The sequence below is a fragment of the Paenibacillus tarimensis genome, assembly GCF_021532315.1.
Taxonomy (GTDB): Bacteria; Bacillota; Bacilli; order Paenibacillales; family Paenibacillaceae; genus Paenibacillus_I; species Paenibacillus_I tarimensis.
In genome coordinates this window covers 173,015-284,496 of record NZ_JAKGAO010000006.1, presented here as the reverse complement: position 1 = coordinate 284,496, position 111,482 = coordinate 173,015, and the positions used below count along the sequence as shown (strand labels likewise).

Genomic DNA, 111,482 nt, shown 5'->3' with positions numbered 1-111,482 from the left:
TCAACCTCGAAAATATCATCCTCACTGCCGGATTCGTTAAGGAAGAACAATCCGTAGGACCAATTCTTCCCTTTTTTGCTCTGCAGCGCTACCTCGTAGTCCTGTTTATGTCCAGCCACCTTCAAATGCACTTTCCCTACATAGCCGTCTTCTTCATTATGGGTAAGCTCTGCATGAGTAATCATGATCTCCATTTTACCTTCTGCCTCCTCGTCTTGTTTACAAGAAATTGTTGTACTAACCTTCTGCATCCTCCACAAAAATCCTGCTGGCCTCCAGGCCGAGCCTGCGAATATCAATTATTTTGCCGGCTGTGTTTCAATTTTGCACAAGGCGGGTATTAGGATGGGGTGTTCGTTAGCCGTACAGGGCATAGATCGCAAATTAGGGCGTATCTGTTAAAATTATGAACGAATTTTGAAAATCTACTCATTTTAATTTTTTACAATCAAATTTTAAGCCCTTTTTAAGAATTGTTCGTTATACTATCATCAAGTAATAATTAGGTGAGGAGAGTGCTGTCACATGCGTACAATGATATCCCTTCAAAATAAACCCATTCCTGTATATCTGAATGAGAGCAACAACAAGAAAGCGCTGGACAAGCTGGGCGAAGTTCTTAACCGCAAGCTGCAAACCGGCAAGAAAGCATTGCAAAACTGCCTCCGTTCGCTGATCAGCGTCGAGATATCCGGCAGCGAAGCTACCCTTCATGCAATTAACGAGAAGGACACGCTTACGATTTCCCTATACTAAATATAGAGTCCGTGATGCATATCACGCGGCAGACCGGCCGGTGCCTCCTGGTTCTCAGGAATTGCCGGCCTTTTAGCATTGCCCGGCTCCTCTCCGTTAAGCCAGCAATCGAACCTTATGATATAATCATGAAGATTTAATGAGTCCAGCGGACCAGCCGGACTAGAAACGAATCACCATAACCGTTAGCGAAGGAGACATTGGAAGTGGTTTTACCTCATGCTTATATCGCCCAGATGCAGGACATGCTCGATGAAGCGGCAGCGGCTGCTTTTCTGCAGAGCTATAATGAAGCTAGAACATACGGCCTGCGGATACATCCGGGCAAGCTTGCATCAAACCCGGACTTATTCGGCAGCATACATAATCTCTTCAAACTTGAGCCTGTTCCATGGTGCTCCACAGGATATTACTATGACGAATCCGCCCGGCCGGGCAAACACCCGTACCATGATGCCGGTCTCTACTATATCCAGGAACCGTCCGCCATGTCGGCCGTAGAGCTTCTTGATCCCCAGCCTGGGGAAACGATACTTGATCTGGCGGCGGCACCAGGCGGCAAATCAACGCAGATAGCAGGCAAGATGAATGAACGCGGCCTGTTAATCTCGAATGAAATTCACCCAGCCCGTGCCAGGATACTAAGCGAAAATATGGAACGGCTGGGCTTTGCGCGTACCGTTGTCACGAATGAAACACCGGATCGGCTGTCTGCACGTTTCCCGGCGTTCTTCGACCGTATTCTGCTCGATTCACCTTGTTCCGGCGAAGGAATGTTCCGCAAGGATCCGGACGCCATGACCGAGTGGTCTCCCGAGCATGTCGCAATGTGCGCCAGCAGGTCATCAGACATCCTCCGTCATGCAGCTATTATGCTGAAGCCAGGCGGTATACTGGTGTACTCCACATGTACCTTTAACCGTTCTGAGAACGAGAGCGTAATTGAAGCTTTCACAGCGGCTCACCCTGACTTCACCGTCGAACAGCAGGAACGGATTTGGCCGCATGAGCAGCGGGGTGAGGGTCATTTCGTTGCCCGTCTCCGCAAACAGGACAGCGGGGCGGCTGATGTGATGAATCAGCATGCAGCCGTCTATCCAGCGCAATCCAAAGGCCGCAAGGGTCGGGCTAACACGCCCTCGGCTGCGGCTGAACTGGAGCTGTTCATACGATTCGCAGCAGATTTTATACCCGGCTTCAGCCTCTCTCAGCAAGGTGAACCGGTCCGTTTTGGCGATGCCCTGTACTGGCTTCCGCACGATGCAGAGAAACGCTTTACCTCCGCCAGCCTTCCGGGCCTGAAGATTGCCCGGGGCGGTCTGCATCTGTGCGACATCCGCAAGAACCGCGTAGAGCCCTCTCATGCCTTAGCAAAGCATATCCGCGCTAGTGAGGCCGCATGGGTTCAAACCGCCGCTCCCGGTCACCCCGATACAGCAGCTTATCTTAAAGGGGAGACGATAACGGCCGGCAGCGGCTGCACCGGATGGGGTCTTGTGGCCGTTGACGGCTGCCCGCTCGGTTGGGGCAAAGCTAGCGGCGGCCAGATTAAGAATCACTATCCTAAGGGGCTGCGAAGAATGGGCATGTAACCGCCACATCCGTACAGGCCGCTTCCTTGACAGCTCAGTTGAGGCGGCCTTTCGCATGCCGTTTAACCGCTCTGTCCGCGGTGCGACTTTAAGCTTTCCAGCTCTTCTTCCGTCAGCTCCCGATAGCTGCCGGATGCAAGTAAAGGGTCCAGCTTCAGCGTTCCCATCGCTACCCTTTTGAGGAAGATTACTTTCTTGCCGACTGCTTCGAACATTCGCTTTACCTGATGGAATTTTCCCTCCTGAATAACCAGAGAGATATAAGAAACTGCCGTGCCCTCATGCTGTTCCTCCGTCCGGAGGACTGTCAGTCTGGCAGGCATGGTGACATAGCCGTCATCTAGCGTTACACCTGCCTTGAATGCCTGGATGTCCGCTTCCCCTACCAGACCGGATACCTCCGCTTCATAGGTCTTATCCACATGCTTGCGCGGTGACAGCAGCTCATGGGCGAGCTGGCCGTCATTCGTCAGCAGCAGGAGCCCTTCCGTATCCTTGTCCAGTCTGCCAACGGGGAAGGGGGCAAGGACACGGTCCTGAGGCTCCAGCAGGTCCAGCACCGTTTTGTCCCTGGTATCTTCCGTTGCCGATATAACTCCCTGCGGCTTGTTCAGCATAAGATAGATGGTCTCCCGATAGCTGACAGCCTCGCCGTCGAGCTCCACATGATCCTGGAAAGGATCGACCTGGATTCCGCTGTCCTTAACGGCCTTCCCTTCCACCGTTACCCTGCCCTGCTTCACGGCCTTCTTGATTTCACTGCGCGTTCCAAGGCCCATATTGGCCAGCATCTTATCCAGCCGGATCTTTTTGCTCAACCCATCCACCTCCATCCCGGAGACAGCCCGTTCTTCAGCATGCCGTCCCCCCATTTACCCCAGCCGAGCGGAAAACCGTTAATCCCTACAAGCACGTATGAACTGGCCGGAGCAGACACTTCCTTATCGGCTCCGACAACGATGCGTTCCCTATCAATATGCAGCGTCTCTCCCTTGAGGTAGCGCAGCGCTTCACCTGTGCTGTCCGTTAAGCCCAAATAGCGTGCTGCCTCCTCACTCCGCAAGCCCATTGCCAATGCCTGCGACGGCTCAAAGCGGCGGGTTCCCGCCTCGCCGAGATACCACCCTTCTCTTACGATTCGAAGTCCTGATAACTCCGGCAGCCCGGCAGGCTGCAAATATAATCTGCGCCCATATACGCGCAAGATGCCCGGCCACTGCTCGGCATCCGGCACATTCACGGCAGCAAACTCCTTCCACATGCTCATCACATCTGTATCAGATGCAGCCGCAGGTCCGTGCTTGCCCCTGTTATCCTTCCTTCCTGACTCTTGCCCCTGATTGTCCGGACGTTTCTTGTCGCGGCGGCTATTATGCTCGCCACTCCCCTTGTCAACACGCCGAAGGGTGCCAGACGCCAGCTGCGCAGACTTGTCCTTCACATGCGGCTTGACAGCTGCACTAACCGTACTGTCTCCCTGATCAATACGCTGATTCGTTTCCGCTTGGGGCTCGTCCGTCGCTTCCGTCCGTCGCTTTCGCAGGAGAGCGGCGTAATGGCCTTCGCCTGCCAGCTTATGCGGCCACAGTCTAACGGTTCCCGCCAATGCCTGCTCAGCACGAAGCTGCTGTACCTCCTGATCGGCATCCATTTGCGCCGCGTTAACGCCCGGGAATTCCTCCGCCCAGTCGGGACGGCCAGGTGACCAGCCAAACTGCGGCTCCACAGGCACAATCTCCATATCCTTCCGGCTGTCGAGGAGCCGGGCGATCTGGGCTTCATTCTCCTCGGGAGAAAAGGTACAGGTGGAGTAGAGAAGCAGGCCGCCCGGAGCCAGCAGCTCTGCCGCATGCCGCAGGATATCGCGCTGCATAATGGTGCAGCGCTCCACCGAGTGCTTCTCCCAAGCCGCAATCATGGACTCATCCTTGCGGAACATCCCTTCACCCGAGCAGGGCGCATCCACCAGTATCTTCGTAAAGAAACCACGAAAATAGGGAATAAGACGCTCTGGATCCTCATTAAGCACAACAGCATTACGGACACCGGCCAGCTCAATGTTCTTAGCCAGTGCCTTGGTCCGTTCCCTGGCATTGTCATTGGCGACCAGCAGACCCTGTCCCTTCAGCTTCGCTGCCAGCTGTGTGCTCTTCCCGCCTGGAGCGGCACACAGATCGAGCACGCGGTCCCCTGGCTCTACCCCAAGCAGTTCGCCAGGCACCATCGCGCTCGGCTCTTGGATATAGTAAAGACCCGCATGGTAATAGGGATGCTTGCCTGGACGGTCTTCCTCTTCATAATAAAAGCCTTCTCTGCACCAAGTAATCGGTGCCAGTCCTGCAAACGGCGAGACAGCCAGGAAGTCGCCCGTTTCAATCTTCAGAGTATTCACGCGCAGCCCGTACAGACGCTTGCGGTTGTATGTATTCAGCCATTGCTCATATTCCGTTCCCAAGAGACGCTTCATCTTCTCGAGGAATGGTTCCGGCAGCTTGATGCCCATCGGTTATTACAGCTCACTTTCTGTTATGCATTTTTGGGGACGGGCTGCAGCTGTTGAATTAATTTACCAGTCCGTAATCCATTGGCATACCAGCGTCCCAAGTGATACGATTCACACTGGCCGCGGCATGCCATTTTACAAAACACCCGGCTCATGTTGTATAATAGAAGCTACTAAACTTGTACAAAATTATTCACTAATGGGGGTTGATCGTCAAGTATGAAGAAGCTTTGGATTTATGTAGGCCTGATTGTAGTATTATTTGGTGCGCTCTTCTTTCTTAACCAGCAGAATAAGAATGAGCTGTATGACAAGCCGTCGTCTCAGCTGAACCCGGCAACTAGAGCCATTCTCGATGATCCGAATTACCAGAACATCATTATGCCGGACGAGCTGGACAAGAAAGTGCAAAGCGGCGAAGCAACATTCGTCTACTTCTTCGCTTCAGATTGTCAGCACTGCCAAAGAACGACCCCTAAGCTGATGCCACTTGCCGAGGAGTTGGGCATTGATCTCCCGCAGTTTAACCTGCGCGAATTTGAACCTTACTTTAACAAGTATCAGATCGATTTTACACCTACGCTTGCTTACTTCGAGGACGGCAAGGAGGTTGCGCGCCTGGTCGGCGGACTCCGTGAAGAGAATGCACCTGCAAATACCGGCAGCACGGTAGAACAGTTCCGGGCATTCTTACAAGATCCGAAGGGATTCGAACAGGGGGCTGAATAATGAAACAATCAATTGCTGGCAGCGGCACGGGCAGCGCCCGGCGCAGATATGACCTGCTGCTCGGCGGGTTTATTATGGCGGTCATGACGCTAATCATCATCGCGGGCTGCTCAGGCGGAGGAGCCGGTTCAGGCGAAGGCACTCATGAGAACCATGATACAGGCAGCCTAGAGAGCGAAATGTATTACAAGACAGCATCGTTTGAGGTTATGCCCGATTTTCTCAAGAACCATACCAAGCTGACCAACGACCTGTATCAAGCCGTAGCTCGCTACGAGGATATTGCTACCAGACTGAACTGCTACTGCGGCTGCATGGGCGGGGATGACCCGCATGACTCGCTGTTCCGCTGCTACGTCGCCAGCAAGGATGCCGATGGCGTAACCTGGACCGATCACAGCGCCCACTGCGGTATCTGCAAGCAGGAGCTGGTCACCGTAATGGAGCTGGCTGATCAAGGCAAATCCTTTGAAGAGATTGAAGCCGCAATTGAATCCATGTATAATCCGGACTTTACACCGGAAGAAGCGTAATGAAGCGAGGGGCTGTCCATAGGATCTGTATACCAGATCTTCTATGGACAGCCCCTACTGCCGCTTCAGCAGCTTGACCGCCCCGCTCTTATTCCCGTTACCCTAATGATGGAGGGCGACAGCCGCCTGCACCTGCCTGAACTGAACAAGCACCTGTCTTCCTCCACCACATATCGTATGTATTAATAATCAGGCTCTGCTGCTCTTCTTCGCTCTCAGGAGGGCTCGCTGGATATCCTGCGACAGCTGCTTGAGCTCGAAGATATCCTCATTCTCCCACAGCTCATTAAACCGCAGCTGAAACTGTGCCGCTTCTCGAACACGGTTGTAAAAATAGAGATCCTGGATGTCTGCAAGCACCTTGGACACGACATTGGATTTTTCCTCAAAATCCCGCTGTGCCTCCAGTATTTCCTGCCGGATGCTCGACATCTCCGTATCCAGCTGGAATGCGGCCTCTGCTGCCTTGCGCAGCCGGATTCGCACGTCGTCGGGCAAGCTTTCTTTATATTTATAGTTAAGAGAATGCTCGATTGTCGCCCAGAAATTCATGGCTAGAGTCCGAATCTGCACCTCAGCCAGCACCTTCTTTAAGCCAAGCGCCGTCTGCACGGGATATTCCACGATCATATGATAGCTGCGATAGCCGCTGTCCTTGAAGTTCGTTATATAATCTTTCTCATAGACCAGCTTAAGGTCCTTCCTGCTGCGGATGGAGTCGGCTACACGATGAATATCCTCCACAAACTGGCACATGATACGGATACCAGCGATATCCTCTATGCCGGTTTCAATCTTGTCCATCGGGACATTAAGCCGCTTTGCCTTGTCTAAAATGCTGGAAATTCTCTTCACACGGCCGGTGACAAATTCAATTGGGGCATATGCCTCCCTCGTTTTCAATTCACCGCGGAGCGTCTTGAATTTCACCTTTAATTCCTCAACCGCCTGCTCATAGGGGATCAAGAACAGGTTCCAGTCCCGTCCGTCCATAATGCCGCCTCCTGACTGTTAATTAATGATGATCGGCCCCAATCGCATCCTGTATATGGCGGAAACCGTCCCGCTGCAGCAGCTTGAGCAAGCCGCCCGTCAGTTCACGAAGCACGCCAGGTCCCTTATAAATAAGTGCCGTATAGATTTCGACGAGTGACGCGCCTGCGCGGATTTTATCGTATGCGTCCTCAGCCGAGAAGATGCCGCCTGATCCGATGATCGGCAGGCTCCCTTCGGTTAGACGGTAAATCGAGCGTACCACTTCCGTTGATCTTACGGACAGCGGCCTGCCGCTCAAGCCCCCGGCTTCCCTCTTATGCTCATGAAGCAGCCCTTCACGGGAAAGCGTAGTATTCGTGGCTATAATCCCATCTACGCCGCTCTGGCGGATCGTATCCACGGTCATTTCAAGCTCTTCCTCGTTCATATCAGGCGCAATCTTGACGAGTACAGGCTTTACCGGCTCACGCACCGCCGACGCCTGTTTAGCCATTTCATCCTTCACCTCGGCCAGCAGCATACGCAGCTCATCGCCATGCTGAAGACTGCGGAGCCCCGGCGTATTGGGAGAGCTGATATTAACCACAAAGAAATCACCGTAGCGGTACAGCCTGCGGAGGCAGGCGCGATAATCCTCGTAAGCCTGTTCATTGGGCGTCGCCTTATTCTTGCCGATATTAACGGCGATTGGAATACGGCGGTCCGGCAGCTTCCCAAGACGCTCTGCCATCGCTTCGGCTCCATCATTGTTGAAGCCCATGCGGTTCACAAGCGCTTCATCCGGCGGCAGCCGGAAAAGCCGGGGCAGCTCATTGCCAGGCTGGCCCTTCGGGGTTACTGTTCCAACCTCCATGAAAGACAGGCCGATTCGTGAAAATCCCTCCACCGCTTTCGCATTCTTATCTAAACCGGCCGCAAGCCCTACCGGATGATCAAAATCAAGGCCAAGGAGCTTCACCCTCAGCTCATTAGGTGCCTGCACACCGTACATGCCGTTCATAACAGCTTTCATGCCCGGAATCCGGGCAGCGGTATGCAGACCATCTATAACAAGATGATGGGCCTTCTCGGGGTCCATCTTGAAGAAAAAAGGTTTGGCAAACTTGCGGTACAGCATCCATTCATCTCCGTTCCTTAATTAGGCTCTAGGAAACAGTTTAGCTTTTTCCACTCCAAAAGGAAAGATGTCCCGTTAACCTTCTGCCTGCCGCTTTTGTTGCGGGTACCGGGGAAAACGATTACAATAAGCATATCACACACCAAAGAGAGGTTGAATCTCATGAGTGCAAGACGCAAACCGCCCGTGATAAAAGCCAAGCCGCAAGAAACCGTTAACCGAAAAGCGCTGATCTGGATCGGCGCGGCTGCAGCCTTTGTCATCATCGGCATGGCTGTCCTGTTAGTCATAAACGGCTAACGGCTGCTCTTATCTGACAGCCCCAGCGGCCGGATAACGGGACGAGCCAGCTTCCCCCGCCAGGTCTAGCTACTTACAGCCAGCGGTACACCTTGGAGGGGTTCGTCTCATCCGCCTTAGGCTCAAGCTTGAATCGCTGAGCGGGCTGCGATTTATGATCGGGAAGCACCCCGCTCGTGATGGTTACCTTCGTCCCCAGCGTGACCATATCATAGAGCTCCTCGAGATCCTCCCTCAGCATGCGGACACATCCTAGCGACTCATCCTTGCCTATACTGTCCGGCTCATCTGTCCCATGTATGGCATACAACGTATCAGACAGCGTCATTCCTCTGCTCCCAAACTCACCGTTATCCCGCCCGTTCGGATTCCTTACCTTCTCTGAGATATGAAAAGTCCCATTCGGCGTCTTCTCACCGCCCAGCCCTACTGCGTAGCTGCGGATGATCGTCTTCCCGCTCTTAAGTGCCAGCCTGTAGTTCGCACGGTCAATGACAATTTCTAATGGCTCGTCCGGCAGATTGTCGTCTATTCCTGCATTGAGCGGCTCTGCAGCGGCACCTGCACCAGACACCTCAGCCGGCGGGCTGCTGCTGCCGTTAAAACCGCCGTTACCTTCATCCCGATAACTCTTCAACTGTTTCATAACTTGCGGGAACAGCTCTGACATTCTTGCTGATACACCTGATAGTGCGTTGTCCGGATAGGGTCTTGCCAGTTCGCCCAGCGTCTTTGGCCAAGTTCCTTCGCGCTGGCGGTAATGCTCAATTGCGCCGGCCAGCACCCACTGCCGTTCACGGTCTGCCTTCCATTCCTCTAAGAAGCCTGGCGCATCAGCAGCAGGCTCCGCCTCACACCGGCAGGCTTCATTGCTGTGCCAGCGCACATCAGACCGCGAACCATCCAGGCTGCTTGTCACAGACATGAGCACATCCGCAGCTCCGGTCCACAATGTCCATTCATCCTGCTCCTCTTGATGGACGGTTAGCCCGTAGGCAGGCTTCATTCCCCCGTACAACAGCGGGGCCGCCGCTTCTCCTGCAGCTTCCGCCGTAGCCTCTGAAGCGAATACAACCGCTGTGCGGTTCAATACATCCGCTTCTACGGCTGCTGGTACCGCCTGAACAGCAGACTTGTTAGCTCCCGGCAGACTTCGCTCAAGCTTCCAAGGCGTACCCGGGGCAAATACCGAACCGGCCAGCAGTATAATGGAGAGCAAGACAGCCCTGGACAGGTAACGCCGCTTGCGGCGCTGGCGATTATAGGTGGCGATGGCTTCCTGCGGTGTTTCCGCAAGAAGCGGATGCTTCTTTCGTTCGAAGGCTTCATATACGGTTCCGGATTGCAGATAACAGTAGTTCGCTTTGGCCTCTTTGCCCTGAATCGTATATTCCTTGCCGAGCAAATACCAGGCCATCTTGTTATCCGGGTGCTGCTTCACATAGTGCTTGAGATAAATAGTTTCCTCTCGTTCTCCCATCAGCCCGACCTCCGCTGCCTATTCTCACAATCTATCTTACCGTGCAGGAGGCCTGCAAGTCTAACCGGCCTCTAACCTAAGCATGTACAGTATAAATATCGGAAAATAAAGCCGTCCGTTTAAGCCGGACGGCTCTTAGCAGCTTTTGATATTATTCGTACGGGTTATCGTCTGGATCGCAGCAGAACAGCCTTAACATCGGCCAGCCACTGCACATCCAGACCGATCTTCTCGGCAAGGAAACGGATTGGCAGATAGGTTCTCCCCTTATGAATGAAAGGCGCTTCCGGCAGCTGCATCGTGCGGGAATCTTCTCCATTGACCAGCATAACCGAATTAGAGCCGTTCATCATTGTGTAAGTTAGGCCGCTCTTCTCAAGGCTGACCTGCTGGTTCTTCTTATCGTAACGAACCGTATAGCCCAGCCTCTCGCCAATGACACGGACAGGCACGAAGGTGACCCCTCTAATGATCTGCGGTTCTGCATCTGATGAAAGAATATCCTGACCGAATACTATTCGAATCTTGCCATCGGCCTTCAGCCCGGCTGGATAGATGTAAGGCTCGATTAGCCGGATCTGGCTGTTCCCCGTGTCGGCAATGGCGAACTTCCCATCGTCAAGCGATATGACATCCGCAGGATTATGAAGCAGACCGTAAGCAGCCGGCCCATCGATAGCACCTGCCTCTCCCGGTGTACCGGCCAAGGTTTTCACGATACCATTCTTCATATACCGGATGGCATGGTTCAACGAATCAGCCACGAGCAGCCCGCCGTCCGGCGTGACCGTGAGCCCCAGCGGCGCATGAAAAGACGCGGTCCCGGCAGGTCCGTCCATAAATCCCCCTTCGGCATACATGCCATCAGCACTGTAAATTAGCTCGGGATTCCCGGCCACTGTTGTCACGGTGCCGCTGCCAAAATCAATATAGCGGATCCGGTGATTTCCGGTATCACTGACATATAGATTTCCCTTCGCATCCAGTGCCAGCCCGCTGGGCTCATTAAACTTCGCCTGTCCGATTGGGCCGTCCGCGTAATCTCCGGCTGAGCTTACAGCGCCAGGAAAATACTCAACAACCCGCTTTGATACCGATGTAAGAGTAGTGACCCTCCCGTCCTCGATCTTGCGGATGACATGGTTCAGCGTATCCGCCACATAGATTACACCATCTTTAGTCACCGCAATATCAAGCGGGTTAAAAAACCGTGCCTGTGAAGCCGCTCCATCCCGAAAGCCAAGTACGCCAGTGCCCGCGACCGTCACAACTGAACCGTCCGGCTCCAGCATCCGGATTGCATGGTTCTTGCTGTCAGCAGCAATAATTCTCCCTCTGGCATCTGCCGCCAGGCCTGCGAGGCCATTAAACGCAGCACGCTCGCCGGAACCATCCAGCATGCTGCCAATCCGGCTGCCGTACGCATCCATACCGAGGTCAGCTCCAGCGGCTGTGGTAACTGCTCCATCCTTAATCGTGCGAATGCGCTGGTTTCCCGAATCCGATACAATCAGTTCTCCATCATCCCTAACTGCCAAAGATGCCGGATAACGGAATAGGGCCGCCGCATTTCCGCCATCTGCAAGCCCCGGGCCGCTCCCGCCTGCCAGAGTGCCCAGCTCATATAACGGCAAATTTGCAGCAATATCATCGGGCGCCTTGGCAGTAGCGGCTGACAAGCCAAACCCGGCTGTAATGATCAAAAGTCCGGAGGCCGTTAAAGCGGCTGCTGTTTGTTTAATCCATTTATTCATTGTTTCTCTCCCGTCGCTCTTTATCACAATTACCTGGCATCCGCTGCAATCTTGAGCACCAAAGGCTCTGCAGCTGCAGTCTCAATCACCTGGCCGCTGCGGTTAACCGCAGTAACCGCAAGTTGAAAGGAGAGCTCCTCAGGTATGCCGGACAGATTATTTAAATAGAAGGGAATCGTGACCACCGCAGCAGCATCCGCAAACTCAACCGGATCCCCGGTATATTTTACTGCAGAATAGACCAGCTCCTCAGTGTCTCCCGGCTGTCTTGCCGTAAATACCTGGTCAACAGCCTCAGGCGTATAGGCAAGCGGCCAGCCCGCTTCCGGCTCCACCTTGAATGGCCCGCTGGTACGGAAGGTCTTTGAACGATCCGCGAAGGACGCTGTGTTAAAGCTAACGTATGATGACGGATACGATATCCGCACCTCGTAGCCGTATACGGCATCGCTGCCGGTAAACCCGCCGAGCAGCACATTCAGATCAATGGGTGTCATTAACTTTGGATTATGGAGCCCCTTCTGCAGAATAGGATTCTTAAAAGCGAGAGAAGCAGCTGGCTGAACAACAGGACCAGCAGCTGGTGCGGTTATTGTCGGCTGTCTCACCGGTTGTTTAACCATAGGAGGCTGCTCTAGTCCAAGCGCGTCTCTGCGCTGCTCAAGCCGCTGCCGCTCCTGCTCACTCAACAACCCAGCATAGTCTTGGAACGATCGCAGCTCTGCTTCTATTAATGCCTGCTCATTCGCCAGTCGGAGCGCCTGGGCTCTCTCTTCCAGAAGAAGATAATCGCCGTTAAATGGAAGCTGCCCAGCCGCCGCTCTCTCCTGCTTCTCCAGCCGTCGCTCAAGAGCTTCCTGCTGCAGCTGTTGCAATGCCTCAAGAGCCCGCTTCTGCTCAGCCGAGATTACAATCGGCAGCTCTTTATTCAAATCATACACCGGCCTGTCTGCAAGCTGGTTGGCCTCAGCTGCAATGAGCTTGATACCATCATCAGACAGTATGTTCTGCCGATGCGCCTCAAGCAGTGTATTGTTCAGAATAGCTTCCAGATTGTTACGGTAGGTTATAAGATCCCCAGTTCCCGTAATTTGAAGGATGGATTTCAGCTCTTCCTGGTCCCTGCTTAACAACCTGTCATTCTCCTCCTGAATGTCTGCGCCATTCCGCAGCAGTGCTTCAATGACCGCCGGATCGGCGTTTTTCACCAGGCTTGCCGGATCGATGATTCCGATTCTATAGTCCACATTTCTCTCGTCAGGTGAAGGAAGAATAGCGATCATTTGCGAAGGATAGATCAGATTGTCTCCAACTGCAGGGGTCGTTACAGCGACTGTACCGCTAAACGAGCTGGTCGTGACCATATTCGTCCATGGATCAAGGCTGACAGCAAAATGGGTACCCCTTACGCCCATAACAGCTGCCGGTGTCTTAATTTCAAACTGATCATCAGCCCCTGTTACTGATTTTACCTTCACCCACAGTGAACCGGCCCAGATGCTTAGCCTGGTCTTGGTGCTTCCGCCACTTTTGAGCTTTGTAAAGCTGACCTCAGAATTTTCCGCAATAGTCACTGTATCCTGTTTCGCTTTGCTGCTCGGCAGCTGTAGAACCACTTTGGCACCCTTGCCTGTAATCAGCGTATCCCCTTCACTTAAACTCATGTTCTTAAAAGCGGAAAACGTCTTTGTTCCGCCTGCCTTCCGGGCTGTTACCTTTCCCTTCAACTGCTTAATTACCGCAGCACGGCTCGATGCCGCTTCCGCACTTTCCAGCAGATAAATTCCGCTGATTGTACTTAACAATAAGGCCAAACACAGCAAGCCTAACCCTGCGCGCCAAGACTTACTTCTCATTTGCTGCACGCTCCCCTTTACCGTTCTTCTCTGCAACCCTATAGATGTGCACCGGACCTGCCTTCCCCTTAACTTTTATCTCGCCTAGATTCTCCAGTTGGAAAAGTCCGTTTAACCGCTCGGCAGCTTCCCTGCTGACAATAATTTGACCAGCCTTTGCGGCTGATTCCAGCCGGGCGGCGAGATTAACTGTGTCCCCGATCGCAGTATAATCAAGGCGAAGTGCCTCTGAGCCGACATTGCCGACGACCGCCGGTCCGCTGTGAATTCCGATTCCGAAGGTCACAGGCAGTCCGAACCGTTCTATACATCTTCGTTCAAGGGCTGCTGCTTCGCGCTTCATTTGCAGAGCGGCCCTCACAGCCTGCTCTGTATGATTGGGCAGTACAGCAGGCGCACCGAATATCGCCATCACTCCGTCGCCGATAAACTTGTCCAGCGTACCATTACAGGCAAATACAGCACGGGTACAGATATCCAGATATTCATTCAGTACTTGTATGACATCTTCCGGCTGGAGCCTCTCCGACATGGATGTAAAGCCGCGGATATCCGCGAAAACAATCGTCACATCCCGGCGCTGTCCACCTGCCTTCACATCTACCCCCGAGGCCAACAGCTCGCTGACCACACTTGGCGGAACGAACCGGCCGAACACCTCCGTCACCCGTGTCCGCTCGCGTCTTTCAGCCGAATAGTGAGCGGATACGGCCCAGATCATCACAGAGGTGAGCGCCAGGAAGGGGTACGTAATCGGAATAAACAGCGAGGCTGTCATGTAGGCCATCATCCACACGGCTGCTAACAGCAATACCATTGTCAGAAACAAAACCAGCGTGCCCCAGCCTCTGAACCGGTCAAACAGCAGTACAGATATCAGCACAGCTGCAGCAATAAACCAGTAGACAGCCATGTCCGGCAGCTCCGTAAAAAAGGCTCCGTTGACTAGCGATTGGATCATATTGGCTTGTATCTCCACACCATACATCTTGGCATGAGCACTCATTGGCGTCAGGTATCCGTCCTGCATCCCAGGGGCATAAGCTCCTATAAGCACTATGGAACCCGCATAGTACTCAGCGGGTACGATCCCTCTTATAACATCCGAGAATGACTGCGCGTCATAACCGGTGACAGCTGTCATCTCCTCCTGAGGCTCAGTATAATACTCGGTCGTGATCTGACTGCGCTCGTTAACCGGAATCCGTTCATCCCCTCTGTACCAGCTCTTTCGGACAGGGTCCCAACGAATCTGCTCGTCAGGTCCCAGCAGGGCATTGGCCATCCGTACGCTGAGGGAAGGAATAACCAGACCTTCTTCATTTTCCAGCCCTACAGTCAGCCTCCTAACAACACTATCCCTGTCCAGTAAGACATTGATATGACCGGTCTGATCTATATTCGAGGAAATCGTCTCTGCGGGATAAATTACGGACGCCGTCTCCAAGCTGTCCTCACTGCCCCGGCTTTGTTCAAACTCAAACACCGCAGGCAGAAAAACATTCGGATACCGCTTCATGACCGCCGCCATAGCCGCGTCAGCATACGGATCACTTCCAGGCTCAGATAGAATAACATCAAGGGCAATCGCTTTGGCACCAGCTTCCGCCAGTTTGGTAATCAACTCGGCGTATAGCGACCTGTCCCAAGGGAACCCTCCCAATTGGTCAAGAGAATGCTGGTCAATCTTGATAATCTTAATCTGATCTAGCGGGCGTCTTTCAAAGTCCGATTGTTTACGAAGCAGATCTCTCAGTGTTGTTTCCAGTCCATGCAGGGTGCCGCCGCTCCCTAAACTGGCGATCAGCGACCATATGATTATAATAATTAAGGCCGCCGCAGCGGTTCTGATCCATTTTCCAGTATGTCCTCTCGTGGCGTTAGCCCCCTGTCTTTTGTCCTATATATCTATTCTAGTTTAGGTCTTCCTGCATTGGCAATAAATAAGTCGACGAACAATGACAAAAAAGAGACCGGCATAAATACCAGTCTCTTGATTCTTCAATATATATAAGATTCCGATTAACTACATCACATGTTAAATGGCGAGTCAGCGATTTTGATGGAATCTGTCGGACAACCGTCGCAAGCGTCCTGCAGATCATCGTACAGGTCTTCAGGGATCTCGGTGTTGCCTTTATTGCCGTCGTCCTTGAAGATTACTTCCGCGAGGCCCTCATCATCATAATCATAAATATCCGGTGCTGTCGCACCGCATGCGCCGCATGCGATACATGTATCTTTCTCAACCCAAGTATACTTTGCCATCAGGTTTCCCTCCTAAAAATCTATCATCAACCGTTATTCGTATTTCCCTCACTCATCACTATATAATAAATGTTCATCTAATTGCAAGGATGTCCCGCGAATTCGACGATCCCTAATTCGGGTGGAAGGATCATCACCAAGCATGCTCGCGGTCAGTACGGCATCCTCTCCATATTTATCCCTCAGATTGTCCATCACTTTCGTTAATGCCTCTCGTTTCGGCTGTTCGTTATAACTGAACAAATCCAGCTGAACGGCAGCCGCATCGCGGCTTTGCAGATTCTGCAGCGTCACGCCAAGTAGGCGTACCGGTCTTCCATCCTTCCAATGTGTATCGAAGAGGCGGCATGCCTCCTTATGAATCTGATCAGCCGATTCGGTGGGTGTCTCAAGCGTGGAAGACCTTGTGATAGTCTTCATATCAGGCGTGCGGATCGTGATCTGAACTGTAGACGCTACAAGACTCTGACGCCGCATCCGTCTCGCCGTCTGGTCAGCCAGATTCAGCAGAATCCGGTGTACCTCTCCACGGTCTGTCACATCCGCTGGAAGCGTCGTCGTATGGCCGACTGACTTGTTCCGCTCCCGGACAGGATTGACGGGGGAACGGTCAATGCCGTAAGCAGCCTGCTTAAGCCAGGACCCCGTCACTCCAAACTGTTTAACTAGCATTGCCTCATCCGCTGCCGCAAGCTGACCGATCGTCCGGATGTTTAGCTTCATCAGCTTCTCTGCTGTCTTAGATCCTATACCATACAGCTCCACACACGGACGGTTCCACAGTACCTGGGGTACATCACGCAGGCGAAGCACCGTTATTCCGTTGGGCTTCTTCATATCAGATGCCATCTTCGCCAGCAGCTTGTTGGGCGCAACTCCGATTGAGCAGGGCAGTGACCATTCTTCCCGGATCCTGTTCTGGATCGCTGCGGCTATCTCAAGCGGCGTACCAAAGATTTTGGAGCCGGTTATATCCAGGTAGCACTCATCAATTGATACACTTTCCACAAGCGGCGTGTATTGACGGGCTATGCTGAGAAAGCCGCGGGAATATTTCCGGTAGAGATCAAAGTCCGGCTTGATCAAAATGAGTCCGGGGCAGCGCTTCAGGCCTTCCCTGACCGTCATACCGGTCTTGACCCCTTTTCCCCTGGCCGTATAGGAAGAAGTAACAATAATTCCCTTCCGCAGTTCTACACTACCGGCAACTGCAGTCGGCATTCCTTTGTACCGTTCAGGTTCTTCCGCTTCATGAACCGAACAATAGAAGGCATTCATGTCCAGATGAAGAATGACTCTGCCGTTTGCCGGATAGGCTTCCCGGCTGTTTCCGCTGCTGTTGTCCACTCCCCTGCCCTCTCCTTTCGATTCGCATGTAAGCGAAGAATCGCGATATCTTCAGGATAACCGTCCTCAAGCGTGCTGGTCAATGGCCCGGGATGTGAACAATATCATTATGCCCGTGATTGACGGGTTTTCGCATTCTAAGTTAAATGTTATAATAGGAAATTATGACTGGAGAAGGTTAGTCAAGGAGGAGCGTCCCGCGATGAATAGCGAAATTTTCGTGTTTGATACAACGCTGCGTGACGGAACGCAGGGCGAGGGCATAAGCCTGTCGGCAGACGACAAGCTCAAAATCGCCCGTAAGTTGGATAAGCTGGGCGTTCACTATATTGAAGGCGGTAATCCGGGCAGCAACAGCAAGGATATCGAGTTTTTCAAGCGCGTACAGGACTACAACTTAAACGCCAAGATTACAGCATTCGGCAGTACGCGGCGCAAGAACTCCATCGCCGAGCAGGATGTTAACCTGCAGCGGCTTATAGAATCCGGCGCTAAGGCTGCAACATTAGTCGGCAAATCATGGGATTTCCATGTCCATACCGCTCTTCAGACGACATTGGAAGAGAATCTCGCCATGATCTTCGATTCGTTTGCCTACCTGAAGCGCCATGAGATGGAAGCGATCTATGATGCCGAGCATTTCTTTGACGGGTTCAAGCATAATCCCGATTATGCCCTTGCTGCCTTGAAGAAAGCAGAGGAAGCCGGTGCGGACTGGATCGTGCTTTGCGATACGAACGGTGGTACCCTGCCGCACGAGATTCAGGAAATCGTAGCCAAGGTCAAATCCGAGCTGAAGACCCCTCTAGGGATTCATACACATAACGACTGTGAGCTCGCTGTAGCTAACACTCTTGCTGCCGTTCAAGCCGGGGCCCGCCAGATTCAAGGGACTATTAACGGTTACGGCGAACGATGCGGCAATGCCAATCTCTGCTCGATCATCCCGACTTTGCAGCTGAAGATGAACTACAACTGCATCTCAGGCGAACAACTGGCGCAGCTTACAGCAGTCGCCCGTTATGTCAGCGAAATCGCCAATGCTCATATGCCTGTCGGGCAGCCATACGTAGGTCAAGCGGCTTTTGCCCATAAAGGCGGCATCCACGTTTCGGCCATTATGAAGGATTCCAAAACATATGAGCATATCGAGCCCGCGCTAGTAGGGAACAAGCAGCGTATCCTGGTTTCCGAGCTTGCCGGACAGAGCAACATCATTTCGAAGGCTGCCGAATTAGGACTCGAAATTGACACAAGCCAGGAGCACACAAGAACCATCATTGACAAAATTAAGGAGCTTGAGCATCAGGGCTACCAGTTCGAGGGAGCGGACGCTTCTCTTGAACTCCTGCTGCGGGATGCTTTTGGCGGTGCCAGGGAAATCTTCAAGCTTGAATCCTTCAAGATGATTGTAGAGCGCAATGCCGGCGCCATGATGTCAGAGGCTATTGTGAAAATCAATGTCGATGGACAGACCGTTTATACCGCAGCAGAAGGCAACGGGCCGGTTAATGCCCTTGATAACGCCCTTCGCAAAGCGCTCGTTCAGTTCTACCCCGGCATTATGGATATCGTCCTCTCCGATTACAAGGTGCGGGTAATCGATGAGAAGGATGCTACTGCAGCTAAAGTTAGGGTTCTGATCGAGTCGACGGACTTCCACAATACCTGGAGTACAGTTGGCGTATCCGGCAACATAATCGATGCAAGCTGGGAAGCACTGGTGGACAGCATCCGCTATGCACTCCTCAATACGGAGAAGCAGGAAGCTTCTGATCCGGTGAACCGCGGCCATCTCGGTCTTGTAAATCACTGAGCATAACCCATAATAAGAGCCTCATCCAGCCCAATAGGCTTGAATGAGGCTCTTTTTTCAACTCCACTTATCAATTAGCGTGCGCCACTTGGAGGCCGGGATAACACCAGTGATCCTCTCTCGAACCACTCCCGTATGATCAACCAGAAGAGATGTCGGAAATTCCGATACCCGGTATAGCTCGGTCACCGTCCCCTTGCGGTCCATGAGAACGGGAAAAGTGAATTCATACTCAGCTACAAACTGACGCGCTTCACGCTCACGGTCAAATTTGGTTGCGTTAACCCCGACAATTGTAACCTTGTCTCCATACGCTTCGTGCAGCTCCTGCAGGTCAGGCGCCTCCATCACACAAGGCCCGCACCAGGAAGCCCAAAAATTTATCAGCACTAGCTTGTCCCCTATGCCGCCCACTCGTATAGCCTGGTCATTCAAATCCGGCAGCTCGAACGCCGGCGCTGTATAGCCCACCTTAGGCTTGGCCTCCCCCGAAGAAGGATTGGCAGAGACGACAGGCTCCTCATCTGTTTCCAAGTAAACCGCAAATCCGGCCAGTAATATCGCGATGGCACAAATGAGCCATACCCGGCTCCGGTTCATATCTAATCCCCGCTTTCCTTATAACTGGACTCACACATCTTAACATGACCCGAATGACCCTTCAAGCATCTGGACATCTTATTAAGCGTTACTACCTGAACGAACGGAGGCAGCAGATAACAATGGAAAAGGTCAAGCCTGGCTGGCTTCGCCAAAAAGGAGCCGGCCACTCACATGCCGCACATGAGCATGAAGCGCACACCCCTAAAGAGAAAAAAGAAAAAGGCGGACGCAAGTCCAAATGGGCGGAATACATTGCACTTGCAACCGTCCCGATGGTAATGGTGCTTGGCAATTCTATGCTTGTCCCAATTCTGCCTGATTTGGAGCGGCAGCTCGGTGTTAGCTCCTTCCAATCCAGTTTAGTTATTACCTTATTTTCGGTAACGGCAGGCGTCTTTATACCGGTTGCCGGATATTTATCTGACCGATTGTCGCGTAAAGCGATAATTATACCTTCCCTTATTGTATATGGCGTTGCGGGTATCGTCGCCGGCTTGGGAGCCGTTTGGAACTCGTATACCATACTTATTGCAGCCCGGGCTGTTCAGGGACTGGGAGCCGCCGGAACGGCACCGATCGCAATGGCATTGGTAGGCGACATGTATAAGAACGGGAATGAAAGTGAAGCGCTCGGTTTAATTGAGGCCGCTAACGGGACAGGTAAAGTTATCAGCCCTATACTCGGGTCACTTTTTGCGCTCATTGTATGGTTCGCCCCGTTCTTCGCTTTCCCGGCTTTCTGTGCCCTATCGCTGCTGGCTATGATGTTCCTGATTAAGGAACCAAAGCATAAGGACAAGCCGCCGACCCTGCATAATTACTTGCATAACATTGCGCAGACCTTCCGGAAGAAAGGGAAATGGCTGATTCCCGCCTTCATAGCCGGTTCGCTGGCTTTGTTCGTCCTGTTCGGTGTGCTCTTCTTCCTCTCTGACCTGCTTGAGAAGCCGCCCTACGGTATAGATGGCGTCGCCAAAGGCGGTATATTGGCTATACCCCTGTTCGGATTGGTTGTAACCTCTTACGTCACAGGCCGCATTATCAAGAACAAAGGCCACCTGATGCGTGTGCTTATGAACGTAGGCTTGTTATTGATGTCAGCATCCTTAACAGCCGCTATATGGGGACTGCAAAATCTATACCTGCTATTGGGCTTGTTGACGCTTAGCAGTATTGGAACAGGACTTCTCCTCCCTTGTATTAATACGCTCGTTACAGGCTCGGTGGATAAGGCGCATCGCGGGATGATTACCTCCCTATACAGCAGCCTACGGTTTCTTGGGGTTGCCTTCGGGCCGCCGATTTTTGGTTGGCTGGTCGAAATCTCCAAGCAGGTACTGTTTACAACCGTTGCCATACTCGCGGCCGCTGCACTTGCATTCGTATTCTTCATGGTCAAGCCGCCGAAGGTGGCCGGGGATACAGCCTGATATGACGGCTTCACATAATTCGGTTATACTGAGTAGATAAAGCTCTAGTTGTGCCATTGCCGGCATGAGGGAGGAAGCACGGATTGAACCGAGTTACGATTACCAGACCGGCTTATGAACGATTGATACAAATCTGCCTGGATAAATTCCCGGACGAAGCCTGCGGAGTACTTGCTTCATACGATAAGGCTTCATCGCTCACGTCAGAGGCTGCTGCCAACCAGACCGTATCCGAAATCATTGCCGTCCGCAATGCGGCGGGTACGCGGGTTAACTCCTATACATTTGACCCAACCGACTGGGTAGCAGCCTTATATAAAATACAAAGAAACCGGCAAACCATCGCCGGTTTCTTCCATTCCCATCCCACTACTCCAGCTGCCCCTTCAGCCTCTGATATCGAGCAGTGGAGCGGAGGTACACAAACATATGCCTGGATCATCTCACTGGCAAAGCCGGGTAATCCCGTAATAAAGGCTTACCGTCCGCAATACAGCTCAGCCGGTGAATTAATGTTTACTGAGGTAAGCATACATATCATCTAATGTTGTTATATTGCGGGCAAGCATCTGCCTGAGGAAGGACTGCCACAGCTTGGCCGTCATGAAGGAGTCTTCCAGTGCATGATGACGCTGGGTGATCTTAATACCGTAATCCTCGAGCAGCTCATCAAGACCATACGAAACCCGCTTTGGCTCCAGCCATTTGGCGACCATCATGGTATCAAGCACCCTGTGTGTCAGATTTACTCTTGACGTACGCCAGAGAGCAGCATTCAAGAACTGTTTGTCATGTCCTGAACCATGGGCCAGCAGCACCCGCTTACCGGCGAATTCCATAAAATCATGCAGTACCTGCATTAGCTCCGGGGCCGACCCGGTCATCTCGTTTGTAATACCCGTCAACTCTGTTATATGCCGTGGTACCCTACGCCCCGGATTGACCAGACTGTAAAAGCTGCGCGACTCCATTATTTCCAGGCCTCGCATGAGCACTCCGCCCACCGACAAAATCTCATCCCCGTTATACGGATAGAAGCCAGTCGTCTCCAGATCAAACACAACCACCTCAAGCTCGCGAAGCGGCTGATCCAGAACGGATTGCTTGCGCTGCTCCTTCGTCATCGAACGGATAAAGGCCATTTGCTGGGCGTTCTGAGCGCCAAGCATCGACGCGATGGCCGGGGTAAGCCCGCCCATTTTGTATAAATGCCACATCCTTCCAACGCCCTTGTGCTCTTTCATCATTCACCCCTCCGGCTTACATAAGCTTACTCGCCGTCTGCCTGGCCACCAGTCGCTGGAGCTTCTTGCCTGCCTTAAGCGCTTCCTTAATGTCACGCCTTAGTTCTGCTGTCAGACGATCACCGGCAATCTTGCCGTTATTCTTATACATGCCGCCTTCATTCCGTTCCATTGTAAGCAGTCTCAGCTTCAGGAACAGCCGGAAGGCCGCAGCATATTTGTCTGCTTCTTCTGGAAGCCGATTCTGTTCCTTAAGCTTCTTAAGCCGTTCAAGCGTCGAAGTCTCCCTGATCCCTGCTTGAATCGCCATCAAGCGAACCGCATTTACCATAGGAATATAAGCGCCGTATTTTACATCCAGACTGCCTGCATCCTCGCCGTAACGCTCCTTAAGCAGCTGGCCGAACACCCCGATAAGCACCTTATGCTTCATGGTGTTGTCCAGCATCCTTCTGACAATCAGCGGCTTCTCCAGCGTATCCCGGTAGAAGCTGTCCTTCAACTCCTGGATTAGACGCTCTTCTCCCGCAACCATTCTTGCATCCGCCACGATTAACAGGTAACGGACAACTTCCCAATGCCCTTCCTCAAACCAACGGTTCAGCTTCCGCTTAAACTCGCTAAGCGACTCACACCATTCCGGATTCGTGCTGATCACATTGCCTTCACATGGCGGATAGCCCGCTGTCTTAAGGATATCCACAACGAGCCGCGCGAACGCCTGAAAGTAGGCCTCTACCTGTTCCCGGTTATCCGCATTATCCGGGATCTCGTACAGCATGGCACTGTCCTGATCACTGGACAGTGTCTGTTCACTGCGTCCACCGCTTCCGAACAACAGATAGGCATAAGGCACGGGAGGGAAGCCATTCCCTGTCCGTGCCATCTCCTGTTCTGCGAGGTGTACAGCCCGACTGACTATAGCATCGTGCACCTCATTCAGATCACTATAAAATTGTTCGACAGAAGTATTGGGAAGCTTCCGCTCCAGTTCCTCCTGTATACGGTCCCGAAGGCTGCGAAGTGCCCCTGTGTCGTCAACTGTTCCAATTAGTGCGAGAAGCTGCGCCACTTCTGGATCATTCATGGGCGCCCACTCCCTTTCGTCAGTATGTCCTGATGCCAGTATACAGTTAAACGTTCAGGTTTTGCTGAGCTTTCTTCATTTGCTCTGGATAACCGTAGTTGCCATGCTCACTAAGGTCAAGACCGACAATTTCCTGTTCCTCGGTAACGCGCAGTCCCATAACGGCTTTCATGATACCAAGTACAAGGAAAGAAGCCGCAAGCACGAACGCGCCACAGATCACGACGCTCTCAAACTGTACCCAAAGCTGATGCCAGCTGCCGGTGTAGAATAAGCCGCCCTCACCGATGCCTACCTTAGCCGCCAGTTCAGGTGTTGCGAAGAAGCCGTTGGCCAATGTACCCCAAATACCGGCTGCGCCGTGTACGGACAAGGCATAAATCGGATCATCGATACGAAGTTTCTCAAATAATTTAACACTGAAGAACACGAGTACACCTGCGATAAGACCAATCACAACAGCTGCCCAAGGCTCCACATAAGCACAAGAAGCTGTAATCGCCACAAGACCTGCAAGACCGCCGTTCAGCATGGTAGTAATATCCGCTTTGCCAATGAAAGCCCAGGATATTAGAAGCGCCGCTACAGCACCAGCTGCTGCACCAAGCTGAGTGTTGAATGCGACATAAGCGAAGAATCCGTCACCTACACTAAGCGAGCTGCCTGCATTAAAGCCGAACCAGCCTACCCACAGGAGAAGAACCGACAGTGCTGTAAAGACCTGGTTGTGTCCCAAAATTTCATTAGCGGAGCCATCCTTGTTAAATTTGCCAATACGCGGCTTAAGCAATACTGTAGCAGCGAAGGCCGCCAGGGCACCGGTCAGATGCACAACTGTTGAACCGGCAAAATCCTGCGCGCCATCCGCTGCAAGGAAGCCGTCCGCGTTCCAGATCCAGTGAGCAATCACCGGATAAATAACAGCCGAGAAGATCAGCGTGAAGATTAAGTAAACAGACAGCTTAGCGCGTTCGGCAAACCCGCCCCATGCAATGGACAGCGAAATCGTAACGAACATCATCTGGAAAACGAAGAACGCGGTTGGCGAGTAAGGTTCAGCATCCGTCCCAACTAGTGGAGCGCTATAGAAGAAATCGCTCAATCCGATGAAGGCATTCCCTCCGGTCCCGAATGCGAAGCCATAACCAACTGCCCACCATACAATAGAAGCAAGACCTACTGTAAATATCGTTTTGCCTGCGACGTGACCCGCATTCTTCATTCGGGTTGACCCCGTCTCAAGCAGAATAAATCCTCCCTGCATCAATAGAACCAGAACCGCTGCCAGAATAATCCACAGCGTATTTAACCCCATATTGAGCATTCCTGCGGATGGCTCATCCGCGAAGGCCATTGCCGGGAATAAACACAGCAACGCACCTACTGTCAGCAAAACTTTCTTGACCACAACGACCACTCCCTTAATGTTATGTTATCTGACACATGAGGAAAGACTTATTGCCATTATAGTCAGAACTAGTTCATTTGACAATACACTTTATGAATTTTTGCGAAAAATAAGAGAGAAATCTCTAACGTTCGTCTTTTTTCAAGTATTAATGTTAACTTTTCGTTCATATAATCCATATATTCAATTGGGCGAATGGAATATTCTTCGGCTTTTATTGATCTTTGGGCCACCGGCACAGGTACCGGAAACATTTGTGGAATTTTGTCGTATTATGTGATGAATTCTAAAGCATTACGTTTGACTGTATGGTTAGGGTTTAGGTATCATATAGTAATAGAGTACAGTTTGTATTGAAAGGATGGTGAAGAAATTGGGGATACTAAGCTGTACAGGATCGGTGAACTCGCCAAAAAGGCAGAACTAAGCCCGCGGACAATTGATTTTTATACTAAGCTTGGACTGATTACACCTACTAAACGATCTGACAACAATTACCGTCTATACGGAGATGAAACCTTGGAACGGCTCGCTCGTATAGAACAAATGAAGAAAGAAAAATACACGTTAGATGAGATTAAAGCCGTACTCGATCAATGGGGCAAGGTTTCGGAGGAGCAGGTCAACCGCAAGCTGACCGATCTTGAAATCAGATTGACCCAGCTGCAGCGGGAGGTACAGGAGCTTGAGCCTGTCATTGACCGGCTGAAGCCCCAGCAAGCGCGCAACGTGTACAAGCGGCTGATGCCTCAGACAGCAGCCTGTATCGAAGCGTTAATGCTTCTGATCGGCAAAGGCCCCCTCATGTAACGTCATACTTTTCACACACAATGGAGGGAATAGCATGTTATTTTTTCACCCTATGGATTTTCTCATCCTGATTGCATTCGGCATTTCGATTTGGGCCCAGTTCCGGGTCAAGGGTACGTTTAACAAGTGGGCAGAGGTTCCCACATCAAGCGGCCTGACAGGCTATGAGGCAGCCCGCAGGATGCTTGATTCCAATGGACTTCATGATGTTCCAATTGAACCGGTTCCAGGCCGTCTGACTGACCATTATGATCCGATCAGCCGGGTCGTACGCCTGTCCGAGCCCGTATACTACGAGAACTCAATATCGGCCGTGTCGGTTGCCTGTCACGAGGTCGGCCACGCCATCCAGCATTCGGTCAGCTATCCGATGCTGGCGATCCGGCACAGAATGTTCCCGCTTGTCAATTTCGCATCCGGCTTCGCACCATTCCTGCTAATCGCCGGCTTCTTGTTCAACATGATGAACCTTGTGGGCATCGGTATTATCTTCTTCTCCGCAGCGGTCGCCTTCCAGCTTGTTACCCTGCCGGTTGAATTCAATGCCAGCAGCCGCGCCCGCGATTTGATGATCTCAGAAGGGTTCATTACGAATGATGAGGAACGGGGAGTTGCCAAGGTATTAAACGCAGCGGCGCTGACTTATGTAGCGGCTGCATTAATCTCGCTGCTTGAGCTTCTCAAGTACATTATGATATTCACCTCTAACCGGGAATAAAGAATTTCTTCGATTAGATGCCAAATAGGCCGGGAAGGAAAGCAGCTGCTCTCCTTCCCGGCCTTATTTTATTACAGAACGCCTTCTAAGCCCTCCGCTCTGCAAAGTAGTCTAACAGATACTGATGAAATACCTTCGCAACCAGTGGCAGCTTCTGGTTCGACCGGTGAATAAGTCCGATCTCCCTGGAGATTTCGGGATTACGAACCTCTACCTTAACAGGCTGCATCGGCCCCGAATGATACACAGCCATCTCAGGAAGCAGTGTGACTCCCATCCCCGCCGCAACAAGCCCTCTAATCGTATCCGTCTCTTCACCCTCAAACGCGATATTAGGCGTAAACCCAGCCTCCAGGCAGGCATCCCATACAATCGGCCGTAACGAGTAGCCTTCACGAAACAGCACAAAAGGGTCATCCTTCAGCTGCGAAAGTTCAATCGACAGCTCTTCCGCTAACGGGTGGCCAAGCGGCAGAAGAGCATATAGTTTCTCCGTAAGCACTACCTGGCCGCATATCTGCCCCAGATTCTCCGGCAAGGGAGATATAAAGGCGAGATCCACTTCCCCGTCCATAACATCGCGAATTAACGAAGGATACATGCCCTGCTTGAAGCGAAAGCGTACGTTCGGGTGCGCCTTACGAAACATCGCCACCACCTTCGGGATGAGGTGGGTGCCCAGACTATGAGGAAATCCGATTCGAATTTCACCATGGTCAGGATCCATGAATTCATGGATTTCAATTATGGCCCGCTCCAGATCCGTTATAATGGATTCCGCACGCTTGAGGAACAGCTGACCGACCGGTGTCAGCTGAAGATTGCGCCCCTTTTGGACGAACAGCTTAACACCCAGCTCCTCCTCCAGCTGATGAATTTGGCGGCTCACCGCCGATTGTGCTACGTGGAGCTCTTCCGCGGCTCTGGTTACATGCTCACGGCTGGCCACCTTAACAAAGTAATACAGCTGCCTTAATTCCATTTCCTCTATTCGACCCCTCTTATCTCTTGCGTACAAACAGACTCATCATGATAAAACCGGCCAAGCCGCCTCCCATATGAGCCCAAATATCAATTCTAGTGGAGAGAAGGGAATAAATCAAACCAAACACAAGTATGGTATATATCGTCTTGCGCGACCCTTCATCGAGCGCATGCTTGCGAAACACAGCCAAATACAGATATGCGCCGAATATGCCGTAGATCGCACCAGACGCACCCACTGAGTAATGAACGCCATAGGTTCCCAGCGTATTGATAAAAGCGCTAAAGACATTCCCGAATATGCCGGCTAGCAAATAAAAGAACAGGTATCTATACCTTCCCAGCAACCGCTCCAGCGGAGGAGCAAATACCAGGATGGAGAAGCAGTTAAACAGCAGGTGCTCCCAGCCTGCGTGTAAAAAAATTGAAGTGAGATAACGCCAAGGCTCAGTAAGGCCATAGGGATCCAGCAGCTCGTGCTGGAAGAACGCGAAGCGGTTAAGGAGCGGTTCACCCGCCGCGATCCAATTGTACATGAATAACAGGATGTTGATACCAAGCAGTGCTGAAGTAACCGGGTATGCGCGCAGATACCCGCGAAAGCTCTCATATCGCAAAAATATCATAGCATTTCCTCCTGGCATGGATTGGACATTGACAACTGCTAACGATTATAATGGATGACGGAACAAGCATACAAATAAAGGAGGCTTCATCAAACATGGCACAAGAACGTACAGGCGTTGCTACCTTGAAGGGCAACCCAATCACTCTCGTGGGACCGGAACTGAAGAAAGGTGATAAGGCACCGGATTTTGAACTCAATAAATCCCTCACCGAAACCGTCACTCTGAAAGATTTCGCAGGTAAGGTAAAGCTCATCAGTGTCGTTCCATCGATCGATACAGGTGTATGCGACGCCCAAACCCGCCGCTTCAACGAAGCTGCTGCCGCTCTTGGCGACAACATTGCCGTCCTGACCGTCAGTGTTGACCTGCCGTTCGCACAATCCCGCTGGTGTGGTGCTGCAGGCGTGGACAAGGTCGTTATGCTCTCCGATTATAAGACGAATTCTTTCGGTGAAGCTTACGGCGTTCTGATCAAGGAACTGCGCCTAGATATGCGTTCCATCTTCGTGCTGGATGCCAATGATACGGTACAGTATGTGGAGTACTTAAGCGAAATGACTGAGCACCCGAACTATGATCAGGCAATCGAAGCTGCCAAGCAGCTCGTTTAATCCAGAAGACGGATACAGCTGTCAACGAACTGAACAGCTCCACAAGAAAGCGGGCGCGGGAATCCATTCCCTCGCCCGCTTATTGTTATGGCTTCTCTGCTTTGTACAGTGCCAGCTTCTTATCCAAAGTCCGGTAAATATCAAGAATTACCCGGTAGTTTGACCCCAAGTCGCCGAGCGATCCTCGCGATGCGGAGTATATATCCACTGCCGTAAATAACGGATTGACGCTGATGACCGAAACGGTGATATCCATCGTCCGCCCTGTAGCCGTACGTTTCTCCACTACAATCTCCCCAACTGATTCCACCTCATGAAGCACCTTATACCCCTGCATTTTCTTCAGCGTGGATACAACTTCCTCCCAGGCTTTCTCCTTGGACATTTTGTAGTAGTGTGATTTGAGCTCCGGGTCTTTGGCCCTGTCACCTGTTTGCTCGTGACTGCGGATGATACCGATCAATGTTCGCTTCAACAACGACTATCTCCCCCTCCGTCATCTCTTTCTGCTAACCTATATGATAACATGAATCCAACTATGAAAAAAGTCGGTATTTCATACGCTTACATAAACCTTGCGCGGATATAAAAAAAACCTTCGGCTGAATCAAGAATGATTCAGTTACCGAAGGCTCTATGAGCACGCTGTACCAGCGTCAAAAGTTAAGGTAACCCGCCAATGCCGTCCGCTTATCATGTTTCTGAACCCGCTCTCGCAGGTGGGTGTCCGCAGAAACGTTTTTGAGGTCCCTGTTCGGGGGCATGTCAGCCGCGCTTCAATATTGAACTCCCTAGAAACAGCCATTGGTTCAAAACAACGTATAAGCTGTAACGAGCATCGCAGGATGTATTGTTATTATAGATGTTTGAATCGCAAAAGTAAACAGTCAGGCTGTCCCATTCAGCTGGTAATGACAAGGACTATAGACGCTTCGTTTCCTGTTCCGCCATTTCCTGCTCCTGACCTTCAAGCGCCTCCTGCTCCTGCTTTTCCTGCTGCTCCTTCAGCTTGAGGAAAACCTGATAGAAGTTAAAGAAGGCCATATAGGCTATCACACTGCCCGTGAAGAATGGAAACAGGAACGTGAAATTTATACTGATGAAAATGGCAGCAGCCGCGATTACGACCGTAGAAACAGCTCTAATCGGTCTGCCGATCGTAATTAGTATCGCATTCTTCACCAGCTGTACCGTCTTCATGTGGTAATGCACGATCATGGAAAAAAAATTGAAGAGTGATATCACAAGCAGTATACCGATGCCCATAAAGATATAGGACAGCAGCTGGAGCCCTTCCATACCGGAATAATAAACCCAGTAATCGACCCCAATAATAACGAAGATCAGGGTGTACAGCAGTCCGCCCAGCATGCTCTTAACGTAGTTCTCCTTATAGCCCCGGAAAAACGTTTTCAAAAGCGGGGCCTCTACTTCTCCCATAACCCATTTACGGGCCACGGTAAACAGTGCGGCAGTTGCCGGGAAGAAGAAAAACGGTGCGGCCAGCGCTGATACCAGCAATCCTGAGATAAGCTGCTCAATCGTTTGGGAGAAGAAAAGCGGTACGAGCAGAAGATATAAGAAAGGCAGCGAACAAATCACCCATAATACGTTTGTAACGGAAAGTCTCATGATCCATTCTGAAATTTTGTAAAAGCCGCCCATAAGGCCGCGCATTTCCATCCGAAATCCCCTCCGGTAGAAGATGACAGAACCGGTCACGCCCATTTATGTCCTTACTAGGCCTCAGTCTACGCTGTACTGTTCAGCCAGCATACTATATGTACTGTAACAACAACCTAATCAACGTATTGAAAAGGAGGGTTCGAACAATGAGCGGCGTAGGACACGGCGGTGCATTCTGGACCTCGACAGGTACGATTCTGGTTCTCTTCATTCTGCTGGTTATCATTACTCGTGCTATCTGGGTCTAGTGCTATAATAGCCACTTATTCATGATGAAAAACCGGGTCACTCCGGCGCATGCGAACTTCACGCAAGCTGCCGGAGTTATCCCGGTAAATGTAATCTTATTCCTCGGACGAGCCCTTAGGACGGCGGTCTCCACCGCCGCTGTAACGGCCTTCGCCGCTACGGTATCCGCCGCTGCTGCGTGACCCACCGTCCCGGCTGCCGCCTTCACGACTTCCGCCGCCGCCGCTGCCGCCGCGGTATCCGCCGCCGCTGCGGGAATCACGACCGCTGCCGCCGCGATATCCGCCGCCGCTGCGGTTGCCACCGCCAAATGGACCGCCGGAGAAGCGGCGTCCGCTCGAACGAATGTCCGGCTTGCGCTTCTTGGCGCGAATTGGATCTTCAGGTGTCAGTTCAATGCTGACATCCTTCTTCTCACCTGTAAGAAGCTTCATCGCCGCTGCCAGCAGATGAACCGAATCATACTGTTCCAGAAGTTGAATCGAAATTCCTTTGTACTCGGCGAATTCGTCGTTCTGAATCATTTCAATCAGACGCTCCGCTGTCAGACGCTGTTTGCCTTCGATAGCTTCCGCCAGGCTTGGCAGCGGCTTCTTCGCAATACGCTGACGCGTAACCTTCTCAATGAAATGCAGATGATCGATTTCACGTGGAGTTACAAAAGACCATGCCGTACCTTCTTTACCCGCACGGCCTGTACGGCCAATACGGTGCACATAGCTCTCCGGATCCTGTGGAAGGTCGAAGTTGATTACGTGGGTCACACCCGATACATCAAGACCTCTAGCTGCGACGTCAGTAGCAACAAGAACATCAATGCTGCCATCACGGAATTTGCGCATAACCGCATCCCGCTGATTCTGCGACAGGTCGCCATGAAGCCCGTCAGCTGAATAGCCGCGCTTCTGGAGCGCTTCACTCAGCTCATCAACACGGCGCTTCGTCCGTCCGAAGACGATTGCCAGTTCTGGAGATTCCATATCCAGCAAACGGCTCAGCGCCTCGAACTTCTGACGCTCATGCACTTCAATATAAGCCTGCTCAATCGAAGGTGCCGTAATATTCTTAGGAATTACGGACACATGCTCTGGGTTACGCAGAAATTGCTGGGCAAGCTTCTGGATGTTCGGCGGCATGGTTGCGGAGAAGAGCATCGTGTGACGTTCTTCCGGCACCAGGCTCAAAATGGATGTGATGTCTTCCATGAAGCCCATATCCAGCATTTCATCAGCCTCATCCAGAATAACTGTCTGTACATCATCCAGACGAATTGTCTTGCGGTTGATGTGGTCAAGCAGACGTCCTGGTGTGCCAATGATAATCTGTGGATACTTCTTAAGCGCTCTGATCTGGCGTCCGATATCCTGGCCGCCGTAAATCGGCAGCGAACGGATGCCCTTGTAGCGGGAAAGCTTACCGATCTCGTCCGCTACCTGAATAGCGAGCTCACGCGTCGGTGTCATGATCAGCGCAACGATGCGGTTCTCGGATGTTGAAATCTTGTTGATCAGCGGGATACCGAATGCTGCGGTCTTCCCTGTACCAGTCTGTGCCTGGCCAATCAGGTCCGTACCTGCCATGGCAATTGGAATTGCCTTATCCTGGATGGGCGTCGACTCTTCAAAACCTAACTCGGTGATAGCCTGCAGAACCTTGGGTTCCAGGCCGAATTCAGCAAATGTTTTCAAACTTATTCAAACTCCTTCTATTCTGTGCCTACTTGAAAATATCTAATCCATTATAGCACAGGTAAGAATATGAATACCAGCGAGCAACTTCGTGGTATACTAATCGTATTTGGACGAAATCCCGGTCCATGAAACGACAGATAACCAAAAAGGAGTTGAAACCCGCTTTGAAGGTAATGCGGTTCCTTGGAACCATAGCGGTTATGACCATCGGCGCCCTGCTGATCGCCGTTGGCTTTAACATGCTTCTCATCCCTCACCAGCTGCTTAGTGGCGGTGTATCTGGCATATCCATGATGCTCGGTTATGCCACAGGCTGGAATATCAGCGTGCTTTATTTTGTTCTTAACTTTCCAATACTCGTATGGGGCTGGTTCGTACTTGGACGACAATTTGTTGCCTGGAGCGTCTATTCGGTTGTGGCAGCAACCCTCTTCCTGCAGCTAGTACCCGTGTATTCCCTGGCGGTTGACCCGATGCTCGGCGCAGTTTACGGAGGTATCATCTTCGGTTTCGGAAGCGGCTTAGCTCTCCGGCTCGGCGGCTCCTCCGGCGGCTTCGACATCGTCGCATCGATTGTGACCCGTAAGCGGGATCTGCCGCTTGGAATGCTGCTGTTCATTCTGAACGGGGCAGTTATCGCCTCGCTAGGTTTACTGAACAACGACTGGGAAGCGGCGATGTACTCGATGGCATCGATGTTCGCAGCAGGCAAGGTCATCGATGTGGTACACATCCGGCATGTGAAGGTCACCGCCTTTATTATAACCAATGAGACCGAAAAACTATTGGCCAAATTACTCGCTACCCCGAGGGGCGTAACGATTATTAAAACCAGAGGGGCTTTTGCCGGTGCCGAGAAGGATATGCTCATGACGGTTACCACACGATATGAACTGGCTGCACTCCGCAAAATGATCCGCCAGCTTGACCCCAAAGCATTCGTAAACATAGTAGAGACCGTAGGGGTCATAGGAGAGTTCCGCAGAGGCTAGTGACGTATTTGTTGCAAATGTCTTCAGGGTAAGGGTGACCGCTTTATGCGGTTCACCCTATTTTTTTGTGATGAGTCTTGTTATAATGATAATGCCCCAGAGTTTCATGCCCTGTGTAATCCCCGCATTTCTTTGAAACATATTTCGAGGAAAGGGTGATGCAAGATGGATATGGAAACTGTAACGTTATCTCGGATTGTGGAGAAGCTCGTCCCAGAACTAGTCCCTTTCCTGACCGAGCGGGAGCTTAATATGAACATCGTACTCCGGAACGGATTGTCAGTACTCGAGCCGGAGGACGCCGTAGAAATTGTGCAGCACAGCATCTATGAAATACAGAGACAGGTTTTGCTGCATTGAATGCAAGCGGACGGGAACGATATCGTTCCCGTTTTTTTGTTGTGTCTTCAACCCATCCTCCGGCTCATATAATGGTTTCAAGTATAGAGATTTATACGGCACCATAAGGAACACCGGCTCCGCCGGGATTCAGCTCCCTAATCCCCCTTCGATCCGTCAAGATTCCGCAAATCCTATCAATTTCCTGTGTCTGACTGTGACATTTTGTTTTATAATAGATATCACTTGCTTTAAGGGGAGAGGCTTTTATGGAATGGATTCTTTCGTTATTTTTACTGCTGTATGGAGCTACAGGAACAGGCGGAGAGGAAACTGCAAACCTAGGTAAGATGATTACACAGCAAAGAGCTCAGCATGCCGCAACTGTCAAGACTAATGATGACGGGACGGTCATCGATGCAGGTCTTCAACCAGGCCAATCCAAGAATGGGAAAGCAGAACCTGCCGAATATGTAAAGAAAGATCCGCAGCCCGATGCACCGAAGGTAAAAGGTATCTATGTCACTGCTCACAGCGCCGGAGGTTCGCGTCTCGAAACCCTCCTTGAGCTTGTTCGTACGACTGGCTTGAACAGTATGGTTATTGATTTGAAGGATGACTACGGTTACATTACTTACCCTACGGACAACCAGGAACTTCTCGAGATGGGCACCGCCAAAAAATACATAAGAGATATCGACAAGCTTATGCAGAAGCTTAAGAAGGAGGAAGTTTATCCGATTGCACGGATCGTTGTATTTAAGGATACGGTCCTCGCCAGGGAAAAGCCGGAGCTTTCCTTCCGGAAGAGCAATGGCGAGCTCTGGGAGAATGGCAAGGGGGACAGCTTCGTCAACCCTTACCGCAAGGAAGTATGGGATTATAACATCGCACTTGCCAAAGAGGCTGTTGAGCTGGGATTTAAGGAAATTCAGTTCGATTACGTCCGATTCCCTGAAGGCTTTGAGAACAGAGCTGATGAGCTTAAGTATGATCACACCGAAGAAAGCCGGGTCGATGTTATAGCCGGATTCGTCAAATACGCCAAGGAACAACTGGAACCGCTGGGCGTCCGGGTATCCGTGGATATCTTCGGATATGCAGCATCTGTGCCTGCAGCCGAGGGCATCGGCCAGGATTTCGTTAAAATATCCAAGTACGTGGATGTTATATGCCCAATGATTTATCCGAGCCATTATACAACCGGTTGGTTCGACGTTAAGAATCCGGATACCAAGCCATATGAAACCATCAAAGGCGCCATGCTTGATACGCATAAGAAGCTTGATCCCATTGGTGTCCATAAGCCGGTCATCCGGCCGTGGATACAGGACTTCACCGCCAGCTGGCTCGGCAGAGGCCATTATATCTCCTATGGCAAAGCTGAGGTGGAGGCACAAATTAAAGCACTTGCTGATACTGGCGTAGAGGAATACCTGCTCTGGAATGCGAGCAACAAGTATTCTCCTGGTGTTCATTACAAGTAATCATTCCATTCCCTTTACCTTATAAGACACTTAACAAAAAGGCCTGATGCAACCGGTACGCCGGTCGCATCAGGCCTTTATTAATAATGCATAAAGCTTATTGAGAAAGACGCAAAGCCAGATTGTACAGATCCATGTTGAATGGTTTCTTCGAGTTTACAACCTTATCAATATCTGTTGAAACCATCTTACCATCAATCACGCCGCAAGCCTTTCCGGACTCACCGGACATAAGCTGCTGCACGGCATAGTCGCCCAGCTTACTGGCCAGAATACGGTCGTTATGAGTAGGCGAGCCGCCACGCTGGATATGGCCCAGTACCGTAACACGGGGCTCAATGCCGTTGCGTGCCGTGATCGCTTCCGCAATCTCAGCACCAGTACCGGCGCCCTCCGCAACAATAACAATACTATGGCGTTTGCCGGCTTCAAAATTCTCGCGCATACGCGCCGAGATCAAATCGATATCATAAGATACCTCCGGTACGATGATCGTCTCTGCACCGCTGGCAAGTCCTGCATAAAGGGCGATATCACCGCAGTGTCTGCCCATAACCTCTACAACAGAAGAGCGTTCATGCGAGGTCATGGTGTCACGCAGTTTGTTGATCGCGTCGACGACAATGCTGACGGCCGTGTCAAATCCGATGGTGAAGTCTGTGTGGGATATATCATTATCGATCGTACCCGGAAGCCCCATCGTCTTAATCCCCAGCTTGCTGAGCTTGTTGGCACCCTGATAGGAGCCGTCACCTCCAACAACAATCAATCCGTCGATGCCGCGGGCTCTCAATACGTCAGCACCGCGCTGCTGCCCTTCAGGAGTCATAAACTCCTTGCAGCGCGCGGTTTGAAGGATGGTTCCGCCGCGCTGGATAATATCGCCTACGCTGCGAAGATCCATAGAGCGGAGATCGTCATTGATGAGGCCTTGATAACCGCGCTGAACGCCATACACCTCAATCCCGTGATACAGAGCACTTCTGACTACGGCACGCACCGCCGCGTTCATCCCCTGTGAATCTCCTCCACTTGTAAGTACTGCAATTTTGTTAACAGCTGTCATGATGTTCGTCCTCCCTGTAAAATCATCTCATTCTTCAGTTGCTGGTACCAGCCTCTGTCTGCAGCGGATCCAAACGCTGTTCAGCCAGAAGAATAACCGCGTAACCGGACTGCGTTTCATTAAAACTCTGGTCGCTTCCCTCACATCCGGCTGTGTCCTTGCTTTTGGGTCGGATAGATATAACGCCAACAGACCCTCTATGATCATTCGGTGAAAGCCCGATGCCGGCAGGCAGCGGATGTCTTCCCGCGCCCTGTTTACAACCATGTCGAAACGTTCAAGCATCTCATTGCGATCACCGTAATAATTGCAAAAATTCAAGTCACCGCCAAGCCGGTCCTCTTCTTGATCGATCAGGTAATCGAGCAGGATGTGCAGCCCGCACACGTGTGGAAAATACGCATTTCTCGTTCGCTTGGCGTCCTGCTCCAGCAAACCCGGACGACAGGCATCCAGAAATAGCATGAACATTCCAAGTGTTGATCCTGTCGCTGCTGCAAACTCGTTCCACCGCAAGTGAGGGTGATGAGGGCTATGGGCTTCCCACCAGGCACTAAGCGAGGGAAGCCTCTCTTCCTTGCCTATATGCTTGTACACCTGCAGATCCCCGTATAACCCGACAAGCTCTGTTACATAAGGCTGTACCACACGGTAAGAGGGCAGCCGAGAAACGCAATCCTGGCAAGTTTGCACGAGTGCATGCAAGTATCCGCCGTCCTCCCTCTCCCTCCGGTATGCATAGTAATCCGTAAGCTCTGCCCCCGGATTTACCGCATCGAGCATGGAACGGTGCAGCAGCCGAAAATCAGCGGCGTCCATGGAGGTGCTTCTGTCGCACAGATTATCCAGATAATCACTGATTGTCTGCAGTGCAACAATGAGCGGAATCAGAATATGCTTCATATCAAGTCTTGCGGCAGCATAAACTGCTCCACCTTCGCAATGAAACTGCTTTGACTTCAAGCTTGCAAGCGCCTGGGTTCTGAGTTCCTGATCCGGTATGGCGCTCGCCATCGTTCGCCATCCTGCGAGACTGGCATGCACTTCAGGGAATATGTATTTGTACAGCCGGTACATGAGGCTGACCGGATGCTGTGGGGCTTGCAGGGTAGTTCCCGTGGTCACGCTAGTTGCCCCCAATCTTTATCCGGAATGACGGCGAGTTTCGATTTCCTGATTGACCCGGTACCAGATGTGCAGATCATTAATCCGGCTTGCCTGCTCTGCGATATCACTGTTCAGCCTGCAGGATACCTCGAAATCGTCTTCCTCGTTGAGACGGGCTTGCAGCTTATTAATCAGCCGCTCAAGTGCAATGATCCGGTCTGGGATCGTACCTCTTATCATTTCCCAATGTTCCAGTATGGCGGATCTCTCCATGACAGATATCTGATCCCAATCCGTATCCAGTGACGGCAGCTCTATTCCCAACCGGGTGTCCAGCTTAAAAACATGATTCCCCATTGTAAACCTCCATCAAATAATGTACCATTTCAGCTAATACAAATCCAGCGTCGGAACGAAAATGCCATAATTCATTGACCAGCTATGACAATTTCACTAAATCGCAATTCGTCCAGCCGTAATAGGAGGTTCCTAAGCTTCATGACTACCTTAAGCAAGCCTGCTTCAAGCGAACCAGGCCGCAACCCCCGGGCGGGTTCTGAGACAGCGCTCCTCCGGATTTATTGTTACCTGTTTTATTCTACAGTCGCCCTTATTGTCTCTTATTTCCCGCTATATTTTGCCGATAAAGGTTATTCACCATCCGAGATAGGTCTAATCTACGCCGTTGGACCTGCCGTATCCATTGCCGCCAACCTGCTGACGGGGACTGCAAGTGATAAATACCGTACAATCAAGAAACTTTTGATCATCTTATTAATCGGACAGCTGATCATGCTTGCGGCATTGATGCAGGCAGAATCGTTCATCTGGGTATTCCTGATTATGGCCGGCTTCTACTTTTTTCAAACACCAATCCTGCCGCTCAGCGACAGCATGATTCTGCTCTCGACGCATTCAACTGGACGCAACTACCCGTCGATACGGATATTTGGTTCCATAGGCTTTGCCTGTTCCGCCATTCTGATCGGTCTGCTGCTGAAGGCCCAAGGCTCCGGTGCTACCTTATGGATCACCATTACTCTCGTAGGACTGACGCTCGGAGTTGCCGTGATGCTCCGCGATTACCAGGGCAGCCTCAAGAAAATGGAGTTCTCGGGCTTGTATAAGCTGCTGGCAAAGCCGCGGATTGTCATATTCTTCATCTTGATTCTGATTGTTTCTGTTTCTCATCGGATGTATGAAGGCTTCCTGGCTCTAACCCTGCGCGAAATGGGTGCTGGCGAAGGTCTGATTGGCACCGCCTGGTTCGCTTCAGCATTAAGTGAAATCCCGATACTGTTTTTGCTGGGCAAATATGGTCATAAGCTGCGGGAACTTCCACTGCTGGCATTTGCCAGCCTAATGTACGCCGTCCGATTTTTTATGATGTCCCGGATTGATGATCCGTCCTTTGTGATTGTCCTGCAGCTCATGCACAGCATATCCTTCGGCATTTATTTCTCCACAGCTCTGCGTTACCTGACATTCCTCATCCCAGACGAATACCGGGCATCCGGCCAGGCTGTATATGCTATCGTGTGGGCAGGCTTTGCAGGGCTGATCAGCGGCACGGCTGGCGGCATGCTCTTTGAGTCGATGGGTCCTCACTGGTTCTATGCATGTGCTTCTGCGCTGGCGTTTACCGCTGGGATCGGATTCATGCTTATGCATATGACTGGCAGAACCCGCTAACATGTGCTCTCCCTGTGACAACAGATAAGTCAAGGGCTGTCCGGTCATAATGACCTGGACAGCCCTTGTTTGTTCCACTGGCACTGATTGATGTTTATTTCAGCTTGCCATATCCTCGTCGCTGATCTCGAAGTTGGCATAGACATCCTGGACATCATCATTATCTTCGAATGCATCCATCATCTTCATCAGCTTCTCGGCATTCTCGCCGTCAACCTTAATCGTATTCTGTGGAAGCCACCGCACACCGGCACTGGAGAAAGTGAATCCTGCTTCCTCGAGTCTGTTCTTAACCTGCTCGAATTCATGCGGATGCGTCAGCACTTCATAAGAGTCTTCATTGACGACAATATCCTCGGCTCCGGCTTCCAGTGCTGTCATCATCATCGCGTCTTCGTCCGTGTCATGCTCCTCCCGGTCAATTACAAGAAGCCCCTTCTCATCAAACATGTAAGACACGCAGCCGCTCTCTCCCATATTGCCGCCGCGTTTATTGAAAACTGCACGCACATCGGCCGCCGTGCGGTTCCGGTTATCGGTGAGGCAGCGCACCATGATAGCTACGCCCCCGGGTCCATAGCCTTCATACACAATTTCTTCGTAATCGTCACTTGCCGACGCTCCGGTCGCTTTCTTAATTGCCCGCTCGATATTGTCCATCGGCATCTGCTCCGCTCTTGCATTGGCAATGGCCGTCTTCAATCCGAAATTCGATTCCGGGCTTGGACCGCCCTTGCGGGCCTGCATATAAATCTCCCGCCCGAGCTTAACGAATTTGTTATTTTTAGCCTGATCGGCCTTTCCTTTGCGGTCCTTGAACAATTTAAATTTTGGCATGATACTTCTCCCCCTGGCACAAATTCCATCTTATAATTTTATCATCAAAAGGAATGCGCGGTCAAAGGCTTGCCCGCCTCACTGTCCGTATAGTCCATCACCATGATCGCTTGCAGCGCCAGCGTGCCAACCAGCACAACAAGACATAAAAAAGAGAGACTCCGATGATCGGAGTCCCTCTGCACGGTCATACTATATTATAAGAAATATCGGATCTTATAACTTAGTAACGTTGGCTGCTTGAGCGCCACGGTTGCCTTCAGTAATATCGAATTCAACCTCTTGACCTTCTTCAAGCGTCTTGAAGCCGTCGCCTTGGATCGCAGAGTAATGTACGAAAACGTCTTCTCCGCCTTCTACCGAAATAAAGCCATAACCCTTCTCCGCGTTAAACCACTTAACTGTTCCTTTCAAATGAACAACCTCCTAAAAATGGCGCCGTTTTAACGGCGATATGTTTATTATACCCCCCTGGGGGAGAATATGCAAACGGCGTACAAGCCGTTAACACAAACTTAATTTAACCCATTTAGCCATATCTAAAACATCCGCCTTATACATTATTCTACGGGTTGATTTCCGCTCCACCGTTGGCTATGATGAAACAAATATATGTACACAGGGAGTATCTGCCAATGTTTAAGAAATATGAGATATACAAAAAAGACAAGTACAACATGCTTACAGTAGAGGTTCAAGGCAAAACCCTGATTGTTCGGGAAATTTCAGACCAGTGGGGCGAGGAATGCCACACCTTCGTTAGCCGCCCCGAAATGATGCACTGGGCACAGAACCGGTTCCGTGCAGCCGATTATGCGGGCAACGAGGAAGAGCTGCGGTCCATTATGGAAGCGTTCCGGTCAATATAACCGGGTACAGCCAGAGCAGACGGCATCCGGAAGGAAGTCGTTCCCTGCTTGGCGAAATGATAGGCACTACGCTATTAACCGCAACCCGGGAGGAACCAATGGACGCATCAGCTACTCTGATTTTTATTATCGCTTCATTCTCACTTGGCGCCGTCATCCTGATGAAGCGGGAATCCATTCCCGCAAGCATGCGCAGGGGTATCGCACTGGCAGCCATTGTATTTATCGCCTTTGCCTTTTTTCTTATTGTTTACAGCCTGTTTAACATGGGCACGACCCAGCCGTAAACATCCGGAATCATGAAATCCGCGGCAAGGGTACATACTAGGGGGTAAAAAGAAGGAGCTGTGCCATGAAATGGCTTGCTGTTCTGCTCACCCTAGGCCTGCTCGGTTCAGCCGTACATGCCCTGCCAGCCGCGACTTCCGATTCATGGAGGCTGTCCAATCATCCCTATAATTTAAGGAGGAGTCCGATGAATAACGTACCGAAACGTTCCGAAAGCAGCCCTGAATCGCAATGGAAACTCGAGGACTTGTTCCCTAACCAGGCTGCCTGGGATCAGGAATATGCTGAAGCGAAGGAACAAATCAAGAAAATTTCCGCTTATCAGGGCAAACTCGCCGACCCGCAGCAGCTTAGAGCTTGTTTTGAATTGGAGGATGAGCTGTCCCTGCATGTCGAGCGTCTGTACGTGTATGCCAATATGCGCCACCACGAGGATACGGCCGAGCCTGCCAACATGGCGCTTGCGGATAAATCCAAGAAGCTCAGCGTCGAAGCAGGTGAGGCCCTCTCCTTCATAACACCTGAGGTGCTCAGCCTGTCAGCGGAAGAGCTCGATCGCCTGATCGATAATCCGAATCTGGCAGAATACCGGTTCACGCTGGTGGAGATGAGAAGGCAGAAGGCTCATGTTCTGTCAAAGGCTGAGGAAGCGCTGCTTGCCCAGGCCGGCAATATTGCCCAAGCGCCAGGAACTGTCTTCAATATGCTGAATAACGCCGACTTGAAGTTTCCGAAGGTCAAGGATGAGAATGGTCAGGAAGTTGAGCTTACGCACGGCCGCTATATTCAATTCCTTGAGAGCAAAAACCGGGATGTACGGCGTGAAGCGTTCAAAGCGATGTACGATACATACGGCAAAATGAAAAATACGCTTGCCGCCACACTCAGCGCAAACGTCAACAAAAACATTTTCTACGCGCGTGCACGCAAATACCCTTCCGCCCTGGAGATGTCCCTCTACGGCGACAACATTCCAAAGGATGTCTATACGAATCTCATTGGCACCATTCACAAGCATCTGCCGCTTATGCACCGTTATATGGAGCTGCGCAAGAAGCTGCTGAAGGTCGATGAGCTGCATATGTATGATCTGTTTGCCCCTCTGGTAGACGAGTACAAGATGGACATTACCTATGAAGAAGCCAAAGCCAGAGTGCTTGACAGTCTCGAGCCGCTCGGGCAGGATTACCTGAAGGTGCTGCAGGAAGGCTTCGAGGAAGGCTGGATCGATGTCTATGAGAATGAAGGCAAGCGCAGCGGCGCTTACAGCTGGGGAGCTTATGGCACCCACCCTTACGTCCTGCTCAATCACAAGGATAACCTGAACAGCATGTTCACGCTCGCCCATGAGATGGGTCACGCGCTGCATTCTTATTACTCCGACACTAATCAGAAGTACCGTGACGCCCAGTATACGATCTTCCTTGCAGAAGTCGCATCTACGCTTAACGAAGCCCTGCTTATGCACTATATGCTGGAGAAATCGACAGACCCTAAGGAAAAAATGTATCTCCTGACCTACTACGCTGACCAGTTCCGCACCACGGTGTTCAGGCAGACCATGTTTGCCGAGTTTGAGATGCTGATTCACGACAAAGCAGAAGCGGGCGAATCTCTTACACCGCAGGAGCTGTCCGCCATCTACTATGATCTGAACAAGAAGTATTATGGCGAAGGCATGGTGGTTGACCAGGATATCGAGATGGAATGGGCAAGGATCCCGCATTTCTATACTAGCTTCTATGTGTATAAATATGCGACCGGCTTCTCGGCTGCAACCAGCTTCTCCAAACAGATCCTGGATGAAGGCACACCGGCTGTCGAGCGGTACCTCGGTTTCCTGAAGAGCGGAGGAAGCGACTACTCCATTAATATTCTTAAGAAGGCGGGCGTAGACATGTCCACCTCCGAGCCGATCAGCCAGGCAATGAGCGTGTTTGAGGACTTGATTGGACAAATGGAAGAACTCACGAAGAATCACTAAGCGGCTGCCTATAGGTAACTTAAATAACCGCCCCTGCAAGCTGGCGATAGATGCATCCCATGCATTCTCGGCCAACCCGCAGCGGGCGGTTTCCTTGTTCACTGTACCGGCATCGCCAGCATACCGATACCCGCTCCAATCAGACCGGCAAGACAGGATGCTGTGAAATTAACGACATCATTATTCATCCACACGGCACCGCGCATCCTCACCGTGTCTGTTCCGCAGTGCATCTCGCTCTCCGTCTCCAAGCCGCAGGTGCCGCAGCGGTAAATGGCCTGGACAGAAGCACCGAGCAGGGAATCCGCGACAGCACCCGCAATGCCGGCAGCTGCCGCTGCTCCAGCAATCGCAGCCGGATGGATGTCATAGGCGATTGTTCCGTCCAAAGGCATCAGCAGCAGCGCTGCAATGCCGATAAATAAGGCTCCAGCGGCGGCTGCTGTCGTTCCGAGCAGCGTTACGGCTCCGCTTGTGCCAGGCTCCACCTTCCGCCAGCCCAGCAGCATTCGCGGCTTAGAACGGCTCAGCGCACCAATTTCAGTCGCCCATGTATCCGCGTTGACAGCTGCCATCACACCGAGAAAACCAAACATAAGAAGCGGATGGGGAAATAGAGCATGCAGGGCACACAGCAGCAGTCCCAATCCGCCGTTAGCCCAGACCTGGACAGCATCTCTGCCCCCGCTCTTGGCGTACTTCGCTTCCGCCTTTGCCTTCGATCTATGCCTTCTCTTCCACTTGGACCAGAACGTACTGGAGAGGAAGAAGGCAATCAGCAGGCCAAACCATACCGGACCGCCAAGCATGACATAAGCAGCACCCATGACAGCAGCAGCCCATGCCCCTGAGGCTGTCAACGCAGCTTTCCGGTAAGCCGCATATCCAATTAAGCCGCTCCCCAACATTGCACATACGGCCAGCAACAAGGGGTTATCCAATATTCCTCGCATTTCGTACACCTGCCTTTGTTCAATGGCTTTACTCATTCCCTCCTGACTGAGATGATAGAACAGGCGGAACAGCCCGGTGCGGACGCTTGTCCTCTGCCGGGCTGCTAATGAGTTTGCTCACGTTGTTTTTTTGCGGAAAAAGGACAGTAATCCCCGTTTACGCGGCGAGTTTTCCTCCTGAAAGGCCGCTTCCCAGCGGTTCGGGTAATTCGTGCAGATCATAATATTCTGATCCATCCGGGCCAGCTCGCGCATTCTCGACAGGTTGTTCACCGTCCATGCCATCACTTCCAGCCCAGCAGCCCTAAACTCCCTCATGCGTGCAGTATTCAGGTTCTTATGTCCAATCGATAAGAAGCCTGCATCTAGCCTTCTCAGCTCTTCTATCAGTCCAGACGGGGCACCGTCGATGATAAGACCAGTCGTGATATCCGGCGATAGTTCACGGATTGCGCGAAGGGAAAGCCCGTCAAAGGAAGTAATGACAGAGTCTTCCACACGCCCCATCCGGTGCAGCAGGTCGACAACCGCCCGCTCCATGCCGGGATAACGGCCCCGGTATGTCTTCAGCTCAATATTTAGACGGCATCTGCCTTCAGTTAAACTCAGCACATCCTCGAGCAGAGGGATGGTCTCGCCTTCAAACAGGGGGTTAAACCAGCTTCCGGCATCCATAGCGTTCAAGCTCTGCGCATCATGTGCACCTACTCTTCCCCTTCGCCCGGTTGTCCGGCGCAGCTTCTCGTCATGAATGACCACGGGGACACCATCGCGGCTTAGCTGCACATCAAGCTCAATCCAATCCACGAATGGATAAGCAATTGCTTTCTTCATTGCGGCCATCGTATTCTCCGGGGCGAGCCCTGATGCCCCCCGGTGTGCAACACACCTGATATTCATATGAGCCCTCCCCCTTATCATCCAACCGCCGGTCAGTCGCAGCAGTTTGGTTATTATTATTATTTAGCCGAGATCCGGCCCTCCTTATCGATCGCAACGTCAAACGATATTGACTCCACCCACTTCAGCAGCTTCCTGGCTTCTTCACCTGCAAGCGGAGCGGGCTGTGAGTTCTCTGCCTTCATCGGATGAAGCTGAAGCTCGCAGCTCCCCGAACGGCTGCACACCGCATCCAGAACGCCTGTATCTCTCGTCCTGGGTGTATGCGTCATATTAAATATAAAATTACCCAGACTATAAGCAATCCACTTGCCTTTGTACTGTTCGAAGCCCTGGAGAACATGCGGATGGGAACCAATAACAAGGTCTGCGCCAGCGTCTATATAATCACGTGCGAGTCTCTTCTGTGTATCCACAGGAAAATCCTTCGTCTCTTCGCCCCAGTGGACCATGACGACGATCAAATCGTGTTCGGCACGCGCACGCTTGATGGCTGCTACAGCTCTCGTAGAATCATAGCTCTCCGCTACCCCGGCACGGTCCTTGTCCGCCTTCCATTTTCCGTCGGGAACAACACGAGACAGTCCAAAATAAGCGACGCTGAATCCTTGGGCCTCCAGAACCGCCGGTTCGAATGCCTCGGTGTCATTGTGCCCCGCGCCCATGCTCGGCAATCCTGCCTCACGCAGATGCCTGATCGTATCGAGAAGCCCCTCTACCCCCTGGTCCAGAGTATGGTTATTAGCAAGACTGACAACATCGATTCCAGCCTCAACCAACGATGGAACCAGGTCAGGGTGTCCCTTGAATACATACTGCTTATCTTCAGCCGGTACACCCCTCGTCGTGATCGGATTCTCCAGGTTGGCTGCCGTAAGATCCGGCTCCTGAAGGTAAGGCAGCGCCTTCTCATAGGGAAATCCCATTCCGTTAGTTCGCATAATCTTCTCAACCGATGCCGCGAGCAGTATATCGCCGACAAAAGCCAGACGAACCTTGGCCCCGTCATCCTCAAGCTGCGGATGTCTGGCATCCTCTGCTGGCAGTACAACCTCAGCATCGGCGCCCGCCTCCTCATCAGCTATTGAATCCCCTGCGTCGCTCCCAGATTCCGAGTTTGCGTTATCCGGCGCTGACCCCTCCAGGGATTCGCCCTCTGCCGCCGTGCCGCTTTGCTGATCATCAGCCGGTTCTTCGCCGGGTGGTACATTCTGGCGTGTTTCCTCATCTGCCTGACCTGATTCCTCTGCCGACTCTAACCCCGGCTGGTCGTTTCCGAAGCTGCCCAATTTGCCGCCGGAGATAAGAAATACGGCCGCTATTACGAGGATTACGGCCAGCATAATGCCATTCCATATGATAAGACGCTTCAGGCGTCTTGACTTTCGTTTGCGTTCACTGCTGCGGGAGTCTTTACGGGATACATACATAACGGTGAATAACCCCTTTAAGTTGATGGTAGAAGATTGCTTTCCCATTATAGCAGGAAACATTTAAGAGGCGTTAAGAAACTATAGTTAACCTCAGGCTATTTATAAAAATTTTAACAAATGAAACACCCCCGTTACCATGCTTTCATGGTCAGGACCAGAAAACACTGCCGGGGGTGTCGGTATGCTAGCTATAGTGAAACACCTAATTTTTGTCCAGCTCTTTCAGTACAAGCGCAGCGGTATCACGAGCCTGGCGAATGCAATCCGGCAAGCCAACGCCTTCAAATGCCGCCCCCGTCGCCCATACGCCCGGAAGCTTCGCTGCGAGCCGTTCACGGAATGCCCGGTACTGCTCGACATGGCCAACCGGATACTGAGGCATGGAATGGCGCAGCCGCGTAATTTCCGTAAAAATCGGCTCGGCCTCGATCCCGAGAATCGACCGGATATCCCTCAGCACAGCCGCTGTAAGCTGTTCATCCGGGAGGTCAACGGCCGCTTCTTCGCCAGAACGGCCTACGTAGCAGCGCAGCAGCACCTTGTCGTCAGGCGATGTATGCAGCCATTTGGTCGATGTCCAGGTACAAGCCGTAATAATCTTCCCTTCTGATCGAGGTACAAGGAACCCCGACCCGTCAAAGGTTAATCCGAACTTCTCCTTATCAAAGGCCAGCACAACATTGGCAACCGAAACATACCGGATGCTTTCCAGCTCCTTCGTATCCAGGTACGGCTTCAACAGCGGGACAGCCGAGAAGGAAGGAGCAGCAACGATAACCGCATCCGCATCCAGCCGTTCCCCGTTGTCAAGCTCTACCTCATACCGGGGAAGTGGCTGCTCTGCTTCTAAGGAAGGGCTGCTCTGCTTATGGATATGGGCCACCTTCCGTCCAAGCCGCAGACTGGCATGCGCCAGATGCTGTTCCAATGCTTCAACAACGGTGGTTAAGCCGTTGCGGAAGGTCAGGAATGTGATATTCCGGTACTTCTCTGGTGTTCCAGCAGATGCTGCCGTTGACCTGCGGCTGCGGCGCATGCCGCGAATAAGACTGCCATGCTTGCGTTCCGCCTCACGAAACTGCGGAAAGGTAGCCCGGAGGCTGAGCTTGTGCAGCTCGCCAGCATAGATGCCGGCGAGCAGCGGTTCCGCGATCCTCTCCACTACCTCGCCTCCCAGCCTTCGCTCAAGGAAGCCGCCAATCGATTCGTCGTCATTGCCCTTCCTGGCAGGCATCACAAAATCAAGCGCGGCCCGCAGCTTAGCCTTCGGTGACAACAGCCCCGTCTTAACGAACGGCATAATCTCCGTAGGTATGCCAAGTACCAGACCAGGCGGCATCGGATGCAGCTTGCCCCGGTTCAAGATATATGTCTTCTTGGCGGCCGGATTGATGGGCACAAGTTCGTCCTCCAGCCCTAAGTCCGCCGCCAGGTCAATCATCGGCTGCTTGCGGGCCAGGAATGAATCGGGGCCCTTCTCAATCACGAAGCCCTCCTTGCGGACAGTATTTATTTTCCCGCCTAATGAATCTGCCGGCTCGACAATTGTGATCCGCACTGCTCTTCCCTGCTCCTTGGCCTTACGGGATAAATAAAAAGCGGAGCTCAGACCGCTGATCCCTCCGCCAATAATGACAACCTGATCAACATGCTCTGTTCCCCGCATAACGCTAATCGCTCCCGTTCCTTGCTGCCATTACAGATTCAGCCAATGCTTCCATGTAAAACGGATCTGTGTTCAGCATTTCGATTCGTTCAAAATGTATACCAAGATTGTTCGCGAACGCCTTGGCTTCGATATCCAGATCATACAGCACTTCAAGATGGTCGGATACAAAGCCGATCGGCGCGGACAGTATATTCATGACCCCATCTGTATGCAAGCTCTGCATCGTGTCCAGAATATCAGGGCCAAGCCACGGTTCATGCGTCCGTCCCGCGCTCTGCCAGGTGAACTGCCAATCGGATACCCCTGCAGCCTCTGCTACCGCTTCCGATGTGGCCAGCAGCTGCTTGACGTAAGGGTCGCCCATCTCAAGAATTCTCTCCGGCAGACTATGCGCGCTGAACAGCACCTTCACGTCCGCCGGCCGAACCTCTCCACCGAACAGCTTTAAAGCGGCCTTCACACGATCAGCCAGCGCCGCAATCAGCTTGGGATGCAGATGATACTCTTCAACGGAAGCAAGCTTCATCCCCTTTGCTTCGGCTGTTTCCTTGGCACGCTTGATGTAGCTGCCGACGCTCATAACGGAATAATGCGGCGCCAGCACAATTCCAACCGCTTCGCGGATGCCGTCCGCTGCCATCTCTTCAACGCCGTCCTCAATAAAAGGCTTGGCGTGCTTTAAGCCCTGATAGCATTTATATGTACCGGGCGCAAGCCTGTCCAGTACTTCCTGCAGGCCTTGCACCTGACGGTCCGTGTTCTCCCTTAGCGGAAATACGCCGCCTACTATAGCTTCGTATCTGTCGGTCAGGTCTGCGAGCTGTTCAGGAGAAGGCGGATTACCCCGCCGGATATGGGTATAATACGGTTCAATATCCTCCATGCTGGCGGGTGTGCCGTAAGACATGACCAGCACGCCAATCTTACCGCTGCTTGTTTCAGCCATGATCTGCAGCCCCTTTCCCAGTTGTCCCTTCTGCTATGGCCTGTGCAGAATAACGGTGAATAAATTCAGTCAGCTGCCGCAGCTTGTCCAGTGAAGCTTCCGGATACAAGCCGTGCCCCAAATTAAACACATAGCCGGGCTGCTGTATGCCATAATCGATAATCTTCTTCGCTTCCGCCTCAATCACTTCAATCGGAGCCTCCAGAAGCACCGGGTCAAGATTACCCTGAACGGCAAACCGGTTCTCAAGCCGTCTTCTTCCCTCGGGGATGGAGACACGCCAGTCGAGCCCGATCACATCTGCCTTCAGTCCGCCCAGCTTGGGCAGCAGCTCGCCGGAGCTAACACCGGGAAAATATATCTTCGGCTGCGGCAGATCGCTCAGTGATTCAAAAATACGTGAGATCGTCGGCAGCACAAAGCGCTCGAAATCGTCCGGAGCGAGTGCCCCCACCCAGCTGTCGAACAGCTGGAATGCCTTCCCGCCCGCTTCAATGTGCGCGCGCAGATACGTAATAACCATGTCCCCCAGCTTGTCCATCAGCATGAACCACACGTCGGGTTCTCCGTACATCAGCGCCTTCGTGCGCAGATAATTCTTAGATGGACGTCCTTCAATTAGATAACTGGCAATGGTAAAAGGCGCGCCCGCGAATGTAATCAGCGGAACCTTCAGCTCCTTGTCCAGTATACGGATCGTCTCCAGAATATGGGGAAGATCCCCCTCAACATCAATCGGCTTCAGCCGCTCGACATCTGCTCTGGAGCGGATCGGATTGGCAATTACCGGACCGATATTCTGAACGATATCAAAATCGATTCCGATTGAGCCTACAGGATTCATAATGTCTGAATATAAAATGGCCGCATCCACTCCGAGCTTGCGGATTGGCATCATTGTCACTTCAGCGGCCAATTCGGGCTGCTTGCAGATCTCAAGCAGCGAATATTTTTCCTTAATCTTGCGGTAATCGGGATCATAACGACCCGCTTGGCGCATGTACCAGACGGGTACACGATCGACGCTTTCTTTCCGGCATGCCCGGATAAAACGGTCGTTATAGCTCATTCGCGCTCCCCATTTCTCTCTTTATACCTTCGTTACCATTATGCCCTTTTTGGAGTGGGCTAACAACTCCCGCCCGAAAAGTGTCTATGACAATACTTTGACAAATAAAACTAGCAGTGATAATAGTTATCACTGCTAGAATGCTGTATTATGACTTGCATGCTGCGCCCAGCTTATCAGGTGCTGGAAGCAGAGCGCTTAAATCGGGCATATGTTCCAGCACACCGCGGATATAGGGCTTATCCTCTACCGTCAGCGAGTAATATACCCACTGCCCCCTCCGGCTCTCGGATACAAGACCGTGAGATTTCAGCTTGCGAAGATGCTGGCTGATGCCCGGCTGCGACATGCCTAGAATATCAACAAGCTCGCAGACGCACAGATCGCGCGCCTTGAGCAGGGTTAGGATTGTCAGGCGTGTTTTGTCGCCAAGCATCTTAAGTTTGTCTGCTATATCATGAAATTGTTCCATGCGCTTTACACCTCCAGCTGTGTCCGCTGCAGCGCACCGGCTGGCTTAGCTGCCCTGCGCAGGAAACAGGCGCTCAAGCGCCTCCCGCTGCTTGGGCTTCACGCTTAATACCGGCCTTCTGCCCTTAGCCTGCTGCTCCGCTTCCTCAAGGGAACGGCTAAGTCCCAGCTTCAACAGTGTTCCGACTGCTACCGCCCCGGTTCTTCCTTTGCCGCCGCCGCAGTGAAAGCCGACCTTCTCGCCCTTGTTGTAGGCTTCTATTACCTGATCAATCGCCGTCTTCAGCTGCTCGGCTTGAACCTCAGCCGCCTCATCACTTAAGCCTGCTTTTACCCACTTTACGTCATCCGACGGATAAGCGCAACCTTCCGCCTCCTCGCGCAGATCGACAATAACCTTGACCCCTTCGCGCTTCACCATATCCTCTACATCCTTGGCCCCGCCCATATAGATGCGGTTATCGACCAGGCTGTCATAGGAGCGTTCTGAACTCATGCCGCTAATCTCCCCTCTTGTGCCGGCTGCTGTTACATCCTTCTTGATGTCGTCAATGCCAGGCTTTCCTCTACTTGCCTTCCTTAACAAACGCCGCGATCCGCTGCTTAATGGAGTCCCGTACCTGCCGGAATTGGGTCATAATCTCCTCTTCCGTGCCAGTCGCCTTCGCCGGGTCTTCGAAGCCCCAATGCCATTTTACAACATTCGTATTGGAAATTACCGGACAATGCTCATCCGCATGGCCGCACAGCGTAATAACATAATCTGCACGGTTCAGAAGTTCTGGGTCGATTACATCCGAGCTGTTGCCGCTGATGTCTACGCCCGCTTCCTTCATTACTTGCACGGCTCTTGGATTAAGACCATGTGCTTCAAGCCCTGCGCTCTTAACCTCATATTGGTCGCCGCCCAGCTCATTCAGGAAGCCGTCCGCCATCTGGCTTCTGCAGGAGTTGCCTGTGCAAAGGAAATAAACTAGTTTTTTAGTCATTGGAAAGTTCCTCTCTTCTATTTGGGATGATGGGGGTGCTGCTGTAAATCTCAAACATTACGCAACAATCAGCAGCCAGATATATAATCCGGCTAATGTGATAAACAGGGTTGGTACCGTCAGCACAATACCGATCTTGAAATAGTAGCCCCAGCTGATCTTCACGCCCTTGCGGGATAGAACATGAAGCCACAGCAGGGTGGCAAGCGAGCCGATTGGCGTAATCTTCGGACCGAGGTCAGAGCCGATCACATTCGCATAGATCAGCGCCTCGCGAATCGAACCGGCAGTGCTGGTCGAGTCGATCGCCAGGGCATCAATCATGACCGTCGGCATATTGTTCATAACCGAGGACAGGATGGCCGCTATAAACCCCATACCCATGGCAGCAGCGAACAGCCCTTGATCCGCGACAGCCTGGATCACTTTCCCCAGCATATCGGTCAGCCCGACATTACGGAGTCCGTACACGACAACATACATGCCGATTGAGAACACAACGACCGCCCAAGGGGCACCCTTAATCATCTGCCAGGTCTGAACAGCCGGGCTGAGCCGGGCAAACAAGATAAAGATAAGGGCAACCACGCCGGCTATGATAGACACCGGTACATTAATGAACTCACTAGCGAGATACGCAACGAGCAGAACCCCCAGGATAAACCAGGACAGTTTGAACAACCTCGGATCACGGATCGCCTCAGCTGGCTTCTTCAAGGAAGCGGCATCGTAATCCCCCGGTATGTCCTTGCGGAAAAACAAATACAGAACGACGAGGCTGGCCAAAATCGAGAACAGATTCGGAACAATCATCCGGCTTGCATATTCCACGAAGCCGATGCCGAAATAGTCGGCTGAGACGATATTAACCAGATTACTTACAATTAGCGGTAGTGAAGCTGTATCCGCTATGAAGCCGCTGGCCATAATGAACGGCAGAATCATCCGTTCCCGGAAATTCAGCGCACGTACCATAGCCAGGACGATCGGCGTCAGGATTAATGCCGCGCCGTCATTGGCAAACAAAGCAGCTACTGCAGCTCCAAGCAGCACCACATATGTAAACATACGCCGGCCGCTGCCCCCCGCAAGCCTTGCCATATGCAGAGCCGCCCATTCGAAGAAACCAATCTCATCGAGAATAAGCGATATAAGTATGACGGCTACGAAGGCAAGCGTGGCGTTCCATACAATGCCCGTTACCGTTCCGACATCCTGCAGCGTTACAACCCCGAAGAGCAGGGCAAGCACCGCTCCCGCAGAAGCGGACCAGCCGATATTTAAACCCTTGGGCTGCCAGATGACAAATGTCAGTGTCACTACGAAAATAATTATAGCTAAACCAGTCATATTTCCCTCCAGATTCATGTTACATCATGTATGGTCTTTCCCTGTTGTGTTCGGCCATAACACTACGTAAGCATATAATTATTCGCTAATATTGTAAAGCTGTTTTTGTCTTCTATATATCTTTGCTGACCTCGTCTATCTGATCTTCATATAAGTCAATATACAGATTCCCTTGTCTGTCGCATTGAGCCAGGTAAACATCCTCGACCCGGATGTCCCTCTCTTTCAGCTTCGTCAGCACCCACTTCCGGCTGAAGCCGGTGAACGATAAGGTTGAGTCCATAATTTTACCGTCCAGAATAATCTCAAAAGCAAGGCCTTCCGACTCAATATTCAGGCCAAGATCCTTTACGGTCACAGTTCGGTGATCACGCTTCAGCATAACGTTGAATTTGCCGCTTGGCTCAATAACGGCGTAATCAACCTCCCGTGTATGAAATATACTTTTGTTCCGCAGCAGGGATACCAGCTCTTCATTCGTAATTCTCTCCTTCCGCAGGTTATCCTCCAGGATCTTGCCATCCCTTATAAGGACAGTTGGTGTACTCTCTACAATGATGCGCATCTTCCTGCTCTTGATCTGCATATACTCCAATCCCAGGGGAATAGAGCCCCACACGACCAGGGAAACGAGTCCGAGGTACCAATCCCCGCCCATCTCAAGGGACACGTTGCCCGCCAAGTCGCCAATTGTGATCCCGATTATGTACTCGAAGAAGGTCATTTGCGAAATCTGCCTCTTGCCAAGAATTCTTGTCAGGACAAACATGAAGACAAGCGCTATAAGCGACTGAATGATGACTTTTCCCCAGATTGGCATTGCTGTTTGACCCTCCTCGGCGTGCTAATTGTTAGCTTGCCCAGCAGGTACAATTTCATGACCGGCCGTTACGGGGTAATGGTTCGGAGAAGAATCCGGGCCAAAGTGGTATACTGGTACAACTAGATATAGAGAAAGGCAGGTGCGGCACGATGGAACAATGGAAAATCAATCTGCTCGTGCTGTGGATTGGACAGTTTTTGGTGCTTGCCGGGATGACGATGATCATCCCTTTTTTGTCCTTGTACCTCCAGCAGGATTTCGGGCTCACCGATGAGCATGAGATTGCAACCTGGGCGGGAATTATTTTTGCGGGAAATTTTGTGACCTCATTTCTATTTCAGCCCCTGTGGGGTAAGCTTGCTGACCGTTACGGCCGAAAAATCATGCTGCTGCGCTCAGGCTTCGGCATGTCAGCTGTCATGGTGCTGATGGGCTTCGCCCAGCTTCCCTGGCATCTGCTGGCGCTTCGTATGCTGAACGGCACCATCTCAGGCTTCAGCCCTGCCTCGGTAGCGCTGGTATCTGCCACAACACCGAAGGAAAAGATGGGATTTGCCATGGGCATGGTTCAATCCGGTGCCATCGCCGGCACGATCATGGGACCGTTCATCGGCGGCCTTCTCGCTGACGCTGTAGGCTTCCGCCCCATCTTTTATATCACCGGAACCCTGCTGTTCCTGGCTTCGCTCTGTGCAATGCTGCTTGTGAAGGAGAATTTTGACCGGGCCAAGGCCAAGGCAGCTCCGCAAATTTCCGTGCTTCAAGGCTTTAAGGAAATCAGTCACATTCCCCAGCTGACTGCTTTGTTTGCGGTGACCTTCATGATTCAGTTTGCGTTAATGAGCCCGATGCCGCTCATCCCGCTGTATGTGCAGCATCTGCACGGCACTGCTGAAAATCTGGCCTTCTGGGCAGGCTTTGTCGGTTCTGTTACCGGATTGTCCAACATGATCGCCTCCCCGCTGCTTGGGCGGATCAGCGACCGTACTGGTGCCCAGAAGGTACTTGGCATCTGCTTGATCGGAGCCGCGATTATGTTCATTCCGCAAGCCTTTGTCGGTGAAGTGTGGCAGCTGCTTGTTGTCCGCTTCGCGCTTGGCATCTTCCTCGGTGGACTTATCCCAAGCGTGAATGCTCTTATCCGGCGGTATACGCCAGACGGTATGGAAAGCCGTTCTTACAGCTTTAACAGCAGTACGCTAAGCCTTGGCAACGTTGTCGGGCCGATCGTCGGCGGACTTATCTCCGGCTGGATTGGCATAGAAGGCGTCTTCCTGGTTGCCGCTGTCCTGCTGTTCATCAACGCTCTGTGGGTAAGAGCTGTCGTTATTGGCAAAAAGGAGCTGTCCCCAAGGTCCAGATAGACCCGGGGCAGCTCCTTTTGCTGCTTGCCTTAACTCTTCACTACAGCCAGTGCAAGACCGTCATAGGCTGGAAGTATGGTGCTATCCAGCCGTTCATCCGCTGCAAGCCGCTCATTAAACATCCGCATGGCGCGGACGGAAGGCCCCTGCTTAGCGGGGTCACTGACCCGTCCTTTAAGGAAGACATTATCCGCTGCTATTATAGCTCCGGGAAGCGCCAGCTTCATGCACCACTCCAGATAGTCCGGGTAGCCTTCCTTATCCGCATCAATGAAGAAGAAGTCAAACCTTTTGCCGTCCGCAGCAAGCTCCGCCAGACTGTCTCTTGCATCGCCGATCAGATAATTCACCTTGCCTCCAAGCCCAGCCCCCGTCATATGGGCATAGGCCACATTCACATACTCATGACGAACCTCCAGGGAAGTCAGCATGCCTCCGTCACCCAGCCCTCGTGCCAGGCAGATCCCGCTGTAACCGCCAAGCGCTCCAATCTCCAATATGCTGCTTGCCCCTGATGCCCGGACAAGCAGGGTCAGCAGTCTGCCATACGCCGGCGCGACCGAGATCGCCGGCATGCCTGCTGCCCGGATGCCTTCCTCTGCGCGCTGCAGATCGGCATCCGGCGGGTACAGGCTTTCCGTGTAATGCTCCGCATTATGCACGGGTTATCCTCTCCTTCGATTGTCATTTCCTCCTGATTTGTCCTATACTAGATTGTAACTTTTCAAGGCTTCGGATACAACCGTGCCTTAATTCGACTGGGAAGCGGTGCGATATAGGAATGAAGACAATTGAACTGATCGCCACATCACCGATGGGGCTTGAAGCCATAGTTGCCCGGGAGCTTCGCGATCTCGGGTATGAGCATGTTACCGTAGACAACGGACGCGTGACCTTTCGCGGTACCCCGGCCGACATCAGCCGCGCCAATCTGTGGCTGCGGACCGCAGACCGGGTTCTGGTCAAGATGGGAGAATTTGATGCCCTTACCTTTGATGAATTGTTTGAGGGAACCAAGGCACTGGACTGGCCCGACTGGATTCCCGGGGACGCCGAATTCCCTGTAGAGGGACGTTCGCATAAGTCCCAGCTGTCCAGTGTCCCCGCCTGTCAGGGCATCGTCAAGAAAGCCGTCGTGGAGAAGATGAAGCAGCGCTATAATACAGAATGGTTTCCGGAAGACGGTGCCCGTTATGTGATTGAGGTGTCATTGCTCAAGGACCGGGCTACACTCACACTGGATACGACGGGTCCAGGCCTGCATAAACGCGGCTACCGGAAGCTTGTTACAGAAGCGCCGCTCAAGGAGACCATGGCGGCAGCCATCATTATGATCAGCCGCTGGCGCCCGCACAGGCCGCTGTATGATCCGTTCTGCGGATCGGGCACCTTCCCTGTAGAAGCCGCCATGATTGGCTGGAACATTGCCCCCGGGCTGCGGAGAACCTTCAACAGCGAGCTGTGGCCGATCATTGGCGAACAGGCATGGGAGCAGGCACGCGAAGAAGCTTACGATCTGGTAAAGGATGATATCCCGCTTGAGATCGGCGGATCGGATATTGATCCCAAAGCGATCGAGGTCGCGGAAGCCTCTGCCAAGAAAGCCGGCTTCGCCAAAGAGCTCAAGTTCCACACTCTGCCCGTGTCGAAGGTTAAGCTCGACAGCGACTATGGCTGCATCGTGACCAATCCTCCGTATGGTGAACGGCTTGGAGATGACCGTGAAGCAGAGAAGACCGTCCGCTCTCTCGGTTTTACAGCCTCCGTGCTGTCCACCTGGTCCGTGTTCGCCCTAAGTCCCGCCCGTTCCTTTGAGCATTATTACGGAAAGCCGGCCGACAAAAAACGCAAGCTCTTTAACGGTCGGATCGAGTGTAACCTGTATCAGTATCTGGGTCCGCTGCCCCCTCTTCCGAAGCAGGACGAGTCCCCTTAGACTCCCGGGCGGGCAGGTTCTCTTCACGTTTATAAAACAGCAGCCCGTGGTGCATGATAACCGAACCGGGTTGTTGTGATATTGTAAACCAGGAAGGGACCGCCGCTTATGCTGACGATGCTGATTTCTCCCGCACGCCAGGGTATCCGCTTCCTGTTCCGTCTCATGGAACGGGCTTATGCGCTGGACGTGCTTCTTTTTTATCTTCTTATGCTCGCTAAGCTCTACCTGTTCGACCGCATGGTTCATGTACGGAATATGATGATGACACCCACCGATGCCCTTGTAGCAGCAGGCACTCTGGCGCTGCTCAGCTTCTGGACCGTATGGCTGCCAGTCAGGGCTCGGCTGGCGATGCTGGCAGCACTCAATATCCTGCTTACGATCGTGCTGTACGCCGACCTCATATATTTCCGTTACTTCCAGGATCTTATCTCGGTACCGGTGCTGCTGCAGGCCGGGCAGCTTGGCTCGCTAGGTGAAAGCATAGGTGCCCTGCTGGATTTCCGCGATCTGCTGTTCGCTGCAGATTGGCTCATCCTTATCCCGTTAGCCCTGTACGCTGTATTCGCGAGCGGTCGCTCAGCGGAAGGCCGGGGATTGCAGCCTAAAGGCTTAACCCGCAACCTCCGGCCTCTCCGTTATGCCGCCGGAATACTGCTGCTTTCCGCAGGGATAACATTCGTCAATGTACCGGTCACCAAGGCCAAGAACACATGGGCTCAAGGATTGTTTACCGGCAACTGGTGGAACCTGTCCTTATATAATGTCACAGGTCTCTACGGTTTCCACGGTTATGACACGTACCGCTTCATTACGCAGCAATGGCTTGGCGGCAAAAAGCTAACAGACGAAGAAGTTTCCGCATCCTCCAGCTGGTTTGAAGAACGCGGTCTGCTGCGCAAGGCTGCCCAACAGGATAAGCTGTTCGGCGCTTATAGAGGCCGCAATCTCATCTTGGTTCAGGGAGAAGCCTTGCAAAGCTTTGTCATTAACCGCTCTATCCAAGGCAGTGAAATTACACCTAATCTTAACCGGCTGCTGAAGGAAAGCTGGTATTTCAACCGTTTTTATCATCAGGTTTCCCAGGGACGCACTTCAGACGCCGACTTTGCCGCTCAATGCTCGCAGCATCCGCTGCAGAGCGGCTCGGTATTTTTTCGGCATGCCGACCACACCTTTGACTGTCTGCCGCATACACTCCGAAATGCCGGATATGGCACGACTGTTTATCACGCTTATGATGCCGGTTTTTGGAACCGCAACACGGTATACCGGAATATGGGCTATGACAGGTTCTACAGCAAGAAACATTATGAGATGGATGAGCCGCTCGGGTGGTCGCTTGGCGACCGTTCCTTCTTCCGGCAATCCGCTGGTTGGATCGCTGAGCAGCAGCAGCCATTTTATTCGTTCCTGATCACACTCTCGAGCCATCACCCGTACAAGCTGCCTGCCGGCTATGAGAAGCTGGACGTTGGAGTCTACAAGAACACGCTCTTCGGAGACTATTTGCAAGCCATCCATTATCTTGATTCGGCACTGGGCCATTTCATCGGTTCGCTTAAGGAGAAAGGGCTGTGGGATAAGTCCATCTTTATCTTCTATGGCGACCACGACAACTCAATCCGGGACTGGTCCAAATTCGAGAAGATAATCGGGCACAAGCTGAACGAGGTTGACCGCTATCAGACGCTGAAGCAGGTCCCCCTTGTCATTCATCTGCCCGACGGAGCCAAGGCCGGAACAGTAAGCACCGAAGTGGGCGGTCAGGTTGATATTGCACCCTCCATCCTCCATCTGCTCGGCATCGACAGCAGCAGCTTGGCCATGGCGGGCCGTCCGATTACGACGGATCAGCCGGCGGACAGCAGGATAACCGTCTTCCGCAGCGGGGCATTCACAGACGGCCGAATCTTCTATCTGCCGGCAGGCAGCAGCTCCATTCAAGGCTGCTTCCGTGCAGACAGCGGTGATCCGCTGCCTCATGAAGAGTGCGCAGAAGGACGCAAGGCCGCAGCTGCAGAAATCACACATTCCATGAATGTGGTGGAGGGCAACCTGCTTAAGCGGTTGCGTAGTAGGCCATAGGGCTCTAACAACGAACAAGGGCTCTCTCCTGCCGGATTGATATCCGGTGCGGAGAGAGCCCTTGTCACTTATCTGACAGATCTGCTAAGGCTTCTTAATAAATTGCTTGGCTTTCTCAATAACTTCGTCCTCGGTCGGCGCCTTTAAGTAACGGCCATTAATAAATACAAAAGCATATTTGGCGCAGGGACCGCAGTAAGACTTGCAGCCGACCTTAATCTCGGCATCTGGTGCCAGCTTCTGCAGCTTGGGCAGAGCCGTTTTCACACGCATATGCTTGCATTTGTCACAAATTCGGATATCGTTAGCCATAATTCCCCTTCATTCCGGCACGGCCGGCCTGCCGACCTTATGATCAGTGGTCTCCGTGGTTGCCTTTGGTCGGATTCGTAATCGCGAAGCCTTCCTTCGGTACGTAAAAGTAGTCAATACGAACACCGTCAAGCATGTCCTCACCTTTAGCGAGCAGCACATCAATTCCCTTATCCGTGGAAACGACCTCGTCGCCTTCCTTCGCGTCATCAAGCGTCATGCCGTAGTGCGCATGGTCACCGTGCGAATGAGTAACGTACACCCTCAGCTTCTTGCCCTCATTCTCAGGCTTGTTCAATTCTTCAAGCAGCACCTTGGCCGCATTGCGTGAAATTTTGCATCTCATAACTTATGTTCCAGCTCCTTCGTCAGTGCCCCTATATGAGAACACCACTGCGTCATCGATAAGTAAATCTTCTTCATTGTAATGAATCGACACCCGAAGTTCAACAGCAGCTTCAGATATTCGGATATTTGGATTCGGTGAGGCGGGTAAACCATTCCGCGGCGAACATGGTGACAGCAATATCATCCACAGGGACAAACGGCATCACATCGGGCAGCACCCAGTATAACGCAACAGGCAGCAGAAACAACAGCTTGTCCACCAGCTTCACCTGCGGCGAGCGGACCAACCGGTAAATCCGCACAAATACATGCTTCCAATGGCGCAAAGAGAGCAGTGACCGTTTACGTGCCATCCGTATCCCTCCTTTGCGCCATTATAGCATAAGCGCCCGCCTCCCTGCATGCGGAACCGCCTGGCCTTTACTCCGCTGTCATTACTTCCAGCAGCAAAGGCGCCATTTCGTCATAGATATCGGCAAACTGCGATAACGGGAGCGGATTGACACCATAACCCGCCTCAATTGTAAATCCGGGCTTCCCGAACTCCTGTATGAACCAATCCTTGTAACCGGCATCGCTTCCTGTCAGCTTGACGGGACGGTAGCCGCTAACCAAGCCAAGCCGTGCGGCAAGCTGTTCCGAGCCAGGCGGCTCCATATCCCGGTAGTTCCAGTAAATTTCCTGTCCCTGGGTATGCAGCGCAAGGATGATATCGAATTGTTCCCTGCGTGCCAGCTCAGCGATTGCCGCGGCCTCCGGCTCGCTTAGCGGCGCAGTTCCGGGATAATCGCGAGGTCCCGGCCCGTCTGTCCCCCGTCTCGCACACTCTTCTTCCCAATGAGCGGGGAACTGGTCATTCAAGTCCACTCCGCGTATATTCGCTTTCCAGCGGAAGAAACGGGGAGAGTAGCGGTTCCATTTTAGCAGGCTTTCATAATAGGGGTGAGACGGCGTTGCGCCCTGTTGAGCCAGCTCAACACCATCGGGATTCACCATTGGCGCGACAATCAGCTGGCAGCGGCGGAGCAGCGCTTCAGGTTCAACCCCCCGGTAAGTCTCTCCTAGCGAAAGCGCCCGGGCCAGGTCTTCAATATAAGTCATCGCCACCAGTGAAGTAATCCATTCATTCGCGTGAAATGCTGCATTGATATGAATGCGGCGTGTCCCCGTGCCCAGCCTGATATAGACCAGGGGCTGGCCAAGCACACTGCTGCCATATTCACCAATCTCGAGGAAGGGATATAAAGACTTAAGCCTGCCCAGATCACGTGCGAGCTGACGGGGGCCGTATTCTTCATTAGCTTCTACAATTCTGCCGCTCATACCCGGCGGAATCGTTACCAGCTGCCCAGGAAGCAGCGCCTGCGGGTTGAGGTACGGATTAACGGCCATAATCCGGTTAACCGGTACGCCAAACATCCGGGCAATGCCCATCATGGTATCCCCCTGCTGAATACAGTACTGCTGGGGCTCAGGCGTCGGAATCGACAGGACAAGCCCAGGGGACAGATGGTTTGCGGAGGAAATATGCGGGTTGGCTGTATAGATGGCGTCCGCATGAAGGTGAAACATCTTGGCGATGCGCAGCACCGTATCACCCGGCTGTACGATGTAACGGAACATGGGCGGTTGCCTCCCAAAAAGTCGGATTTTCCACCATGTTTATGCGGGGCATGCACCTAGTATGTATCCGAACCCGCCTGGCCAAGGGCTGAGCCCGTCCTCTATAACGGCAGGAAAGCTGCCTCAGACTATGTCTGGCGGGCAGCTTCCCAAATCCTGCGTATTAAGCCAAGTTAAGTCAGCCGATATGCGGGACCTGCCACACAATCGGTGTTAATTCGATCTGCTCATTCAGCCATTGCTGAGCAATCATTTTGAACATCTGCGGATCACCGCTGCAGCAGAATTGGTGCACAGGCAGCAGATCGCCGCGGGCAAGCTTGCCCTTGTCATGTAGGATCGTACTGATATCACGCGCTGTCTCCTCTGCCGAGCTGATCAAGGCGATCTGACCGCCCATAACATCGGAGATGGTCTCTGCCAAGAACGGATAATGCGTGCAGCCCAAAATTAAGGTGTCTATCCGTGTGGACCTAAGGCCAGCCAATGATTCATTGACTGTATTATAGGTCTCCTCTGACCGGAAGTTCCCTCTCTCTACCAGCGGAACGAATCTTGGACAGGCAACACTCACGACATCAACATGCGGGGACAACTGCTTCAAGGCCTGTTCATACGCGCCGCTGTTCACCGTGCCTTCCGTGCCAATCACCCCGATATAGCCGGACTGTGTCCGGTTAATGGCAGCTCTGGCTCCCGGATGGACAACGCCGATCACCGGAATGGACACGCGTGAACGGATCGTCTCAAGTGCAAAGGCAGTCGCGGTATTGCAGGCAATAACAATCATTTTCGGTGAAAATTTCAGTAAATAATCTACGATTTCCTGCGTATAACGAATGACCTCTTGAGCCGGCCTTGGGCCGTACGGGGTGCGCGCAGTATCGCCGAAATAGATGATTTTCTCGCGCGGGAGCTGTCTCATCACTTCCTTGGCTACTGTTAAACCGCCCACGCCCGAATCTAGTATAGCAATCGGCTGTTGCACATATACACCGCTTTCCTTGTCTTTAAGATACGTAAGTTCAGTCACCATACCATATGAAAATTAGGGCAAAAACGTACCTACATCTTAGCGTAAATTCAGACAAGGTTCAAGAAGAGGCGAATGGCTTGCCAGCCGCAGTAAAAGGGCCCGCAACCTGAAGATCAGGAGGGGCCCTTTAAGGGTGCAAGGATATAAAGAATTAGGAAACTACCGACATATTATCGCCCTGCGGGCTGTCCGTCTGCTCTTTCGATTTGCCCCACGGATTAACCGAGCCGATGGTGTCCTTCGCCTTGCCGGCGATAGATGCTGTTTGGCTTCCTACCTGCCTTGCGATTTTGGCAGTTGATTCCGTAACTTGGCCGGCTACCTTACGTGTGGAATCATAGGCTTGCTGCGTGCCATCCGCAATATCCCTGCGCAGCTCCTTGCCGGCTTTCGGGGCAAACAGCAGTGCAGTTACCGCACCAACAGCCAGGCCGGCTGCTGTTCCAATCAGGAAGTTTTTTAATGGATTGTTCTGATTCATCATTTTAATCGCTCCCTTCAGATCTTATCGTGCCCTACGTCATGGGTTTGACATTCCGGAGATCGGGCGGTGGGGATATTTTTCGAACGCCACCATGTCCAGGCAGCCCATCCCAGTTCAGCCAGCTCCAGCGCTTCGCCAATCTGCTTCTGGCGACTGTTTACAGCCTGCTCTACTTGCCGGGAAGCCTTCTCGCCTATAGCTGCCGTTATCCGGCTCGCTGCCGCCGCTGCATGCATAGCCGCATCTCCAAGCTCCTCAACCGCTGCAAACAGCTTGTCGGCTCTTGCCAGTTGACGATTAACCGACGCGGCTGTCTCGGCGGCGCTGCCGCTCGCTTGACGAAGCTCCTTCAGCAGCAGAAGCGTCTCTCTCTGCAGCTCAGCGGCCCCCTCTTCCATCCGGCCGAGCTTGCGCTTTAGCTGAAGCAGGCTGACAAGCATAATTGCCGCCAGTGCCAAAAAAGCCGCTGTAGCCGTTGCTGCACACCATATCAACACCATACGCCAGAATCCTCCTTCCAGTAAGCCCATGGACGAATGCCCAATTCGTACTGACAGTATAGTCATCATGGGCTTGACCTGACACAACTTTTTCAAGGAAGTACTTCGGGTGCAAAATACAAAAAAATAAAGAGCAGCCGCCGCCGTAAACTACGGCTTATCGGACTACTCTGTAGGAATTATCGTATAGCTGCACCTGCTGCCGCCTTTGGCAAGGCATTCCGTACGCTCCACCTTCGCCTCCAGCAGCGCTTCAAACAGCTCCAGCTCGCAGCTGCAGGCCTGCTGATAGCGCCCGGCTACCTGGGCAATAGGACAGTTGTATTCATTCATGACAAATCCGGTGTCCGGATTGGCTTCAGCCGGCTCAACCTCCACCATGTATCCGCCGGCATTCTGAATGCGGGCAAGCTCAGATACCCGCTCACGAAGCGACTTGCCTTCCATGGCCCCGGCATAGCGCTGCTTCAGCTTCAGCTTCCTGGCTTCAAACAGGCGGCCAATCGTATCCCCGCCGTCCTCCAGTTCCTCTAGCAAATCGAGTGCCAGCGTATGGTAATTTCGTGGAAACAGCTGCTCCGCTTCCTCCGTCAACCCGTAAACATACGCCGGTCTGCCCATCGGCTGTTTCACCAGCGAAGGCGCAATATAACCGTCTGACTCCAATGCGCTGAGATGACGCCTCACAGCCATCTCAGTTATCCCCAAATGCCTGGAGAGCTCTCCTGCGCTTCTTGGACCTTTTGTTTTTAGCAGCTTTAACACCATCTGGCGGGTCGTACCATCATGCCGGTTCCCGGATTCAGTCATTTGCTCGTCTTTACCTGCTGTTCCCATCACGGTCACCTCCTGGAGTTATCGCTGCCTAAAGCAGCTCCCGGCTTAAATATCCTTCCACCGAATCTTTAAACACAGTAAGGATATGCGGGAGAATCGGAGTAAGCGGGTGCAGCTCGCTGCGGTTCCACTTGTAATAGTCCTGAACGAGCGGCTTGCGGAGCTTCACAAGCTCCAGCAGCTTTTCCCGTATCTCAGCCGGGAATACACCTTCAGCACCCGTTATATCAATAATGTCCTCGTAACTGCTCGCATCCCGCATCAGAAAGCCGTCAATTAGATAGCTCCCGACGTCAGTCACGATCTCGATGGCCATATGCAGCGCTCTCTCCTGTGCCAGCCCCTGCAGCAGGGTTCCATCCCACGCTTCGGCGAGCTGGCTCATTCCTTCCGCTGCAGCCGGCACGGCAGCCAGCCGCTCGGCGATTTGTTCCCGGTTGACGTAATACACCGTTAGCCCCCGCCCTTTACGATTTCTTCTTCTTAGCCTTCCGCTTCAGCCATACCGCCATTACAATACAGCTGATAATAACAACGAGAAGGTATGTCATCATTTCATATACGTCTCTCATGATCCTGTTCTCGGCTCCTTGTTCGGCTTAACTGCTTATCCCGCGGAACGACCTGCTTTAGCCTTCGTAATCCACGGTCACCGAGGATTCACTTACCTCTTTAATATGCTCAACAACCTTCTGGTGAACCGGATGCACCTGGTAAGCGCCCAGCGCATCAAGCGATTCGAATTTGGTTAACAGGGAGATATCGTATGAACGCTCGGAATGGATAATATCAATTCCAACCTCAATGTACTTCAGTTCCTCAATCTTGCCCTCCATGTCCCGCAAAACCTGGGCCGTACGCTCTGCACTTTCCCGGCTGCGGTCCTTCAGCTTAAAGAACACCATGTGTGTAATCATATCCCGATCCACTCCCCCATTAAAATAAGGGTCAGGCGCCGCGAATGGCCGGTCCCCTTTTGTCACATAATAACCGAAACAGGCGCCTTTGGGCAATCTTTCTGCAGCGGGAGGCAGATTATGCGCAGACGTTATCCATTCACGATCGCCGCCACCTTATTCGGGGTGGCCCTATGCATGTACAACTATACAGGCTATGATCCGCACAACTTCATCTTCTTCATGCTCAGCGTACCGGCCTGGGCTGTGGATCTGTTCGTAGATATCCATGAAGTCAGTGTACTGCTCATGTATGCTCTGACCATCGCCTCATGGGCACTGATCGGCTACATTACAGATCGCCTCATCTTGCGGGAGAGGCGCAGATCCCGCTCACGCTCCAGAGCATAAGATCTATTCCGAACTAACCTCCCTAAACAAAAAGGAGCCTGGCGGCTCCTCTGTACGCAAAACTTATGCAGCTTCTACAACCAGCGTGGATATCATCGTCGCATGCCCGGTACCGCAAGGAATGGAACATGCAATCTTGTACTCGCCCGGCTTATCAAATACGATGTCCTTCTGCAGCTCGTCACCTTCCAGCTTAATGCCGAGCTCTGGAATCTCTAGACCATGGATGCCGCTCTTGTTTACCAGCTTCATGCGGACCGTGTCGCCCTGCTTAACCGTGTACACCTCTTGATCGAATACAAAATCATTGGAGGCCTGAATCTTCATAAGTACCATACCCTCTGGCAGGCTAGCTGATTCATCTACAGGTTTCTCCGGAAGGTTGAACGTAATCAGGTACAACCCCAGGACGGAAGCCGCAATGAATACGACGAACATCAACCACTTGTACATTGCTCCGTGTCCCCTTTACTCGTATTGTCTACTCTTTATATTACCTAAGATGGTCCGATATACTCAACCTTAAACTGCGGGGACGGGAAAAGTTTTTTTGAGTTTATGACAAAACTATGAACTTTTTCACACTGGATCTATTAAGTAGTTTTGATCCATTGACATTCTTCACCCTTCCGTCTCAGGGGTATAGCTCTTGAGGATACGCTCCGCCTCAACCCGGACAAAATTCCACTGAAGAGAAAACTCATGATGGTATCCTCTGCACACATAACGTGCGGTCAATCTTTCGGGACTCCGATGCTCCTCATAAATCTTGATGCCCACCTCTCTGAACTGCTTGCGCATGGCGGCCATCTCCAGCAGCACCCGGTCCTGAAGTGCTCTGAGAAGCGATTCATAGAAGCGCGGCAGCTTCATCGGAGCTCTCCCCACGATCCGGATATCATGATCCAGAATGCGCATGGCAATCCCCATTATGACATACCGCTTAACAATCTCCAGCTCCTGTTCCGTCTGAACCGGCGGCCGCCCGGCCGGCACACTCTCTGCTGCCCCGGTAACACCCATAACCATTACGCACCCCTCCATCACGAACATAAGAGAACATCTGTTCCCTTATTATAACCAAAAGAACAGATGTTCGCAATGGATATTAATCCCGGCATTAGAACGCCTGCTAGTTGTTACCCTCCCTCCCCTTCAGCACTTCTATTAATTGCTTGATCCGATCAGGCAGAGGCAGTCCCAGACGCCCGTAATTTTCCGTTACCGAGATCAGCTCATTCGCCAGATAAAAATATATCGCCCCTCCCATCGTCGCATTGCCGGTACCCAGCAGGATATCCACCCGGTGTGCCAGCATAATGACAAGCAATACGACACCCTTTCGTGTCAGCCCCCAATAGCCAACGCTGCTGCTTAACCCCTTGTCCTCCTTAATGGCTGCAAGAACCCCCGTTATATAGTCAATCGCCATCGCCAGCATCAATACAGTCAACGACTCACTCCAGCCTCCGAACATAAAGGTAATGAGCGATCCCGCAGCCGCTGCGGCGGCCCCCAGCATGTTCTGCAAATTCATCAGGATGATGCCCCCCTCCGGTGAATACTCCTGCTACTACTGTATTCCGATACCTAAGGGGTTGTCCGTCACACTGTCCGTACTCATACGTCCAAAACTCACCGATAAAAAAAGGGAAGGACCGCGCTGGCCCCTCCCGCTCTGCTCCTAGTTATCTGGCCGGCAAGCATCAGCGGCTCAGCCGTACTGTGCGTGTTTCCTGCTCCCACGCGACATCCGCTCCAGCCGCTTCCGCCAGCTCGCGCACCGGTACATATCCCCTTCCTTCAAAAATCCGGGTGGTGCGCGGCTTTCCATTAACCGTTACTTCCTTGCCGTTCCAGCCGATGCGGAGTCCGAGGAGCTTACCAAGATGCCTAGCGGGCACCCAGGTTTGCCCTTCCACCAGATATCCGGTTGCGGCCTGTTTGTTCTGAAGCATTACTTGTACAGGATATGCCTCCCCTTCGGCCGCCGCCTCATTGTCGAAGCGCTTCAAGTTGTATTGATGGATAATACTGATTAGCTTGCTGGCATACTGGGGATCAGTCGCATAACCTGAAGCCTGCAGCATCCTTGCTTGCTCCTCCGGCGAGTCCGCTGTGCTGACTCGCTCGTAACGCGGGAGCTGCAGCAGAATATCCTGGTCTTTGTAGTAGTCGTATAAGGTATCATAAGCACGAAAGTCCGCAGATATGTTTACCTTCCTGCCGTCATAGACCTCCCAGGTTTTGCGGTTTACACTTGCTCCCCGCCAATACGGAGTCACGCGTCCACTTCCCACCTTGATCCCGCCAAGATTATTCCACGGATGGATGACGCCGCCTGTCTCCAGCAGGTTCTGCGCGAGCCGGACGGATGGAAACATAGGCGACCCCTCCCGTCTTGCACGAATTGCGAACGGCGCCAGCCTGGCAAAGAACTCTTCTCTTGTCATATGCAGCATGCACCCCTTCCTACAGCAGCTTATTCTTGTCTTACACTATCTTATGCCGTGCCAAGGGCATTGTATCGGCGGGTAACCAGCTCTTTCGACGCCGGAGGCCCCGCATTTACTCCCCCGCCCGCCAAAGGTATAATGAAACAGCAGCCGCAGCAGTTATCGGGCTTCCCGGGCCTTTAGCTAAATAATGCAAAGACAGAACTCAATGAAAGTGTGGTGTATAGCGTGGAACGAAATGATGTCCTTATAATGATAGGCCTTATTGCCGGCATTCTGCTCTTCGTCGACTTTAAGCCCCCGATGAATGTGCTGGATACCGCGATCGTTGCTCTGGCAGCCCTCTGGGCCCTGCTCACAATAATAAAGTGGTTCAGGAAACCAAAGAAGAAACTCTAAGTTTAAATGTGTAATCGCTTTATCTGTTGTCTGCAAGTCAGCTGCCTGCTATAATGAAGCCATTACAACTTAAAGGCACTGCTACCCGGAAGGTACAACCTCGTCAATGAATCGAGGCTTGTGCGTTCCGTTTTTTGCGTGTGCTGGAAGGGGTTTCTCACATGCTGCTGGAAGCTATTGAACACCGCCCGAAGATTAACTGGGCAAGTGCACTGGATAAGGAAACCATTGAGCTGCGGATCCGCACCAAGCGCAGCGATATGGAATCAGTTGAGGTTTATGCAGGTGACAAATACGATTGGGGCCGGACCAAGCGGTATATACCGATGCGCAAGCTTGCTTCTGACTCCCTGTTCGACTACTGGCAGGCATTTGCCAAGCCGGAATACCGCAGGCTGCGCTACGCTTTTGCTCTGGATGACGGACGAGTGAAGCTCTGGATGACCGAGCAGGGCTTCGAACCTGAGGAGCCGGCGGACCCGAACCAGTTTTTTGACTTTCCTTACCTGAACCCGGCAGACATATTTACGCCGCCCGCTTGGGTGAAGGATGCTATATTCTATCAGATATTCCCTGAGCGGTTTGCGAATGGAGATCCCTCCATCAGCCCCGAGAATGTAGAGGAGTGGGGAGGCGAGCCCCGGACGGATAACTTCTTCGGAGGAGATCTGCAGGGCGTTATCGATCATCTCGACTACCTGGAGGAGCTTGGCATTACGGCGATCTATTTCACCCCGGTCTTCGAAGCGCCTACCAATCACAAGTATGACACACGCGATTATTTGAAGGTCGATCCGCATTTCGGCACCAACGAGAAGCTGAAGGAGCTGGTTGATCGCTGCCATGAGCGGGGCATCCGCGTGCTGCTCGACGCGGTATTCAACCACGCAGGACGCACCTTCCCCGCATTCGTTGACTGCCTGGAGAAGGGCGAGGCCTCCGAATATGCGGACTGGTTCCATGTGCGCGAATGGCCGCTTGATGTCAAGGACGGCATACCAACCTATGAGACCTTCGCTTTCGAACGGAATATGCCCAAGTTTAACACGGAGAACCCTGAGGTGCAGGACTACCTGCTCAAGGTAGCCCGTTACTGGCTGGAGGAGGTCGGCATCGACGGCTGGCGGCTGGATGTGGCTAATGAGGTGGACCACCGGTTCTGGCGCAAATTCAGAGACACGGTGAAAGAGGTTAATTCGGACGCTTATATCCTTGGTGAGGTATGGCATGATTCGCTGATGTGGCTGCAGGGCGACCAGTTCGACGCGGTTATGAACTATCCGTTCACGACGGCTGTGCTCGACTTCTTCGTGGAGCAGAAGCTGGATGCCAAAGGGCTGACCGATGCGATGGGACGGCTGATCGCCAAGTTCCCAACCCGCGTGACCGAAGCCGCCTTCAACCTGCTCGACAGCCATGACACACCGAGACTCTTGACCCTGTGCGGCGATAACAAGCCTCTGATGAAGCTTGCCGCACTCGTGCAGCTTACCTTCGTGGGCGTGCCGTGCATCTATTACGGGGATGAGGTGGGGTTGACCGGCGAGCAGGACCCGGGCTGCCGCAAGTGTATGGAATGGGATACGGATAAGCAGGATCGTGAGCTGTTCGACTTCTACCGTACGCTGATCGGTATGCGCAGATCCTCGGAAGCGCTGCGGACCGGCTCCTTCCGCGTACTGCTGGCAGAGCCTAATTCCAGCGTGCTGGCATATAGCCGCTACACCGAGCAGGAAGAGTTTATCATTATGGTGAATAATACGAATCGGCCTGCTGCGCTCAATCTTCCAGTCGGAACAGGCGTCTGGATCAATGCCTGGGACGGCAGCACAGCACAAGCCCCGCAGGGAATTCTCGGTCTGGAGATCGAGCCGTACGGCTTCCGTGTCTTCAAGAAGGCGGAGTAACTTACGGCAAATACAGCGGCGGTCCGGGACATGAAATGTTCCGGATCGCCGCTCTACTGTCGTCTTGACCTGCTGTATCTGAACGCCCGGCTCAAGCTAACACGCAGACTAGGCATATTGTTATTCATCACCAGGCCCGGTTATTTGCCACGTTACCGTTACAGCTCCCTGTGCCCGGTTGCCCGTAACAACGATTTGCACCGTTGAGGGCCTCTCGACCCGATAGGAAATCTGCTCTGTCCCGCTCCCCGGTTCCTGAATGTATGTTCCAATCGCGCCATCCTCGGCATCCAGATACATTCCATAACCGCCGCCATTCGTGATCTGCCAATCCACCTGATAGGTCAGCGTCTGGCCCGCATCAAGGCTGATAGGAATCTCCTTCTTTCCGTTAAAATAATCGAATTCTGCATAATAGCTGTCTGCCGTTCTCGTCTCTACCCACTGCTTCGTTACCGTAAAATCAGATGTTGATACGTAGATCGCTACTGCCAGCAGCAGAATCGCAGCCGCTGTACTGTAGGGCCACCACCTGCGAAACAGATAAGCCGCAGCAAGATACACCAGCGCGCAAGCTACACCATAAGCACCTGCGATCAGGCTCATATACCATGGGCTCTGAAACCAATACAGCAAAGGAACATACCCGCCGAGTATATACAGCAGGACAGTGACTGCCATCTTGGACGGGCCTTTTTTGAGTTTGTACAACAGGGCATCCACTGCGACCGAGAATAAGAGAGCGTATCCATAGATGAACCCCCACAGCGGCAGCTCTCTGGATATTTTCCACATATTGTATCCGTCAAACCCGCCGAGCACAGCCAATAAACCCAGGAATACAAGCCCGGAAGCCGCAATCTTAGAAGTCACATAGGCGGCAGCCTTCGCCCAACTTGATGTTGATATAATGTACCCCTCCTTAAATAGCCCTGCATCAAAATAAGCAGTCTACCAGCTTGCCGGTCATAATTACCTGCCTTCCCCCAAGCGCTGCTTTCTCACACTGTAAAATCTCATACCTGCAGGCACCCCTTTAATTTGCAGGACCCCCTCATAAATCATCTCTCTCAGGCGGTATTCAAAATAGGAATCCCCGATATCCTGCTCACAATACCCCATCGCCTCCCCAATTAATCGGGGAGCCTTCAAGAATCTGTGATCGGAGGCAGGTCTCAAGTCATCCAGCTTATCAAGTATATAGGAGTCATAATAATCGGCAGGCACTTCCTGAACCGTACCGTCCGTCCAAATGCGCAGTATTCCGCCTTGTTCCGAAATTTCCAGCCATTCCTCTGCAAGCCGCTTAATATCAGCAGCGGACAGCTGCCTGACGGCATTCACTCGCTCGAGAGCTTCACGCAACCCGTCCGCCGATATCTCACCCGAGTTTCTATATTCGATGGAGGCGTGCGGACGGTTGAAGAGTTCCTCACAGATTTCCGTTGCATCACACATACGAATGAGGCTGCGCTTGCCGCGGAGCAGATGCATTGCATGCCGCATCCCTATCTGCTCTCGTACACTGCGGCTGGTCCAGATAATTACTTCTGCCTGATCTGGAATCTGTTCCAGCTTGTCCAGCAATCCTTGGTACTCCTCTTCACTAGAAATGTAAGTACCGAATGCCTCCGTGATATTATCCTGGAACCATTCGCTTCTCGTCCTGCGCCCTTCCGGAGAATCCAGATTGCCAAGCGGCCCTATGGCGTAGTTTTCCCGTATCGTAATAACCTTGTGCGCAGCAGACCAGCCCTGTTGCTTAAGTGCCACCTTCATACTCCCCGCAAAAGAATCCCCAACAACAACATGCACATGCGTGCAGTCTGAAGTTGGATCCCACATAGCCTTCTTCTCATTTAGTTCCATAAGGTGATCATACAACTCAATTAATTCGGAAATAGCTCCGTTAGGCGTTTCCCTCTGCTCCTTCAGCAGCTTAATCTGCTTTAGAACAAGCCGCAAAAATGATTGCTGGTTATCGTGACTTAACTCGCTGACAGCTCGCTTGATTTTAAGCATATCATTCATTCTCTTACCCTCCTGCTTGTTTGGAGCCCCCGGGTGTACGGTGTATAATAGCAGCTCCCGCGCTGCTACAAGCAGAGGAACAGCAGCAGCGGCGTGGGGTTCCTGGTGAGGCCTGTGCTAAGATTCTCCGTTACCAAACTCTCCATTTTCTCTCTTTCGATAGTCATCGGTTAGCATACCTGCAAATCCCCAATTTTCTTCTTCAATCTCCTGTATAACGATATGGATATGTTCAGGCTTTTTGCCGAGAATATCTACAAGTGTCTCCGTAAATTCCTTAACTATCTGTGCCTTCTGCTCACGGGTCGCACCTTTGGTTACCTGCAGGTTGATATATGGCATTTTTTTCTCTCCTTTTGCTCGCTGGCTTCTAAGGGGGTGTTCATTTGCTCATGCCGGTTTACCCCTGTTTGAATGTTCACAGAGTATGTTTCTTTATCCCAATTGACGCGTCCTCCCATGACTTCCGCCATATCGCGAACAGGCACCAATATCTTCCCATTCTCTATTATCGTCTCTTCGGTCAACGGCTGATGGTACCAGCCGCCATACACTCTCTCTTACCTTAAGTATTTTCCCGTAATCGACTGCTCCTCATGGATGATCTGGGAAGGCTCACCCTCGAACACGATCTGGCCGCCCTTGCTGCCTCCGTCTGGTCCCATATCGATAATCCAATCCGCTTGGCTGATGACCTCGAGATTGTGCTCAATAACAATCACGGTATTACCGGCATCCACAAGCCGGTTTATAATCTTCATCAGATGCCCGATATCCGACATATGCAAGCCGGTCGTGGGTTCGTCCATCACATAGATGCTTCCTTTCTTATGCAGCTCGCTTGCCAGCTTAATGCGCTGGCATTCTCCCCCGGACAGCGTACTGAGCGGTTGGCCGAGTGTGATGTAGTTCAGCCCAACGTCGGCCAATGCCTGAAGCTTACGTACAACCTCTTTGAACTGAAAAAAATCCAGCGCCTGATCCACGGTCATCTCCAGGACATCCGCAATTGACTTGCCATTCAGCTTATACGCGAGCACCTCTTCCTTAAACCGTCTGCCACCGCATATTTCGCATGGCAGCTTAACGCTTTCGAGAAATGCAAGATCTGTATACACCACGCCCAGCCCTTGGCAGTTCTCGCAAGCTCCCTTGGAGTTAAAGCTGAATAAGCCGGGCTTGACTTTGTTCTCAGCAGCGAATGCCTTACGCACGTCATCCATTATTCCTGTGTAAGTCGCAGGGTTAGAACGTGATGACACGCCTACCGCCGATTGGTCAATGACAATCGCGTCCGGATGCTGGCCGAGAAAAACTTGATGAATCAGTGTACTCTTGCCTGAGCCCGCAACACCGGTGACGACGGTCAGCACGCCGGCCGGAATATCTACACTAACGTTCCGAAGGTTATGCAGCGTGGCCTCCCTCACGGACAGGGTGCCGGAGGGCTGCCTGCAATTCTGCTTCAGCTCGAGCTGCCGCTTCATATGGCTGCCCGTCAGCGTACCTGACTCCAACAAGCCTGGGTAGCTGCCTTCATACACAATTGTACCGCCACGGCTTCCAGCATAAGGCCCAACATCTACAATATGATCCGCTACCTTGATTACATCGGGATCATGCTCGACGACGATGACCGTGTTGCCTTTGTCGCGCAGCTTCTGAAGCAATCCGTTTAAACGGTGCACATCCCGGGGGTGCAGGCCTACGCTCGGCTCATCAAATATGTACGTGACATCCACCAGACTGCCGCTTAGATGCTTTACCATCTTGACGCGCTGCGACTCGCCGCCCGACAGCGTATCTGTCTCGCGGTCCAGCGTCAAGTAGTCGAGTCCAATCTCCACGAGCTGCTGCAGCCGCTCCGCCAGCGATTGAACGATCGGCGCCGCCTTCGGGTCGTCAATCTCCCGGATGACGTGAAGGAGCTGACCAACCTCCATAGATGACATGTCCGCGATATTAAGGCCCTTGATCCTGCAGCTTAGCGCAGCTTGACTGAGTCTTGAGCCGCCGCAGCTCGAACAGGGACCCTCCAAGATGTACGGACTTACTGCCCGCTGCGTGCGTTCGGACATCGTTTTCAAATCCCGCTTAATGTACTTGTTCGTAAACTTTTCAATAACGCCTTCTACGGTGATATTCATCGCCTTACCGGCAAAATCCATCTGTACTTTCCTGGCCTTGGCATACAACAGCCGTTCCAGCTCTTCATCCGAATAATCGCTCAGCTTCTTGTCAAGATCGAAGGCTCCCGCCTGCACGACCATGTTCCATTCCCAGCTGTTTACCGCATAATCCGGCAGCAGGAGCGCCCCTTCATTCAACGGCTTTGACATGTCAATCGCTTTGCTCACATCAACGCCGAGCTTGCGGCCGATTCCGCTGCAGTCGGGACACATGCCTTGCGGATCGTTAAACGAAAACAGATTTACGTGCCCTACATAGGGAAGACCAACTCTAGAAAACAGAAGACGGAGAATGGGAGAGATATCAGTAATCGTCCCTACAGTAGAATGCGAACCGCCCCCAAGCCGCTTCTGATCTACAATTACGGCCATGCTTAAATTGTCGATAGCGTCGGCATCCGGCTGCGGCACACGCGGCAAAAAATTGCGAACAAACATGCTAAAATTTTCATTCAGCAGTCGCGTGGATTCCGCGGCGATTGTATCGAATACGATGGACGACTTGCCTGACCCCGACACCCCGGTGAAAATCGTGATTTTCCGCTTCGGAATGCGCAGGGATACATTCTTAAGATTGTTTTCCCGCGCGCCTGAGATAACGATATCTTCTTGGTTTGCGCTCATGCCAACCCGCCTTTCATAATATGAATTACGGTTACATCCTTCTTCAGCCCGCCGAATCAGTTAGTCCAGCTGTCCTTTGCCTTCACCTGTACCATCCCTTTAACCGGACACCTTTTAGTGTCCTCTTATTGTGGATAACGTTTAGTATGCTGTCAATTTTAGGTTATAATAGTTGTCCATATCCATCTATTGTGCATACTATTGTAAAAAGACCGCCTCCTCCGGCATACCCTAGCTGCCTCAGCATCGCAGTCTGAATCCGCTGCTTTAACTCTGCTGGCCCAAAGTATCTGACTCAGTTTGATTCCCTCAATTCCCTGTGTCACCACTCATTTAAAAGTTACGTTAAGCTGCCTGTTAACGCATCAACGGCAGCCGTTCTTTCCTGTCGGCTGCCGTTGTGTAAGGGGATAATAGTTAGTGCAATGTCTGTTTAATGCTATGCTGGATGCTTTGTGATTGAGCCAGCCTTCCCCACCCAGGTTTCCTGTAAAATCACTTATTTGATCATTGCTCTGTCGTAATCGTAATTCTGCCTTCCTGTTGTGCCCAGGACACATTGGCTCCGAGCGACTCACTGACAAAACGCAGCGGCAGATAGGCAATTCCTGCAACGATAAACGGTTTGTTCGGAAGCTTAATCGTCTGTCCATTCAGCACAGCGTTCCCCGATTTATAATCAATGGTGATTTCAACGGGCGCTGCAGCCTTATCGTTTCGTTTGATGACTACATATTTGCTCGTCCCGTCTGCACCTGTGTTAAAGCTGATCCCAGCACCCATCTTCTCGAATACAGAACGAAGCGGAATGAATGCCTGGTTGTTTCGGATGATGACGCCGCTCGATAGTGCGACTGATTCACCGTTAAGTACGACAGAGATAGGCCTCTGAACCTGAACGGGGGTCTTATATTCAATTTGGAAATCCCCATGCCCCAGCTGCGCGTCCTTGTTCATTCCCCATCCCCATAACGAGCCGTCAATTTTTTGCATGATGATGTGGCGGTCGCCCTTCTTGATCTGGCTTACACCCGACGCCAGGAGAGTGAATTCAGGATCAGCAGGCATCTGTTCCCGGTTAATAGAGGCGCTGTAAACCTTGCCCTCCTGGGTCAACGCTACGATGGAGCGCTCTATGACATAAGCTTTCTTTACATTCCTAATGCTGGTCAGTCGGACGGGTTTCGAGTGTTCATGAAGGCTTGTGCCATCCGAGTATCCCGTGTAGGTTGCTCCCCAAAACCAGAGTCTGGACTCGCTGTCAATGGCAAGGCTGGAATATGTTCCACCGGTAATGGAGCGAATATCAGACAATCCGTTAAGCTTTGAGGCATTCCCATGACCTTTCGATTCTTGTAACCCGCTGGCAGCACTAGGTAATGACCATACTGTCCCATCCTCCTTCAGCGCCAGATTATGTTGAATATCAATAATATCAACCATGGATGTGAGCGGCTCGAATGTCTCTAAGGAGCCTGTATCCCGCAGGACGGTGCCGTCCTCCTTCAATAGAAGCCAACGCAGCTGATAATCCCCATCGTAATAATTTGTTACAGCCTTAATGTTGGTTACGCCAGGAATCATCAAGATCTTCTCCAGATCGCTGTAGGTAAGTTCGTAATCTCTGGGGATGATGTAGACCCTGCCTTGAACGTCTAGAGCCAAGGACTCCTTATTACCCGGAAGGACGGCAGCAAGATTGTTCAATTTTTCTACGGGATAGACCTGAAAGGTTAAAGTAGATGGGTCCCTTTCCCATAACCAAACAGTGCCATCTTCCTTCATGACAAGATGATCCGGAAAGGATGCTGCCACATCCGTCAAGCCGTGTATTTGGGTAGGAACAGATAAACGGCCAGTTTGTGCACCTCCGGCTCTATTTTCCCACACCCAGAATGTTCCATCGGCTTTGATCAGGGAGGTTGGTTCGAAGGCTTGGATATCAGCGTGTGCTGAGGCAGCCGCAGAGACTGATGCATGAATGGTTGACAAGAATAAACAGGCTGCAAGGACAATAAAAGAAATTTTTTGCTTCATATATTAGTTCTCCTTTCCGTAGTTGCTCCTTTCTCTTAGACGATAAAAACCAGGAAAATGTTCCACAAAAGTCAAAAAAAATAGAAAAACAATCATCATGAAAGGAATGTATCTAATGAAGTGGACTATATATCTCTATTCACCCGGTCTGCTTTCACATGCTTAAGCTGCGCAACGATGATCACACTAATAATGACCAGCAGGAACCAAGAGCTAATCTTGCTGAAGCTGACGAGCCGCCAGGCTTGGTGCTGATCAGGGTACTTCCAGGCGTTGAAGAAGGTAGCGATATTCTCAGCGAGCCAGATGAAGAAACCAACGATGATAAAAGCGAGGGTCAACGGCATCCGGTATGTGCTGGAGCGGACCCGATAGATGATCCAAGTTTTCCAGAATACAATAAGCACAAGCGCCGTCAGCCACCAGCGGAAATCCGTGATAAAGTGGTGGGTGAAGAAGTTCAGATAGATCGCTCCTCCGAGCAGTCCAGCAGCAGCAAGCCCCGGCCAGCCGGTCATATCCATCCTCAGTCTGCGCCAGACTTGACACATATAGCTCGCTACACTCGCATACATAAATCCGCTGTACAGCGGTACCCCAAGCAGCTTCGTAAGTCCGGGCTCAGGATACGACCACGATCCCATACCTACCTTATAGATTTCGAGCAGCAAACCAATGACATGAAATACACAGATCACTTTCAGTTCATCCAGCGTCTCAAGCCCGCTTCGAACCATATAGTACTGCACCGCAAGCAGGATGAGCAGAATGGCATCATAACGGTACATGAAGGGCAGCTCAATTACGCTTGAGAGAGCTAATGTCCCAAAGATCGCAACAGGAAATATACAGCTCATTGCCTGTTGATAGCCGAAATGCAGGAGCTGTATGAATGGTCTCATCAATCCTATCCCCTTATCATGTCCGGGCCGCCTAACCCGAACGGTAATAAGTCTGCGCTCGAGCTTATTCCTGCGTGTCTTCGTCACACCGGTATTCCAGTATATCTCCAGGCTGACAATCCAGAGCCTTGCATATTGCCTCCAAGGTCGATAAGCGTATCGCTTTGGCCTTACCATTTTTCAGTATGGAGAGATTGGCCATCGTTATGCCGACCCGCTCCGACAGCTCGGTCACGCTCATTTTCCGCTTAGCCAGCATCACATCAATATGGATTATAATCGCCATGTATTCACCTCAGACCGTCAAATCGTTCTCGGATTTAATATCAATCGCTTCTTGTAAAAGCCTCTGGAGAACAGCCGCGAACACCCCAATCACCATGGAAGCAAAAACTATAACCATGCCAATCACGATGATACCCGGGGCATCGTCTTTCTCCGCGATCAGATAGAAGAGCGGCATGCCCGCCACGTACAAGCAGCTGATTGTAAACGCGCAGTATTTGATCTTCTTCAGCACACGTACAGACAATTCGGAGAAAGCCTGGTTCCTGTCAATGTAGCCCAGCAGCTTGAAGGCCTGGTACAGCGCAAAGTAAAAAGGCACCGCCGCTGCGTACATTACGATTAAGACCAGAACCCTCAAATACTGATGATCCGGATACAATTCGGCTGCGAATTCCGCGATCTCGGGCACCACAAAGATGCACAAAGCAAGAACCGGGATGCCAATAATAATAACAGCCGCCTTCAAGAAAAGTGTTGTTCCACGTTCCATTACAAGCCCCTCGCTTATCATAAAATTTAGTTAGACTTTAGCATAAAATTTATCGTTTTTCAATAAATAAGTATTGTATTGAGGGATATATATGTTGTATCAGACCCCAAAAAATCTTGGAATCAAAACAAAACCTTCCATCTGAAGCCAACACCTGGTTTGCTTCAAATGAAAGGTTTCCACAGATTCGTTTATCATCTTAAACGCGCCCTTGCCTTCTGTTCCTTGCTCTCATGAATCGGACTATAATTATTATCAGTAGTACCGCCGCAACAATCATGTACATATCAATATCCAGTTCAAACATAAACCACATCTTGTGTTCCAAGTTCACTAATTGTTTAGGTCGCAATCCTTCACCGAACCATTCAACTGCTTGCTCTGAGCTGCTCATTTCAATTGTAGGGCTGCATGGAGAACTGACTAGTTCCCCATCCACTTCGCTAATATATATCAAGTAGTTATTGCCCTTCTTGAATTCATAGCCCCAGGTGTAATCAGTTGCTGCAATAATCTGCGAATCAACCTCGGTAAGCCAGCTCTGTTCAACTTCAACCAGAATATACCTAACCTTCTCTTCTGTGCCCGTAAATCCCTCATACTTTGAGTCCGTCTTAATTTGCTTAACATCACCGTAAACCGCTCCGCCAGCCCTTACTAAAGCTGCTTGAGGATCATCTGAATAAGCGCACGACAAAGCGTTAACCTCTTGCTCATATGAGAAGAAGAAGACCATTGAAAAAGCCAGTATTAAGAAGAATAGACGAAGATTCATTACTCACCTGCTTGGATAATATATTTCCTATCACCTTTATTGACTGCTCTAGCTATTTGTCATGACTTCTTAATAACAATCGATATTTTGTAGTTTGCATGCTCGTTCAATTCTTCCAGAAATTGATCGACGAGTTCATTGGATGGGAATCTGCACTCAAGCAGGTAACATCCTTCCCCGCTAATCTTATAGCTATTCAGCACATGGCGTTTCTTAGACTGGATAAAATCGCGCAGCGGCTGGTGGTCATGCTTCTTCGTAATGATTGTTATAAATGCATGCACAAAGCAGCCAAGCTTGGATTGATTAACTCTAATCGTATATCCTTCGATAACCCCGGTATCCTCCAGCTTCATAACACGGCTTGCGGCTGCTTGTCCGGTCAAGTGCACTCGTTCTCCTAATTCCTTCATCGTAATACGGCTATTATTATATAACTCCGTTAATATAAGCCTGTCGGTTTGATCCATCGTATCCTCTCCCATGAACAATAGGTTGTATAATGTTTCAATATTCAAGTCTAGCCGCCAAATGACTTGATTTTATCTATGTAAACCAAATAGTCTATCCGATACAATCAGCACATGACAACACAATAGGAGGAATTCTAGTGAAAACTACCTTAATTAGAAACGCGACGTTAGTTGTTGAATATGCCGGCAAGAAGTTTTTGGTGGATCCCTACTTGGCTGATAAAGGCGTTTACCCGCCTTTCCCGAGCTTGTTGAGACAGGACCAGATGAATCCGCTGGTAGACCTGCCCACTGCCCTTGAGAACATTATAAATGCTGATGCTGTTATTGTAACCCACCTGCATGCAGATCATTTTGATGACAGAGCCATAGAAGTGCTGCCCAAGACGGTCCCAATCTTCGTACAAAATGAAGAAGATGCAAGTGAGGTTCGCAAATCCGGATTTCAGCATGTAGAGATACTCAATGAAGATTCACATTTTGGAGATATCCAGCTTATCAAAACAAAAGGGGAACACGGACGGGGAGAAATCTTAAAACTCATGGGTGAGGTATGCGGCGTTGTATTTAAACACCCAGATGAGAAAACCTTGTACGTAGCTGGAGATACGGTGTGGTATGACGCTGTACAGGCGGAAATTGAAGCCCACCAGCCAGAGATCATTATCGTAAATGGCGGCGATAATCAATTTACTCAAAGCGGTTCCTTAGTAATGGGCAAGGATGATATTTATCAGGTGTCTCAAGCGGCACCGAACGCTATAGTCATCTCTGTTCATATGGAAGCCATTAATCACTGGACTCTATCACGAGAAGAGTTAAGAAGCTTCCTGGCCGAAAGAGGAATCTCTTCTAATGTGTTCGTGCCGGAAGACGGAGAATCGTACGAATTTTAAATGTAAGGCAACAAGCCAGCCTGCTCCCTTCACTAAGGAAGGTACAGACTGGCTTCGTTTTGTTATTCATGCGATTAACGCCAGAACGTCGTACAATCCGCCTTGTCTTCAATATTAAATCCGATCATCTTCTCTAGTAATGAGAAGTCGACCGGACTAGCCCACTTGATGCGTACCAGCTCCTTGGTGTGATCATAGCCGGCTTTCTTGATCTCCTCAGCGAAACGCTCAATTCCCGCCCTCTCCGGGGCAACAGACATATGAGCTTTGGCTGCGCTAAAGCCAATAATAAAGGTGCCGTGATCGGTAAACATTGGCTGATTCCATGCGATCCTAGATTCTAGATTGGGGAATTTACCCGACACCCAACGGAAGATTCCTTCCATTCGCTCGCGGTGTTCGGGGTTATCGATGCCTGTTAAGTATTCTGCGAATTCTTCCATGCGGGTTTCCTCCCCTGTGGACCATGATACTTTAGCTTCCTTAAGCGGAACAGCTTAGCGCTGACCATTCTGCCGCTCATGCAAATAAAATAAATAATCGGTTGGGACACCGGCATACCCCTGCTGCTTCAGCATTGCAGTGACGTTGCCCCGGTGATACGTCCCGTGGTTAACAAGATGCACCAAGATATCGGAAAAGCGGGTATCGAGCCGGCCGTACTTCGGATGCTCGATCGTCATTGCTTTGTCCGGATCGGGCGTACGCCGCAGCAAATCGCGGAACTGTCCGGCTGCGCTGGCGAAGAGCCGCTGCATCTCATCCAAGGTTAAGCCCTGTGATTCCTTCGTCCAGTCCGGAATCTTCGCAAAAATAACCTCGTTCGGGACTTGCTCCAGCACAGACATGTAGAGCCGTTCAAATAAGTACATGTGTCCGAGCGTATGCGAAACAGACGGGAACACGCTCGTTACTTCCCCGTTGAACACTCTCTCTGGAAGCTGCTCCAGGTGGGCGAAGATCCGGTCGTTTGCCCAAACATGATAGTCGTACATCTGATAGGAGTGATGAAGCATGCAGAATACCACCTTCCTATTATCGTCATCGTTAATTGGCTGCCGCTGCCTTATCTATATCTTATACCCGGTTCGCTGACAACTGCTGTCAGTGAAGTTCAATCCAGGCCATGATGTTTGGCGATTCCACTGGCGATATCCTGGATCCGGTGCTTCAACTCAGCCGGTTCTAGAATTCGTATAGCCGTGCCAAATGTCATCAGATATATGGGCAGATACTTGTTCATCGTCGGGGCGTCAAGTAAAAAACGCGCTTCCCGATCGGTTCTTTCGGTTAAATAGTGGCGCATATGCCAGTGGCCGCAAATCGCATTCAGCGTGTCGGACTCCCCTTCAACGCGGATGACCGTAAGCGGTCCGTCCGCCTCCCGCCCCTGCTCGGACTGATCGCGGAAATAGGCGGACGCGGAGAAACACTCCGGCTTTGCAAACACCGCTTCGGTCGGCGCCAGCCTCTCGATTCGATCCACACGGAACGTACGAACCGCTTGCGCCCGATGACAGAACGCAACAGCATACCATTCGTTACGGTCGTAAGCCAGCCCATACGGATCAACTTCACGTTCGCCGGCCTTCTCCTCATTCGCTTTGCGATAGGCAATGCGGACTGTTCGCCCACCCATGGCCGCCTGCTCCAGCTCTCTCAGCAGCGGGATAACCGCAGGCGGACGCGCCGGAGCAATGATGTCCAAGCCGCCCGTCTGGCGGAACAAATCGTGGCGCTGCTCTTCGTGCAGCCCGTTTTCCACCTTCTGCAGCGCGCTCTCCAACTGTTCTGTATACGGATATCCAGCGCCTTTTGCAAATTTATAGGAATCCACAAGCGCCTTCAGCTCCATGGGGTTGAAGAACAACGGCGTCTCCTTGAAGCTTTCGAGAATGCGAATCCCCCCGTCATGGCCCGACTCCGCGACGACCGGCACACCGCTGGCACACAACGCGTCGATATAGCGGTAGACAGTACGGACGCTAATCTCCAAGCTGTCCGCAATCTGCGCGGCGGTGAGCTTCCTTCCGGATCGAAGAATCCACAGCATGGAGAGCATGTTATCCCATTTCGCCAACCGGAAACCTCCTCTTTCCCTATGAAATATAAACTTATCTGAGTGATAGGCACTAGCTTATTCCGCTAGCTCATAAATGGGATCCGCCAGTCGCGTCAAGCATCTGTCCCGTTACCCATCGACCCTCATGCGATGCCGTGAAGGCGACAATGTCTGCGACATCCGAAGGCTCACCAATGCGTCCAAGCGCAGACATCTCTACCGCAAAATTGCGGCCATCAGGCGTGTGCAGCCACGCAGCGTTGACATCCGTGTCGATGATGCCGGGCATCACTGCGTTCACGGTAATACCACGTGGTCCCAGAAGCTTGGCTAGATGCAAAGTAAACGTATTAAGGGCGCCTTTCGTTAGGTTATAAGCCATGATGTGCGGATAGGCAATGCGAGTTACTCCGGAAGAGATATTGATAATACGTCCGCCATCCCGCAGACGTTCGAGGGATTGCTGAACCAGGAAGAAAGGAGCCTTCACGTTAACCGCGAACAGCCGATCAAAGTCATCTTCCGTTGTCTCTTCAAACGATGGAGATGTACCAATGCCCGCATTATTAACCAAGATATCAAAACGATTACTGCCTGTCCTGCAGATTAGCTTCTCATCCAAGTTCTGAAGGAGCCGAAGAACGCTGTCTAAGGAATCTAACTCGGCCCCTACGGTGAAGGCTGTGCCACCTGCTGCTTCAATTAAAGAGACCGTCTCCTCCGCCGCTTCCTGCCTTGTTCCGTAATGTACGACGACGATCGCGCCTTCGGCGGCGAGGCGCAGAGCGATCCCCCTGCCAATCCCTCTGCTGGCTCCCGTAACAACTGCAATTTGGTCTTTCAATCGGTTAGAATTCATTATAATCCACTCCTTATTTATTCGCTGATGTCATCATAAACCCTCCCCATAAGGGGAGAGTCAAGAAGTGGTTCTAACTGTATTTTCAAACTCGTTCTACCGGTATGATTACCTCAGCCATTCGCAGTTGCCCGTAGATATCCTTATCAGACGTCAGATAAATCTCCCGAACCGGAATTGTATCGAGTGCCCGATAGCCATGACCCATGATCCATCCCCGCAGTACCTCGCTCGCCTTACATTCATCTTGGTAAGGGTTGCATTCATGAATATATGAAGCAGCTAAATCTATGCCTGACAGCTGTCTAATCTTCACCCTGCCGCTTTCAGGGAATGGTTTCGGGATAGGAAAAGCGACTTCAATGTCAGAGGGCTCATCGTTGCAATCTGCCTTCCTGTGCCATATGATCGTTGTCTCGTGATACGGCTCTAAGCCACGCAAGGTAAGATATTTCTTCAATTCGTCAAGAAGCAGACAAATCTGGCCTTTTGGCAATTCCTCTCGAACAGAAGCTATTAGAACAGGCTCCACTCTTCGCAGGGAGAACCCCCGCTCACCTGCATTATGATTACTGATCTGCCCAAGACGTTTATCGATATCTGCAAGTTGCCGCCGAGCCTCATCAATCTTCTGCTCCAGCTCCTTCCGCTTCTCAAGCAATGTACTTTCTGCCTGCGTCAGTGAAACCGGTCCGTTCAGCAGAGGGCGTATCATCTCCAGTGTCAACCCCTGCTCTTTAAACCCCGCGATGCGGCGAATAGTCAGCAGCTGTTCTGCTGTATAGTACCGATATCCAGATTCTTCGTCCACTTGAGCAGGCTTTAGCAAGCCGATTTCATCATAATGACGCAGCGTCTTAACCGTCACGCCGCTCATTTTGGCGAAGGCTCCAATTTTGAACATTTAATCCCCCATTTCCCGCAGCCAGCGCAACCCCTAACTCTACATGGCTGCCTTTGCCTGCCGGGATCAACGTACCAGTTTATGTTTAGACGGTTTTCCTTGAAGTTAGGTTGCTATAATTCTTTATTGAAAATAGCTGCACATTGCTGCGTTATCCTGCCCCGTTCCTTCAACAATAGGCGCCTTTTCTTGTCTAACATCGAAGAACGGCTGCCTCCAATCAGGTAGCCGTCTCATTTAGGTTCTAGGTTGTATTTTTTTTCGTCGAACGAGCACTAACGTCTTCGTTAGCGCAGTTAATTTAAGATTGGGTAGCTATACGCACGAAAGCCTTAATCAAAGGAATTCAATGCCGAACGCTCGGGTTGAAATAAGGTTCCGATAAAGAACGGGTGTTCATCAAGTTCCATAATGCGAACTTCCCCTTCAAGGTCTACCCCAGCAATTCGTAAACCTGCTCTTTCTAACATTGGGCTGAAATCAGAGTTCAATCCGTAATTACAAATTCCATACTGTTCAATAATCTCATCTGCTCGATAAATATCTATTACTTTAGAGCCGGACGTTAACTGAAAAGTATGAGTTTTTTCACTTACCGAACATAGAAGAGGAGCAACTAATATCAAAGAAGCCGAAGGGTTTTCCTCCGCATGATCGGCCTCAGTAAGCCCCAAGACATTCCTAGCAAACTCAATTATCATGTGTTGAAAGCCACCGCATGTTCCCAAGAAAGGAATCTGGTGTTCCCGAGCATATTGGATACCATTCGATGCACCCTGCATACTACGGTAAGGGCTCGCAGGAACTACCCATAGTGCTTGATACTTGGAGAGTTTTTGTCCGAAATCGTGCTCCAATGAAGACGTTGGAACCCATTCGTAATTAATCTCGGTACCAATATCGTCTGCTGCTAATTGAATTGCTTGAGGTATTGCGATATGTGCAACGACCCCCTCATCATAATCACCAATCAACCCGACAGTGAACACATTGACACGACCTCTCCACTAAATGTAGGTACCTTGATAAAAATGTAATTATATAGGAATTCCATCTCTATATAAAGAAATTTATTTCGACAATCCTGCCCTTTAGTTGAACAGCAGCGGGCAAACAGGATCCGCCGCCATTGTTACTTAAAAGAATCGTCGATAAAGCTCTCTTCGACGTTCGCCGCGGAGCTGTGCGTAAATTTGAGTTGTCGATGCTTTCTCATGACCGAGCATACCTTGGATAAAATCTAAGGGGACACCGTTATCAAGGAGCTGGCATGCATAAGTATGTCGAAAGCGATGCGGGTATACGTTCGCTTCAATTTCTCCCCCGTCTGCAAGCCGTTTTGAGGCCCATCTAATCGTAGCTATGGCCATTCGTTTTGTTGGATGCGTATCGGTAACAAACAAGGCTTTACAGGAGTCCTCACGGCTGGCCAAGTACTTTTTTAACCACACTTTGCACTCTGTCGTAAAGTAAACTTCTCTTTGCTTCGATCCCTTGCCATTAACGATTGCTGAGCAGTTCTCCCAGTTCAGATCCTCGATATTGATCTTCTCCACCTCTCCAACCCGGCAGCCGGTACTGTAGAGAAACTCCAGCAGCGCTCTTTCCCTGAGTGACTGACAAGAGATCTTTAAGTGGATGACGTCTTCCTCAATCAAAAACTTTGGAATGCGCTTATCTAATTTCGGTTCTCTTAATTTTAGAGAAGGATTTGAAGTCAGATACGTCTCTTCATAAGCGTAACGGAAAAGAGAACGAACAAACCGAATTCGATGACCCAGGCTACTTGGCTTCAAACGATTAGCTTGTTTTGCCAAGTACTCCTTCAGCATAGTCAACGTTACCTCCGTGATATCAAGATTACCAAGCTCTTGCATCAACATTTTTTGCTGAAGGGCGTACGCTTTTAAAGTTCTCGTATTGAATCCTTGAATGCGCTTGTCAGCTTCATACAACCCCCACAGCTCACTTAATTGCATAACAAAACCTCCCTTTAGAAGCTATTAAATCTAGTTTACTTCTAAGGAGAGGTTTTAATAATCAGCAGGGACGTGTTGAACTAGCGTCCCCGTTATCTTAATCTATAAAACCAAATTTGAGCATGACAATACCTCAAACATTTTTTTGAATATCTTGCCCTGGTACAAGGAAATCCTTTGCATAAGTTCACTTTTTAAGCACAACATAACCACGAGGTGTTGAAGATGTCAAAAGTACACAAGGGTTATCTTATTACTGTATTCATATTTATGGCGTTCTCCATTCCCTTCACAACTTCTTATGCGCAAAAATTACCGCATTCTAATTCAAGCGACTCCGAAGAAATAAATAAGCAGGTCAAAGAGTTGGAGAACCGATTGAAAACTCTTGAACCACCAAAACCGACTACAATTGTTAAAGCTCCTGAGGAAGTGGAAGCTGAAAAATATTATCCTACCGACACTTTACCTATACCTGTCGTAATGGATAAAGGAACGATAATTGACTTCAATTTTATTAAGAATGACCCTAACTATGAAAGACCTGTATATGAAGAGCAATGGCATAGCACATATTCAGGAGGAAGATGGAGCTATGTCCCTATGCGAATACATTACGCACTCCATCGACTATTTACCACTTATGACATTGGAATTTCAGGCGAGTTAAACTTCAAACAAAACTTGGGCATTGACTTCCCCATGTTTCAAAATAAAACAGACCTTGATTTGTATATAGTTGTTTTTCAAACGGCTGTAACCAGTGTTTATACAAAGGCGAATCAGGTCATTATAGTGGGCACTCCAATGCGAAATGGGGTGCAAGTGCTTACTATAAAAACAGCTGATCTAAAACCTATAGACCTGAAAAAGTTGTTGCTTATTCAATTATCAACAACCGATGGACATGAACTAGATTATTCACTTATTAACTACGAGCCACCAGATTTCTGGCTTAAACAAATACAAAAAGCGCAAGAACGTTAAAGTCACTGCATCACGCAGTGACTTATATTTTCGTTGACTGTTGAACTATCCTGCCCAATAGCTTAATACGCCAGCAGGGAACTTTTTAGAGCTTCTCCCCCGGTTTAGGCAGGTATTGTACAAGTTGTCGATAGGGCACTATTATTTTGCGAAGCCTATATCGGAATCCAGCCAGATAGAACGGCGCCGCCTTCCGAATGATTGCTTGCTGCAAGCTCGCCTCCATGCTGATGGATAATCCGTTGCGAGATGGTTAGGCCGAGCCCTGCGCCTCCCGTCGCGCGGCTTCTCGACTGCTCTCCCCGATAGAGAGGATCGAATATGCGGGTAAGCTCCTCCGGTGTAAAGCCTAGCCCCGAATCTTGAATTATGAATGTCACACGGTCTTTCTCGCGTCGGCACTCGAAGACAATTCGACCATGAGCGGGCGTGTGCCGCACGGCATTGTCCAAGACATTGCTTATCGCGCGCTCTAGTAAATGCGCATCGGCTCTTATCAGGCATTCCCTCGTCTCGAATTCGAATCCGGCAAGGATTGCAATCTGTTTCTGCTTCGCTTGCGGCTGGAGGCTTTCAATCGATTTTTTTACAATTTCATGGAAATTGCATTCACACTTGCTCAGACCATCCTCCTGATACTCCATCCTCGAAAACGTAAATAGATCCTCGACCAGTCGGTCCAACTGCGCGGACTTCTCCTTGCACACGGTCACATATTTTGAAACTTGTTCCGGCGTGCGCGCGATGCCTTGCTCAAGCCCGTCCAAATACCCCCGCAGCGCAAATAAGGGGGTTCGCAGATCATGAGCGACGGCCGCGATGACGAACCGCCGTTGCTCCTCCAGCGCCGCTTGCTTCCAGTTCGAGCTTTGGAGCTCATTCACCATGAATTCGAACCCGTCCCGAACCTCGGCAATTTCCCGGACAGCGGACTGCGGCAGCTCTATGTCCCAATCCCCTCCGGCCACTTTTCGGACTGCGGCGCCAAGCTTTTCAAGAGGATCGAGTAGATAGCGGCGGATTTGAAGCCCAATGATCAAAAAGGCGAGCATCAGTCCCCCAGAGGCGGCGATATGCGAAACTACGTATGAGCCGGGCTGCCCTCCGTCAAAATCCACTGACCCCGTCGCAAGCAGGAATGCTGTTACAAAAAAAATCCAAGGCAACAACAGGAGCAGTACCAAGCTCAGCAATAAAGACGTTCGAATACGAAGTCTCCCCATGTCACGCCCCCTCGAATCGATAGCCAACGCCCCATACGTTGGTCAAATATCTCGGCTCTTCCGGATCAAGCTCGATCTTCTCGCGAAGTCGGCTTAGATGCACACGAATCGTATGTCGGTCGCCAAAACCGTCCCAGAACTTCGCAAGCAGCTGATCATAGGTGAACACCTGCCTCGGATGTTCCGCAAACAACCGAAGCAGGTCGTATTCCTTCGGAGTAAGAGAGATGTCTTGACCGTCAACGAACACTTCCCGCGTGGTTACATCAAGTTTGATACGGCCATAATCGAGCACACGGGAACGGCTGTCTTGCTGCGGACCTGTACGCCGAAGGACCGCCTTCACGCGGGCGATGATCTCGCCGGGCGATGAGGTTTTTACGATATAGTCGTCCCCCCCGAGCGTTAGTCCGCGGATTTTGTCCACATCATCACCGCGCGCGCTAAGGAACAGGATTGGAACGCCACTCTCCGCCCGTACTTGCCGACAGAAATCAAAACCGTTCTGTCCCGGCATCATGATATCTAGGATGATGCAATGCACGGCATGCAGTTGAAACAGGTTCCATGCCTCAGCTGTATCGTTTGCGATAACGACCCTAAAGTTATCATTCTCCAAAAAATCTCTTAATAGTTCGGCAATGCTTTGGTCATCGTCCACGACGAGAATCGTATTGATATCGATCATGCGTAAATTCCACCTCTTTCCGCTATCTTATCACGTATTCCGTAAGGATTTGAGCAACCTTCCGTTTTGTGATCAATTGTTTATAGTTTTGTGATTTTTCCACCCCTTCTTTCGAGATTATCGCTTGTTATGCTTCAGTTGTGAACACAATCCATTGCACCACTGAATAGTTGAAGGAGGATGAAAGAATGTTATCGGTACAAATCGTGCTTTTTGACGGCTTCGATCTACTCGATGCCCTTGCTCCCTACGAGGTATTTTGTGCTGCTGAGATGATAACGAACAATGCGTTAAGCGTTGCGCTCGTTACCGCCGAGGGGCCCAGACCCGTGCCTAGCGGCACGAAAGGATTAAAAATCGAGGCCGGCGGTCGACTGGATCCGGAGCGTCCGGGCCTTATTATTGTGCCCGGGGCGTCAGGGCCCATCGAAGGAGACGGCCCTGATTCGGTTCCATCCCTTTTGGGAAGAACCGTCCATACGGCGTTGCCCGGCATGCTCGGCAAGGCGCTCGAACAAAAAGACGTCATCGTCGCAACGGTATGCGGCGGGTCCCTGATACTGGCTATGGCCGGGCTGCTTGAAGGCAGACCGGCTGTAACGAATCATCTGGGTATGGATTTACTGGGTGCAACCGGGGCCGTCCCCATCCCGGCGCGTGTCGTCGATGACGGCAACCTGGTTACCGGCGGTGGCGTCACGTCGGGACTCGATGTGGCCCTCTATCTGGTAGAGCGCGAGTTGGGACCGCGCATCTCGTACGAGATCGAGCAGCTGTTCGAATACGAGCGGAGGGGAACGGTCTGGCAGGCGACGGGTATGGCGCCAATACCGAAGACGGGCAGAGAGCCTCAGAAAACGGAGAAAGTTGCGGAGAATCAAGATGGCGCTCCGGTTAGCAAGTCGCAGCATGTCTTTGCATTCGATGGAAATTGGGATACGACGATTGCTACGCCGGTCGGGAAGCTGCCGGTTAGGCTATTCATTGCTACATACAATGGCGTTGTCCACGGGAAGGCCGTACAAGGGGATGAAACGGTTGATTTTCTTAACCCGGCTCTAGTAGATGGGAAGCTAACCTGGCTGCTGAAAATTTCAAAACCGATGCGCTTAAATCTGAAATTTGAAGTGGCTGTGGAGGGTGATCATTTGACCGGGGTCGCGAAGGCCGGCATGCTTCCGGCATCCAAATTAACGGGCAGAAGAATTCCATGAAGAGACAGGTAACATGGTATAACCTGCTTGCCGGTGTCAGCTTCCTGTTCATCTTGTACGCCCTAACGAAAAACTACATTTTCGATCCCGAAGCAAAAAGCTTCTTAAGCCATAAAACCTTGCTGAACCGGGAACTGAATCTGCCCGTCTGGCTCAATGTCATGTACGTGCACGTCGCCTTTGCCTGCGTCGCCATGCTTGCAGGGCTGCTCAACTTTTCAAACCGGTTCATGCAAAAGAGCCGCAAACTGCACCGGATCAATGGCTACATTTATATCGCGTCCGTTCTGCTCGTGGTTGTAACCTCCGGTTATATGGCTCCTTATGCCACCGGGGGCAAGATCAGCAGCATGGGATTCAATATGATCAATCTGATTTGGCCGATGATCACCCTTATGGCGTTTGTCCAAATCAAAAAGAAACAGGTAATCCGTCATCGGAACTGGATGATTCGGAGCTACGCCTTTTGTTTTACGAACATGGCAATTCACCTTCTGACCTCCTTGTTCCATCTCGGATTCGGTCTTACTTATTCGGGCAGCTATACCATCGGCGTTTACGGCTCTATCGTGCTGCTGCTCATCATTCCGGAAATAATCATTAGAACCGTCGGCAAACCCCGTGTTATTTCAACCTATCTATAAATGCCTATGACTTCACACAGGGCTACCTCCTATGTGATTGTTGCTTTGTGAAAGGAATACCCGCCGTCGGTTTGACGGCGGGTATCATTTGTGAGGCTATCGTAACGGTTGCCGTCAAGTCTTTTGGCACTATCGTATCCGTTAGTTTCGGGGAAGTTCCCTGCACATGAGCATTGTAACGGAACTGGGAGGCCTTATTCAGTCCTTTATCCCACTTTTCAGATTGTAAGGGAACTGTGAGACCTTATTCTCCAAAAAACCATAGGATTTCACTCTGTTTTGTGCCAATAACGGCGCACAGTTCCGTTAGATCTTATCCCTTGCAACTTTCAGCAAAATAACGGTGCTCAGTTCCGTTATACTTCATTAAACTGCCCGTTAGCTCAATAAAAAGAACGCTCCCGCGCCTTCGCTTGGGCTACGTCCTCCTCATTATATTTCATTTCCAATCACCTATTAAAGAACGTACGCGGGTAGCATGTAGTGCTTAAACAGGGGACTTATCTTAACCTAAGCACTAAGAAAATACTTTATTTTCATTTGACACCCGTTAGCACAACTTCTTGGTTAATATAATTTCTAGTGGTTGCGCATCGAGTAATAGGCATCCAGCATCCCTGTAGCCCAGTTTTCTATAGAAGTGTTGTGAACCTTCATTAGCTTGTGTGGAAGTCATGACCAACTTTAAACCCTGTCGTTTCATTTCGTTCTCCCAAAACTCAACCACCTGTTGTCCAAATCCTCTATTGCGAAACGGTTCATCAATCCAGAGCATATTCATAAACGGTGTGTTGTCCCAAAAATAACCATAACGCATCCATTCAATAAATGCTTCACTTTCATCCTGTAATAAGTAAATCTCCTTTCCCTTAATTTTCGGTCCGATTAGACTTTTCTCAAGATGACGGTCCCGGCGACTTATCCATTCCAGATGCTCGTCCTTTGCAAATACAACTCTCATTAGACCCCCTGCAGATCCCCTGCCTTCTTCTACCATACTAAGCTAAACAAACCAGCGGCCTTCTTATAAAAAAACACTTCGTCCCCGCAGGGACAAAGTGTTAGCTACGAGATACCATCAGGTTACAATTTCCCTTCATGGCTTTCGTCTATGGTTGAATAATACTCACAGTATATTCCTTCCAGTCAGAAAGTCAATACCGGCCTTATTTTACGATGACCGTGATGTAAGCCGGCAGCTTCAGCTTACTGTCCTTCAAGGATGCTCCATCGACAGAGCTGAACGCCAGCTCCGCCCATCCTTCCGCGGGATTAAGCTCGATAACGATTTCCTCCGCGGACAGGTTGTTCAGCACCAGCCGTTTGTCCGCTTCCAGCTCACGAACATAGGCCATAACCCTGCTGTCCGGTGAAGAATACGAGTCAATTGTTCCGCTGCGCAGCACCGCGTCCGCTGCCCGCAGGTGGATCAGCTGCCGGTAATGCGCAAGCAGCGAGTCTTCGTCATTCATCTGTGCTTCCACCGAGACAGAACCGCCTTCATTATACATCCGAGACTGCCATGACGGCTGCCCTTCTCCTCCTGATGGATCCTCGTACCAGACCATTGGTTCACGGATGTGCTCATCCGGCTTGCTGCCGGACATGCCGATTTCTTCCCCGTAGTAGATAAATGGTCTTCCCGGCATCGTCAGCAGCAGAGAAGCAGCCATCTTGGCCTTGTTCACATCTCCCTCCAGCACGCTCATTACACGGTTCTGATCATGGTTCGTGAGGAATGGCGCATCAATGAAGGTGCCACCCGAGCTATCCTCGTAGAGACCAAGAATGCGGCTCAGTGTAGTGACCGCACTGGATGAGCTGCCGGATTTGGTAGCTGCCAGCAGCTGTTCCCCAAGGCTGAAGTTAAAGCCCGAATCGAATGCCTTGTTCAAGTAAGGCGCGATAACGACAGGTGAGTTATCCCAGATCTCGCCGACCAGGTAAGGAGAGTGTCCCCCCTCTTCAAGACCTGCGCGGAACTCTTGCCACCACGCAACATTCTTGTCCGTAATCACTGGCTTGCCGCTCGTGGACTGCACATCGTCATAGATATGCTTGGCTGCGTCCAGCCGGAAGCCGTCGACCCCTGCCTCAAGCCAAAAGCGGCCAGCCTTGATCATCTCCTCCCGAACCTCAGGCTGATCAAAGTTCAGATCAGGCATTCCTTCCCAGAAGACGCCAAGATAATGGCTGCCGCCGCGGTTATGCCAGGCTTTCCCGCCGGTCGCGCTGGTCTCCGACAGGTCAGGGCCGTCCTCATCGGCCGCATCCGCCCATACGTACCAGTCCCGGTAAGGGCTTTCGTCGGATGCCAGGGCATCAAGAAACCAGGGATGCTCAACACTTGTATGATTGACGACGAGGTCCATAATGACGCTGATGCCGCGTTTATGCGCCTCAGCGGTCAGTTCCTTGAAGTCGTCCAGCGTTCCATACTCAGGGTTAATTTCATAGTAATCGGTCACATCATAGCCGTGATAGCTTGGAGAAGGCTGGATCGGCATCAGCCAGATGCCGCTTACGCCCAGATCATCTGTCGTTGACGGATCGCCATCGTTCAGGTAATCAAGCTTCTGAATAACACCCTGCAGATCTCCGATCCCATCTCCATCCGAGTCATAGAAGGAGCGGACGAAGATTTCATAGAACACCTCTGAGCTCTGCACATCGCCGCCAACTGGCTTCGTACTTGTATTCTCCTGCTGCACAGTCTCCTTATGCTCCGTCTCCTTATGCTCCGTCTCCTGCTTGCCCGTTTCCTGTTTACCGGGCTCAGCATTATTGCAGCCCTGAAGGAGCAGCATCATCAGAACAATGGCTGCCGCGAGTACGCAAGCCGCCGTCATTTTCCTCCTAAGTGAACGACTTACCCGGGCATTATGCATACGCCTCATCCCTTGGTCGCTCCTGCCGTCAGGCCGTCAATGAGGAAGCGCTGCAGGAACATGAACAGAACGGCCACAGGTATGGCTGCGAGGACGGAGCCTGCTGCGAACAGCGTAAATTCCGTACTCTGGTAGTTGTCGACGAGCTCGAACAGCCCAACGGCCAGCGTCCAGTTCTCCCGCGAGCGCAGAATCAGTCGGGCGAAGATAAAGTCGACCCATGCACCCGTAAAAGTTGTCAGCGACACATACGTGATAATCGGCTTGGACAGCGGCAGAATAATGCGCCAGAATACCGTCCAGTGACTGGCACCGTCTATGCGTGCCGACTCTTCAAGCGCCTTTGGCAGCGTATCGAAATACCCTTTGGCGACAAACATGCCCAGTGCCGCGCCGGCAGAATAGACGAGCACAAGCGCCCATTTGCTGTCCAGCATGTTCATCTGCAGCAGCAGGATATAGATCGCGATCATACTCATGAAGCCCGGGAACATGCCAAGCACGAGCACCGTCGACATAATCGCCTTACGGCCCGCGAAGCGGAACCGGGATATCGCATAGGCTGTGATCAGCTGGATAAGGGTACCAAGGATCATACTCGTTACCGCAACCTGCAGGGTATTCCAAAACCAGCGCACGAACGGAATCTGCTTGTTATCAAGATTGGCGCCCTGGAACAGATTCTTGTAATGATCCAGTGTCAATGCCCGCGGTATGAAGGTTTCACTGAACAGAGAGCTGCCAGCCTTGAAGGAGGACATGATCGTGAATGCCGCAGGATAGATACAGGCCAGAGCGATCAAGATCAGCAGGATATAACTGAGCGTAAGCTTCCATATTGACGTCTTCATTGAATCATATCCTCCTCTTTGAACGATTTCGTCCGGCTGTAGCTCCAGATCGACAGGGATGCGATAATCAGGAAAATAATGATGCCGACCGCTGATGCGATATTGTAGCGGCTGTTATCCAGCGTCAGTTTGTAAAGCCAGGTTACGAGCAGGTCCGTTGAACCCGCCATATTGTACTCCAGTGTCTTCGGGTCACCCTTGGTCAAGAGGAAGATAACATTAAAGTTATTGATATTGCCGGCAAACTGCATGATCAGCAGCGGTGCCGTCGCAAACAGGACATACGGCATCGTTATATTCTTGAACTTGGTGAACCCGGAAGCCCCGTCTACATCCGCTGCCTCGTACAAGTCCTTTGGAATAGCCGTCAGAATCCCCATAACAAGTATCATCGAGACCGGTATGCCGATCCACATGTTAACGACAATCAGCGATACCTTCGCCCAGAACGGATCACTCAGCCAAGGCAGCCCATCCAGACCGAAGTATCGGAAGTACTGGTTGATTGGACCGAATTTGTCGTTGAGCAGGTTCCGCATAATAAGCAGCGAGATAAACTGGGGTATGGCGTAAGGAATGATAAAGATCGTGCGCCACATGCCTTTAAGCTTAATGCCCTTCTGGTGGATCAGCAGCGCAACGAAGATGCCGCCGAAGTAACAGGTTACGGTAGAGAGCACTGCCCAGATTACCGTCCACGACAGTACACCGAAGAAGGTACCCGCCCACGCCTTCAGAAAAAACAGATCGCCGAAGGTTTTGAATCCAACCCAGTCCACCAGGCTCTTGGGCGGGATATGGTCCGGTGCCGAATAGTTGGTGAACGCCATGAGGACCATGAAGGCAATTGGCATAATGGTGAAGAACAGCACCCCGACAATCGGAAGCGACAGCAGCAGCCACGGGAACCCCTCATTCTGTACGTTGCGGATCGTTTGGGCCAGGGACGGAGCGACGCCTCCCTTATCGCGAATCTGTCCGTTGCGGTATGCATCGCGGATGTTGACAATATATACGACGATATAAATTAAACCAATGATCACGGCCAGCAGTCCGTAAATCATCATAAATATGGAGTGATCGCCTTCCACATTGACATATCTGCGGCCGACCTTCTCCAGATGTGTCGCTTTGTCTCCAAGGGTGATAAGACCACCGATGTCGTAGAACAGCCTCGTGAAAAAAGCCGTAAGAGCTGCCACATGTACGAATAAGAAGAGCAGGGCTTTTCCGTACTGCCGGTTATATAGTTGCCCAAGCCCCATCGTTAGGACTGATAGCCAAGCTGCTGTCTTCGCATGTTTGCGCACGTAGTTCATTCCTTTCTCTGCCTGATCCTGCTGACAAGCTACCCGCCGGAATCCCGGCGGGTAGTGTGTCAGATCGTGAGATCCTTCTTATTTGACCATGTTTTGCTGCATCTTGCTCACCATGTCGTCGAGCGCCTTCTGCGGATCAATGCCGTCATTCCACATAGCCGCCAGTGTTGCATCTATTGTATTCCAATACTGAACCATCTCAGGAATCGAAGGCATCGGGACCGAATTCTCGAACTGCTCCAGGAAGCCGGAAGCGATTGGATCATTCTTAATAACCTCATCCTCAGCAAGCGTCTTGTCTGCAGGCAGGTTGCCTGTCATTTCGAAGTTCTTCTTCTGCCATTCAGCGGATGTGATGTAGTGTGCGAACAGCTTCGCGGCATCCGGATATGGCGTGAACGCGTTTACATAATATGCCTTGACACCAGAGAAAGGCTTCATTGGCTGACCATTAGGCAGCGCCGGGTATGGTGCAACGCCTAGATTCGTTACCTTCTCCTTCAAGGAACCGGTATCCCACGGACCGCTGACATTCATAGCAAGCTTCCCGGACTCGAAGAGGGATTTCTTGATGTCACCTGTAATATCAGATGTCTGGAGCGGCAGTACAGTGCTGCGCAGGCTTTGGTAGAACTTGCCGGCCTCAACAGCCTCAGGCGTATTCATTCCGATATCACTCGGATTCGTACCGTTATCACCGAATACGTAAGCGCCGTAGCCGCCGAAGAAGCCGTAGCTCCAGTAGCCGTTGCCCAGTTCCCACATGTACGCCCACTTATTATTGTTCGAATCATTGAAACCCTTAGCAAACTCGATAACCCCGTCCCATGTCGCGGGAACTTCGTCAATCAGATCCTTGTTATAGAACACCGCTGTCGTTTCAACCGATTTTGGATAGCCGTACAGCATGCCATCGACCGAAACAGCTTCAATCGCCGTCTCATAAGCGCTTTCCTTCGTCTCTGCTTCGAACCAGTCGTTCGGCAAAATCAGACCAGCCGACACTGCGCTTCCTGTACGGTCATGTACCGCAGCGAATACATCAGCGCCGACCTTAGCCGGTCCGTCCGTTGTCATCCGCTCAACAGATTTGTCTGCACCGACTTCCGTAAATTCTACAGGTACGCCATATTCCGCGGTAAAAGCTTTAGCCGCCGCTTCTACGAATGCCTTCTGGTCGCCGCTGTCCCATACGATCAGCTTGGCGCCTTCTTCCGGTACAAGCTCTTCTTCTTCAATCGCTTCTTCGCTGACAGCGCCTCCATTATTGCCCGTTTGGTTCGCAGGCTGATTGGTTCCTTGATTGCCGCTGTTATTTGCTTTGCCGCCTCCGCAGGCTGCCAGTGTAAACACAAGCACCAGAGCCATTAGCATAACCGCCGTCTTTTTAACTTGTTTCATTGCGTACCCACCTTTTATAAGTATTTGTGTATAAAGCGAATTTTCTTTATGCAAACGTTTGTCCGGAAGTGCAATGTCCACCCATTTTGAACAAATTAAGGGATACCCAGACAGAAAAAAGGTACAACCTGGCAGTTAAACTTCATGCTACGAGGTTGTACCCAGTTAGGTAACATTGCCTTCAATTTGTCAAAAACCGCTGGATAATTCCGTTGCTCGCTTGCTTGCTTTCATCATACGCAACTATAAAAGCGTTTGCAATCGTCGAATTTAACCGTTTCCATAAAAATAGTAAGAATTATCTCAAGGAATCTTGCTATTACTCATGCATGCTACTGATAACGCAATTTCCATTACCCTATTTAGTGATTCATTTCTTTTGCAGCCTTTAGCATATGGCTTACTCAACCCCCTTGGCGCAAACGTTTGTTTACTGGAGAACCTGTAATAACATTGAAAAGCCGCAGCGGATAAGGAATAATATAACTATGAGCACTATTACAAGGAGGCTGCTTAAGCTGATGCAACAAGCGATAACCCTTAATTATGAAGGAAAAACACTACGCGGAATGGAACACATTCCTGCAGCTTCCCAAGGTCCCCTCCCTGCTGTCATTATGTTTCACGGCTTCACGGGAACCAAGCTGGGATCTCACCGGTTCTTCTTAAAAATTTCCAGACAACTAGAGAAGCTGGGCTATGCCGTGTTCCGCTATGATTTTTACGGGAGCGGTGAAAGTGACGGCGACTTTGAGGAGATGACGGTTTCGGGCGAGCTCGCCGATGCCAACGCGATACTTGACCAAGTGAGGGCTGATCCAAGAATTGATAACAGCCGAATCAGCGTAATCGGTTTCAGCATGGGGGGGCTCATTGCAAGTGTACTGGCCGGGGACCGTCCGGATGATATAGACCGCCTCATCCTGCTTGCCCCTGCCGGAATCATGAAGGAGCTGATTAAAGCTGCGGCCGGAGACTATCTTGCATCATCGGATGCGGAAACATTTGATTGGGGCGGCAACCTTATTGGGAGAGCGTTCTCTGTGGATCTGGAGACTTTTGATGTTTTTGGCAGATCGAAGGCCTTCCAGAAGGATGTTCTGCTAATCCACGGAACGGAGGATAAGACGGTACCAGCGGCTGTATCCCAAATGTATAAAGAGCAGGTGTACGGGGATCGTGCGCGTATCCATTATATTGCCAATTGTGATCATAACTTTAACAGCCATGCCTGGGAAAGCGAACTGATTGAGCAGATCGGCCAGTTTATGGGCAGAGCTTAAGCATAACTCGAGAGCAGCCCGGCCAAGCAATCTCAAGTCATCATTGTCTTAACTACATAGAAGCTGTCTTCGCAAGGTGCGAAGACGGCTTCTATTCATTTTATCCCCTGGAAAAAAAGAGCTGCCACAACCGGACTTTATCGGCTTTGGACAGCTCCTTTTATGTCATGACCTGACTAACGTATTCAGCAGGCTCTTATTTGAAGATTTTCGTGCGCTCTTCAACCGGCTGGAAATCCTTGTCGCCTGCTGGCGCACCCGGTTTGCCGAAAGGCATTTGAGCGATTAGCTTCCACGATTCAGGCAGACTCCACTGTGCTTTAACCTTGTCATCAATCAGCGGGTTGTAGTGCTGGAGGGATGCGCCAAGGCCTTCACCCTCTAGGGCAGTCCAGATAACAAGCTGCAGCATGGCATTGGCATGCTCAGCCCATACCGGGAAGCGGTCTTGGTATGACGGGAACTGCTGCTGCAGACCTTCAACAACGCGCATTTCCTCGAAGAACAGAACCGTACCATGACCTGCGCGGAAGCTGTCCATCTTCTGCTGGGTCGACTCGAACTGATCTGCAGGCACGATGGCCTTCAGAATTTCAGTTGTCAGGTCCCACAGCTTATGATGGTGAGCGCCAAGGAGTACGACTGCACGGCTGGATTGCGAGTTGAAGGATGATGGTGTGTGCTTGACTGCCTCTTCTACAATTTCCTGAATGCGTTCATCGGAGATCGGGGATTCGCTAGTAATGCTGTAGATGGAACGGCGGTTTTGAATCGCTTTGAAAAATTCATTTGTCATTGTCATCGTTAACTACCTCCAAAGTATCTTAATATTATTAAGTACCTATATTATTTTAACAAAGGATGCTTCCTGATTGCAACAATAATATTCCAATTTCCTTCAGCAAGCTCCAATTATTCTGGTCTCTTTAATGAAAATACGCGGCCGATCAGAGCATAATCATCTCCTGCCATCCGGCTTACCGGCTTCAACAGCCCTGGATCAATATGCCCATGCTCGTTGTAGAGTTCTTCCGCAATATGAATTCGCTTCACTCGTACAATAAGAAGATCACAGGAAGGCTGCCCGCTGTCTCCAAGCTCGATCGCCTGCTCCAAGCAGCATTCCATACGAATCCTGGCTTCAGCAACTCCCGGCACCTTAACCGCTTCACTCGTTACAGGCGTCAAACCGGCAGCAGCCAGCTCACTATCACCGGGAGGGAGATTGGCAGCAGTCTGATTAACTGCCTCCACAATCTCTTCGCTGACAACGTGCACGACAAGCTCCCGCCGCTCAAGCGCATTGCGGGCCGTATCCTTCATCGCTCCTTGTCTTCGCTGTACCGCTATAGAGAGCAGTGGCGGGTCGCTTGAGACAATCGAGAAAAAGCTGAAGGGCGCAGCGTTAACAGCACCGTTATCTGACAGCGTTGTTACCAGTGCAATCGGCCTCGGGATGATACTGCCAATAAGAAGCTTATACGTGTCCCGTCCGCTCTGCCCGGCTGGATCCACCGATATCATTGTCCCCATTGTGCTGCCCCTCCATTCCTTTTTTAGGAATTTCCATACCGCTTACGATACCAGTCAGCAGCAGCTTCCACCTCTGAACCGGTTAACTGATGTCCATAACGTTCCCAGTGCACCGTTACATCGCTGCCTGCATCGCGAAGGAGCTGTTCAAGCTCTTCTGTCTCCTGCGGTGTACATAGCGGATCATTGGAGCCTGCGCCTATGAACACGGAGGTGCCGGCAAGATCAGGCAGCTTCACCCCCCGTATGGGCACCATCGGGTGGTGGAGAATGGCCCCGCGGAATGCATGCTCATAATGGAACAGCAGGCTGCCAGCAATATTAGCTCCGTTAGAGTATCCGATAGCCATCATATTGCTTCTATCCAGCTGATAGCGCTCTGCTGCCTCTTGCAGAAAGTCATAGACCTCCTTCGTACGGAAGACGAGGTCCTCCTCATCGAAGACCCCCTCCGCCAGTCGCCGGAAAAAACGGGGCATTCCATTCTCGAGCACATTCCCCCGCAGGCTGAGGACTGCGGAAGATGGCGAGACCGCCTTAGCGAGCGGCAGCAGATCCCGCTCCGTCCCGCCCGTTCCATGAAACATAACCAGTACAGGAGCGTTAGCATCCGTACCCTGTTCAAATACATGCTTCATCTTAACGTTTCACCTCCTGCGGTCTGCGGACTTCTATTGGTTGAAGGTTAGCTTCAATGGCCTCACGGTGCGGCTCAAACCATTCCGGGAGCATGAGCTTCTCCCCTAGCGTCTCAGGCGCTTCATCCCTTGCAAAGCCTGGCGGATCAGTAGCAATCTCGAACAAGATGCCGCCTCCTTCACGGAAGTACACCGCATTGAAGTACTGCCGGTCTACAATAGGGGTTGGCACATAGCCGGACTGTTCGACGGATTGTCTCCAAGCCTCATGCTCTTCATGATCCTTGGCTCTCCAGGCAATATGGTGAACAGTGCCCGCTCCGCCGTTGCCGGCAGGTACGGGTGTGAGAGGAACATCGATGACATTGCCTATATCGCCCGCGGCCTGGAACCGTGCGTGTTGACCGTCTGCTCCAGTCTTGCGGAAGCTGAAAACACGCTCCAGTGCACCCATGGTTTCTTCTGGCTTTAGACTATATAGGACCGCACCTGCAAATCCTTTAATCGCTGTATCCTTGGTGATGCCGTCAAACGACCAGTTGCTCGCTCTGCCTCCCTCGCGCTCAACAAGCTCCAGCCGCAGCCCTTCATTGTCGCTGAATTGCAGAGATTCCTCTCCGAATCGTTCATGCCGTTCCGTCTCGATCCCCAGTCTGGACAAACGCTCTGCCCAGAAGCTCATGGCACCCTTCGGTATAGCATAAGCGGTTATGCCAACCTGCCCGCCGCCAATTCTCCCCCTGCGGGAGTCCGGCCATGGGAAGAAGGTGATGATCGTTCCGGGGCTCCCCCCTTCATTGCCAAAATAAAGGTGGTACACCTCCGGAGCATCAAAGTTTATTGTCCGCTTTACCAGTCGCAATCCCAGCACCCCTGCATAAAAATCAACATTACCTTGCGGATCGCGTGCAAATGCCGTGATATGGTGAATACCTGCTGACTGCAGCTTCATTCTGATCCTCTCCTTCTTAATTAAACATTCGTACCTGCCGGCACACATATACATTAGGATTCCAACTTTATCGGAGCCCCGCTAAATATCTTTAATTTAAGATATTGGGGCTGTAGAGAGACCCTTCTACCAGTTGCCCGTCTCGGCTCCCTTACCCAGCTTCTTCAAGAGTTCGGCCGCCGTCTGCTTTTCTTCCTCCGATAAAGCACCCATCATTTCGTGCACAGCTGAGGCATGCTCAGGGAAAATTCCGTCGAGGAGCTTATTGCCAGCTTCCGTTATCTCGGCGTATGTGACCCTGCGGTCCTTCTCGCATGGAATACGCTTTAACAGTCCCTTGGCTTCAAGCTTATCGATGTTGTACGTCACACTCCCGCTTGTTACCAGTACCTTCTCCCCGATTTGCTGAAGCGGGGTACGACCCTTGTTGTAGAGGACTTCTAGAATCATGAACTCGGATGGCGACAAGCCGTGCCGTTTCATGTCCTTGATTGCCTTATCCATAATGGTGCGGTAAGCTTTGGACAACACAACGAAGAGCTTAAGAGATTGAGCCGTGCTATCTACTTGATGCTCTGCCATATCGTCACCGGCCTCCAATCATTGCTTTAAAAGCATATATCTTAAATTTAAGATAATCAATTTATTACCGTTTGTCAAGGTTATCAATTCCATAGGCCCCACGTTATCATGTATAATAGCTTACATACATGTTCCGGAAAGCAGGTGACATCATGGACGGACGTAAAGCGGTATTTATTATTTTGGGTGTTTGTGCGGCGCTCGCTGCTGTCATATATCTTCTCGTGCAGTATGCTTCGGGTAATGATGATTTGATTAGGGCACCGCAGCAGGCATCGGAGCTGCGTGCAGATCTACCGGTTAGTAACCGTTAATTAACTGCTCGTGCTGAAGAACACAGACAGTTTTGGTGAACCAAGCTGCATCGTTTCCAAAATCTGAGTCTCACAACCGGGCAGCTTTTCCTCGATATAGTAGGTATACACCTATCGAGGAGTGATGATGTGAAGTTTAAAACAGGAATACTCGGCGTCACCGCCGGCCTGCTGTTGATGGCTGGCACTGCTCAAGGCGCTTCCTATACGGTCCTGCCTGGGGATTCGCTCTGGAAAATATCGCTTAAATATGAAACTACCGTTACGGACCTGGTTCAGCGCAACCAGCTTACGTCCGATGTCTTATATCCCGGTCAAGTGATTGAAGTTCCAGGCCCATCGGCTCACATCGTACAAGATGAAACCATGTGGCAGATCAGCCAAAAATACGGGATTACGTTAGATGCGCTCATTAAAGCCAATCCACAAATCAGCAATCCAAACAACGTATGGAACGGCCTTACCGTTTGGATTCCCGATACAAAATTATCTACACCTGTATCTACACCTGCACCTGCACCTGCACCTGTAGTGCAGCCAAAGCCGGCTCAACCCGCTGCCTATGCGGACGGTGTTTTCCCCCTAGCCAAAGGAACCTTCCAGCTGCCTCTCGTAAACAACTACAATGACGGAAGGTCCTGGACACCAGCGGGCGAACAGCTGCGCAAGCACGATGGCGTCGATATCTTCGCCAAGCAGGGAACACCGATCTACAGCATACTCGACGGCCAAATCATCAACTACGGCTGGAATGAATACGGGGGCTGGCGGGTCACCATTCGCGTCGATTCCACAACGGCCTTCTATTATGCTCATTTAAGTGAATATGCACCTGGTCTTGGTAAAGGGGTCTCCGTTAAAAAAGGACAGCTGCTCGGCTACGTGGGCAGCACCGGTTACGGCCCGGAAGGCACATCAGGAAAGTTTGATCCTCACCTGCATTTCGGCATCTATAAGACGAGCCCGTCCTGGAGCTCTATTGATCCCTTCCCGTATCTCAAATGGTGGGAGCAGCAGTGAATCAAAAAGAACGAAGCAGCCCTATAGGCTGCTCCGTTCTTTTTTTGTATAAAGTAACACCGGACCTCTCCGCATTAGCCCTTCAGAGCCCCAGCCCTTCGCTGCTAGCGAACCGTTAATGTGCAAGCTGGATCATAGTCAGTCCATCGCCTTGGGATCCATATACATCATTTCCCACAGGTGCCCATCCGGGTCTTCAAAGCTGCGGGTGTACATGAAGCCGTGGTCTACGGGCTCTCCCAGTGCCCTGCCGCCGTGCGACACTGCCTTCTCAGCAATTTCATCCACCTGCTCCCTGTTCTTAGCTGCCAGAGCCAGCATAACCTCAGACGTTTTGGACGCATCAGCAGCCGGCTTTCCGGCCGTAAACGTCTCAAAATACGAATCCAGCAGAAGCATGGCGTATATATGCTCGCTTATGACCAGGCATGCTGCTTGTTCATTGGTGTATTGGTCATTAAATGCAAATCCCAATCCCGTGAAGAACGCCTTGCTCCTCTCCAGATTCTTAACCGGCAAGTTCACAAAGATCATGTTTAACTGCAGTGCCATTGTTATGCCACCTTTCCTTGATTTTGGTTCTGCTTCCTGACTTCATCCTATCATAAACCTGCCCGTCACATTTCTTATAAATTGCGCATTCCGGATCTCAACTTGCCGCCGGCTGGGATATCGGCCCCACAGCCATCTGCTGATTAGCCTGGCGGATCTGCTCCAGATTGTCCCCGTGATACAGGATGTTATGTCCTGCCGTAACTAGAATAAGGAGACAGATTAACAAGAGTACAGGCACTCCGGTTGCTCTGCTTCGGCATCTCCGCATCAGCGCTGTACCTGCTAGCAGGAAGAAGGCAAATATATAGTGACCGGCATAGAGGTACAAGTCGTACTTGAACGTGGCTAGACCGAAGCCCACACCAATATGCAGCAGAATGGCAAAACCAATATAACCGGCAAGCATCCATGTTTCACGCAATTGCCTCTCCCGCAGTATGCCGTAGACCGCCGAAGCGATCACAAGTCCGCCAATCAGATTAACGTACCATGGAACAGCTGAAGATAAATCCGTAGCAAAGGCAGCTATTCCCGCATCTGCCAGGGTCAGTGTTGGTGTCAGCACAGGATGGATGACCAGCATATAGATGACCTGCCAATGCTGTTCCAGATTGAAGGGGGCCGTATAGCTGAAGCCTCCGCTGCTCAGATTGCTGCCTGCTGCGCTCAGCCACGTGCGACCGTCAAACAGTACGTACTGCGCCAATGTACCTGCCGCAATGAAAAGAAGCGACACAGCAGCGATTCGCATCAGCTGGTATAACCAGCTGCCGCGCGCTGTCGTGTACAGCCGCAGCAGCAGAGCGGCCGCATAAGGTATGGCGTTCGTTACAGTAACTGCGAAGTTTCCGGCCATTAATAACGCGTAAGGGAGGACAGCCCCTGCGGGCTGTACAGCGCGCAGCCGCAGATAGAGTATAGAGAGCACAATAATAAACTGCGCATACGGATAGGAATCCGGAATCAGAGCAGAGTACAGGCTGTACGAGCTGATGCCATAGAAGAGCGCAAGAGACAGCGGCAGCCATACAGCATTTCCCCAGGTTCGCAGGTAATAGTAGACTAGCGCTGCGCTGGCTCCGTTAATGAGAGACTGCAGCACGAGAAACAGCCAGTTGCCAGGACCCGCCTCAGCGGCAAGCCGAAGAGTTCCACTGGCGAAGCTGAGAAACGGATGAATCAATGAGATATTAGAGTATCCATAGTACAGGGACGGATCGAAGTTGAACAAATTCAGGCTGAACGGCGCTCCATAGAAGGGGCTTAACCGCTGCAGCAGCTCCTGGTTTTGATCGATATAGAGGAGATAAGGCATATTGAGTACAAAATAAAAGCCGGCAAGTGCCAGCATTAATGCCGCTGCAATCCGGTTGTCGGATTTGTTCTTGAACAGCTCATTGAGAAAAGACATATTATCCACCGCTTTTTTCAGAAAGATATGTACACTTACACCAGCAGACTCACGCCCGCAAGGATCAAGACAACACCGGCCAGCTTCGCCCAGCCGATCCTCTCCCGAAACACCCATCTTGCAAACACCAATGCCCAGACGAATGTCAGCGAGTTGGCGAGAAACACAACCGTATAGTCAAGCTTGCTCAGCAAATAAATATTGATTAAGGCACCTGTACCATAGCAGAGCATGCCAAGCAGCAGGAATTTCAGCCTGTGACGGCTGCCCGAAGATAGTTTGAAATTCACGCCCCCAAGCGAACCGAGAAGCGTCATAACGGCCAGCAACACAAGATTCAGGCTATCGTTCATAAGCGGTTAAGGTCACCCCGGCTCCGAGCAGCAGGACGGCGAGCAGCTTATTCCACGTGAACACTTCCCCATGGAAATAAGCCCCGTAGATTATAGCGATCACATATCCCACCGACAGCAGCGGATAGGTTGAAGACAGCTTGGATAAAGCCAGTGACTTAATCATGAATAGGGCGCCCAGTCCGTAACAGAGGAATCCCATGGCGAGCAAGGGGTAATTCGTCAGACCGAACGACCACAGAAGCTGTCCGGTCGCGGACAGCCATGCCGAAAAGACCATATATCCTTTGCCGATGAGGCCGCTTGTTACATTTTCCATGTCAGCTGCTCCAGTCCAGGGTGGCTTCTGTTGATCAGGTAACGGGATTTTACAAGCTGGAACATCGGCAAATCCGTCAGCGAATCCGAATAAGCCCGCGAATGCTCATAGTCAATGACAAGCCTGTTGTCCTCCAGATACGACTGTAATCTTGCCACCTTCTCCTCTCCCTTGCAGTTCAGGCCATCGATCCGGCTGGTGTAACGGCCGTTAACCCTGCACAGGTTCGTCCCTATTACATCATCGACTGCAGGAAGCTTGCTGAAGTACTTCATATAAGCATAAGGAGATGCGGTAATAAGCAGAATACGATATCCCTGCCGCTTAAGCGCCTCCATCTCAGCCAGCGCTTCCGGATAGATGCCCGGTGCAAGCTCCGTATCGTAGAAGTGTTCCAGATCCTCTTCACGGAAGTGACTAATCGCATAGAAATAAGCGCTCTTAGCCTTCTGGAGCGGCATCAGCTTCAGCTTATACAAGCAGGTGTATGCCGCAATGTTCAGCAGCCGGTACGCAGTCCAAGGCTTGGCCCGCACGCTGTATTTTACAAATTGAAACATCGAGTCATGTCGTATTACCGTTTTATCGATATCGAAGAGTGCTATCTTAACTTTCTCCATCATTCTCCACCCTGCATTATTCAAAATAGGCCAGTATCACAATTACCATCAGCACGTATAAGCATACCGTTATTAGGATCGGCTTGTCCTCAAACAGCTCGCGGTCCGGCGCTCCGCCCTTCATCTTCACATGAATCAGATAGAGGTATCGGAACACACCGTAAATGACCAGAGGAATTGTCCACATCAGATGGACCGTCCTGCCCGAGGTAAACGTAAATAACGAATAACTCAGAATGGTCGCTGTCGTGACGATGCTGCTCAGCTGGTCAAGCAGCGGAAAGGAGTACTGCTCCAGAACCCGCCGGTGGGCAGTCTTGTCCTGTTCATTAAGCAGCAGCTCGTTGCGGCGTTTGCCGATGGCCAGGAACAAGGAGAGCAGCAGCGTGCAGAGCAGGAACCATGGCGTGAAGGGAACAGCAATAATCAGTCCGCCAGCTATCGCTCGCAGAACGAAGCCGGAGGCAATGACCATAATATCCACCAGCACAACATGCTTCAGATGGAATGAATACATGACATTCAAGGTGAAATAGACAGCCAGCAGCAGCGTGAATAAGGGGTTAATAAGAATGGAAGCTGCTAATGAGGATACCAGCAGCACTCCCCCGAAGGCCAAGGCCAAGTAGGGATTGAGCTGCCCGGAAGCCATCGGCCGGTGCTTCTTCTGCGGATGCAGCTTGTCTGCCTCACGATCCGCAAAGTCGTTCAGAATGTAGACACAGCTGGATACCAGACACAGAAGGATGTATCCGGCTGCAGACAGCATAAGGAGTCTCGTATTAAGCACATCGAATGAGAACAGCGGCGCAGCGAATACAAGCAGATTCTTGGTCCACTGCTTGGGGCGAAGCTGCCTCCACAATAATCCAGCAAGATTCCCCTGCACCTGAAGCTCACTGCCCACACCCGTTTTTGCCGATTGCAATTGTTAATCCTCCCAGCGCCTTACCGATATGTAATAATAACAATCTTGGGCTTATCACCAGTTATGTATACCAGTCAATTCCAAATCGATGCTAGATCATTCAGCCATTCCTGTAACACGGTTATCCGGACAAACCAAAAAAAGCCCCGGATCATCCGGGGCTCCCATTCATGATTCTATTTGCTCCAATACAGGCATTAAATGTTCACGCAGTATAGGTGCCAGTGTTTTCATGTACGTACCTGTAATATGATGCTTGTCGCGGTACACGAGCACATTGCCGATTACAGGGCCACAGTGTTCCTCATCACAAAAATAGTCGCTAAAGTCAGCATAATGGACGTTTGCGGGCGGATTTTCCAGACGGCTCCATGCACTTGGCTCAGGAAGCAGAAGCTCGCGTTTCACCATACACTCGCTGGCGTTCGGTCCGTTCTCGTCCACACATGTTGGAGGATCGAATTCAAACCAAGGGTTGTCTCTAACAGCGAATACGGACACCTTGGCGTCTTTCAACACCCCCCACTGTTTGATGAAGCCAGCTGGAATATCATCTTTTAAGTGCTTACCGACATTTGCTGTCGTAAATACAAGATCGGGTATATCCTGTTTGGTCAACATTTCAATCAGGCTTTCATTCCATTGTCTGCAATCTTCCTTTTCTGTGTCATCGGCTGTGAATCGGCAGGAGCTCTTGGAATAGTTTACGATCTTGAGCTTCTCTTCATCCGCTATTTCTTCAAGAGCAGGGAGCCATTGAGCGGAGTGGGAGCCGCCAACAAGAGCAATTGTAAACCTCGGGTTATCCTTAACTCCGTAAGTACAGCTTAGTACTTCAGCTTTCCCCTCCGCCTGATGGCAGTTGTCTTCATACACCTTAGGCAAATCCTTCCTGGCTTGAATAGGCCTCGGAATATAGCTCACAGTCGTAATTGAGCCAATTCCTTCTGCACCCGCCCCCATAACAGCTGCTCCCGGATATTCATCACTTGCAGCCGATGCTGTTAGCACACCGGACTGCAAATATTTAATGGTACCATACCAGACCGCCGATATGGCAAGCACCGCAACCATGAAAGAAGCGGCCACAAGACTAATTTTCCAGTTCGTATTCAGCCGTAAGCTGTTGCGGATCGGCTTTTCAATCATGCTGGTGGTTATATAGGAGAGAACGGAGGCTGCGACGATGATGACTAAACCGTGCAGGAAGTTAATGGACTCCTTATCGAAGAGAATATAATAGAAGATGAGCAGCGGCCAATGCCACAGATAAAATCCATAAGAAATACTGCCGAAGCCCACAAGCGGCTTCGAGCTTAGCAAACGGTGAACCCCAGCAGAACCACCCTGGTTGCCCGCAAGAAGAATACATACCGCACTTAGTGTCGGCCATAAGGCCGCGTAACCTGGAAATACAGTAGAAACCTGCAGAATAATGCCGCAGCTCACCAGCCCGGCTAAACCAAGCCAACCAAACAGCAGGCTGGAGGTTCTGTTCAGCTTGATGTTGGCAATCAGCAAAGCCACAATTCCGCCAAGAGTGAATTCCCAAACCCTCGTAAACGTATCAAAGTAAGCCCAAGGCTGATTTATCGCTGTCAGATAAACCGAATAGGCAAAAGACATCACAAAGACACCAAGCAGCACAGCGAGAAAGGAGAATCTGACTGTCTTCTTAAAGACCCGCTTGGCCAAGATTAGGGATAACGAAAGCAGAATAGGCCAAATCATATAGAACTGACCTTGTACGGACATAGCCCAGAAATGCTGGAACGGGCTTGCCTCATTATTTTGCGCCAGGTAATCTACCGAATTTCTAGCCAGCTGCCAGTTCTCCAAATAAAATGCCGAAGCCATAACTTCCTTCACGGTCTGGTCCCATCTCAGCTCAGGAAGCCACAAGAAGCAAGCTGCCGAGACCAAGAACAAAACCGTGAAGGCTGCTGGAAACAAGCGTTTACAGAGATTTAGCAGGAAGCCCGCAGCATCAATTTTACCGTACTTCTCCCATCTCGACAGCAGTGAAGTCGTAATCAGGAAACCTGATACGACAAAAAACACATCCACCCCACCCGATACGTTGCCTAACCAAATATGGTATACAGCAACCAGAATAGCAGCTACAGCACGCAAGCCTTCAATCTCCGTCCGAAATTTCCTCTCAGACCTCTTATACAGATCCATCGACAAGCCCCCCCACAACTACTTAATATTCGTTAAAAATTACTCATTTTGAATATATTTTATTATCAAATTATTCGCAATGAGGGTTTCTTAACATCTTTTGTATGGGAGAGAGAAGACTGGACCTGTCAATTAATCCCCAGTAAGTCCGTAACCAAGGATAGGACCAGCAAGAGACCGACCACACTCCCGGCAAGCAGAGCCCGGCCCTTGCCTGCTGTATGGGAAACACCGTCTGATTCACTGCGTTTGACAGCAGACCAGAAGTAAAGGACAACGCCAATCAGCACCAGCAGCGCTTCGACGGTTATACTTATTACCGGCCATCTCCAAAGACCTATGCCGAGTAGCGGCAAGCCCCCGATGTTACCAGGCAGTATTGGAATATCTGGACGGTGGACAAGCAGATCCAGCAGCCAATGACTGAATACCGTACCGCCGATCACTAGACCACTGCTCCTCCCCCACTTCCGCCAGGATAACAATCCAGCCAGGATGCTTAAGAGCAAGGCACTTGCAAGTGAATGGGAATAGCCGGCATGTATGAATGCCTCCCCGTGTCCGTCACCAATGGTCTCGATTGTCTCCACCCCCGCAAGAAACAAAGGCACAAAAGCAATATCAAGCAGTTGTGTGCCGGTCATGAGCGCCCACAGCGGCACCTGCGGCTGCTTCGCCTTAATGATCGCCGCCAAACCAAAATGTCCCGCAAACATACTACCTCACTCCCTTTCTGTTATGATCTGTTATTCTGGCATCCAGAACGCCTCCTACAACCGACAGCAGCAGCACGAACAGAAGAAATTTCATACTTCCTTCAATCCTCCCCCCAAAAACTAACTGTATTAGTTTTATCATAACTAATGATATTAGTTTTTGCAATAGGCTGTTTGGCTGCTTATTACGCACATCAAAAAAAGCCGCCACCAACTGGTGAGCGGCCTGCATTACATAACGATTAAACCGAGAATTTTCCAATCAGATGCTGCAGTTCTCCCGACTTAG

Annotated in this window: 124 protein-coding genes and 1 other RNA gene (2 of these 125 running past the window's edge); 33 read left to right on the top strand and 92 right to left on the bottom strand. The window is 51.3% G+C overall.

What is annotated here, in order from left to right; all coding sequences use genetic code 11:
• Positions 1–194, bottom strand: partial view of a hypothetical protein gene (locus L1N82_RS06505; RefSeq protein WP_235286554.1) — the 5' portion only. Its footprint begins 73 nt before the window's first position; 194 of the gene's 267 nt are visible here — the first part of the coding sequence; the start codon lies at positions 192–194; its stop codon lies beyond the left edge, outside the window.
• A gap of 331 nt (positions 195–525) precedes the next feature.
• On the opposite strand from L1N82_RS06505, the gene L1N82_RS06500 reads away from it, so the two are divergent.
• Positions 526–756 (top strand): 3-dehydroquinate dehydratase, encoded by a 231-nt coding sequence (locus L1N82_RS06500; RefSeq protein WP_111146722.1) that lies wholly within the window; start codon positions 526–528, stop codon positions 754–756.
• 206 nt (positions 757–962) lie between these two features.
• Positions 963–2,348 carry an RsmB/NOP family class I SAM-dependent RNA methyltransferase gene (locus L1N82_RS06495; protein ID WP_235286552.1) on the top strand — a complete coding sequence of 462 codons (1,386 nt, stop codon included), beginning with the start codon at positions 963–965 and terminating at the stop codon, positions 2,346–2,348.
• A 62-nt stretch (positions 2,349–2,410) separates the two neighbouring features.
• Here the strand turns inward: L1N82_RS06495 and L1N82_RS06490 are convergent, their stop codons facing one another.
• Complete coding sequence (locus tag L1N82_RS06490; protein WP_407946708.1) at positions 2,411–3,139, bottom strand: pseudouridine synthase; 729 nt, start codon at positions 3,137–3,139, stop codon at positions 2,411–2,413.
• 23 nt (positions 3,140–3,162) lie between these two features.
• Positions 3,163–4,851 (bottom strand): RsmB/NOP family class I SAM-dependent RNA methyltransferase, encoded by a 1,689-nt coding sequence (locus tag L1N82_RS06485; protein ID WP_235286551.1) that lies wholly within the window; start codon positions 4,849–4,851, stop codon positions 3,163–3,165.
• 219 nt (positions 4,852–5,070) lie between these two features.
• Between L1N82_RS06485 and L1N82_RS06480 the strand changes: the two genes are divergently transcribed.
• Together L1N82_RS06480 and L1N82_RS06475 are read left to right on the top strand one after the other, a co-directional pair.
• Positions 5,071–5,580 (top strand): thioredoxin family protein, encoded by a 510-nt coding sequence (locus L1N82_RS06480; RefSeq protein WP_235286550.1) that lies wholly within the window; start codon positions 5,071–5,073, stop codon positions 5,578–5,580.
• A complete protein-coding gene (locus L1N82_RS06475) occupies positions 5,580–6,113 on the top strand; it encodes a PCYCGC domain-containing protein (protein ID WP_235286549.1) in 534 nt (177 codons plus the stop codon). Before L1N82_RS06480 ends, L1N82_RS06475 begins: the two co-directional genes overlap by 1 nt.
• Before the next feature lie 189 nt (positions 6,114–6,302).
• On the opposite strand, the gene L1N82_RS06470 is transcribed toward L1N82_RS06475, so the two are convergent.
• Both L1N82_RS06470 and L1N82_RS06465 read right to left on the bottom strand, forming a co-directional pair.
• Positions 6,303–7,106: a GTP pyrophosphokinase gene (locus L1N82_RS06470; protein WP_235286547.1), complete on the bottom strand. Its 804-nt coding sequence runs from the start codon at positions 7,104–7,106 to the stop codon at positions 6,303–6,305.
• A gap of 22 nt (positions 7,107–7,128) precedes the next feature.
• A complete protein-coding gene (locus L1N82_RS06465; protein WP_235286546.1) occupies positions 7,129–8,226 on the bottom strand; it encodes a quinone-dependent dihydroorotate dehydrogenase in 1,098 nt (365 codons plus the stop codon).
• Between the two features lie 162 nt (positions 8,227–8,388).
• Here L1N82_RS06465 and L1N82_RS06460 point away from each other — a divergent pair, with 162 nt between their 5' ends.
• Positions 8,389–8,526 carry a hypothetical protein gene (locus L1N82_RS06460; protein ID WP_235286545.1) on the top strand — a complete coding sequence of 46 codons (138 nt, stop codon included), beginning with the start codon at positions 8,389–8,391 and terminating at the stop codon, positions 8,524–8,526.
• A 73-nt stretch (positions 8,527–8,599) separates the two neighbouring features.
• Here L1N82_RS06460 and L1N82_RS06455 read toward each other — a convergent pair whose 3' ends face one another.
• The 6 genes from L1N82_RS06455 to L1N82_RS06430 all read right to left on the bottom strand — a co-directional run bounded on the left by L1N82_RS06455 (position 8,600) and on the right by L1N82_RS06430 (position 17,231).
• Entirely contained in the window at positions 8,600–10,006 is a 1,407-nt protein-coding gene (locus L1N82_RS06455; protein WP_235286544.1) for a L,D-transpeptidase, read from the bottom strand.
• Positions 10,007–10,170: 164 nt separating this feature from the next.
• Entirely contained in the window at positions 10,171–11,760 is a 1,590-nt protein-coding gene (locus tag L1N82_RS06450; RefSeq protein WP_235286543.1) for a stalk domain-containing protein, read from the bottom strand.
• A gap of 29 nt (positions 11,761–11,789) precedes the next feature.
• Entirely contained in the window at positions 11,790–13,616 is a 1,827-nt protein-coding gene (locus L1N82_RS06445; protein ID WP_235286542.1) for a FecR family protein, read from the bottom strand.
• A complete protein-coding gene (locus L1N82_RS06440; protein WP_328284447.1) occupies positions 13,606–15,420 on the bottom strand; it encodes a CHASE2 domain-containing protein in 1,815 nt (604 codons plus the stop codon). Before L1N82_RS06440 ends, L1N82_RS06445 begins: the two co-directional genes overlap by 11 nt.
• Before the next feature lie 227 nt (positions 15,421–15,647).
• A complete protein-coding gene (locus L1N82_RS06435) occupies positions 15,648–15,884 on the bottom strand; it encodes a ferredoxin (protein ID WP_111146712.1) in 237 nt (78 codons plus the stop codon).
• A gap of 48 nt (positions 15,885–15,932) precedes the next feature.
• A complete protein-coding gene (locus tag L1N82_RS06430) occupies positions 15,933–17,231 on the bottom strand; it encodes a DNA polymerase IV (protein WP_328284440.1) in 1,299 nt (432 codons plus the stop codon).
• Between the two features lie 202 nt (positions 17,232–17,433).
• On the opposite strand from L1N82_RS06430, the gene cimA reads away from it, so the two are divergent.
• Positions 17,434–19,047: a citramalate synthase gene (gene cimA / locus L1N82_RS06425; protein ID WP_235286541.1), complete on the top strand. Its 1,614-nt coding sequence runs from the start codon at positions 17,434–17,436 to the stop codon at positions 19,045–19,047.
• 57 nt (positions 19,048–19,104) lie between these two features.
• Here cimA and L1N82_RS06420 read toward each other — a convergent pair whose 3' ends face one another.
• Entirely contained in the window at positions 19,105–19,647 is a 543-nt protein-coding gene (locus L1N82_RS06420; RefSeq protein ID WP_235286540.1) for a TlpA family protein disulfide reductase, read from the bottom strand.
• Between the two features lie 122 nt (positions 19,648–19,769).
• Here L1N82_RS06420 and L1N82_RS06415 point away from each other — a divergent pair, with 122 nt between their 5' ends.
• Together L1N82_RS06415 and L1N82_RS06410 are read left to right on the top strand one after the other, a co-directional pair.
• Entirely contained in the window at positions 19,770–21,080 is a 1,311-nt protein-coding gene (locus tag L1N82_RS06415; RefSeq protein ID WP_268821844.1) for an MFS transporter, read from the top strand.
• 83 nt (positions 21,081–21,163) lie between these two features.
• Positions 21,164–21,625 carry a Mov34/MPN/PAD-1 family protein gene (locus tag L1N82_RS06410; RefSeq protein ID WP_235286539.1) on the top strand — a complete coding sequence of 154 codons (462 nt, stop codon included), beginning with the start codon at positions 21,164–21,166 and terminating at the stop codon, positions 21,623–21,625.
• Here L1N82_RS06410 and L1N82_RS06405 read toward each other — a convergent pair.
• Genes L1N82_RS06405 through L1N82_RS06395 form a run of 3 tightly spaced genes read right to left on the bottom strand, consistent with a single transcriptional unit; the run spans position 21,590 to position 24,819 of the window.
• Complete coding sequence (locus L1N82_RS06405; protein WP_235286538.1) at positions 21,590–22,324, bottom strand: 3'-5' exonuclease; 735 nt, start codon at positions 22,322–22,324, stop codon at positions 21,590–21,592. The two genes, L1N82_RS06410 and L1N82_RS06405, sit on opposite strands and share 36 nt — an antisense overlap.
• Positions 22,325–22,340: 16 nt before the next feature.
• Complete coding sequence (locus L1N82_RS06400; RefSeq protein ID WP_235286537.1) at positions 22,341–23,411, bottom strand: DUF294 nucleotidyltransferase-like domain-containing protein; 1,071 nt, start codon at positions 23,409–23,411, stop codon at positions 22,341–22,343.
• A 46-nt stretch (positions 23,412–23,457) separates the two neighbouring features.
• Positions 23,458–24,819 (bottom strand): ammonium transporter, encoded by a 1,362-nt coding sequence (locus tag L1N82_RS06395; RefSeq protein WP_235286536.1) that lies wholly within the window; start codon positions 24,817–24,819, stop codon positions 23,458–23,460.
• 372 nt (positions 24,820–25,191) lie between these two features.
• Between L1N82_RS06395 and L1N82_RS06390 the strand changes: the two genes are divergently transcribed.
• Positions 25,192–25,629 (top strand): MerR family transcriptional regulator, encoded by a 438-nt coding sequence (locus L1N82_RS06390; protein ID WP_235286602.1) that lies wholly within the window; start codon positions 25,192–25,194, stop codon positions 25,627–25,629.
• Between the two features lie 34 nt (positions 25,630–25,663).
• Positions 25,664–26,347, top strand: coding sequence for a zinc metallopeptidase (locus L1N82_RS06385; RefSeq protein WP_235286535.1), 684 nt, complete (start codon positions 25,664–25,666; stop codon positions 26,345–26,347).
• Positions 26,348–26,432: 85 nt separating this feature from the next.
• On the opposite strand, the gene L1N82_RS06380 is transcribed toward L1N82_RS06385, so the two are convergent.
• Together L1N82_RS06380 and L1N82_RS06375 are read right to left on the bottom strand one after the other, a co-directional pair.
• Positions 26,433–27,329, bottom strand: a complete 897-nt coding sequence (locus tag L1N82_RS06380) for a LysR family transcriptional regulator (RefSeq protein ID WP_235286534.1) — start codon at positions 27,327–27,329, stop codon at positions 26,433–26,435.
• Between the two features lie 19 nt (positions 27,330–27,348).
• Entirely contained in the window at positions 27,349–27,957 is a 609-nt protein-coding gene (locus tag L1N82_RS06375) for a rhomboid family intramembrane serine protease (protein WP_235286533.1), read from the bottom strand.
• Between the two features lie 95 nt (positions 27,958–28,052).
• Between L1N82_RS06375 and tpx the strand changes: the two genes are divergently transcribed.
• Positions 28,053–28,571 carry a thiol peroxidase gene (gene tpx / locus L1N82_RS06370; protein WP_235286532.1) on the top strand — a complete coding sequence of 173 codons (519 nt, stop codon included), beginning with the start codon at positions 28,053–28,055 and terminating at the stop codon, positions 28,569–28,571.
• A gap of 85 nt (positions 28,572–28,656) precedes the next feature.
• Here tpx and L1N82_RS06365 read toward each other — a convergent pair whose 3' ends face one another.
• From L1N82_RS06365 to L1N82_RS06355, 3 genes are all read right to left on the bottom strand, one after another.
• The gene (locus L1N82_RS06365; protein ID WP_235286531.1) at positions 28,657–29,049 is read right to left on the bottom strand and encodes a DUF1499 domain-containing protein; all 393 of its coding nucleotides are present in this window, start codon (positions 29,047–29,049) and stop codon (positions 28,657–28,659) included.
• A gap of 188 nt (positions 29,050–29,237) precedes the next feature.
• Positions 29,238–29,421: non-coding RNA, 6S RNA (ssrS, locus tag L1N82_RS06360), on the bottom strand.
• 71 nt (positions 29,422–29,492) lie between these two features.
• Positions 29,493–30,254: a YesL family protein gene (locus L1N82_RS06355; protein WP_235286530.1), complete on the bottom strand. Its 762-nt coding sequence runs from the start codon at positions 30,252–30,254 to the stop codon at positions 29,493–29,495.
• Between the two features lie 149 nt (positions 30,255–30,403).
• Between L1N82_RS06355 and L1N82_RS06350 the strand changes: the two genes are divergently transcribed.
• The gene (locus tag L1N82_RS06350; RefSeq protein WP_235286529.1) at positions 30,404–30,505 is read left to right on the top strand and encodes a sporulation protein YjcZ; all 102 of its coding nucleotides are present in this window, start codon (positions 30,404–30,406) and stop codon (positions 30,503–30,505) included.
• 96 nt (positions 30,506–30,601) lie between these two features.
• On the opposite strand, the gene L1N82_RS06345 is transcribed toward L1N82_RS06350, so the two are convergent.
• Positions 30,602–32,194 (bottom strand): DEAD/DEAH box helicase, encoded by a 1,593-nt coding sequence (locus L1N82_RS06345; protein ID WP_235286528.1) that lies wholly within the window; start codon positions 32,192–32,194, stop codon positions 30,602–30,604.
• Between the two features lie 176 nt (positions 32,195–32,370).
• Here L1N82_RS06345 and L1N82_RS06340 point away from each other — a divergent pair, with 176 nt between their 5' ends.
• The 3 genes from L1N82_RS06340 (at position 32,371) to L1N82_RS06330 (ending at position 35,015) form a co-directional block, all read left to right on the top strand.
• Positions 32,371–33,189, top strand: a complete 819-nt coding sequence (locus L1N82_RS06340; RefSeq protein ID WP_235286601.1) for a YitT family protein — start codon at positions 32,371–32,373, stop codon at positions 33,187–33,189.
• 165 nt (positions 33,190–33,354) lie between these two features.
• Positions 33,355–33,549, top strand: coding sequence for a hypothetical protein (locus tag L1N82_RS06335; RefSeq protein WP_235286527.1), 195 nt, complete (start codon positions 33,355–33,357; stop codon positions 33,547–33,549).
• Between the two features lie 248 nt (positions 33,550–33,797).
• Positions 33,798–35,015: a putative glycoside hydrolase gene (locus tag L1N82_RS06330; RefSeq protein ID WP_235286526.1), complete on the top strand. Its 1,218-nt coding sequence runs from the start codon at positions 33,798–33,800 to the stop codon at positions 35,013–35,015.
• Between the two features lie 97 nt (positions 35,016–35,112).
• On the opposite strand, the gene pfkA is transcribed toward L1N82_RS06330, so the two are convergent.
• From pfkA to L1N82_RS06315, 3 genes are all read right to left on the bottom strand, one after another.
• The gene (gene pfkA / locus L1N82_RS06325) at positions 35,113–36,081 is read right to left on the bottom strand and encodes a 6-phosphofructokinase (protein ID WP_235286525.1); all 969 of its coding nucleotides are present in this window, start codon (positions 36,079–36,081) and stop codon (positions 35,113–35,115) included.
• Between the two features lie 27 nt (positions 36,082–36,108).
• Positions 36,109–37,158 (bottom strand): tetraprenyl-beta-curcumene synthase family protein, encoded by a 1,050-nt coding sequence (locus tag L1N82_RS06320; protein ID WP_235286600.1) that lies wholly within the window; start codon positions 37,156–37,158, stop codon positions 36,109–36,111.
• Between the two features lie 66 nt (positions 37,159–37,224).
• Positions 37,225–37,545, bottom strand: coding sequence for a hypothetical protein (locus tag L1N82_RS06315; RefSeq protein WP_235286524.1), 321 nt, complete (start codon positions 37,543–37,545; stop codon positions 37,225–37,227).
• A gap of 141 nt (positions 37,546–37,686) precedes the next feature.
• Between L1N82_RS06315 and L1N82_RS06310 the strand changes: the two genes are divergently transcribed.
• A complete protein-coding gene (locus L1N82_RS06310) occupies positions 37,687–38,880 on the top strand; it encodes an MFS transporter (protein ID WP_235286523.1) in 1,194 nt (397 codons plus the stop codon).
• 99 nt (positions 38,881–38,979) lie between these two features.
• Here the strand turns inward: L1N82_RS06310 and L1N82_RS06305 are convergent, their stop codons facing one another.
• From L1N82_RS06305 to L1N82_RS06295, 3 genes are read right to left on the bottom strand one after another with little or no spacing between them, the layout of a single operon-like run.
• Positions 38,980–39,717: a YebC/PmpR family DNA-binding transcriptional regulator gene (locus L1N82_RS06305; protein ID WP_235286522.1), complete on the bottom strand. Its 738-nt coding sequence runs from the start codon at positions 39,715–39,717 to the stop codon at positions 38,980–38,982.
• A gap of 44 nt (positions 39,718–39,761) precedes the next feature.
• Positions 39,762–39,908: a hypothetical protein gene (locus tag L1N82_RS06300; RefSeq protein ID WP_235286521.1), complete on the bottom strand. Its 147-nt coding sequence runs from the start codon at positions 39,906–39,908 to the stop codon at positions 39,762–39,764.
• 25 nt (positions 39,909–39,933) lie between these two features.
• Positions 39,934–40,131, bottom strand: a complete 198-nt coding sequence (locus tag L1N82_RS06295; protein WP_111146689.1) for a cold shock domain-containing protein — start codon at positions 40,129–40,131, stop codon at positions 39,934–39,936.
• 221 nt (positions 40,132–40,352) lie between these two features.
• Here L1N82_RS06295 and L1N82_RS06290 point away from each other — a divergent pair, with 221 nt between their 5' ends.
• The 3 genes from L1N82_RS06290 to pepF all read left to right on the top strand — a co-directional run bounded on the left by L1N82_RS06290 (position 40,353) and on the right by pepF (position 42,858).
• Complete coding sequence (locus L1N82_RS06290) at positions 40,353–40,586, top strand: hypothetical protein (protein ID WP_235286520.1); 234 nt, start codon at positions 40,353–40,355, stop codon at positions 40,584–40,586.
• Positions 40,587–40,684: 98 nt separating this feature from the next.
• The gene (locus tag L1N82_RS06285; protein WP_235286599.1) at positions 40,685–40,873 is read left to right on the top strand and encodes a hypothetical protein; all 189 of its coding nucleotides are present in this window, start codon (positions 40,685–40,687) and stop codon (positions 40,871–40,873) included.
• A gap of 188 nt (positions 40,874–41,061) precedes the next feature.
• Positions 41,062–42,858, top strand: coding sequence for an oligoendopeptidase F (gene pepF / locus L1N82_RS06280; RefSeq protein WP_235286519.1), 1,797 nt, complete (start codon positions 41,062–41,064; stop codon positions 42,856–42,858).
• Positions 42,859–42,956: 98 nt separating this feature from the next.
• Here pepF and L1N82_RS06275 read toward each other — a convergent pair whose 3' ends face one another.
• The 11 genes from L1N82_RS06275 to L1N82_RS06225 all read right to left on the bottom strand — a co-directional run bounded on the left by L1N82_RS06275 (position 42,957) and on the right by L1N82_RS06225 (position 53,458).
• The gene (locus tag L1N82_RS06275) at positions 42,957–43,847 is read right to left on the bottom strand and encodes a DUF92 domain-containing protein (protein ID WP_235286518.1); all 891 of its coding nucleotides are present in this window, start codon (positions 43,845–43,847) and stop codon (positions 42,957–42,959) included.
• An 81-nt stretch (positions 43,848–43,928) separates the two neighbouring features.
• Positions 43,929–44,711: a glycerophosphodiester phosphodiesterase gene (locus L1N82_RS06270; protein WP_235286517.1), complete on the bottom strand. Its 783-nt coding sequence runs from the start codon at positions 44,709–44,711 to the stop codon at positions 43,929–43,931.
• Between the two features lie 59 nt (positions 44,712–44,770).
• Positions 44,771–46,141, bottom strand: a complete 1,371-nt coding sequence (locus tag L1N82_RS06265; protein WP_235286516.1) for a CapA family protein — start codon at positions 46,139–46,141, stop codon at positions 44,771–44,773.
• 205 nt (positions 46,142–46,346) lie between these two features.
• Positions 46,347–47,810: a protoporphyrinogen oxidase gene (hemG, locus tag L1N82_RS06260; RefSeq protein ID WP_235286515.1), complete on the bottom strand. Its 1,464-nt coding sequence runs from the start codon at positions 47,808–47,810 to the stop codon at positions 46,347–46,349.
• A 4-nt stretch (positions 47,811–47,814) separates the two neighbouring features.
• Complete coding sequence (gene hemH, locus L1N82_RS06255) at positions 47,815–48,759, bottom strand: ferrochelatase (RefSeq protein ID WP_235286514.1); 945 nt, start codon at positions 48,757–48,759, stop codon at positions 47,815–47,817.
• Positions 48,752–49,828 (bottom strand): uroporphyrinogen decarboxylase, encoded by a 1,077-nt coding sequence (gene hemE / locus L1N82_RS06250; RefSeq protein ID WP_235286513.1) that lies wholly within the window; start codon positions 49,826–49,828, stop codon positions 48,752–48,754. The genes hemH and hemE overlap by 8 nt, the downstream gene beginning before the upstream one ends.
• A gap of 148 nt (positions 49,829–49,976) precedes the next feature.
• The gene (locus L1N82_RS06245; protein WP_235286512.1) at positions 49,977–50,300 is read right to left on the bottom strand and encodes an ArsR/SmtB family transcription factor; all 324 of its coding nucleotides are present in this window, start codon (positions 50,298–50,300) and stop codon (positions 49,977–49,979) included.
• Positions 50,301–50,345: 45 nt separating this feature from the next.
• Positions 50,346–50,795, bottom strand: a complete 450-nt coding sequence (locus L1N82_RS06240; RefSeq protein ID WP_235286511.1) for a protein-tyrosine phosphatase family protein — start codon at positions 50,793–50,795, stop codon at positions 50,346–50,348.
• A 70-nt stretch (positions 50,796–50,865) separates the two neighbouring features.
• Positions 50,866–51,288 carry an arsenate reductase (thioredoxin) gene (gene arsC / locus L1N82_RS06235; protein ID WP_235286510.1) on the bottom strand — a complete coding sequence of 141 codons (423 nt, stop codon included), beginning with the start codon at positions 51,286–51,288 and terminating at the stop codon, positions 50,866–50,868.
• 57 nt (positions 51,289–51,345) lie between these two features.
• Positions 51,346–52,638: an arsenic transporter gene (locus tag L1N82_RS06230; protein ID WP_235286598.1), complete on the bottom strand. Its 1,293-nt coding sequence runs from the start codon at positions 52,636–52,638 to the stop codon at positions 51,346–51,348.
• Positions 52,639–52,750: 112 nt separating this feature from the next.
• The gene (locus L1N82_RS06225; RefSeq protein WP_235286509.1) at positions 52,751–53,458 is read right to left on the bottom strand and encodes a DUF421 domain-containing protein; all 708 of its coding nucleotides are present in this window, start codon (positions 53,456–53,458) and stop codon (positions 52,751–52,753) included.
• Between the two features lie 152 nt (positions 53,459–53,610).
• On the opposite strand from L1N82_RS06225, the gene L1N82_RS06220 reads away from it, so the two are divergent.
• Positions 53,611–54,825, top strand: coding sequence for an MFS transporter (locus L1N82_RS06220; protein WP_235286508.1), 1,215 nt, complete (start codon positions 53,611–53,613; stop codon positions 54,823–54,825).
• Between the two features lie 29 nt (positions 54,826–54,854).
• Here the strand turns inward: L1N82_RS06220 and L1N82_RS06215 are convergent, their stop codons facing one another.
• The gene (locus L1N82_RS06215; protein ID WP_235286507.1) at positions 54,855–55,487 is read right to left on the bottom strand and encodes an O-methyltransferase; all 633 of its coding nucleotides are present in this window, start codon (positions 55,485–55,487) and stop codon (positions 54,855–54,857) included.
• Between the two features lie 119 nt (positions 55,488–55,606).
• Here L1N82_RS06215 and L1N82_RS06210 point away from each other — a divergent pair, with 119 nt between their 5' ends.
• Together L1N82_RS06210 and L1N82_RS06205 are read left to right on the top strand one after the other, a co-directional pair.
• Complete coding sequence (locus L1N82_RS06210) at positions 55,607–56,761, top strand: THUMP domain-containing class I SAM-dependent RNA methyltransferase (protein WP_235286506.1); 1,155 nt, start codon at positions 55,607–55,609, stop codon at positions 56,759–56,761.
• 108 nt (positions 56,762–56,869) lie between these two features.
• Positions 56,870–58,852 (top strand): LTA synthase family protein, encoded by a 1,983-nt coding sequence (locus tag L1N82_RS06205; RefSeq protein WP_235286505.1) that lies wholly within the window; start codon positions 56,870–56,872, stop codon positions 58,850–58,852.
• Between the two features lie 84 nt (positions 58,853–58,936).
• Here the strand turns inward: L1N82_RS06205 and L1N82_RS06200 are convergent, their stop codons facing one another.
• The 10 genes from L1N82_RS06200 to L1N82_RS06155 all read right to left on the bottom strand — a co-directional run bounded on the left by L1N82_RS06200 (position 58,937) and on the right by L1N82_RS06155 (position 64,909).
• Positions 58,937–59,164: a DUF1450 domain-containing protein gene (locus L1N82_RS06200; RefSeq protein WP_111146670.1), complete on the bottom strand. Its 228-nt coding sequence runs from the start codon at positions 59,162–59,164 to the stop codon at positions 58,937–58,939.
• Between the two features lie 43 nt (positions 59,165–59,207).
• A complete protein-coding gene (locus L1N82_RS06195) occupies positions 59,208–59,510 on the bottom strand; it encodes an iron-sulfur cluster assembly accessory protein (protein WP_235286504.1) in 303 nt (100 codons plus the stop codon).
• Between the two features lie 112 nt (positions 59,511–59,622).
• Complete coding sequence (locus tag L1N82_RS06190; protein ID WP_235286503.1) at positions 59,623–59,865, bottom strand: hypothetical protein; 243 nt, start codon at positions 59,863–59,865, stop codon at positions 59,623–59,625.
• 67 nt (positions 59,866–59,932) lie between these two features.
• Positions 59,933–61,135: a M14 family metallopeptidase gene (locus L1N82_RS06185; RefSeq protein ID WP_235286502.1), complete on the bottom strand. Its 1,203-nt coding sequence runs from the start codon at positions 61,133–61,135 to the stop codon at positions 59,933–59,935.
• Between the two features lie 178 nt (positions 61,136–61,313).
• Positions 61,314–62,123, bottom strand: coding sequence for a glutamate racemase (racE, locus tag L1N82_RS06180; RefSeq protein ID WP_328284446.1), 810 nt, complete (start codon positions 62,121–62,123; stop codon positions 61,314–61,316).
• 199 nt (positions 62,124–62,322) lie between these two features.
• Positions 62,323–62,655 carry a YtxH domain-containing protein gene (locus L1N82_RS06175; RefSeq protein WP_235286500.1) on the bottom strand — a complete coding sequence of 111 codons (333 nt, stop codon included), beginning with the start codon at positions 62,653–62,655 and terminating at the stop codon, positions 62,323–62,325.
• A gap of 14 nt (positions 62,656–62,669) precedes the next feature.
• Positions 62,670–63,155 carry a DUF948 domain-containing protein gene (locus L1N82_RS06170; RefSeq protein ID WP_235286499.1) on the bottom strand — a complete coding sequence of 162 codons (486 nt, stop codon included), beginning with the start codon at positions 63,153–63,155 and terminating at the stop codon, positions 62,670–62,672.
• A gap of 165 nt (positions 63,156–63,320) precedes the next feature.
• Entirely contained in the window at positions 63,321–63,992 is a 672-nt protein-coding gene (locus L1N82_RS06165; RefSeq protein WP_235286498.1) for a helix-turn-helix transcriptional regulator, read from the bottom strand.
• Between the two features lie 28 nt (positions 63,993–64,020).
• Positions 64,021–64,443 carry a DUF86 domain-containing protein gene (locus L1N82_RS06160; RefSeq protein WP_235286497.1) on the bottom strand — a complete coding sequence of 141 codons (423 nt, stop codon included), beginning with the start codon at positions 64,441–64,443 and terminating at the stop codon, positions 64,021–64,023.
• Positions 64,444–64,621: 178 nt separating this feature from the next.
• Positions 64,622–64,909, bottom strand: a complete 288-nt coding sequence (locus tag L1N82_RS06155; protein WP_235286496.1) for a Dabb family protein — start codon at positions 64,907–64,909, stop codon at positions 64,622–64,624.
• A gap of 120 nt (positions 64,910–65,029) precedes the next feature.
• Here L1N82_RS06155 and L1N82_RS06150 point away from each other — a divergent pair, with 120 nt between their 5' ends.
• On the top strand, positions 65,030–65,299 hold the full coding sequence (locus L1N82_RS06150; RefSeq protein ID WP_235286495.1) for a hypothetical protein: 270 nt from the start codon (positions 65,030–65,032) through the stop codon (positions 65,297–65,299).
• 63 nt (positions 65,300–65,362) lie between these two features.
• Here L1N82_RS06150 and L1N82_RS06145 read toward each other — a convergent pair whose 3' ends face one another.
• From L1N82_RS06145 to L1N82_RS06130, 4 genes are all read right to left on the bottom strand, one after another.
• Positions 65,363–65,752: a cupredoxin domain-containing protein gene (locus L1N82_RS06145; protein ID WP_235286494.1), complete on the bottom strand. Its 390-nt coding sequence runs from the start codon at positions 65,750–65,752 to the stop codon at positions 65,363–65,365.
• Between the two features lie 168 nt (positions 65,753–65,920).
• Complete coding sequence (locus L1N82_RS06140) at positions 65,921–66,328, bottom strand: hypothetical protein (protein WP_235286493.1); 408 nt, start codon at positions 66,326–66,328, stop codon at positions 65,921–65,923.
• 103 nt (positions 66,329–66,431) lie between these two features.
• The gene (locus L1N82_RS06135; protein ID WP_235286492.1) at positions 66,432–66,836 is read right to left on the bottom strand and encodes a phage holin family protein; all 405 of its coding nucleotides are present in this window, start codon (positions 66,834–66,836) and stop codon (positions 66,432–66,434) included.
• Between the two features lie 169 nt (positions 66,837–67,005).
• Positions 67,006–67,761: a glucosaminidase domain-containing protein gene (locus L1N82_RS06130; protein WP_235286491.1), complete on the bottom strand. Its 756-nt coding sequence runs from the start codon at positions 67,759–67,761 to the stop codon at positions 67,006–67,008.
• A 222-nt stretch (positions 67,762–67,983) separates the two neighbouring features.
• On the opposite strand from L1N82_RS06130, the gene L1N82_RS06125 reads away from it, so the two are divergent.
• Both L1N82_RS06125 and L1N82_RS06120 read left to right on the top strand, forming a co-directional pair.
• Positions 67,984–68,154: a hypothetical protein gene (locus L1N82_RS06125; RefSeq protein WP_235286490.1), complete on the top strand. Its 171-nt coding sequence runs from the start codon at positions 67,984–67,986 to the stop codon at positions 68,152–68,154.
• 161 nt (positions 68,155–68,315) lie between these two features.
• Positions 68,316–70,061 (top strand): alpha-glycosidase, encoded by a 1,746-nt coding sequence (locus L1N82_RS06120; protein ID WP_235286489.1) that lies wholly within the window; start codon positions 68,316–68,318, stop codon positions 70,059–70,061.
• A 120-nt stretch (positions 70,062–70,181) separates the two neighbouring features.
• On the opposite strand, the gene L1N82_RS06115 is transcribed toward L1N82_RS06120, so the two are convergent.
• From L1N82_RS06115 to L1N82_RS06070, 11 genes are all read right to left on the bottom strand, one after another.
• Positions 70,182–70,934 carry a hypothetical protein gene (locus L1N82_RS06115; RefSeq protein ID WP_235286488.1) on the bottom strand — a complete coding sequence of 251 codons (753 nt, stop codon included), beginning with the start codon at positions 70,932–70,934 and terminating at the stop codon, positions 70,182–70,184.
• 99 nt (positions 70,935–71,033) lie between these two features.
• The gene (locus tag L1N82_RS06110) at positions 71,034–72,092 is read right to left on the bottom strand and encodes a DUF1835 domain-containing protein (RefSeq protein ID WP_235286487.1); all 1,059 of its coding nucleotides are present in this window, start codon (positions 72,090–72,092) and stop codon (positions 71,034–71,036) included.
• 117 nt (positions 72,093–72,209) lie between these two features.
• Positions 72,210–72,434 carry a tautomerase family protein gene (locus tag L1N82_RS06105; RefSeq protein ID WP_235286486.1) on the bottom strand — a complete coding sequence of 75 codons (225 nt, stop codon included), beginning with the start codon at positions 72,432–72,434 and terminating at the stop codon, positions 72,210–72,212.
• On the bottom strand, positions 72,410–72,646 hold the full coding sequence (locus L1N82_RS23535; protein WP_407946704.1) for a stalk domain-containing protein: 237 nt from the start codon (positions 72,644–72,646) through the stop codon (positions 72,410–72,412). The genes L1N82_RS06105 and L1N82_RS23535 overlap by 25 nt, the downstream gene beginning before the upstream one ends.
• 6 nt (positions 72,647–72,652) lie before the next feature.
• On the bottom strand, positions 72,653–74,905 hold the full coding sequence (locus L1N82_RS06100; RefSeq protein WP_235286485.1) for an ATP-binding cassette domain-containing protein: 2,253 nt from the start codon (positions 74,903–74,905) through the stop codon (positions 72,653–72,655).
• 507 nt (positions 74,906–75,412) lie between these two features.
• A complete protein-coding gene (locus L1N82_RS06095; protein ID WP_235286484.1) occupies positions 75,413–76,942 on the bottom strand; it encodes a stalk domain-containing protein in 1,530 nt (509 codons plus the stop codon).
• A gap of 125 nt (positions 76,943–77,067) precedes the next feature.
• Positions 77,068–77,844 (bottom strand): DUF817 domain-containing protein, encoded by a 777-nt coding sequence (locus tag L1N82_RS06090; RefSeq protein ID WP_235286483.1) that lies wholly within the window; start codon positions 77,842–77,844, stop codon positions 77,068–77,070.
• 64 nt (positions 77,845–77,908) lie between these two features.
• Entirely contained in the window at positions 77,909–78,130 is a 222-nt protein-coding gene (locus tag L1N82_RS06085) for a helix-turn-helix domain-containing protein (RefSeq protein WP_235286482.1), read from the bottom strand.
• Positions 78,131–78,139: 9 nt separating this feature from the next.
• Positions 78,140–78,622 (bottom strand): DUF2975 domain-containing protein, encoded by a 483-nt coding sequence (locus L1N82_RS06080; RefSeq protein WP_235286481.1) that lies wholly within the window; start codon positions 78,620–78,622, stop codon positions 78,140–78,142.
• Between the two features lie 199 nt (positions 78,623–78,821).
• Complete coding sequence (locus L1N82_RS06075) at positions 78,822–79,397, bottom strand: hypothetical protein (protein ID WP_235286480.1); 576 nt, start codon at positions 79,395–79,397, stop codon at positions 78,822–78,824.
• A 59-nt stretch (positions 79,398–79,456) separates the two neighbouring features.
• The gene (locus tag L1N82_RS06070) at positions 79,457–79,867 is read right to left on the bottom strand and encodes an Lrp/AsnC family transcriptional regulator (protein ID WP_235286479.1); all 411 of its coding nucleotides are present in this window, start codon (positions 79,865–79,867) and stop codon (positions 79,457–79,459) included.
• A gap of 140 nt (positions 79,868–80,007) precedes the next feature.
• Between L1N82_RS06070 and L1N82_RS06065 the strand changes: the two genes are divergently transcribed.
• Positions 80,008–80,766, top strand: coding sequence for an MBL fold metallo-hydrolase (locus L1N82_RS06065; protein ID WP_235286478.1), 759 nt, complete (start codon positions 80,008–80,010; stop codon positions 80,764–80,766).
• Positions 80,767–80,840: 74 nt separating this feature from the next.
• Here L1N82_RS06065 and L1N82_RS06060 read toward each other — a convergent pair whose 3' ends face one another.
• Together L1N82_RS06060 and L1N82_RS06055 are read right to left on the bottom strand one after the other, a co-directional pair.
• Positions 80,841–81,209: an iron chaperone gene (locus tag L1N82_RS06060; protein WP_235286477.1), complete on the bottom strand. Its 369-nt coding sequence runs from the start codon at positions 81,207–81,209 to the stop codon at positions 80,841–80,843.
• A 54-nt stretch (positions 81,210–81,263) separates the two neighbouring features.
• Positions 81,264–81,761, bottom strand: a complete 498-nt coding sequence (locus L1N82_RS06055; RefSeq protein ID WP_235286476.1) for a DinB family protein — start codon at positions 81,759–81,761, stop codon at positions 81,264–81,266.
• Between the two features lie 12 nt (positions 81,762–81,773).
• Between L1N82_RS06055 and L1N82_RS23160 the strand changes: the two genes are divergently transcribed.
• Positions 81,774–81,896 (top strand): hypothetical protein, encoded by a 123-nt coding sequence (locus L1N82_RS23160; protein WP_268821843.1) that lies wholly within the window; start codon positions 81,774–81,776, stop codon positions 81,894–81,896.
• Here L1N82_RS23160 and L1N82_RS06050 read toward each other — a convergent pair.
• The 5 genes from L1N82_RS06050 to L1N82_RS06030 form a co-directional block, all read right to left on the bottom strand.
• Entirely contained in the window at positions 81,881–82,846 is a 966-nt protein-coding gene (locus L1N82_RS06050) for a helix-turn-helix transcriptional regulator (protein WP_235286475.1), read from the bottom strand. The genes L1N82_RS23160 and L1N82_RS06050 overlap by 16 nt on opposite strands.
• A gap of 70 nt (positions 82,847–82,916) precedes the next feature.
• The gene (locus L1N82_RS06045) at positions 82,917–83,687 is read right to left on the bottom strand and encodes an SDR family oxidoreductase (RefSeq protein WP_235286474.1); all 771 of its coding nucleotides are present in this window, start codon (positions 83,685–83,687) and stop codon (positions 82,917–82,919) included.
• 85 nt (positions 83,688–83,772) lie between these two features.
• Positions 83,773–84,591 carry a MerR family transcriptional regulator gene (locus L1N82_RS06040; protein WP_235286473.1) on the bottom strand — a complete coding sequence of 273 codons (819 nt, stop codon included), beginning with the start codon at positions 84,589–84,591 and terminating at the stop codon, positions 83,773–83,775.
• Positions 84,592–84,923: 332 nt separating this feature from the next.
• Positions 84,924–85,580, bottom strand: a complete 657-nt coding sequence (locus tag L1N82_RS06035) for a CTP synthase C-terminal region-related (seleno)protein (RefSeq protein ID WP_235286472.1) — start codon at positions 85,578–85,580, stop codon at positions 84,924–84,926.
• Positions 85,581–85,727: 147 nt separating this feature from the next.
• The gene (locus L1N82_RS06030) at positions 85,728–86,570 is read right to left on the bottom strand and encodes a tyrosine-type recombinase/integrase (RefSeq protein ID WP_235286471.1); all 843 of its coding nucleotides are present in this window, start codon (positions 86,568–86,570) and stop codon (positions 85,728–85,730) included.
• 225 nt (positions 86,571–86,795) lie between these two features.
• Here L1N82_RS06030 and L1N82_RS06025 point away from each other — a divergent pair, with 225 nt between their 5' ends.
• Positions 86,796–87,557 (top strand): hypothetical protein, encoded by a 762-nt coding sequence (locus L1N82_RS06025; RefSeq protein ID WP_235286470.1) that lies wholly within the window; start codon positions 86,796–86,798, stop codon positions 87,555–87,557.
• Positions 87,558–87,712: 155 nt separating this feature from the next.
• Here the strand turns inward: L1N82_RS06025 and L1N82_RS06020 are convergent, their stop codons facing one another.
• Complete coding sequence (locus tag L1N82_RS06020; RefSeq protein ID WP_235286469.1) at positions 87,713–88,780, bottom strand: sensor histidine kinase; 1,068 nt, start codon at positions 88,778–88,780, stop codon at positions 87,713–87,715.
• Position 88,781: 1 nt separating this feature from the next.
• Positions 88,782–89,468 carry a response regulator transcription factor gene (locus L1N82_RS06015; RefSeq protein ID WP_235286468.1) on the bottom strand — a complete coding sequence of 229 codons (687 nt, stop codon included), beginning with the start codon at positions 89,466–89,468 and terminating at the stop codon, positions 88,782–88,784.
• Between the two features lie 188 nt (positions 89,469–89,656).
• Here L1N82_RS06015 and L1N82_RS06010 point away from each other — a divergent pair, with 188 nt between their 5' ends.
• Together L1N82_RS06010 and L1N82_RS06005 are read left to right on the top strand one after the other, a co-directional pair.
• Positions 89,657–90,682: a DJ-1/PfpI family protein gene (locus L1N82_RS06010; RefSeq protein WP_235286467.1), complete on the top strand. Its 1,026-nt coding sequence runs from the start codon at positions 89,657–89,659 to the stop codon at positions 90,680–90,682.
• Positions 90,679–91,326 carry a DUF2306 domain-containing protein gene (locus L1N82_RS06005; protein ID WP_235286466.1) on the top strand — a complete coding sequence of 216 codons (648 nt, stop codon included), beginning with the start codon at positions 90,679–90,681 and terminating at the stop codon, positions 91,324–91,326. Before L1N82_RS06010 ends, L1N82_RS06005 begins: the two co-directional genes overlap by 4 nt.
• 550 nt (positions 91,327–91,876) lie before the next feature.
• On the opposite strand, the gene L1N82_RS06000 is transcribed toward L1N82_RS06005, so the two are convergent.
• The 5 genes from L1N82_RS06000 to L1N82_RS05980 all read right to left on the bottom strand — a co-directional run bounded on the left by L1N82_RS06000 (position 91,877) and on the right by L1N82_RS05980 (position 97,785).
• Positions 91,877–92,287, bottom strand: a complete 411-nt coding sequence (locus L1N82_RS06000; RefSeq protein WP_235286465.1) for a GNAT family N-acetyltransferase — start codon at positions 92,285–92,287, stop codon at positions 91,877–91,879.
• 205 nt (positions 92,288–92,492) lie between these two features.
• Positions 92,493–94,223: an alpha-amylase family glycosyl hydrolase gene (locus L1N82_RS05995; RefSeq protein WP_235286464.1), complete on the bottom strand. Its 1,731-nt coding sequence runs from the start codon at positions 94,221–94,223 to the stop codon at positions 92,493–92,495.
• On the bottom strand, positions 94,220–95,065 hold the full coding sequence (locus L1N82_RS05990; protein WP_235286463.1) for a sugar ABC transporter permease: 846 nt from the start codon (positions 95,063–95,065) through the stop codon (positions 94,220–94,222). The genes L1N82_RS05995 and L1N82_RS05990 overlap by 4 nt, the downstream gene beginning before the upstream one ends.
• Positions 95,062–96,375: a carbohydrate ABC transporter permease gene (locus L1N82_RS05985; RefSeq protein ID WP_235286597.1), complete on the bottom strand. Its 1,314-nt coding sequence runs from the start codon at positions 96,373–96,375 to the stop codon at positions 95,062–95,064. Before L1N82_RS05985 ends, L1N82_RS05990 begins: the two co-directional genes overlap by 4 nt.
• An 87-nt stretch (positions 96,376–96,462) precedes the next feature.
• Positions 96,463–97,785 carry a sugar ABC transporter substrate-binding protein gene (locus tag L1N82_RS05980; RefSeq protein ID WP_235286462.1) on the bottom strand — a complete coding sequence of 441 codons (1,323 nt, stop codon included), beginning with the start codon at positions 97,783–97,785 and terminating at the stop codon, positions 96,463–96,465.
• 395 nt (positions 97,786–98,180) lie between these two features.
• Here L1N82_RS05980 and L1N82_RS05975 point away from each other — a divergent pair, with 395 nt between their 5' ends.
• On the top strand, positions 98,181–99,068 hold the full coding sequence (locus L1N82_RS05975; RefSeq protein WP_328284437.1) for an alpha/beta hydrolase family protein: 888 nt from the start codon (positions 98,181–98,183) through the stop codon (positions 99,066–99,068).
• A 196-nt stretch (positions 99,069–99,264) separates the two neighbouring features.
• Here L1N82_RS05975 and L1N82_RS05970 read toward each other — a convergent pair whose 3' ends face one another.
• The 5 genes from L1N82_RS05970 to L1N82_RS05950 form a co-directional block, all read right to left on the bottom strand.
• On the bottom strand, positions 99,265–99,864 hold the full coding sequence (locus tag L1N82_RS05970) for a nitroreductase family protein (protein ID WP_235286596.1): 600 nt from the start codon (positions 99,862–99,864) through the stop codon (positions 99,265–99,267).
• 116 nt (positions 99,865–99,980) lie between these two features.
• Complete coding sequence (locus L1N82_RS05965) at positions 99,981–100,592, bottom strand: flavin reductase family protein (RefSeq protein ID WP_235286595.1); 612 nt, start codon at positions 100,590–100,592, stop codon at positions 99,981–99,983.
• Between the two features lie 32 nt (positions 100,593–100,624).
• Positions 100,625–101,239 carry an alpha/beta hydrolase gene (locus L1N82_RS05960; protein WP_235286460.1) on the bottom strand — a complete coding sequence of 205 codons (615 nt, stop codon included), beginning with the start codon at positions 101,237–101,239 and terminating at the stop codon, positions 100,625–100,627.
• Position 101,240: 1 nt separating this feature from the next.
• Positions 101,241–102,191, bottom strand: coding sequence for a ring-cleaving dioxygenase (locus L1N82_RS05955; protein WP_235286459.1), 951 nt, complete (start codon positions 102,189–102,191; stop codon positions 101,241–101,243).
• A gap of 126 nt (positions 102,192–102,317) precedes the next feature.
• Positions 102,318–102,773, bottom strand: a complete 456-nt coding sequence (locus L1N82_RS05950) for a MarR family winged helix-turn-helix transcriptional regulator (RefSeq protein ID WP_235286458.1) — start codon at positions 102,771–102,773, stop codon at positions 102,318–102,320.
• Positions 102,774–102,925: 152 nt separating this feature from the next.
• On the opposite strand from L1N82_RS05950, the gene L1N82_RS05945 reads away from it, so the two are divergent.
• Both L1N82_RS05945 and L1N82_RS05940 read left to right on the top strand, forming a co-directional pair.
• On the top strand, positions 102,926–103,087 hold the full coding sequence (locus L1N82_RS05945) for a hypothetical protein (RefSeq protein ID WP_235286457.1): 162 nt from the start codon (positions 102,926–102,928) through the stop codon (positions 103,085–103,087).
• Positions 103,088–103,216: 129 nt separating this feature from the next.
• Positions 103,217–104,107 carry a LysM peptidoglycan-binding domain-containing protein gene (locus L1N82_RS05940; protein ID WP_235286456.1) on the top strand — a complete coding sequence of 297 codons (891 nt, stop codon included), beginning with the start codon at positions 103,217–103,219 and terminating at the stop codon, positions 104,105–104,107.
• A gap of 138 nt (positions 104,108–104,245) precedes the next feature.
• On the opposite strand, the gene L1N82_RS05935 is transcribed toward L1N82_RS05940, so the two are convergent.
• The 9 genes from L1N82_RS05935 to L1N82_RS05895 all read right to left on the bottom strand — a co-directional run.
• On the bottom strand, positions 104,246–104,659 hold the full coding sequence (locus L1N82_RS05935) for a VOC family protein (protein WP_235286455.1): 414 nt from the start codon (positions 104,657–104,659) through the stop codon (positions 104,246–104,248).
• Between the two features lie 97 nt (positions 104,660–104,756).
• The gene (locus tag L1N82_RS05930; protein WP_235286454.1) at positions 104,757–106,073 is read right to left on the bottom strand and encodes a DUF6080 domain-containing protein; all 1,317 of its coding nucleotides are present in this window, start codon (positions 106,071–106,073) and stop codon (positions 104,757–104,759) included.
• Positions 106,074–106,108: 35 nt separating this feature from the next.
• Positions 106,109–106,426, bottom strand: coding sequence for an EamA family transporter (locus L1N82_RS05925; RefSeq protein ID WP_235286453.1), 318 nt, complete (start codon positions 106,424–106,426; stop codon positions 106,109–106,111).
• On the bottom strand, positions 106,416–106,745 hold the full coding sequence (locus tag L1N82_RS05920; RefSeq protein ID WP_235286452.1) for an EamA family transporter: 330 nt from the start codon (positions 106,743–106,745) through the stop codon (positions 106,416–106,418). The genes L1N82_RS05925 and L1N82_RS05920 overlap by 11 nt, the downstream gene beginning before the upstream one ends.
• Entirely contained in the window at positions 106,733–107,365 is a 633-nt protein-coding gene (locus L1N82_RS05915; RefSeq protein ID WP_235286451.1) for an HAD family hydrolase, read from the bottom strand. Before L1N82_RS05915 ends, L1N82_RS05920 begins: the two co-directional genes overlap by 13 nt.
• 16 nt (positions 107,366–107,381) lie before the next feature.
• Positions 107,382–108,293, bottom strand: a complete 912-nt coding sequence (locus L1N82_RS05910) for a decaprenyl-phosphate phosphoribosyltransferase (protein WP_235286450.1) — start codon at positions 108,291–108,293, stop codon at positions 107,382–107,384.
• 168 nt (positions 108,294–108,461) lie between these two features.
• Positions 108,462–110,477, bottom strand: coding sequence for an acyltransferase family protein (locus L1N82_RS05905; protein WP_235286449.1), 2,016 nt, complete (start codon positions 110,475–110,477; stop codon positions 108,462–108,464).
• A gap of 128 nt (positions 110,478–110,605) precedes the next feature.
• On the bottom strand, positions 110,606–111,193 hold the full coding sequence (locus L1N82_RS05900) for a metal-dependent hydrolase (protein WP_235286448.1): 588 nt from the start codon (positions 111,191–111,193) through the stop codon (positions 110,606–110,608).
• A 242-nt stretch (positions 111,194–111,435) separates the two neighbouring features.
• On the bottom strand, positions 111,436–111,482 hold the final stretch of the coding sequence (locus L1N82_RS05895; RefSeq protein ID WP_235286447.1) for a methyl-accepting chemotaxis protein. Its footprint extends 1,642 nt past the window's final position; the window shows 47 of its 1,689 coding nt (coding positions 1,643–1,689); its start codon lies beyond the right edge, outside the window; its stop codon occupies positions 111,436–111,438.

What these genes read in the sequence shown, in the direction of transcription:
- L1N82_RS06465 (WP_235286546.1), bottom strand. Translation starts at nt 8,226, where the DNA reads ATGCTGTACCGCAAGTTTGCCAAACCTTTTTTCTTCAAGATGGACCCC.
- L1N82_RS06100 (WP_235286485.1), bottom strand. Translation starts at nt 74,905, where the DNA reads ATGAGCGCAAACCAAGAAGATATCGTTATCTCAGGCGCGCGGGAAAAC.
- L1N82_RS06070 (WP_235286479.1), bottom strand. Translation starts at nt 79,867, where the DNA reads ATGGATCAAACCGACAGGCTTATATTAACGGAGTTATATAATAATAGC.
- L1N82_RS05970 (WP_235286596.1), bottom strand. Translation starts at nt 99,864, where the DNA reads ATGACAAATGAATTTTTCAAAGCGATTCAAAACCGCCGTTCCATCTAC.
- L1N82_RS06305 (WP_235286522.1), bottom strand. Translation starts at nt 39,717, where the DNA reads ATGCCAAAATTTAAATTGTTCAAGGACCGCAAAGGAAAGGCCGATCAG.
- L1N82_RS06315 (WP_235286524.1), bottom strand. Translation starts at nt 37,545, where the DNA reads ATGGGGAATCATGTTTTTAAGCTGGACACCCGGTTGGGAATAGAGCTG.
- L1N82_RS06355 (WP_235286530.1), bottom strand. Translation starts at nt 30,254, where the DNA reads ATGGAAATGCGCGGCCTTATGGGCGGCTTTTACAAAATTTCAGAATGG.
- L1N82_RS06190 (WP_235286503.1), bottom strand. Translation starts at nt 59,865, where the DNA reads ATGGCACGTAAACGGTCACTGCTCTCTTTGCGCCATTGGAAGCATGTA.
- L1N82_RS06040 (WP_235286473.1), bottom strand. Translation starts at nt 84,591, where the DNA reads ATGTTCAAAATTGGAGCCTTCGCCAAAATGAGCGGCGTGACGGTTAAG.
- L1N82_RS06055 (WP_235286476.1), bottom strand. Translation starts at nt 81,761, where the DNA reads ATGTACGACTATCATGTTTGGGCAAACGACCGGATCTTCGCCCACCTG.
- L1N82_RS06270 (WP_235286517.1), bottom strand. Translation starts at nt 44,711, where the DNA reads ATGAATATCAGGTGTGTTGCACACCGGGGGGCATCAGGGCTCGCCCCG.
- L1N82_RS06470 (WP_235286547.1), bottom strand. Translation starts at nt 7,106, where the DNA reads ATGGACGGACGGGACTGGAACCTGTTCTTGATCCCCTATGAGCAGGCG.
- L1N82_RS06445 (WP_235286542.1), bottom strand. Translation starts at nt 13,616, where the DNA reads ATGAGAAGTAAGTCTTGGCGCGCAGGGTTAGGCTTGCTGTGTTTGGCC.
- L1N82_RS05920 (WP_235286452.1), bottom strand. Translation starts at nt 106,745, where the DNA reads ATGGAAAATGTAACAAGCGGCCTCATCGGCAAAGGATATATGGTCTTT.
- L1N82_RS06090 (WP_235286483.1), bottom strand. Translation starts at nt 77,844, where the DNA reads ATGAGACCATTCATACAGCTCCTGCATTTCGGCTATCAACAGGCAATG.
- L1N82_RS06130 (WP_235286491.1), bottom strand. Translation starts at nt 67,761, where the DNA reads ATGCTGCATATGACAAGAGAAGAGTTCTTTGCCAGGCTGGCGCCGTTC.
- L1N82_RS06400 (WP_235286537.1), bottom strand. Translation starts at nt 23,411, where the DNA reads ATGAATGATCCAGAAGTGGCGCAGCTTCTCGCACTAATTGGAACAGTT.
- L1N82_RS06005 (WP_235286466.1), top strand. Translation starts at nt 90,679, where the DNA reads ATGAAGAGACAGGTAACATGGTATAACCTGCTTGCCGGTGTCAGCTTC.
- L1N82_RS05950 (WP_235286458.1), bottom strand. Translation starts at nt 102,773, where the DNA reads ATGGCAGAGCATCAAGTAGATAGCACGGCTCAATCTCTTAAGCTCTTC.
- L1N82_RS23160 (WP_268821843.1), top strand. Translation starts at nt 81,774, where the DNA reads ATGAAGCATGCAGAATACCACCTTCCTATTATCGTCATCGTTAATTGG.
- L1N82_RS05945 (WP_235286457.1), top strand. Translation starts at nt 102,926, where the DNA reads ATGGACGGACGTAAAGCGGTATTTATTATTTTGGGTGTTTGTGCGGCG.
- L1N82_RS06135 (WP_235286492.1), bottom strand. Translation starts at nt 66,836, where the DNA reads ATGAATTTGCAGAACATGCTGGGGGCCGCCGCAGCGGCTGCGGGATCG.
- L1N82_RS05965 (WP_235286595.1), bottom strand. Translation starts at nt 100,592, where the DNA reads ATGATATCGGTGGATCCAGCCGGGCAGAGCGGACGGGACACGTATAAG.
- L1N82_RS06455 (WP_235286544.1), bottom strand. Translation starts at nt 10,006, where the DNA reads ATGGGAGAACGAGAGGAAACTATTTATCTCAAGCACTATGTGAAGCAG.
- L1N82_RS06025 (WP_235286470.1), top strand. Translation starts at nt 86,796, where the DNA reads ATGTCAAAAGTACACAAGGGTTATCTTATTACTGTATTCATATTTATG.
- L1N82_RS06290 (WP_235286520.1), top strand. Translation starts at nt 40,353, where the DNA reads ATGTTTAAGAAATATGAGATATACAAAAAAGACAAGTACAACATGCTT.
- L1N82_RS06000 (WP_235286465.1), bottom strand. Translation starts at nt 92,287, where the DNA reads ATGAGAGTTGTATTTGCAAAGGACGAGCATCTGGAATGGATAAGTCGC.
- L1N82_RS06075 (WP_235286480.1), bottom strand. Translation starts at nt 79,397, where the DNA reads ATGAATCTTCGTCTATTCTTCTTAATACTGGCTTTTTCAATGGTCTTC.
- L1N82_RS06500 (WP_111146722.1), top strand. Translation starts at nt 526, where the DNA reads ATGCGTACAATGATATCCCTTCAAAATAAACCCATTCCTGTATATCTG.
- L1N82_RS06405 (WP_235286538.1), bottom strand. Translation starts at nt 22,324, where the DNA reads ATGAAAGAGCACAAGGGCGTTGGAAGGATGTGGCATTTATACAAAATG.
- L1N82_RS05990 (WP_235286463.1), bottom strand. Translation starts at nt 95,065, where the DNA reads ATGAAGACGTCAATATGGAAGCTTACGCTCAGTTATATCCTGCTGATC.
- L1N82_RS06230 (WP_235286598.1), bottom strand. Translation starts at nt 52,638, where the DNA reads ATGACTGGTTTAGCTATAATTATTTTCGTAGTGACACTGACATTTGTC.
- L1N82_RS06320 (WP_235286600.1), bottom strand. Translation starts at nt 37,158, where the DNA reads ATGTACCGGCTGTACAAATACATATTCCCTGAAGTGCATGCCAGTCTC.
- pfkA (WP_235286525.1), bottom strand. Translation starts at nt 36,081, where the DNA reads ATGACAGCTGTTAACAAAATTGCAGTACTTACAAGTGGAGGAGATTCA.
- L1N82_RS05960 (WP_235286460.1), bottom strand. Translation starts at nt 101,239, where the DNA reads ATGAAGCATGTATTTGAACAGGGTACGGATGCTAACGCTCCTGTACTG.
- L1N82_RS06225 (WP_235286509.1), bottom strand. Translation starts at nt 53,458, where the DNA reads ATGCCAATCTGGGGAAAAGTCATCATTCAGTCGCTTATAGCGCTTGTC.
- L1N82_RS06150 (WP_235286495.1), top strand. Translation starts at nt 65,030, where the DNA reads ATGCGCAGACGTTATCCATTCACGATCGCCGCCACCTTATTCGGGGTG.
- L1N82_RS06380 (WP_235286534.1), bottom strand. Translation starts at nt 27,329, where the DNA reads ATGGAATTAAGGCAGCTGTATTACTTTGTTAAGGTGGCCAGCCGTGAG.
- L1N82_RS05955 (WP_235286459.1), bottom strand. Translation starts at nt 102,191, where the DNA reads ATGAAGCTGCAGTCAGCAGGTATTCACCATATCACGGCATTTGCACGC.
- L1N82_RS06110 (WP_235286487.1), bottom strand. Translation starts at nt 72,092, where the DNA reads ATGAATGATATGCTTAAAATCAAGCGAGCTGTCAGCGAGTTAAGTCAC.
- L1N82_RS05975 (WP_328284437.1), top strand. Translation starts at nt 98,181, where the DNA reads ATGGCTTACTCAACCCCCTTGGCGCAAACGTTTGTTTACTGGAGAACC.
- L1N82_RS06105 (WP_235286486.1), bottom strand. Translation starts at nt 72,434, where the DNA reads ATGCCATATATCAACCTGCAGGTAACCAAAGGTGCGACCCGTGAGCAG.
- L1N82_RS06145 (WP_235286494.1), bottom strand. Translation starts at nt 65,752, where the DNA reads ATGTACAAGTGGTTGATGTTCGTCGTATTCATTGCGGCTTCCGTCCTG.
- L1N82_RS06220 (WP_235286508.1), top strand. Translation starts at nt 53,611, where the DNA reads ATGGAACAATGGAAAATCAATCTGCTCGTGCTGTGGATTGGACAGTTT.
- L1N82_RS06340 (WP_235286601.1), top strand. Translation starts at nt 32,371, where the DNA reads ATGCGGTTCCTTGGAACCATAGCGGTTATGACCATCGGCGCCCTGCTG.
- L1N82_RS06170 (WP_235286499.1), bottom strand. Translation starts at nt 63,155, where the DNA reads ATGGTGTTGATATGGTGTGCAGCAACGGCTACAGCGGCTTTTTTGGCA.
- L1N82_RS06490 (WP_407946708.1), bottom strand. Translation starts at nt 3,139, where the DNA reads ATGCTGGCCAATATGGGCCTTGGAACGCGCAGTGAAATCAAGAAGGCC.
- L1N82_RS06080 (WP_235286481.1), bottom strand. Translation starts at nt 78,622, where the DNA reads ATGGAACGTGGAACAACACTTTTCTTGAAGGCGGCTGTTATTATTATT.
- L1N82_RS05905 (WP_235286449.1), bottom strand. Translation starts at nt 110,477, where the DNA reads ATGGATCTGTATAAGAGGTCTGAGAGGAAATTTCGGACGGAGATTGAA.
- tpx (WP_235286532.1), top strand. Translation starts at nt 28,053, where the DNA reads ATGGCACAAGAACGTACAGGCGTTGCTACCTTGAAGGGCAACCCAATC.
- L1N82_RS05935 (WP_235286455.1), bottom strand. Translation starts at nt 104,659, where the DNA reads ATGGCACTGCAGTTAAACATGATCTTTGTGAACTTGCCGGTTAAGAAT.
- L1N82_RS06095 (WP_235286484.1), bottom strand. Translation starts at nt 76,942, where the DNA reads ATGAAGCAAAAAATTTCTTTTATTGTCCTTGCAGCCTGTTTATTCTTG.
- L1N82_RS06415 (WP_268821844.1), top strand. Translation starts at nt 19,770, where the DNA reads ATGGAAAAGGTCAAGCCTGGCTGGCTTCGCCAAAAAGGAGCCGGCCAC.
- L1N82_RS06210 (WP_235286506.1), top strand. Translation starts at nt 55,607, where the DNA reads ATGAAGACAATTGAACTGATCGCCACATCACCGATGGGGCTTGAAGCC.
- L1N82_RS06240 (WP_235286511.1), bottom strand. Translation starts at nt 50,795, where the DNA reads ATGAGTTCAGAACGCTCCTATGACAGCCTGGTCGATAACCGCATCTAT.
- L1N82_RS06350 (WP_235286529.1), top strand. Translation starts at nt 30,404, where the DNA reads ATGAGCGGCGTAGGACACGGCGGTGCATTCTGGACCTCGACAGGTACG.
- L1N82_RS06155 (WP_235286496.1), bottom strand. Translation starts at nt 64,909, where the DNA reads ATGATTACACACATGGTGTTCTTTAAGCTGAAGGACCGCAGCCGGGAA.
- L1N82_RS06085 (WP_235286482.1), bottom strand. Translation starts at nt 78,130, where the DNA reads ATGGCGATTATAATCCATATTGATGTGATGCTGGCTAAGCGGAAAATG.
- L1N82_RS06175 (WP_235286500.1), bottom strand. Translation starts at nt 62,655, where the DNA reads ATGATGAATCAGAACAATCCATTAAAAAACTTCCTGATTGGAACAGCA.
- L1N82_RS06185 (WP_235286502.1), bottom strand. Translation starts at nt 61,135, where the DNA reads ATGTTCCGTTACATCGTACAGCCGGGTGATACGGTGCTGCGCATCGCC.
- L1N82_RS06205 (WP_235286505.1), top strand. Translation starts at nt 56,870, where the DNA reads ATGCTGACGATGCTGATTTCTCCCGCACGCCAGGGTATCCGCTTCCTG.
- L1N82_RS05915 (WP_235286451.1), bottom strand. Translation starts at nt 107,365, where the DNA reads ATGGAGAAAGTTAAGATAGCACTCTTCGATATCGATAAAACGGTAATA.
- L1N82_RS06030 (WP_235286471.1), bottom strand. Translation starts at nt 86,570, where the DNA reads ATGCAATTAAGTGAGCTGTGGGGGTTGTATGAAGCTGACAAGCGCATT.
- L1N82_RS06330 (WP_235286526.1), top strand. Translation starts at nt 33,798, where the DNA reads ATGGAATGGATTCTTTCGTTATTTTTACTGCTGTATGGAGCTACAGGA.
- L1N82_RS06010 (WP_235286467.1), top strand. Translation starts at nt 89,657, where the DNA reads ATGTTATCGGTACAAATCGTGCTTTTTGACGGCTTCGATCTACTCGAT.
- L1N82_RS06060 (WP_235286477.1), bottom strand. Translation starts at nt 81,209, where the DNA reads ATGGAAGAATTCGCAGAATACTTAACAGGCATCGATAACCCCGAACAC.
- L1N82_RS06265 (WP_235286516.1), bottom strand. Translation starts at nt 46,141, where the DNA reads ATGTATGTATCCCGTAAAGACTCCCGCAGCAGTGAACGCAAACGAAAG.
- L1N82_RS06045 (WP_235286474.1), bottom strand. Translation starts at nt 83,687, where the DNA reads ATGAATTCTAACCGATTGAAAGACCAAATTGCAGTTGTTACGGGAGCC.
- arsC (WP_235286510.1), bottom strand. Translation starts at nt 51,288, where the DNA reads ATGACTAAAAAACTAGTTTATTTCCTTTGCACAGGCAACTCCTGCAGA.
- L1N82_RS06275 (WP_235286518.1), bottom strand. Translation starts at nt 43,847, where the DNA reads ATGAGTAAAGCCATTGAACAAAGGCAGGTGTACGAAATGCGAGGAATA.
- L1N82_RS05930 (WP_235286454.1), bottom strand. Translation starts at nt 106,073, where the DNA reads ATGTCTTTTCTCAATGAGCTGTTCAAGAACAAATCCGACAACCGGATT.
- L1N82_RS06485 (WP_235286551.1), bottom strand. Translation starts at nt 4,851, where the DNA reads ATGGGCATCAAGCTGCCGGAACCATTCCTCGAGAAGATGAAGCGTCTC.
- L1N82_RS05900 (WP_235286448.1), bottom strand. Translation starts at nt 111,193, where the DNA reads ATGTTTGCGGGACATTTTGGTTTGGCGGCGATCATTAAGGCGAAGCAG.
- L1N82_RS06120 (WP_235286489.1), top strand. Translation starts at nt 68,316, where the DNA reads ATGCTGCTGGAAGCTATTGAACACCGCCCGAAGATTAACTGGGCAAGT.
- L1N82_RS06460 (WP_235286545.1), top strand. Translation starts at nt 8,389, where the DNA reads ATGAGTGCAAGACGCAAACCGCCCGTGATAAAAGCCAAGCCGCAAGAA.
- L1N82_RS06300 (WP_235286521.1), bottom strand. Translation starts at nt 39,908, where the DNA reads ATGACCGTGCAGAGGGACTCCGATCATCGGAGTCTCTCTTTTTTATGT.
- L1N82_RS06200 (WP_111146670.1), bottom strand. Translation starts at nt 59,164, where the DNA reads ATGGCTAACGATATCCGAATTTGTGACAAATGCAAGCATATGCGTGTG.
- L1N82_RS06385 (WP_235286535.1), top strand. Translation starts at nt 25,664, where the DNA reads ATGTTATTTTTTCACCCTATGGATTTTCTCATCCTGATTGCATTCGGC.
- L1N82_RS06285 (WP_235286599.1), top strand. Translation starts at nt 40,685, where the DNA reads ATGGACGCATCAGCTACTCTGATTTTTATTATCGCTTCATTCTCACTT.
- L1N82_RS06450 (WP_235286543.1), bottom strand. Translation starts at nt 11,760, where the DNA reads ATGAATAAATGGATTAAACAAACAGCAGCCGCTTTAACGGCCTCCGGA.
- L1N82_RS06020 (WP_235286469.1), bottom strand. Translation starts at nt 88,780, where the DNA reads ATGGGGAGACTTCGTATTCGAACGTCTTTATTGCTGAGCTTGGTACTG.
- L1N82_RS06015 (WP_235286468.1), bottom strand. Translation starts at nt 89,468, where the DNA reads ATGATCGATATCAATACGATTCTCGTCGTGGACGATGACCAAAGCATT.
- L1N82_RS06420 (WP_235286540.1), bottom strand. Translation starts at nt 19,647, where the DNA reads ATGAACCGGAGCCGGGTATGGCTCATTTGTGCCATCGCGATATTACTG.
- L1N82_RS06165 (WP_235286498.1), bottom strand. Translation starts at nt 63,992, where the DNA reads ATGGGAACAGCAGGTAAAGACGAGCAAATGACTGAATCCGGGAACCGG.
- hemG (WP_235286515.1), bottom strand. Translation starts at nt 47,810, where the DNA reads ATGCGGGGAACAGAGCATGTTGATCAGGTTGTCATTATTGGCGGAGGG.
- L1N82_RS06195 (WP_235286504.1), bottom strand. Translation starts at nt 59,510, where the DNA reads ATGAGATGCAAAATTTCACGCAATGCGGCCAAGGTGCTGCTTGAAGAA.
- L1N82_RS05995 (WP_235286464.1), bottom strand. Translation starts at nt 94,223, where the DNA reads ATGAGGCGTATGCATAATGCCCGGGTAAGTCGTTCACTTAGGAGGAAA.
- L1N82_RS06140 (WP_235286493.1), bottom strand. Translation starts at nt 66,328, where the DNA reads ATGGTTATGGGTGTTACCGGGGCAGCAGAGAGTGTGCCGGCCGGGCGG.
- L1N82_RS06375 (WP_235286533.1), bottom strand. Translation starts at nt 27,957, where the DNA reads ATGATATTTTTGCGATATGAGAGCTTTCGCGGGTATCTGCGCGCATAC.
- hemH (WP_235286514.1), bottom strand. Translation starts at nt 48,759, where the DNA reads ATGGCTGAAACAAGCAGCGGTAAGATTGGCGTGCTGGTCATGTCTTAC.
- L1N82_RS06435 (WP_111146712.1), bottom strand. Translation starts at nt 15,884, where the DNA reads ATGGCAAAGTATACTTGGGTTGAGAAAGATACATGTATCGCATGCGGC.
- L1N82_RS05980 (WP_235286462.1), bottom strand. Translation starts at nt 97,785, where the DNA reads ATGAAACAAGTTAAAAAGACGGCGGTTATGCTAATGGCTCTGGTGCTT.
- L1N82_RS06475 (WP_235286549.1), top strand. Translation starts at nt 5,580, where the DNA reads ATGAAACAATCAATTGCTGGCAGCGGCACGGGCAGCGCCCGGCGCAGA.
- pepF (WP_235286519.1), top strand. Translation starts at nt 41,062, where the DNA reads ATGAATAACGTACCGAAACGTTCCGAAAGCAGCCCTGAATCGCAATGG.
- L1N82_RS06245 (WP_235286512.1), bottom strand. Translation starts at nt 50,300, where the DNA reads ATGGAACAATTTCATGATATAGCAGACAAACTTAAGATGCTTGGCGAC.
- L1N82_RS06310 (WP_235286523.1), top strand. Translation starts at nt 37,687, where the DNA reads ATGACTACCTTAAGCAAGCCTGCTTCAAGCGAACCAGGCCGCAACCCC.
- hemE (WP_235286513.1), bottom strand. Translation starts at nt 49,828, where the DNA reads ATGAGCTATAACGACCGTTTTATCCGGGCATGCCGGAAAGAAAGCGTC.
- L1N82_RS05925 (WP_235286453.1), bottom strand. Translation starts at nt 106,426, where the DNA reads ATGAACGATAGCCTGAATCTTGTGTTGCTGGCCGTTATGACGCTTCTC.
- cimA (WP_235286541.1), top strand. Translation starts at nt 17,434, where the DNA reads ATGAATAGCGAAATTTTCGTGTTTGATACAACGCTGCGTGACGGAACG.
- L1N82_RS06480 (WP_235286550.1), top strand. Translation starts at nt 5,071, where the DNA reads ATGAAGAAGCTTTGGATTTATGTAGGCCTGATTGTAGTATTATTTGGT.
- L1N82_RS06335 (WP_235286527.1), top strand. Translation starts at nt 33,355, where the DNA reads ATGGATATGGAAACTGTAACGTTATCTCGGATTGTGGAGAAGCTCGTC.